138 protein-coding genes, 1 other RNA gene and 1 other annotated feature (1 of these 140 cut by a window edge) are annotated in these 113566 nt (G+C 35.7%); of the genes, 127 read left to right on the top strand and 12 right to left on the bottom strand.

The genetic code is table 11. The features are described from left to right. The 3 genes from rpoB to LACWKB10_RS06995 all read left to right on the top strand — a co-directional run. Window positions 1-357 carry the final stretch of a DNA-directed RNA polymerase subunit beta gene (gene rpoB / locus LACWKB10_RS07005; protein ID WP_034980491.1) on the top strand. It extends 3282 nt beyond the left edge of the window, so the window shows 357 of its 3639 coding nt (coding positions 3283-3639); the start codon falls outside the window, past its left edge; its stop codon occupies window positions 355-357. 16 nt (window positions 358-373) lie between these two features. Beyond that, window positions 374-4033 carry a DNA-directed RNA polymerase subunit beta' gene (rpoC, locus tag LACWKB10_RS07000; protein WP_034980488.1) on the top strand — a complete coding sequence of 1220 codons (3660 nt, stop codon included), beginning with the start codon at window positions 374-376 and terminating at the stop codon, window positions 4031-4033. 135 nt (window positions 4034-4168) lie between these two features. Then, entirely contained in the window at window positions 4169-4681 is a 513-nt protein-coding gene (locus LACWKB10_RS06995; RefSeq protein WP_034980485.1) for an ECF transporter S component, read from the top strand. 71 nt (window positions 4682-4752) lie between these two features. Here LACWKB10_RS06995 and LACWKB10_RS06990 read toward each other — a convergent pair whose 3' ends face one another. Continuing rightward, the gene (locus tag LACWKB10_RS06990) at window positions 4753-5442 is read right to left on the bottom strand and encodes an A24 family peptidase (protein WP_034980482.1); all 690 of its coding nucleotides are present in this window, start codon (window positions 5440-5442) and stop codon (window positions 4753-4755) included. Between the two features lie 187 nt (window positions 5443-5629). Here LACWKB10_RS06990 and rpsL point away from each other — a divergent pair, with 187 nt between their 5' ends. The 42 genes from rpsL to LACWKB10_RS06785 all read left to right on the top strand — a co-directional run bounded on the left by rpsL (window position 5630) and on the right by LACWKB10_RS06785 (window position 29823). Then, the gene (gene rpsL, locus LACWKB10_RS06985; protein ID WP_034980479.1) at window positions 5630-6037 is read left to right on the top strand and encodes a 30S ribosomal protein S12; all 408 of its coding nucleotides are present in this window, start codon (window positions 5630-5632) and stop codon (window positions 6035-6037) included. 14 nt (window positions 6038-6051) lie between these two features. After that, window positions 6052-6522 (top strand): 30S ribosomal protein S7, encoded by a 471-nt coding sequence (gene rpsG, locus LACWKB10_RS06980; RefSeq protein ID WP_034980476.1) that lies wholly within the window; start codon window positions 6052-6054, stop codon window positions 6520-6522. 24 nt (window positions 6523-6546) lie between these two features. Then, window positions 6547-8640, top strand: a complete 2094-nt coding sequence (gene fusA / locus LACWKB10_RS06975; RefSeq protein ID WP_034980473.1) for an elongation factor G — start codon at window positions 6547-6549, stop codon at window positions 8638-8640. Between the two features lie 416 nt (window positions 8641-9056). Next, entirely contained in the window at window positions 9057-9365 is a 309-nt protein-coding gene (rpsJ, locus tag LACWKB10_RS06970) for a 30S ribosomal protein S10 (protein ID WP_034980470.1), read from the top strand. Window positions 9366-9389: 24 nt separating this feature from the next. Next, window positions 9390-10019 (top strand): 50S ribosomal protein L3, encoded by a 630-nt coding sequence (gene rplC, locus LACWKB10_RS06965; RefSeq protein ID WP_034980468.1) that lies wholly within the window; start codon window positions 9390-9392, stop codon window positions 10017-10019. A gap of 14 nt (window positions 10020-10033) precedes the next feature. Next, entirely contained in the window at window positions 10034-10666 is a 633-nt protein-coding gene (rplD, locus tag LACWKB10_RS06960; protein ID WP_034980465.1) for a 50S ribosomal protein L4, read from the top strand. Beyond that, window positions 10663-10974, top strand: a complete 312-nt coding sequence (rplW, locus tag LACWKB10_RS06955) for a 50S ribosomal protein L23 (RefSeq protein WP_034980462.1) — start codon at window positions 10663-10665, stop codon at window positions 10972-10974. Before rplD ends, rplW begins: the two co-directional genes overlap by 4 nt. Window positions 10975-10989: 15 nt before the next feature. Then, window positions 10990-11826: a 50S ribosomal protein L2 gene (gene rplB / locus LACWKB10_RS06950; RefSeq protein WP_034980459.1), complete on the top strand. Its 837-nt coding sequence runs from the start codon at window positions 10990-10992 to the stop codon at window positions 11824-11826. 18 nt (window positions 11827-11844) lie between these two features. Next, a complete protein-coding gene (gene rpsS, locus LACWKB10_RS06945; RefSeq protein ID WP_034980456.1) occupies window positions 11845-12126 on the top strand; it encodes a 30S ribosomal protein S19 in 282 nt (93 codons plus the stop codon). Window positions 12127-12145: 19 nt separating this feature from the next. Then, window positions 12146-12499, top strand: a complete 354-nt coding sequence (rplV, locus tag LACWKB10_RS06940) for a 50S ribosomal protein L22 (RefSeq protein WP_034980453.1) — start codon at window positions 12146-12148, stop codon at window positions 12497-12499. Window positions 12500-12512: 13 nt separating this feature from the next. Continuing rightward, the gene (rpsC, locus tag LACWKB10_RS06935; protein ID WP_034980450.1) at window positions 12513-13184 is read left to right on the top strand and encodes a 30S ribosomal protein S3; all 672 of its coding nucleotides are present in this window, start codon (window positions 12513-12515) and stop codon (window positions 13182-13184) included. Continuing rightward, complete coding sequence (gene rplP, locus LACWKB10_RS06930; protein WP_034980447.1) at window positions 13184-13624, top strand: 50S ribosomal protein L16; 441 nt, start codon at window positions 13184-13186, stop codon at window positions 13622-13624. Before rpsC ends, rplP begins: the two co-directional genes overlap by 1 nt. Next, window positions 13614-13811 (top strand): 50S ribosomal protein L29, encoded by a 198-nt coding sequence (gene rpmC, locus LACWKB10_RS06925; RefSeq protein WP_034980443.1) that lies wholly within the window; start codon window positions 13614-13616, stop codon window positions 13809-13811. The genes rplP and rpmC overlap by 11 nt, the downstream gene beginning before the upstream one ends. Window positions 13812-13829: 18 nt before the next feature. Beyond that, the gene (rpsQ, locus tag LACWKB10_RS06920; RefSeq protein ID WP_034980439.1) at window positions 13830-14096 is read left to right on the top strand and encodes a 30S ribosomal protein S17; all 267 of its coding nucleotides are present in this window, start codon (window positions 13830-13832) and stop codon (window positions 14094-14096) included. 32 nt (window positions 14097-14128) lie between these two features. Continuing rightward, a complete protein-coding gene (gene rplN, locus LACWKB10_RS06915; protein ID WP_034980437.1) occupies window positions 14129-14497 on the top strand; it encodes a 50S ribosomal protein L14 in 369 nt (122 codons plus the stop codon). Window positions 14498-14513: 16 nt separating this feature from the next. Beyond that, entirely contained in the window at window positions 14514-14774 is a 261-nt protein-coding gene (gene rplX, locus LACWKB10_RS06910) for a 50S ribosomal protein L24 (protein ID WP_034980434.1), read from the top strand. Between the two features lie 17 nt (window positions 14775-14791). Beyond that, entirely contained in the window at window positions 14792-15334 is a 543-nt protein-coding gene (rplE, locus tag LACWKB10_RS06905) for a 50S ribosomal protein L5 (protein ID WP_034980431.1), read from the top strand. Window positions 15335-15346: 12 nt separating this feature from the next. Continuing rightward, a complete protein-coding gene (locus tag LACWKB10_RS06900) occupies window positions 15347-15532 on the top strand; it encodes a type Z 30S ribosomal protein S14 (RefSeq protein ID WP_034980430.1) in 186 nt (61 codons plus the stop codon). 22 nt (window positions 15533-15554) lie between these two features. Continuing rightward, window positions 15555-15953, top strand: a complete 399-nt coding sequence (gene rpsH, locus LACWKB10_RS06895) for a 30S ribosomal protein S8 (RefSeq protein WP_034980428.1) — start codon at window positions 15555-15557, stop codon at window positions 15951-15953. 24 nt (window positions 15954-15977) lie between these two features. Beyond that, window positions 15978-16508, top strand: coding sequence for a 50S ribosomal protein L6 (gene rplF, locus LACWKB10_RS06890; protein WP_034980425.1), 531 nt, complete (start codon window positions 15978-15980; stop codon window positions 16506-16508). A 24-nt stretch (window positions 16509-16532) separates the two neighbouring features. Then, on the top strand, window positions 16533-16892 hold the full coding sequence (rplR, locus tag LACWKB10_RS06885) for a 50S ribosomal protein L18 (protein ID WP_034980422.1): 360 nt from the start codon (window positions 16533-16535) through the stop codon (window positions 16890-16892). Window positions 16893-16908: 16 nt separating this feature from the next. Then, window positions 16909-17415, top strand: coding sequence for a 30S ribosomal protein S5 (gene rpsE / locus LACWKB10_RS06880; RefSeq protein WP_034980420.1), 507 nt, complete (start codon window positions 16909-16911; stop codon window positions 17413-17415). Between the two features lie 13 nt (window positions 17416-17428). Then, window positions 17429-17614, top strand: coding sequence for a 50S ribosomal protein L30 (gene rpmD / locus LACWKB10_RS06875; RefSeq protein WP_034980417.1), 186 nt, complete (start codon window positions 17429-17431; stop codon window positions 17612-17614). A gap of 23 nt (window positions 17615-17637) precedes the next feature. Then, window positions 17638-18078 carry a 50S ribosomal protein L15 gene (gene rplO, locus LACWKB10_RS06870; RefSeq protein ID WP_034980414.1) on the top strand — a complete coding sequence of 147 codons (441 nt, stop codon included), beginning with the start codon at window positions 17638-17640 and terminating at the stop codon, window positions 18076-18078. After that, on the top strand, window positions 18078-19373 hold the full coding sequence (secY, locus tag LACWKB10_RS06865; protein ID WP_034980412.1) for a preprotein translocase subunit SecY: 1296 nt from the start codon (window positions 18078-18080) through the stop codon (window positions 19371-19373). The genes rplO and secY overlap by 1 nt, the downstream gene beginning before the upstream one ends. Window positions 19374-19383: 10 nt before the next feature. Continuing rightward, window positions 19384-20040, top strand: a complete 657-nt coding sequence (locus LACWKB10_RS06860) for an adenylate kinase (protein ID WP_034980410.1) — start codon at window positions 19384-19386, stop codon at window positions 20038-20040. Between the two features lie 65 nt (window positions 20041-20105). Further along, the gene (gene infA, locus LACWKB10_RS06855; protein ID WP_034980408.1) at window positions 20106-20327 is read left to right on the top strand and encodes a translation initiation factor IF-1; all 222 of its coding nucleotides are present in this window, start codon (window positions 20106-20108) and stop codon (window positions 20325-20327) included. 14 nt (window positions 20328-20341) lie between these two features. After that, window positions 20342-20458, top strand: coding sequence for a 50S ribosomal protein L36 (rpmJ, locus tag LACWKB10_RS06850; RefSeq protein ID WP_006729432.1), 117 nt, complete (start codon window positions 20342-20344; stop codon window positions 20456-20458). A gap of 20 nt (window positions 20459-20478) precedes the next feature. Then, window positions 20479-20829, top strand: a complete 351-nt coding sequence (gene rpsM / locus LACWKB10_RS06845) for a 30S ribosomal protein S13 (protein WP_034980405.1) — start codon at window positions 20479-20481, stop codon at window positions 20827-20829. Window positions 20830-20851: 22 nt separating this feature from the next. Beyond that, entirely contained in the window at window positions 20852-21235 is a 384-nt protein-coding gene (gene rpsK / locus LACWKB10_RS06840) for a 30S ribosomal protein S11 (protein ID WP_034980403.1), read from the top strand. A gap of 45 nt (window positions 21236-21280) precedes the next feature. Then, window positions 21281-22219, top strand: coding sequence for a DNA-directed RNA polymerase subunit alpha (locus LACWKB10_RS06835; protein WP_034980402.1), 939 nt, complete (start codon window positions 21281-21283; stop codon window positions 22217-22219). 25 nt (window positions 22220-22244) lie between these two features. Next, window positions 22245-22628 carry a 50S ribosomal protein L17 gene (rplQ, locus tag LACWKB10_RS06830; RefSeq protein WP_034980401.1) on the top strand — a complete coding sequence of 128 codons (384 nt, stop codon included), beginning with the start codon at window positions 22245-22247 and terminating at the stop codon, window positions 22626-22628. A gap of 317 nt (window positions 22629-22945) precedes the next feature. Next, window positions 22946-23797, top strand: coding sequence for an energy-coupling factor ABC transporter ATP-binding protein (locus LACWKB10_RS06825; protein ID WP_034980400.1), 852 nt, complete (start codon window positions 22946-22948; stop codon window positions 23795-23797). Beyond that, complete coding sequence (locus tag LACWKB10_RS06820) at window positions 23773-24618, top strand: energy-coupling factor transporter ATPase (protein ID WP_034980398.1); 846 nt, start codon at window positions 23773-23775, stop codon at window positions 24616-24618. Before LACWKB10_RS06825 ends, LACWKB10_RS06820 begins: the two co-directional genes overlap by 25 nt. A 4-nt stretch (window positions 24619-24622) precedes the next feature. Further along, window positions 24623-25420, top strand: a complete 798-nt coding sequence (locus LACWKB10_RS06815) for an energy-coupling factor transporter transmembrane protein EcfT (protein WP_034980397.1) — start codon at window positions 24623-24625, stop codon at window positions 25418-25420. Next, window positions 25420-26205, top strand: coding sequence for a tRNA pseudouridine(38-40) synthase TruA (gene truA / locus LACWKB10_RS06810; protein ID WP_034980396.1), 786 nt, complete (start codon window positions 25420-25422; stop codon window positions 26203-26205). Before LACWKB10_RS06815 ends, truA begins: the two co-directional genes overlap by 1 nt. Before the next feature lie 106 nt (window positions 26206-26311). Then, window positions 26312-26755 (top strand): 50S ribosomal protein L13, encoded by a 444-nt coding sequence (gene rplM / locus LACWKB10_RS06805; RefSeq protein ID WP_034980395.1) that lies wholly within the window; start codon window positions 26312-26314, stop codon window positions 26753-26755. An 11-nt stretch (window positions 26756-26766) separates the two neighbouring features. Continuing rightward, window positions 26767-27162 (top strand): 30S ribosomal protein S9, encoded by a 396-nt coding sequence (rpsI, locus tag LACWKB10_RS06800; RefSeq protein ID WP_034980394.1) that lies wholly within the window; start codon window positions 26767-26769, stop codon window positions 27160-27162. A gap of 213 nt (window positions 27163-27375) precedes the next feature. Continuing rightward, the gene (locus tag LACWKB10_RS06795) at window positions 27376-28233 is read left to right on the top strand and encodes an ABC transporter ATP-binding protein (protein ID WP_034980393.1); all 858 of its coding nucleotides are present in this window, start codon (window positions 27376-27378) and stop codon (window positions 28231-28233) included. Next, on the top strand, window positions 28214-28864 hold the full coding sequence (locus tag LACWKB10_RS06790; protein WP_034980391.1) for an ABC-2 transporter permease: 651 nt from the start codon (window positions 28214-28216) through the stop codon (window positions 28862-28864). Before LACWKB10_RS06795 ends, LACWKB10_RS06790 begins: the two co-directional genes overlap by 20 nt. 18 nt (window positions 28865-28882) lie before the next feature. After that, entirely contained in the window at window positions 28883-29047 is a 165-nt protein-coding gene (locus LACWKB10_RS10215) for a hypothetical protein (protein WP_161779314.1), read from the top strand. 419 nt (window positions 29048-29466) lie between these two features. Further along, window positions 29467-29823: a DUF6176 family protein gene (locus tag LACWKB10_RS06785; RefSeq protein ID WP_034980390.1), complete on the top strand. Its 357-nt coding sequence runs from the start codon at window positions 29467-29469 to the stop codon at window positions 29821-29823. Between the two features lie 77 nt (window positions 29824-29900). On the opposite strand, the gene LACWKB10_RS06780 is transcribed toward LACWKB10_RS06785, so the two are convergent. From LACWKB10_RS06780 to LACWKB10_RS06770, 3 genes are all read right to left on the bottom strand, one after another. After that, window positions 29901-31166: an ABC transporter permease gene (locus LACWKB10_RS06780; protein WP_034980389.1), complete on the bottom strand. Its 1266-nt coding sequence runs from the start codon at window positions 31164-31166 to the stop codon at window positions 29901-29903. Next, window positions 31163-31846, bottom strand: coding sequence for an ABC transporter ATP-binding protein (locus tag LACWKB10_RS06775; protein WP_034980388.1), 684 nt, complete (start codon window positions 31844-31846; stop codon window positions 31163-31165). The genes LACWKB10_RS06780 and LACWKB10_RS06775 overlap by 4 nt, the downstream gene beginning before the upstream one ends. An 88-nt stretch (window positions 31847-31934) precedes the next feature. Then, complete coding sequence (locus tag LACWKB10_RS06770; RefSeq protein WP_034980387.1) at window positions 31935-33008, bottom strand: S66 peptidase family protein; 1074 nt, start codon at window positions 33006-33008, stop codon at window positions 31935-31937. 214 nt (window positions 33009-33222) lie between these two features. Here LACWKB10_RS06770 and LACWKB10_RS06765 point away from each other — a divergent pair, with 214 nt between their 5' ends. The 8 genes from LACWKB10_RS06765 to LACWKB10_RS06735 all read left to right on the top strand — a co-directional run bounded on the left by LACWKB10_RS06765 (window position 33223) and on the right by LACWKB10_RS06735 (window position 40871). Continuing rightward, on the top strand, window positions 33223-33537 hold the full coding sequence (locus LACWKB10_RS06765) for a PadR family transcriptional regulator (RefSeq protein WP_034980386.1): 315 nt from the start codon (window positions 33223-33225) through the stop codon (window positions 33535-33537). Beyond that, window positions 33530-33985 (top strand): DUF1700 domain-containing protein, encoded by a 456-nt coding sequence (locus LACWKB10_RS06760; RefSeq protein WP_052060321.1) that lies wholly within the window; start codon window positions 33530-33532, stop codon window positions 33983-33985. Before LACWKB10_RS06765 ends, LACWKB10_RS06760 begins: the two co-directional genes overlap by 8 nt. Window positions 33986-34176: 191 nt before the next feature. Further along, window positions 34177-34317: a hypothetical protein gene (locus tag LACWKB10_RS10210; protein ID WP_161779313.1), complete on the top strand. Its 141-nt coding sequence runs from the start codon at window positions 34177-34179 to the stop codon at window positions 34315-34317. 158 nt (window positions 34318-34475) lie between these two features. Continuing rightward, the gene (locus LACWKB10_RS10030; RefSeq protein WP_081945358.1) at window positions 34476-35042 is read left to right on the top strand and encodes a DUF4097 family beta strand repeat-containing protein; all 567 of its coding nucleotides are present in this window, start codon (window positions 34476-34478) and stop codon (window positions 35040-35042) included. A gap of 237 nt (window positions 35043-35279) precedes the next feature. Continuing rightward, window positions 35280-35540: a SemiSWEET family transporter gene (locus LACWKB10_RS06750; RefSeq protein ID WP_034980382.1), complete on the top strand. Its 261-nt coding sequence runs from the start codon at window positions 35280-35282 to the stop codon at window positions 35538-35540. A 27-nt stretch (window positions 35541-35567) separates the two neighbouring features. Beyond that, window positions 35568-36917 carry a hypothetical protein gene (locus LACWKB10_RS06745; RefSeq protein WP_034980380.1) on the top strand — a complete coding sequence of 450 codons (1350 nt, stop codon included), beginning with the start codon at window positions 35568-35570 and terminating at the stop codon, window positions 36915-36917. 524 nt (window positions 36918-37441) lie between these two features. Beyond that, window positions 37442-40045, top strand: coding sequence for a cation-translocating P-type ATPase (locus LACWKB10_RS06740; RefSeq protein WP_052060320.1), 2604 nt, complete (start codon window positions 37442-37444; stop codon window positions 40043-40045). A gap of 178 nt (window positions 40046-40223) precedes the next feature. After that, window positions 40224-40871, top strand: coding sequence for a hypothetical protein (locus tag LACWKB10_RS06735; RefSeq protein WP_034980378.1), 648 nt, complete (start codon window positions 40224-40226; stop codon window positions 40869-40871). 371 nt (window positions 40872-41242) lie between these two features. Here LACWKB10_RS06735 and LACWKB10_RS06730 read toward each other — a convergent pair whose 3' ends face one another. The 3 genes from LACWKB10_RS06730 to LACWKB10_RS06720 form a co-directional block, all read right to left on the bottom strand. Then, window positions 41243-42277 (bottom strand): linear amide C-N hydrolase, encoded by a 1035-nt coding sequence (locus LACWKB10_RS06730; RefSeq protein ID WP_034980376.1) that lies wholly within the window; start codon window positions 42275-42277, stop codon window positions 41243-41245. 428 nt (window positions 42278-42705) lie between these two features. After that, entirely contained in the window at window positions 42706-43290 is a 585-nt protein-coding gene (locus LACWKB10_RS06725) for a DJ-1 family glyoxalase III (RefSeq protein ID WP_034980374.1), read from the bottom strand. 36 nt (window positions 43291-43326) lie between these two features. Beyond that, complete coding sequence (locus tag LACWKB10_RS06720) at window positions 43327-43983, bottom strand: HAD family hydrolase (RefSeq protein ID WP_034980519.1); 657 nt, start codon at window positions 43981-43983, stop codon at window positions 43327-43329. Between the two features lie 262 nt (window positions 43984-44245). Here LACWKB10_RS06720 and LACWKB10_RS06715 point away from each other — a divergent pair, with 262 nt between their 5' ends. The 13 genes from LACWKB10_RS06715 (at window position 44246) to LACWKB10_RS06660 (ending at window position 54706) form a co-directional block, all read left to right on the top strand. Continuing rightward, window positions 44246-44524: an autorepressor SdpR family transcription factor gene (locus LACWKB10_RS06715; protein ID WP_034980372.1), complete on the top strand. Its 279-nt coding sequence runs from the start codon at window positions 44246-44248 to the stop codon at window positions 44522-44524. Next, entirely contained in the window at window positions 44511-45146 is a 636-nt protein-coding gene (locus tag LACWKB10_RS06710) for an SdpI family protein (protein ID WP_034980370.1), read from the top strand. Before LACWKB10_RS06715 ends, LACWKB10_RS06710 begins: the two co-directional genes overlap by 14 nt. Window positions 45147-45400: 254 nt before the next feature. Beyond that, window positions 45401-46162, top strand: a complete 762-nt coding sequence (locus tag LACWKB10_RS06705) for a sulfite exporter TauE/SafE family protein (protein WP_034980368.1) — start codon at window positions 45401-45403, stop codon at window positions 46160-46162. 33 nt (window positions 46163-46195) lie between these two features. Continuing rightward, window positions 46196-46876 (top strand): histidine phosphatase family protein, encoded by a 681-nt coding sequence (locus LACWKB10_RS06700; RefSeq protein WP_034980367.1) that lies wholly within the window; start codon window positions 46196-46198, stop codon window positions 46874-46876. 54 nt (window positions 46877-46930) lie between these two features. Continuing rightward, complete coding sequence (locus LACWKB10_RS06695) at window positions 46931-47818, top strand: cation diffusion facilitator family transporter (RefSeq protein ID WP_034980365.1); 888 nt, start codon at window positions 46931-46933, stop codon at window positions 47816-47818. 17 nt (window positions 47819-47835) lie between these two features. Further along, on the top strand, window positions 47836-48012 hold the full coding sequence (locus tag LACWKB10_RS10260; protein WP_162833770.1) for a hypothetical protein: 177 nt from the start codon (window positions 47836-47838) through the stop codon (window positions 48010-48012). A 1-nt stretch (window position 48013) separates the two neighbouring features. After that, window positions 48014-48694 carry a 2,3-diphosphoglycerate-dependent phosphoglycerate mutase gene (locus LACWKB10_RS06690; RefSeq protein ID WP_034980363.1) on the top strand — a complete coding sequence of 227 codons (681 nt, stop codon included), beginning with the start codon at window positions 48014-48016 and terminating at the stop codon, window positions 48692-48694. 84 nt (window positions 48695-48778) lie between these two features. Then, the gene (locus LACWKB10_RS06685; protein WP_034980362.1) at window positions 48779-49714 is read left to right on the top strand and encodes an AAA family ATPase; all 936 of its coding nucleotides are present in this window, start codon (window positions 48779-48781) and stop codon (window positions 49712-49714) included. A gap of 137 nt (window positions 49715-49851) precedes the next feature. Beyond that, on the top strand, window positions 49852-51018 hold the full coding sequence (locus tag LACWKB10_RS06680) for a galactokinase (RefSeq protein ID WP_034980361.1): 1167 nt from the start codon (window positions 49852-49854) through the stop codon (window positions 51016-51018). A 13-nt stretch (window positions 51019-51031) separates the two neighbouring features. Further along, window positions 51032-52510 carry a UDP-glucose--hexose-1-phosphate uridylyltransferase gene (locus tag LACWKB10_RS06675; RefSeq protein WP_034980359.1) on the top strand — a complete coding sequence of 493 codons (1479 nt, stop codon included), beginning with the start codon at window positions 51032-51034 and terminating at the stop codon, window positions 52508-52510. 171 nt (window positions 52511-52681) lie between these two features. Then, the gene (locus tag LACWKB10_RS10245; protein ID WP_034980357.1) at window positions 52682-53509 is read left to right on the top strand and encodes a hypothetical protein; all 828 of its coding nucleotides are present in this window, start codon (window positions 52682-52684) and stop codon (window positions 53507-53509) included. A 2-nt stretch (window positions 53510-53511) separates the two neighbouring features. After that, on the top strand, window positions 53512-53958 hold the full coding sequence (locus tag LACWKB10_RS06665) for a hypothetical protein (RefSeq protein ID WP_034980355.1): 447 nt from the start codon (window positions 53512-53514) through the stop codon (window positions 53956-53958). A 148-nt stretch (window positions 53959-54106) separates the two neighbouring features. Further along, window positions 54107-54706: an ATP-binding cassette domain-containing protein gene (locus LACWKB10_RS06660; protein WP_034980353.1), complete on the top strand. Its 600-nt coding sequence runs from the start codon at window positions 54107-54109 to the stop codon at window positions 54704-54706. Window positions 54707-54803: 97 nt separating this feature from the next. Here LACWKB10_RS06660 and pepC read toward each other — a convergent pair whose 3' ends face one another. Next, window positions 54804-56150 (bottom strand): aminopeptidase C, encoded by a 1347-nt coding sequence (gene pepC / locus LACWKB10_RS06655; protein ID WP_034980352.1) that lies wholly within the window; start codon window positions 56148-56150, stop codon window positions 54804-54806. Window positions 56151-56278: 128 nt separating this feature from the next. Next, window positions 56279-56593 (bottom strand): hypothetical protein, encoded by a 315-nt coding sequence (locus tag LACWKB10_RS06650; RefSeq protein ID WP_034980351.1) that lies wholly within the window; start codon window positions 56591-56593, stop codon window positions 56279-56281. 108 nt (window positions 56594-56701) lie between these two features. On the opposite strand from LACWKB10_RS06650, the gene LACWKB10_RS06645 reads away from it, so the two are divergent. From LACWKB10_RS06645 to rplL, 21 genes are all read left to right on the top strand, one after another. Then, a complete protein-coding gene (locus LACWKB10_RS06645; RefSeq protein WP_034980349.1) occupies window positions 56702-57253 on the top strand; it encodes a hypothetical protein in 552 nt (183 codons plus the stop codon). Then, a complete protein-coding gene (gene radA, locus LACWKB10_RS06640; RefSeq protein WP_034980348.1) occupies window positions 57254-58630 on the top strand; it encodes a DNA repair protein RadA in 1377 nt (458 codons plus the stop codon). It abuts the gene before it with no gap. Between the two features lie 74 nt (window positions 58631-58704). Continuing rightward, entirely contained in the window at window positions 58705-60204 is a 1500-nt protein-coding gene (gltX, locus tag LACWKB10_RS06635) for a glutamate--tRNA ligase (RefSeq protein ID WP_034980347.1), read from the top strand. Between the two features lie 174 nt (window positions 60205-60378). Continuing rightward, the gene (gene cysS, locus LACWKB10_RS06630; RefSeq protein WP_034980344.1) at window positions 60379-61803 is read left to right on the top strand and encodes a cysteine--tRNA ligase; all 1425 of its coding nucleotides are present in this window, start codon (window positions 60379-60381) and stop codon (window positions 61801-61803) included. A gap of 10 nt (window positions 61804-61813) precedes the next feature. Continuing rightward, window positions 61814-62239, top strand: a complete 426-nt coding sequence (locus LACWKB10_RS06625; protein WP_369792490.1) for a Mini-ribonuclease 3 — start codon at window positions 61814-61816, stop codon at window positions 62237-62239. Then, window positions 62226-62981: a 23S rRNA (guanosine(2251)-2'-O)-methyltransferase RlmB gene (gene rlmB / locus LACWKB10_RS06620; RefSeq protein ID WP_034980342.1), complete on the top strand. Its 756-nt coding sequence runs from the start codon at window positions 62226-62228 to the stop codon at window positions 62979-62981. The genes LACWKB10_RS06625 and rlmB overlap by 14 nt, the downstream gene beginning before the upstream one ends. Before the next feature lie 209 nt (window positions 62982-63190). Next, window positions 63191-63766, top strand: a complete 576-nt coding sequence (locus LACWKB10_RS06615; protein WP_034980341.1) for a sigma-70 family RNA polymerase sigma factor — start codon at window positions 63191-63193, stop codon at window positions 63764-63766. A 72-nt stretch (window positions 63767-63838) separates the two neighbouring features. After that, window positions 63839-64057 (top strand): hypothetical protein, encoded by a 219-nt coding sequence (locus LACWKB10_RS06610; protein WP_034980340.1) that lies wholly within the window; start codon window positions 63839-63841, stop codon window positions 64055-64057. 178 nt (window positions 64058-64235) lie between these two features. Beyond that, window positions 64236-64385 (top strand): 50S ribosomal protein L33, encoded by a 150-nt coding sequence (rpmG, locus tag LACWKB10_RS10025; protein ID WP_081945356.1) that lies wholly within the window; start codon window positions 64236-64238, stop codon window positions 64383-64385. Between the two features lie 2 nt (window positions 64386-64387). After that, window positions 64388-64558, top strand: coding sequence for a preprotein translocase subunit SecE (gene secE, locus LACWKB10_RS06605; RefSeq protein ID WP_034980339.1), 171 nt, complete (start codon window positions 64388-64390; stop codon window positions 64556-64558). 100 nt (window positions 64559-64658) lie between these two features. Then, window positions 64659-65207: a transcription termination/antitermination protein NusG gene (gene nusG / locus LACWKB10_RS06600; protein WP_034980337.1), complete on the top strand. Its 549-nt coding sequence runs from the start codon at window positions 64659-64661 to the stop codon at window positions 65205-65207. 126 nt (window positions 65208-65333) lie between these two features. Then, a complete protein-coding gene (gene rplK, locus LACWKB10_RS06595; protein WP_034980336.1) occupies window positions 65334-65759 on the top strand; it encodes a 50S ribosomal protein L11 in 426 nt (141 codons plus the stop codon). A 70-nt stretch (window positions 65760-65829) separates the two neighbouring features. Continuing rightward, entirely contained in the window at window positions 65830-66522 is a 693-nt protein-coding gene (rplA, locus tag LACWKB10_RS06590) for a 50S ribosomal protein L1 (protein WP_034980334.1), read from the top strand. Window positions 66523-66663: 141 nt separating this feature from the next. Further along, a complete protein-coding gene (locus LACWKB10_RS06585) occupies window positions 66664-67530 on the top strand; it encodes a phosphate ABC transporter substrate-binding protein PstS family protein (protein WP_034980332.1) in 867 nt (288 codons plus the stop codon). A gap of 1 nt (window position 67531) precedes the next feature. Beyond that, window positions 67532-68524: a phosphate ABC transporter permease subunit PstC gene (gene pstC, locus LACWKB10_RS06580; RefSeq protein ID WP_034980330.1), complete on the top strand. Its 993-nt coding sequence runs from the start codon at window positions 67532-67534 to the stop codon at window positions 68522-68524. A 7-nt stretch (window positions 68525-68531) separates the two neighbouring features. Next, window positions 68532-69425 (top strand): phosphate ABC transporter permease PstA, encoded by an 894-nt coding sequence (pstA, locus tag LACWKB10_RS06575; RefSeq protein WP_034980328.1) that lies wholly within the window; start codon window positions 68532-68534, stop codon window positions 69423-69425. 10 nt (window positions 69426-69435) lie between these two features. Continuing rightward, on the top strand, window positions 69436-70236 hold the full coding sequence (gene pstB, locus LACWKB10_RS06570) for a phosphate ABC transporter ATP-binding protein PstB (RefSeq protein ID WP_034980326.1): 801 nt from the start codon (window positions 69436-69438) through the stop codon (window positions 70234-70236). Between the two features lie 14 nt (window positions 70237-70250). Further along, on the top strand, window positions 70251-71006 hold the full coding sequence (gene pstB, locus LACWKB10_RS06565; RefSeq protein WP_034980325.1) for a phosphate ABC transporter ATP-binding protein PstB: 756 nt from the start codon (window positions 70251-70253) through the stop codon (window positions 71004-71006). Between the two features lie 15 nt (window positions 71007-71021). Beyond that, window positions 71022-71696 carry a phosphate signaling complex protein PhoU gene (gene phoU, locus LACWKB10_RS06560; protein WP_034980324.1) on the top strand — a complete coding sequence of 225 codons (675 nt, stop codon included), beginning with the start codon at window positions 71022-71024 and terminating at the stop codon, window positions 71694-71696. Window positions 71697-71729: 33 nt separating this feature from the next. Continuing rightward, window positions 71730-71853 (top strand) — a sequence feature (ribosomal protein L10 leader region). Window positions 71854-71892: 39 nt separating this feature from the next. Then, the gene (gene rplJ / locus LACWKB10_RS06555) at window positions 71893-72402 is read left to right on the top strand and encodes a 50S ribosomal protein L10 (RefSeq protein ID WP_034980323.1); all 510 of its coding nucleotides are present in this window, start codon (window positions 71893-71895) and stop codon (window positions 72400-72402) included. Window positions 72403-72445: 43 nt separating this feature from the next. Continuing rightward, window positions 72446-72811, top strand: coding sequence for a 50S ribosomal protein L7/L12 (gene rplL, locus LACWKB10_RS06550; protein WP_034980322.1), 366 nt, complete (start codon window positions 72446-72448; stop codon window positions 72809-72811). A 120-nt stretch (window positions 72812-72931) separates the two neighbouring features. Here the strand turns inward: rplL and LACWKB10_RS09855 are convergent, their stop codons facing one another. After that, the gene (locus tag LACWKB10_RS09855; protein ID WP_052060319.1) at window positions 72932-74071 is read right to left on the bottom strand and encodes a C40 family peptidase; all 1140 of its coding nucleotides are present in this window, start codon (window positions 74069-74071) and stop codon (window positions 72932-72934) included. A 128-nt stretch (window positions 74072-74199) separates the two neighbouring features. Here LACWKB10_RS09855 and LACWKB10_RS06540 point away from each other — a divergent pair, with 128 nt between their 5' ends. From LACWKB10_RS06540 to LACWKB10_RS06430, 24 genes are all read left to right on the top strand, one after another. Beyond that, entirely contained in the window at window positions 74200-75222 is a 1023-nt protein-coding gene (locus LACWKB10_RS06540) for a D-alanyl-D-alanine carboxypeptidase family protein (protein WP_052060318.1), read from the top strand. A 31-nt stretch (window positions 75223-75253) separates the two neighbouring features. Further along, window positions 75254-75823: a L,D-transpeptidase gene (locus LACWKB10_RS06535; protein ID WP_052060317.1), complete on the top strand. Its 570-nt coding sequence runs from the start codon at window positions 75254-75256 to the stop codon at window positions 75821-75823. 11 nt (window positions 75824-75834) lie between these two features. Then, on the top strand, window positions 75835-76782 hold the full coding sequence (locus LACWKB10_RS09850; RefSeq protein WP_052060316.1) for an SLAP domain-containing protein: 948 nt from the start codon (window positions 75835-75837) through the stop codon (window positions 76780-76782). Between the two features lie 101 nt (window positions 76783-76883). After that, a complete protein-coding gene (locus LACWKB10_RS06525; RefSeq protein WP_034980320.1) occupies window positions 76884-77654 on the top strand; it encodes a hypothetical protein in 771 nt (256 codons plus the stop codon). Between the two features lie 119 nt (window positions 77655-77773). Further along, window positions 77774-78394 (top strand): class I SAM-dependent methyltransferase, encoded by a 621-nt coding sequence (locus LACWKB10_RS06520; protein WP_034980318.1) that lies wholly within the window; start codon window positions 77774-77776, stop codon window positions 78392-78394. Continuing rightward, window positions 78394-78903 (top strand): tRNA adenosine(34) deaminase TadA, encoded by a 510-nt coding sequence (gene tadA / locus LACWKB10_RS06515; protein WP_034980316.1) that lies wholly within the window; start codon window positions 78394-78396, stop codon window positions 78901-78903. Before LACWKB10_RS06520 ends, tadA begins: the two co-directional genes overlap by 1 nt. Window positions 78904-78931: 28 nt before the next feature. Next, an RNA gene (gene ffs, locus LACWKB10_RS10020) (signal recognition particle sRNA small type) lies at window positions 78932-79025 on the top strand. A 57-nt stretch (window positions 79026-79082) separates the two neighbouring features. After that, the gene (gene dnaX, locus LACWKB10_RS06510; protein ID WP_034980314.1) at window positions 79083-80888 is read left to right on the top strand and encodes a DNA polymerase III subunit gamma/tau; all 1806 of its coding nucleotides are present in this window, start codon (window positions 79083-79085) and stop codon (window positions 80886-80888) included. A gap of 19 nt (window positions 80889-80907) precedes the next feature. Then, window positions 80908-81237, top strand: coding sequence for a YbaB/EbfC family nucleoid-associated protein (locus LACWKB10_RS06505; protein ID WP_034980311.1), 330 nt, complete (start codon window positions 80908-80910; stop codon window positions 81235-81237). Further along, window positions 81238-81837 carry a recombination mediator RecR gene (recR, locus tag LACWKB10_RS06500; RefSeq protein WP_034980309.1) on the top strand — a complete coding sequence of 200 codons (600 nt, stop codon included), beginning with the start codon at window positions 81238-81240 and terminating at the stop codon, window positions 81835-81837. Next, on the top strand, window positions 81837-82067 hold the full coding sequence (locus LACWKB10_RS06495) for a YaaL family protein (protein ID WP_034980307.1): 231 nt from the start codon (window positions 81837-81839) through the stop codon (window positions 82065-82067). Before recR ends, LACWKB10_RS06495 begins: the two co-directional genes overlap by 1 nt. A gap of 102 nt (window positions 82068-82169) precedes the next feature. After that, window positions 82170-82817, top strand: coding sequence for a dTMP kinase (gene tmk, locus LACWKB10_RS06490; RefSeq protein ID WP_034980305.1), 648 nt, complete (start codon window positions 82170-82172; stop codon window positions 82815-82817). 5 nt (window positions 82818-82822) lie between these two features. Continuing rightward, window positions 82823-83146, top strand: a complete 324-nt coding sequence (locus LACWKB10_RS06485) for a cyclic-di-AMP receptor (protein ID WP_034980303.1) — start codon at window positions 82823-82825, stop codon at window positions 83144-83146. Beyond that, complete coding sequence (locus LACWKB10_RS06480) at window positions 83146-84006, top strand: DNA polymerase III subunit delta (protein ID WP_034980301.1); 861 nt, start codon at window positions 83146-83148, stop codon at window positions 84004-84006. The genes LACWKB10_RS06485 and LACWKB10_RS06480 overlap by 1 nt, the downstream gene beginning before the upstream one ends. A 9-nt stretch (window positions 84007-84015) precedes the next feature. Continuing rightward, window positions 84016-84351 (top strand): DNA replication initiation control protein YabA, encoded by a 336-nt coding sequence (gene yabA, locus LACWKB10_RS06475; protein ID WP_034980509.1) that lies wholly within the window; start codon window positions 84016-84018, stop codon window positions 84349-84351. A gap of 12 nt (window positions 84352-84363) precedes the next feature. Further along, entirely contained in the window at window positions 84364-85218 is an 855-nt protein-coding gene (gene rsmI, locus LACWKB10_RS06470; protein WP_034980299.1) for a 16S rRNA (cytidine(1402)-2'-O)-methyltransferase, read from the top strand. Between the two features lie 8 nt (window positions 85219-85226). Continuing rightward, window positions 85227-85964, top strand: coding sequence for an acyl-[acyl-carrier-protein] thioesterase (locus LACWKB10_RS06465; RefSeq protein ID WP_034980297.1), 738 nt, complete (start codon window positions 85227-85229; stop codon window positions 85962-85964). Window positions 85965-86019: 55 nt separating this feature from the next. Then, window positions 86020-86538 (top strand): folate family ECF transporter S component, encoded by a 519-nt coding sequence (locus tag LACWKB10_RS06460; protein WP_034980295.1) that lies wholly within the window; start codon window positions 86020-86022, stop codon window positions 86536-86538. 27 nt (window positions 86539-86565) lie between these two features. Beyond that, entirely contained in the window at window positions 86566-87312 is a 747-nt protein-coding gene (tsaB, locus tag LACWKB10_RS06455) for a tRNA (adenosine(37)-N6)-threonylcarbamoyltransferase complex dimerization subunit type 1 TsaB (protein ID WP_034980292.1), read from the top strand. After that, window positions 87296-87847, top strand: a complete 552-nt coding sequence (gene rimI, locus LACWKB10_RS06450) for a ribosomal protein S18-alanine N-acetyltransferase (protein WP_034980291.1) — start codon at window positions 87296-87298, stop codon at window positions 87845-87847. Before tsaB ends, rimI begins: the two co-directional genes overlap by 17 nt. Window positions 87848-87863: 16 nt before the next feature. Further along, complete coding sequence (gene tsaD, locus LACWKB10_RS06445) at window positions 87864-88913, top strand: tRNA (adenosine(37)-N6)-threonylcarbamoyltransferase complex transferase subunit TsaD (protein WP_034980289.1); 1050 nt, start codon at window positions 87864-87866, stop codon at window positions 88911-88913. Between the two features lie 623 nt (window positions 88914-89536). Then, window positions 89537-90154 (top strand): ABC transporter ATP-binding protein, encoded by a 618-nt coding sequence (locus LACWKB10_RS06440; RefSeq protein ID WP_034980288.1) that lies wholly within the window; start codon window positions 89537-89539, stop codon window positions 90152-90154. Then, window positions 90154-91323 carry an ABC transporter permease gene (locus LACWKB10_RS06435; RefSeq protein WP_034980286.1) on the top strand — a complete coding sequence of 390 codons (1170 nt, stop codon included), beginning with the start codon at window positions 90154-90156 and terminating at the stop codon, window positions 91321-91323. The genes LACWKB10_RS06440 and LACWKB10_RS06435 overlap by 1 nt, the downstream gene beginning before the upstream one ends. Next, entirely contained in the window at window positions 91323-92492 is a 1170-nt protein-coding gene (locus LACWKB10_RS06430) for a hypothetical protein (protein WP_034980284.1), read from the top strand. Before LACWKB10_RS06435 ends, LACWKB10_RS06430 begins: the two co-directional genes overlap by 1 nt. Window positions 92493-92633: 141 nt before the next feature. Here LACWKB10_RS06430 and LACWKB10_RS06425 read toward each other — a convergent pair whose 3' ends face one another. Both LACWKB10_RS06425 and LACWKB10_RS06420 read right to left on the bottom strand, forming a co-directional pair. Next, window positions 92634-93038, bottom strand: coding sequence for a GNAT family N-acetyltransferase (locus LACWKB10_RS06425; protein WP_034980282.1), 405 nt, complete (start codon window positions 93036-93038; stop codon window positions 92634-92636). Window positions 93039-93339: 301 nt separating this feature from the next. After that, window positions 93340-95262 (bottom strand): ABC-F family ATP-binding cassette domain-containing protein, encoded by a 1923-nt coding sequence (locus LACWKB10_RS06420; protein WP_034980280.1) that lies wholly within the window; start codon window positions 95260-95262, stop codon window positions 93340-93342. Between the two features lie 277 nt (window positions 95263-95539). On the opposite strand from LACWKB10_RS06420, the gene LACWKB10_RS06415 reads away from it, so the two are divergent. The 16 genes from LACWKB10_RS06415 to LACWKB10_RS06340 all read left to right on the top strand — a co-directional run bounded on the left by LACWKB10_RS06415 (window position 95540) and on the right by LACWKB10_RS06340 (window position 113288). Then, on the top strand, window positions 95540-96175 hold the full coding sequence (locus LACWKB10_RS06415; RefSeq protein ID WP_034980278.1) for a redox-sensing transcriptional repressor Rex: 636 nt from the start codon (window positions 95540-95542) through the stop codon (window positions 96173-96175). 162 nt (window positions 96176-96337) lie between these two features. Next, window positions 96338-96622, top strand: coding sequence for a co-chaperone GroES (gene groES, locus LACWKB10_RS06410; protein ID WP_034980276.1), 285 nt, complete (start codon window positions 96338-96340; stop codon window positions 96620-96622). A 19-nt stretch (window positions 96623-96641) separates the two neighbouring features. After that, window positions 96642-98270, top strand: a complete 1629-nt coding sequence (gene groL, locus LACWKB10_RS06405; protein WP_034980274.1) for a chaperonin GroEL — start codon at window positions 96642-96644, stop codon at window positions 98268-98270. A 125-nt stretch (window positions 98271-98395) separates the two neighbouring features. Further along, window positions 98396-99064, top strand: a complete 669-nt coding sequence (locus LACWKB10_RS06400) for a DUF969 domain-containing protein (protein ID WP_034980272.1) — start codon at window positions 98396-98398, stop codon at window positions 99062-99064. An 8-nt stretch (window positions 99065-99072) separates the two neighbouring features. Continuing rightward, the gene (locus tag LACWKB10_RS06395; RefSeq protein WP_034980270.1) at window positions 99073-99996 is read left to right on the top strand and encodes a DUF979 domain-containing protein; all 924 of its coding nucleotides are present in this window, start codon (window positions 99073-99075) and stop codon (window positions 99994-99996) included. A 19-nt stretch (window positions 99997-100015) separates the two neighbouring features. After that, window positions 100016-100663: a pyroglutamyl-peptidase I gene (gene pcp, locus LACWKB10_RS06390; protein WP_034980268.1), complete on the top strand. Its 648-nt coding sequence runs from the start codon at window positions 100016-100018 to the stop codon at window positions 100661-100663. Window positions 100664-100822: 159 nt separating this feature from the next. After that, window positions 100823-103405, top strand: a complete 2583-nt coding sequence (gene mutS / locus LACWKB10_RS06385; RefSeq protein ID WP_152560574.1) for a DNA mismatch repair protein MutS — start codon at window positions 100823-100825, stop codon at window positions 103403-103405. Window positions 103406-103407: 2 nt separating this feature from the next. After that, window positions 103408-105288: a DNA mismatch repair endonuclease MutL gene (gene mutL, locus LACWKB10_RS06380; protein ID WP_034980265.1), complete on the top strand. Its 1881-nt coding sequence runs from the start codon at window positions 103408-103410 to the stop codon at window positions 105286-105288. A gap of 5 nt (window positions 105289-105293) precedes the next feature. After that, window positions 105294-105878 carry a Holliday junction branch migration protein RuvA gene (gene ruvA / locus LACWKB10_RS06375; protein WP_034980264.1) on the top strand — a complete coding sequence of 195 codons (585 nt, stop codon included), beginning with the start codon at window positions 105294-105296 and terminating at the stop codon, window positions 105876-105878. A gap of 35 nt (window positions 105879-105913) precedes the next feature. After that, entirely contained in the window at window positions 105914-106936 is a 1023-nt protein-coding gene (ruvB, locus tag LACWKB10_RS06370) for a Holliday junction branch migration DNA helicase RuvB (protein WP_369792489.1), read from the top strand. A 71-nt stretch (window positions 106937-107007) separates the two neighbouring features. Continuing rightward, window positions 107008-107472: a preprotein translocase subunit YajC gene (gene yajC, locus LACWKB10_RS06365; protein WP_034980262.1), complete on the top strand. Its 465-nt coding sequence runs from the start codon at window positions 107008-107010 to the stop codon at window positions 107470-107472. A gap of 146 nt (window positions 107473-107618) precedes the next feature. After that, window positions 107619-109067: a glucose-6-phosphate dehydrogenase gene (gene zwf / locus LACWKB10_RS06360; protein WP_034980261.1), complete on the top strand. Its 1449-nt coding sequence runs from the start codon at window positions 107619-107621 to the stop codon at window positions 109065-109067. Then, window positions 109060-110196 carry a DNA polymerase IV gene (gene dinB, locus LACWKB10_RS06355; RefSeq protein WP_034980260.1) on the top strand — a complete coding sequence of 379 codons (1137 nt, stop codon included), beginning with the start codon at window positions 109060-109062 and terminating at the stop codon, window positions 110194-110196. Before zwf ends, dinB begins: the two co-directional genes overlap by 8 nt. Window positions 110197-110245: 49 nt before the next feature. Beyond that, on the top strand, window positions 110246-111202 hold the full coding sequence (locus LACWKB10_RS06350; RefSeq protein WP_034980258.1) for a bifunctional oligoribonuclease/PAP phosphatase NrnA: 957 nt from the start codon (window positions 110246-110248) through the stop codon (window positions 111200-111202). After that, on the top strand, window positions 111195-112556 hold the full coding sequence (locus LACWKB10_RS06345; protein ID WP_034980255.1) for a DEAD/DEAH box helicase: 1362 nt from the start codon (window positions 111195-111197) through the stop codon (window positions 112554-112556). The genes LACWKB10_RS06350 and LACWKB10_RS06345 overlap by 8 nt, the downstream gene beginning before the upstream one ends. Window positions 112557-112769: 213 nt before the next feature. Further along, the gene (locus LACWKB10_RS06340; protein ID WP_034980251.1) at window positions 112770-113288 is read left to right on the top strand and encodes a TetR/AcrR family transcriptional regulator; all 519 of its coding nucleotides are present in this window, start codon (window positions 112770-112772) and stop codon (window positions 113286-113288) included. The last annotated feature ends 278 nt before the right edge of the window (window positions 113289-113566 follow it).

The raw sequence follows: 113566 nt of genomic DNA, 5'->3' as shown, positions 1-113566 counted from the left end.
ACTTACAAATCAGACGATGTTGTTGGTCGTGTAAAAGCATATGAGGCAATTGTTAAAGGAGAAAGAATTCCTAAACCTGGTGTCCCAGAATCATTCCGCGTTCTTGTTAAAGAACTGCAATCATTAGGACTGGATATACGTGTTCTTGATATGAATCATAAAGAAATTGAATTGCGTGACATGGATGATGATTCAAATGAGCATTTGAATATCGACACCCTGTCCAAGATGGCGGAAGAGCAACAACGGAAGAAGTTAGCCGAAGAAACCGCTGATTCCGAAGATGATGAAACGGAGACAGAGGAATCTAATGTACCTATAGATCAATCAGACGATGATAATAAGATTTCTCAATAAGTAGGAGGTTAAACTTTTGATCGACGTAAATAAATTTGAAAGCATGCAAATTGGTCTTGCCTCTCCGAATAAAATTCGTAGCTGGTCATACGGTGAAGTCAAAAAGCCAGAAACTATTAATTACCGTACTTTAAAACCAGAAAAGGACGGTTTGTTTGACGAACGAATTTTTGGACCGACTAAAGATTGGTCATGTGCATGTGGTAAATATAAGGGTGTGAGATACCGTGGCATCGTTTGTGATCGCTGTGGTGTTGAAGTTACCTCCTCTAAAGTTAGAAGAGAGCGAATGGGTCATATTGAATTGGCTGCCCCAGTTACTCATATTTGGTACTTTAAAGGTATTCCATCAAGAATGGGACTTATTTTGGATATTTCTCCCAGACTTCTTGAAGAAGTTATCTATTTTGCGGCTTATATTGTAATTGATCCAGGCGATACTGACCTTGAATTTAAACAGCTTTTGACTGAAGCTGAATATCGTGAGCAAAAAGCAAAATATGGCAATCGTTTTACTGCAAAAATGGGGGCTGAAGCAATTCGTGATTTGCTCCGTAAGGTAGATTTAGATAAAGAAGTTACTGATTTAAAGAAAGAATTAGAAACTGCAACAGGTCAAAAACGGACTCGGGCAATCAGAAGACTTGATATTCTTGATGCCTTTAAAGATTCCGGTAACAAGCCAGAATGGATGGTTATTGATGCTGTTCCGGTTATACCACCAGATTTAAGACCAATGGTCCAACTAGAAGGTGGTCGGTTTGCAACCTCTGATTTAAACGACTTATACCGGCGTGTTATAAACCGTAACAACAGGTTAAAGAGATTACTTGATTTAAATGCTCCTAATATCATTGTGCAAAATGAAAAACGGATGTTGCAAGAAGCCGTTGATGCATTGATTGATAATGGTCGTCGTGGTCGTTCTGTAGTTGGACCAGGTAATCGTCCACTTAAATCTTTATCACACATGCTTAAAGGTAAGCAGGGACGTTTCCGTCAAAACTTATTAGGTAAGCGTGTTGACTATTCAGGCCGTTCAGTTATTGACGTTTCACCAAAGCTTAAGTTCTATCAATGTGGTGTTCCTCGTCCGATGGCTCTCGAATTGTTCAAACCATTTGTAATGCACGAACTGGTTAAACGTAAGATAGCTACAAATATTAAGAGCGCTAAGCGTAAAATTGATCGTGAAGATGATGATGTCTGGGATGTACTTGAAGACGTGATTAAGGAAAGAACGGTATTATTAAACCGGGCTCCTACTTTACACCGTTTGAGTATCCAAGCTTTTGAACCTGTTTTAGTGCCGGGCAAATCTATTCGTCTGCACCCTCTTGCCTGTGAGGCTTACAATGCCGACTTTGATGGTGATCAGATGGCTATCCACGTGCCACTGTCTGACGAAGCTGTTGCTGAATCACGGATGCTAATGCTTGCCGCTCACCATATTTTGGCTCCTAAGGACGGCAAGCCAATTGTTACTCCATCTCAAGATATAGTTTTGGGTAATTATTGGTTAACTCAAGCTGAAAAGGGTCGTGAAGGTGAAGGTATGATTTTCAACTCACCTGATGAAGCAACCGTTGCATATAATAATGGTGACATTCATTATCACACCATTATTGGAATGTCAGCTGACTCGATGCCAGAAAAGGCATGGCCAAAAGGTTATGAACATGGTATTTTTGTCACTACTTATGGTCGAATCATCTTCAATCAGATTTTCCCAGATGACTATTTCTATGTTAATGAGCCAACTGAAGAAAATTTAAATAACCCACTTGCTTCCAAGTATTTCTTGGAACCGGGCGAGGATATTCATGAAAAAATTGATAGTGTCGCAAGTGATTTGATTTCTACACCTTTTAAAAAATCATTCCTGTCTGATTCAATTGCTACAATTTATAAATATTATAAGGTTCAAAGAACGTCTGAATATCTTGATGACTTAAAGACTTTAGGTTATACCAGTTCAACTACTTCTGGTATTACAATCGGTATGACCGATGTTCCTGAAATTCAAGATAAAGATGAAAAAGTTGCTAAAGCCCATAAACAAGTTGATGTTGTGTCTAAACAGTTTAGACGTGGTTTAATCACTGAAGATGAGAGACACGACCGGGTAATTAGCATTTGGAATGATTGTAAAGATCAGGTTCAAGATGAAATTGCCCAGATTTATGACCCACGTAATCCTATTACTATCATGGCCGATTCAGGAGCTCGTGGTAATATTTCCAACTTTACACAACTTGCCGGTATGCGTGGCTTGATGGCTACACCAAACGGTGGATTGTTCGAAATTCCAGTTACGTCTAACTTTAAGGAAGGTTTGTCAGTTCTAGAGTTATTCATGTCTACTCATGGTGCTCGTAAGGGAATGACCGATACCGCCTTAAAGACTGCTCAGTCTGGCTACTTGACTCGTCGTCTAGTAGACGTTGCACAGGATGTTATTATTCGTGATGATGACTGTGGGACTGACCGTGGCATTAATGTTCATGCAATTATGGAGGGTGACGAATTAATTGAACCGCTCTATGATCGTTTACTTGGTCGCTTTACTGCCGAAACAGTGAAGGATCCAAAGACTGGTGCTACAATTGTTGGTCGCAATGTCATGATGGATGAAAACTTAGCACACCAGATTTGTGATGCGGGTGTAACTAACGTGAAGATCCGTTCGATTCTAACTTGTGATACACCACATGGAGTTTGTCGCAAGTGTTACGGTATGAACCTTGCCACTGGAGAAGAAGTCGAAGTTGGTGAAGCAGTTGGTACAGTTGCTGCTCAATCTATTGGTGAGCCTGGTACTCAGCTTACTTTACGTACTTTCCATAATGGTGGTGTTGCCGGTGCTGAAGATATTACGCAAGGTCTTCCTCGTGTGCAAGAATTGTTTGAAGCTCGTAATCCTAAGGGTCGTGCGATAATTTCTGAAGTAGATGGAGTAATTGATTCAATTCAGGAAAATCCTGCTGAACATACTCGTGAAATTACTGTTAAGGGTAAGATCGATACTAGAAGTTACAGCGTGCCTTATACTGCTTCGGTAGCTGTTGCTGAGGGTGACGAAGTTCATCGCGGTGACAAGTTGACTCTTGGATCTATTGATCCGAAAGAATTAATTCAGGTTACTGATACATTAACTACTGAAGAATATATTTTGGTCGAAGTCCAAAAAGCATACAGGATGCAAGGTGTTGATATTTCAGATAAGCACGTTGAAGTATTAACTAGACAAATGTTGCAAAAAGTTCGTGTGCTCGATCCTGGAGAAACTGATCTTTTACCTGGTGAGGTAATGGATATCAATCAGTTTAAGGAACGTAACAAGGCTGTGATTATTTCTGGTGGCATTCCTGCAACTGCACAAAGTGTAATTTTGGGTATTACTAAAGCCGCTCTTGAAACCAACAGTTTCTTGTCAGCCGCTTCCTTCCAGGAAACAACTCGTGTTCTAACTGATGCTTCTATCAGAGGAAAGAATGATCCGCTACTTGGATTAAAAGAAAATGTTATTATTGGTAAGATAATTCCAGCTGGTACTGGTCTTCCGATTTATCGTGATATGGAACCTGAGTCAGATGTAAAGAAACCTAAATCTGTTTATTCAATTGCTGATATTGAGAAAAAGATGAAGGAAGCAGACCAAGCTAAGGAATCATAATCTAATTTAATTAAAAACTGTTCCGTTAGAAATTTCTAACGGAACAGTTTTTTTGCTTGAAATTTTATGAATTATTAGTGATATTTTTATTAGAAAATGTTATAATCAGAAAAATTATGAGGGGGGATGTAGAAGTTGAGAGAAAATGATTTTTCTTTAAAGAGACTTGTATTATTGGCATTACTGACAGCGATTAACGTTGTGGTTAGTCGAATTTTTATTATTCCTATGCCCTTGACTCATGGAAATATTAATTTATGTGATGCGATTATTTATATAGTAGCACTTTTGTTTGGTCCTGTAGCTGGAGGTATAGTTGGTGGTCTTTCCGGGTTTTTACTTGATCTTCTGGGTGGATATGGCCAGTTTATGCTTTTTTCTCTTGTTGTTCACGGTTTAGAAGGTTTTTTTGTTGGTTTAGTCTTTAAATACTGGAATTTTAAAAACCAATTAGTCAAAGGTGCTATCGCCGGAGCTATAGGAGTATTCTTTATGGTAGGTGGCTATTTTATCACTAATACAGTTCTTTATACTTGGGCTGCAGGACTTGCCAGTCTTTTTACTAATACAATTCAAGGAGTAGTCGGAGTTGTTATAGCCATAGTACTGCTGCCTAGTTTTCAAAACCTGATGGCAAGATATAACTAATACTTACGTGAAAAAATTATTTTTACTAGTTTATTAAAGCTGCTATCTCATTTTATATGGATCCCAGCTTTTTATTTGCACAAAAGTTGAATGATTAATCCAATATAAATAAAAGGAATAAATGCAACAGGCTCCTTTTTGCTCATTTTACTGCCCAAAAAAACAATAAGCAGAGCTATTGAAGCAGTTAAAAAAGTTAAATTGGCGAATTTGGAGTTAAAGTAGAAAGATAAGATCAGATAGACTATTAAGTCTCCACTACCACATTTTTTTCTAACTGTCTCAAAAAGAAAAAACAAAAAAATAGGTAAAAATTCTATGAGATTAGTAGTGCTAATTCTATAAAAATTATTCATTATATGTTGAAGCGAAATAACAAGTGCAGGCAGTACCAGTGTAATATCGAATTCCTGAACCTGATAATCGCTGATAGCAGCTAGTAGAAGACTAAACAAAACAATCGCCGTACAAATATCATGTATGCTGCTAAAATCAATTTTATAAAAAGCGAAACCGCCTAAAAATTCTGTTAAAAAATATTCACAGGGGATGTGAATTTTACAATAACGGCAACGACCTTTAAGTATTAAATAGGAAATTAAAGGTATTTCATCTAACAAGCACAGCTGTTGATTACAATTAGTGCATTTTGAGCGACTGAAGATAAAGTCTTCTTTGCCGAGTCTTTCGATAATTACACATGCATGAGAAGCTAGACATGTACCAATCAAAAAATTGCTGATTCCAAAAATCCATTTCATATTGTTTACCTCGCTTAAATCAAATACGCAAAAAATATCATCTGCTTTTCAATTAGTAAAAATAATTTGCTTTTTTGCGACAAGCGAGTACAATAGTCAATGTGTATTTTGATGATTATCTGGGACTTAAAAAAGAAACTCCTGGATGTGTGAACAAAATAATGAATTTTTTTAGGAGGAAAATTTAATGCCAACCATTAACCAATTGGTAAGAAAAGGCCGTCATACTAAGACGACTAAATCAAAGTCACCAGCTTTAAGCTATGGCTACAACAGTATGAAGAAAGAATTAGTAGCTAACCCAGCGCCCCAAATGCGTGGAGTTGCAACTCGTGTCGGCACTATGACACCAAAGAAGCCAAACTCAGCTTTGCGGAAGTATGCTCGTGTTCGTCTTTCTAACCTGATTGAAGTAACTGCTTATATTCCAGGTGAAGGCCATAATTTACAGGAACACTCTGTTGTGTTAATTCGTGGTGGTCGTGTAAAGGACCTTCCTGGTGTTCGTTACCATATTATTCGTGGTGCTCTTGATACTGCTGGTGTTGAAGGCAGAAAGCAAGGACGTTCCAAATACGGTGCCAAGAAAGATTAAGGAGGAGTTAAATAATGCCTAGAAAAGGACATGTAGCTAAAAGAGATATTTTAGCGGATCCAGTATATAATTCAAAGCTTGTAACTAAGTTGATCAACCACTTAATGATCGATGGTAAAAGAGCTAAGGCTTCATCCATTCTTTATGATGCTTTTGACATTGTTAAAGAAAAGACCGGCAAAGAGCCACTTGATGTTTTTGAAGAAGCTATGAATAATATTATGCCTGTTTTGGAAGTTAGAGCTCGCCGTATTGGTGGTTCAAACTATCAGATTCCAGTTGAAGTTCGTCCTGAAAGAAGAACTACTTTAGGTTTAAGATGGTTAGTTTCTTACGCTCGTTTACGTAATGAACATACTATGGATGAACGCTTGGCTAACGAAATTATTGATGCTTCAAACAATACTGGCTCAGCTGTTAAAAAGCGTGAAGATGTTCACCGTATGGCTGAAGCTAACCGTGCATTTGCACACTATCGTTTCTAATTTTTTAGGGAAAGGAAAAAATCTATGGCTAATAAGCGTGAATTTCCATTAGAAAAAACACGTAACATTGGTATTATGGCCCATATTGATGCGGGTAAGACTACCACAACAGAGCGTATTCTTTATTACACTGGTAAGATCCATAAAATTGGTGAAACCCATGAGGGTGATTCACAAATGGACTGGATGGATGAAGAAAAAGAACGTGGTATCACTATTACTTCTGCAGCTACTACTGCACAATGGAAAGATTACAGAATTAACATTATTGATACCCCTGGACACGTTGACTTCACTATCGAAGTTGAACGTTCCTTGCGTGTTCTTGATGGTGCCGTAACTGTTCTTGACGCTCAAGCTGGTGTGGAACCTCAAACTGAAAATGTTTGGCGCCAGGCTGAAACTTACGGTGTTCCTCGAATTGTTTTTGTAAACAAAATGGATAAGATTGGAGCAGACTTTGACAAATCTGTTAAGTCTTTGCACGAACGTTTAAATGCCAATGCTCTAGCTGTGCAAATGCCAATTGGTTCTGCCGAAAGCTTTGAAGGTGTTATTGACTTACTTGACATGGTAGCTGATGTTTATGATGAAGATAAGCTTGGCTCCAAATGGGATACTATTCCTGTTCCTGATGAATACAAAGAAGAAGCTGAAAAACGTCGCTCCGAATTAATTGAACAAGTAGCTGATGTTGATGATGACATCATGGAAAAATACCTTAATGGTGATGAGATTTCCGTTGATGAATTAAAAGCTGCTATTCGTAAAGCTACATTGGACTTGAAGATTTTCCCTGTATTTGCAGGCTCAGCTTTTAAGAACAAGGGTGTACAGATGATGCTTGATGGTGTTGTTGATTACTTACCATCTCCGTTAGATGTTAAGCCTTATGTTGCTCATGATCCAAAAACTGGTGAAGAAGTTGAATTAGTTGCTGGAGATGAAAAGCCATTTTCCGCTTTGGCGTTTAAGATTGCTACTGATCCATTTGTTGGTCGTTTGACTTATATTCGTGTTTACACTGGTTCACTTGAATCAGGTTCATATGTTTTGAATGCTTCTAAGAATAGTCGTGAACGTGTTGGTCGTTTGTTGCAAATGCATGCTAACTCACGAAGTGAAATTTCTGAAGTATTCTCCGGTGATATTGCTGGTGCTATCGGTTTAAAGAATACTACTACCGGTGATTCATTAACTGATCCTGATCACCCATTAATTTTGGAAAGTTTGGAAGTTCCAGATCCGGTTATTCAAGTTTCAATTGAGCCAGAATCAAAAGCTGACCGTGACAAACTTGATGTTGCTTTGCAAAAATTAACTGAAGAGGATCCAACCTTTAGAGCAGAAACAAACGCTGAAACAGGTCAAACTTTGATTTCCGGAATGGGTGAATTACACCTGCAAATCATGGTTGAACGTATGAAGCGTGAATTCCACGTTGAAGCTAAGATTGGTGAACCACAAGTTGCTTACCGTGAAACCTTCACTAAGCCTGCTAAAGCACAAGGTAAATTTGTGCGTCAATCAGGTGGTAAAGGTCAATATGGTGACGTTTGGATTGAATTTACACCAAATGAAAGAGGAAAAGGTTACGAATTTGAAGACGCCATTGTTGGTGGTGTTGTTCCTCGTGAATTTATCCCTGCTGTTGATGCTGGTTTGCAAGAATCTATGAAGAACGGCATCTTGGCAGGTTACCCACTGATTGATGTAAAAGCTAAACTTTATGACGGTAGTTACCACGAAGTCGACTCTTCTGAAGCTGCCTTCAAAGTTGCTGCATCATTGGCATTGAGAAATGCTGCACCTAAGGCTGGTGCAGTTATCCTTGAACCTATTATGAAGGTTCAAGTTATCACACCTGAAGATTACTTAGGTGACGTAATGGGTTCAATTACTGCTCGTCGTGGTACAATGGATAACATGCAAGATCGTGCCGGCGCTAAAGTGTTGAATTCAATGGTTCCTCTGGCAGAAATGTTTGGTTATGCTACCACCTTACGTTCTTCAACTCAAGGCCGTGGTACATTTACGATGGTCTTTGATCATTACTCACCAACTCCTAAGTCTATTCAAGAGGATATCATCAAAAAACGTGGCGGTAACGCTGAATAATTTTCAATAATTAATAATATAAAAACAAGTTATTAACTATAAAAATCGAGCTATTGGTAAAGCCAGTGGCTCTTTTTTTATCAAAAATTTCGTTTCTGAATAAATTATTTGAGAATTTTTCTGTTTGTAGTAGACTTCTTAAACATAAAATTAAGGATTTTATTTAAAAAAGTATAAAAATTGTATTTTTCTATTCTAAAAGATGAAAAAAGTTCCTTTAATCCTTGATAATTAAGCTTAAAACGGTTATACTATTTTTTGTGTGTCTAGGGCATAGTCTGCCTTAAAGCACATTTTGTTGTAAAGCATTGATACAAAAGGTTGCGGCACACCAGGCTGCATTGCCACAGAGGTTGTGTCGGTAATTTTTGTGGAAGCTAGTCATCTTTTAAAGAAGACGTTGAGGAGGTAATTTAATGGCAAGTCAATCAATTCGTATCAGACTTAAGTCATACGAACATGGTATTCTCGATGAATCAGCTGCTAAAATTGTAGCTACTGCAAAGAGAACTGGAGCTGAAATTTCAGGTCCAGTTCCATTGCCAACAGAAAGGGTATTGTTCACTGTTTTGCGTTCACCACACATGAACAAGGACTCACGTGAACAATTTGAAATTCGTACGCATAAGCGTTTAATCGATATTTTAAATCCAACACCTAAAACTGTTGACTCTTTAATGAAGCTTGATTTACCAAGTGGTGTTGACATCGAAATTAAACTTTAATTTTAAAAAGAAAGAGGTGTAATCATGACCAAAGGAATCTTAGGAAGAAAAGTTGGTATGACCCAAATCTTCACTAAAGATGGTATCCTCGTGCCTGTAACAGTTGTTGAAGCAACGCCTAACGTAGTTATGCAAGTTAAGACAGTTGAATCAGACGGCTACGAAGCAGTTCAATTAGGATATCAAGATAAGCGTGAAGTTTTGAGCAACAAACCAGAAAAAGGTCATGCTGCAAAAGCAAAGACTTCGCCTAAGCGCTTCATACGTGAAATCCGCGGAGTTGAGCTTAAGGACTATGAAGTCGGCTCAGAAGTTACTGTGGACACATTTAAGGAAGGTGACGTAGTTGACGTCACTGGTACTACAAGAGGTCATGGATACCAAGGTAACATTAAACGTTGGGGCCAATCACGTGGACCAGAAACTCACGGTTCAAGATACCATAGAATTCCTGGTTCAATGGGTTCAATCATTAACCGTGTGCCTAAAGGCAAACGTCTGCCAGGTCACATGGGAATGAAGAAAGTTACCATTGAAAACTTAGTAATTGAAAAAGTTGTAGCAGATAAGAATGTTTTGTTAATTAAAGGCAACGTTCCTGGCGCTAAGAATTCATTGCTTACTGTTAGATCTGCTGTAAAAAATAATAAATAGGAAGGAGGACTAGAATGGCTAATTTAAAAGTTATTGATCAAAAAGGCAAAGATGCTGGTGAAGTTACTTTAAATGATGAAGTATTTGGTATTAAACCAAATGAAAGCGTAGTTTTTGACGCAATTATCAGACAAAGAGCTGGCAGACGTCAAGGAACCTCGAAGGTTAAAAATAGATCTGCTGTTCGCGGTGGTGGTAAGAAGCCTTGGAAACAAAAGGGTACTGGACGTGCTCGTCAAGGGTCTATCCGTTCACCACAATGGCGCGGTGGTGGTGTTGTTTTTGGACCAACTCCACGTTCTTATGCATACTCAATGCCAAGAAAGCAACGGCGCTTGGCTATCAAGTCTGTTCTTTCCCAAAAATTGATTGATAAAGATTTGATTGTTTTAGATCAATTGACTATGTCAGCTCCTAAAACAAAAGAGTTTAAGTCAATCTTGGACGACTTAAAGGTTGAAGGCAAAGTTTTAGTTGTTTCTGAAGATAAAAATATTCAATACTCAGCTAGGAATTTGCCAAACGTTAAGGTTATCACTGCAAATGGCTTGAATGTAGAAGATGTTGTCAACTATGACAAATTAATCTTGACAAAAGAAGCTATTGAAAAGATAGAAAAGAATGTTGAGGGGGCTTCGACGAAATGAGTGCACACGATATCATTTTAAGACCTGTCATTACTGAAAAGTCAACGAACTTAATGGATGATAAGAAATACACTTTCAACGTGCTTTTAACTGCAACCAAGACTCAAGTTCGTGATGCTGTTGAAGAAATTTTTGATGTTAAGGTCAAAAAAGTTAATATCATGAATGTCCGTGGTAAGGATAAGCGTGTTGGTCGTTATTCAGGTAAAACTGCTCGGACACGTAAAGCAATCGTCACCTTAACTGAAGATTCAAATGACATCAAAATTTTCAAAGACGATAACGATAATAAAGAAGAAAATAAGTAATAGGAGGTCAGTCAATTGGCTATTAAAATTTATAAGCCAACCACAAATGGTCGCCGTAATATGACTACTTCTGACTTTGCTGAAATTACTAAGAGCAAGCCAGAGCGTACTTTACTTGAGTCACAATCACACACTGCAGGTCGTAACTCTTATGGTCATATTACTAGCAGACACCGTGGTGGTGGACATAAGCAAAAGTACCGTATTATTGATTTTAAACGCAATAAAGATAACGCTAAAGCCGTAGTTAAGGCAATCGAATACGATCCAAACAGAACTGCTAACATTGCGCTTCTTCACTATACTGATGGTATTAAGGCTTATATCTTAGCACCTAAAGGTTTAACGGTTGGTGATGTGGTAGAATCCGGTGCTAATGCAGATATTAAGCCAGGAAACGCTTTACCATTAAAGAACATTCCAACTGGTACATCAATTCACAATATTGAATTAAGACCTGGTAAAGGTGGTCAGCTTGTTAGAAGTGCTGGGGCCAGTGCTCAAGTTTTGGGTAATGATGGTAAATATACTTTAGTTAAATTACAAAGTGGTGAAGTTCGTAAGATTTTATCAGTTTGTCGTGCAACTATCGGTGTTGTTGGTAATGAACAACATTCATTAATTCAATTAGGTAAAGCTGGACGTAGTCGCTGGTTAGGCAGACGTCCACAATCTCGTGGTTCTGTAATGAACCCTAACGATCACCCACATGGTGGTGGTGAAGGTAAAGCTCCTGTAGGTCGTCCACAACCAATGACTCCATGGGGCAAGAAAGCTCGTGGTATCAAGACTAGAAATAGTAAGAGAGCCAGTGAGAAGCTAATTGTTCGTCACCGTAAAGGTAGCAAATAACAGAAGGAGGGTAATTTAATGAGCCGTAGTATTAAAAAAGGTCCTTTTGCTGATGCATCCTTATTAAAGAAAGTTGATGCACAAGCAGATACAGATAAAAAACAGGTTATTAAAACTTGGTCACGTCGTTCAACTATTTTTCCTTCTTTTGTTGGTTTGACTATAGCTGTTTACGATGGTAGAAAGCATGTTCCAGTATATATTACTGAGGATATGGTTGGTCATAAGTTAGGTGAATTTGTTCCAACGAGAACTTTCCGTGGACATAAGACATCTGACGACAAGGCTACTGCAAAATAGAGAAAGGAGAAACACTTAAATGGCAGAACAAGTTAGTTCAGCTAGGGCGGAAGCAAGAACAGTTCGTATCGCTCCAAGAAAAGCACGTTTAGTCGTTGATTTGATTCGTGGCAAAGACGTTGCTGAAGCATTGGCAATCTTGCAATTCACACCTAGAGCTGCTTCCCCAATCGTTGAAAAAGTTTTACGCTCAGCAATTGCAAATGCAGAACACAATTACGATCTTGAAAGTGCCAATCTTTATGTATCTGAAGCATACGTAAATGAAGGAGCAACTTTAAAGAGATTTAGACCACGTGCCAAAGGTATGGCTTCTCCTATTAATAAGAGAACTAGTCATGTAGTTGTAGTAGTGTCAGAAAAGAACGATTAAGGGAGGTATATTAATGGGTCAGAAAATTAACCCAAATGGTTTTCGTCTCGGCGTAATTCGTGACTGGGAATCTAAATGGTATGCTGACAGAGGATACAAAGAAACCTTAAATGAAGACCTGCGTATCAGAAAATTCATTGATAAGAAGTTGAAGAATGCCTCTGTTTCTACTGTTGAAATTGAACGTGCAGCTAATAGAATCAACGTATCAATAAATACTTCTAAACCAGGTATGGTAATTGGTAAAGGTGGTTCTGAAGTTGAAGCATTGAGAAAAGAATTAAATGCTTTGACTAAGAAGCAAGTCCACGTTAATATTGTTGAAATCAAGAAACCAGATCTTGATGCCAAATTGGTAGCTGAAAGTATCGCTAGTCAACTTGAAGCTCGTATTGCTTTTAGACGTGCTACTCGTCAAGCTACTCAAAGAACTATGCGTGCCGGTGCTAAGGGAATCAGAGTACAAACATCTGGTCGTTTAAACGGTGCTGACATGGCAAGAAGAGAATGGCACACAGAAGGTCGTGTTCCATTACAAACTTTAAGAGCTGATATTGATTATGCTTGGGTAAATGCCTACACTACATATGGTGAAATTGGTGTTCAAGTATGGATTAACCGGGGTGAAATCTTACCTTCTAAAAGTAAGAAGCCCGAAAAAGCTGCGAAGGGAGGAAACAAATAATGCCTCTAGTACCAAAAAGGGTAAAACACCGTCGTGAGTTTCGTGGTAAGATGCGTGGTGCTGCTAAGGGTGGTAAAACTATTGCCTTTGGTGAATATGGATTACAAGCCCTTGAATCTCACTGGATTACTACACAACAAATCGAAGCTGCTCGTGTTGCAATGACTCGCTACATGAAGCGTGGCGGTAAGGTTTGGATTAGAATTTTTCCTCAAAAGTCATACACTGCTAAAGGTGTTGGTGTACGTATGGGTTCTGGTAAAGGTGCACCTGCAGGCTGGGTAGCTGTAGTTAAGAGAGAAAAGATTATGTTTGAAATTGGTGGCGTTAGTGAAACAACAGCTCGTGAAGCATTAAGACTTGCTGCAACTAAGTTACCAATTAAATGTAAATTTGTGACTAAAAGTTCGGAAGTAGGTGGCAATTCTAATGAAGGCTAAAGATATCAGAGCATTAACCACTGATCAAATGTTAGATAAGGAAAAGCAATATAAAGAAGAACTCTTTAATTTGCGTTTTCAACAAGCAACGGGTCAATTAGAAAATACCGCTCGCCTAGGCAAAGTTCGTAAAAATATTGCTAGAATTAAAACAATTCTTAGCGAAAAAGCATTGGAAAAAGATTAGTGGAAGGGAGTTATTAACTTGAGCGAATCAATCGAAAGAAATCATCGTCATGTATATCAAGGCCAAGTAATTTCTGATAAGAATGACAAGACTATCACTGTAGTTGTTGATACTTATAAGAATCACCCTGTTTATAAGAAGCGTATTAGATATTCAAAGAAATACTACGCACAAGATGATAAAAATGAAGCTAAAGTTGGCGATACTGTTCGTATCATGGAAACTCGTCCATTATCTCGTACAAAGCGCTTTCGTTTAGTTAAAATTGTTAAAAAATCTGTTTAATTTTGCGGATTTAGTGAGGGGAGGATTATATAGTGATTCAAAATGAATCCCGTTTGAAGGTTGCTGATAACTCAGGTGCCAGAGAACTTTTAGTTATTAGAGTCTTGGGTGGATCAAGACGTAAGACTGGTAACATTGGTGATATTGTGGTTGCAACTGTTAAACAAGCAACACCAGGTGGCGTTGTCAAAAAAGGTGACGTTGTCAAGGCCGTCATTGTTAGAACAAAATCAGGCGCACGTCGTGAAGACGGATCATACATCAAATTTGATGAAAATGCTGGTGTAGTTATCAATGCAGATAAGAGCCCACGCGGTACTCGTATCTTTGGGCCTGTTGCACGTGAGCTACGTGAGCACGACTTTATGAAAATCGTCTCTCTTGCTCCTGAAGTCTTATAATAAGTGAGGTGCACTGATGTTTGTTAAAACTGGTGACAAAGTAAAAGTTATTACCGGAAAAGACAAAGGTAAAGAAGGTATTGTTTTATCCGTTAACGTTAAGAAAAACCGTGTAGTTGTTAAAGGCGTTAATAAGATCAAGAAACATCAAAAACCTTCTCAGACTAACGCTAATGGTGGTGTAGTTGAATCTGAAGGTTCAATTCATGCATCAAACGTTAAGGTCATTGCTAAGTCAGAAGGCAAAACTAATGACAAAAAAGAAGAAACTAAGTAGTAGAAGGGAGGACACAAATGGCAAATTATTTAGCTCAAGAATATAAAGAAAAAATTGTTCCTGCATTGCAAGAAAAGTTTGATTACAGCTCAGTTATGCAAGTACCAAAGATTGAAAAAATAGTTTTGAACATGGGTGTTGGAGACGCTGTTTCTAATGCTAAAAACTTAGACGAAGCTGTAGAAGAATTGACTTTAATCTCAGGTCAAAAACCATTGGTTACCAAAGCCAAAAAGTCAATTGCTAATTTCCGCTTGCGTGAGGGTATGTCTATCGGTGCTAAGGTAACACTTAGAGGAGATAGAATGTACGATTTCTTATATAAGTTAATCAGTGTTTCACTTCCTCGTGTTCGCGACTTCCGCGGTGTATCAAGCCGTTCATTTGATGGTCGTGGTAACTACACTTTAGGTATTAAGGAACAATTGATTTTCCCAGAGATTGACTTTGATAAGGTTAATAGAACTAGGGGTTTAGATGTTGTTATCGTTACTACTGCCAATACAGATGAAGAAGCTCGCGAGCTTCTAGGTCAATTTGGTATGCCGTTTGCAAAATAATGGAGGACATTAATGGCTAAGACATCACAAAAAATTAGAAATCATCGTCCTGCTAAATTTTCTTCACGTGAATATACACGTTGCGAGAGATGTGGTCGTCCACGCTCCGTCTATCGTAAGTTTGGCTTATGCCGTATTTGCTTGAAAGATTTAGCTCACAAAGGTCAAATCCCAGGCCTGAAAAAGGCTAGTTGGTAATACGGATTGGAGGATAGCATAAATGGTCATGACAGATCCGATCGCAGACTACTTGACTAGAATTAGAAATGCTAACATGGCAAAACATAATTCTGTTGAAGTTCCTGCATCAAACATTAAAAAATCTATTTCAGAAATTTTGAAACGCGAAGGCTTCATCCGTGATTACGAAGTTACCGATGACAATAAACAGGGTATGATTAAGATTTTCTTGAAATATGGTCCTGATGGAGAACGTGTCATTTCGGGTTTAAAGAGAATTTCTAAGCCAGGTCTTAGAAACTATGTTAGCGCTGAAAATTTACCTAAAGTACTTAATGGCTTAGGTATCGCCATCGTCTCTACTTCTGCAGGTGTGATAACTGATAAAGAAGCAAGACAAAAAGATGTTGGTGGCGAAGTTATCGCCTATGTTTGGTAATTCTGACAGAAAGGAGAGCAATCAATGAGCCGTATCGGTTTAAAAACAATTGAAGTCCCTGATAGTGTCACTGTTACTAAGAAAGGTGACAATATCACTGTTAAAGGACCTAAGGGTGAACTAACCAGATATTTTGATCCAAAAATTACATTTAAACAAGAAGATGGTAAGATTAACTTTTCTCGTTCAAGTGAAAGTGATAAAGCACTTCATGGAACTGAAAGAGCCAATCTTGCTTCAATGGTTGAAGGTGTAGTTGATGGTTACAAGAAGACATTAAAATTAATTGGTGTTGGTTATCGTGCTACAGCACAAGGTAACAAATTGACTTTGAATGTTGGTTATTCTCACCCTGTAGTAATGACTGCACCAGAAGGTGTGTCAGTAAAAGCTACTTCTGCAACTGATATTGAAGTAGAAGGAATTTCTAAGCAAAATGTTGGACAATTTGCTGCTGAAATTCGCGATGTACGTCCACCAGAGCCTTATAAAGGTAAGGGTATTCGTTATACTGATGAATATGTACGTCGTAAGGAAGGTAAAACTGGTAAATAGTAAATAAATTTTTGAGGTGAAATTGTGATTTCAAAACCAGATAAGAACAAATTGCGCTTAAAGCGTCATAAACGTATTCGTAGCAAAATTTCTGGTACTGCTGAGCGCCCACGCTTAAGCGTTTTCCGTTCAAACAAAAACATCTACGCTCAATTAATTGATGACGTAGCGGGTGTAACGCTAGCAAGTGCCTCAACTTTAGACGATTCTGTATCTAAAGATCAGACTAAAGTAGAACAAGCTCAAGCTGTTGGTAAAGGTATTGCCGAAGCAGCCAAAGCGAAAAACATTACTAGCGTAGTGTTTGATAGAAGTGGTTATTTATACCACGGCCGTATTTCAGCATTGGCAGACGCCGCTCGTGAAAACGGATTAGAGTTCTAGGAAAGGAGATAAATACATGGCAAACCGCAACGATTCTCGCAATAATCGCAGAAATAAAGACGACATTGAAGATCAGTTAGTAGCAATTAATCGTGTCACCAAGGTTGTCAAAGGTGGTCAACGAATGAGATTTGCTGCTCTGGTAATTGTTGGCGACAAAAAAGGTCGTGTAGGCTTTGGTACTGGTAAAGCTCAAGAAGTTCCAGAAGCAATCCGTAAGGCCGTTGAAGCTGGTAAAAAGAATATGATCAAGGTTCCTAAGGTTGGTACTACTATTCCTCATGAAGTAATCGGTCATTATGGCTCAGGCAGTATTATGATCAAACCTGCTCCAGCTGGTTCAGGTGTTGCTGCTGGTGGTGCCGTTCGTATCGTTATGGATATGGCCGGTATTGCGGATGTTACTTCTAAATCACTTGGTTCTAATACTCCTATTAATGTTGTTCGTGCGACAATAGATGGATTGAAGAAACTTAGAACAAGTGAAGATGTTGAAAAGCTTCGTCACGCTGAACTAGATTAGGGAGACTGGATAAATGACTGAATTAAAAGTTACTTTAATTAGAAGTGCTGCACACCGTCTGCCTGACCAAAGAAAAGTTGTGAAAGCTCTTGGTTTAGGTAGGATCAATAGTACAGCTACTTTACCAGACAATGCTGCAACTCGTGGGGCATTAATGAAAATCGCCCACCTGATTTCAGTTGAAGAAATTAATAAATAGTTAATTGAGGAGGTGCCAAATTAATGAAGCTTCATGAATTACATGCTGCTGAGGGGTCACGCAATACAAGAAAACGTGTTGGTCGTGGTACTTCAAGTGGTTTTGGAAAAACTTCTGGACGTGGCCAAAAGGGACAATTGTCTCGTCAAGGCGGTCATACCCGTCTAGGTTTTGAAGGTGGTCAAATGCCATTATTCAGAACCATGCCAAAACGTGGATTTAAGAACGTTAACCGCAAAGAGTATGCAATCATTAACTTAGATGACTTGAACAAGTATGAGGAGGGCAGCGAAGTTACTGTTGCCAATCTCAAGGAAAAAGGTTTGGTAAAGAAAGAATTATCAGGCGTTAAATTGCTTGCTGAAGGTGAGTTAAAAGTTAAGTTAAACGTAAAGATTAACAAAGTTTCCGCCGCTGCTAAAAAAGCAGTAGAGGCTGCTGGCGGATCTGTTGAGGTGATCTAATGTTTTCGACCTTGAAGAACGCCTTTAAGGATAAAGAAATAAGAAATAAAATTTATTTTACACTCTTTATTCTTTTGATATACCGAATTGGAGCGAATATTACTGTTCCAGGTGTCAACGCAAAAGCGATTACTCAAGTTGCACAAACTGGTTTAGTTCCAATGCTGGATACAGTTTCTGGTGGTGGACTAGATAATTATTCAATTTTCTCATTAGGTGTTTCCCCTTATATAACCGCACAAATTGTTATTCAATTGTTGCAGATGGATATTGTACCTACGTTGGTAGAGTGGGGTAAACAAGGTGAGGTTGGACGTCGCAAAACTAATCAAGTAACCAGATGGCTTGCTTTATTTGTGGCTTTTATTCAAAGTTTGGGAATTACACTTGGTTTTAACGCATTAACTCAAATGGGTTTAGTTAAAAATCAGACTCCTCAAACATACATTGAAATTGCAATAATTATGACAGCAGGAACGATGCTTTTGACTTGGCTTGGTGATGAAATTACTGATAAAGGTTTAGGCAACGGAGTTTCAGTAATTATTTTTGCTGGTATTATAGCTCGGTTACCCCGTGGCTTGTGGCAACTTTATAAAGATGGAGTTATCAATAATAATGCTAGTGATCGTTGGCAAGGGATTTTGTTCTTCATCGCGATTATCATTGCAATACTTATCGTAACCCAATTAGTTACATGGGTAGAACAGGCAGATCGCCGGATTCCAATACAATACACAAGACGGGCAACTATTAGTGGCTCTGAAAGTTTTTTGCCATTAAAGGTTAACGTTTCTGGCGTTATTCCAGTCATTTTTGCTAGTTCATTTATTATTACACCGGCAACAATTTTGATGGCCTTTCAGAAATCTCAGGGTGACCAACAATGGTATAAAATAATGACCAACATATTTAGTATGCAAACTACACCGGGAGTCATAATCTATACAGTTTTAATCATCTTGTTTACGTTCTTCTATGCTTTTGTTCAGGTTAATCCTGAGAAGCTGGCTAAGAATTTGCAAAAACAAGGTGCGTACATTCCGAGTGTTTGGCCCGGCAAAGATACACAAGATTACGTATCAAAGGTCTTAATTAGATTATCAACTGTAGGTTCTGTATTTTTAGGACTTGTAGCATTACTGCCACAACTTGCTACTAATTTTTGGGATTTACCAAGTTCAATTGGATTAGGCGGTACCAGTCTTTTAATCGTTATTGGTGTCGTCTTGGAACTATCTCGTCAAATTAACGGATTGTTAATGAAGAGAGAATACGTTGGATTCATCAGATAGGAACGGATAAATGATTAATATATTTCTTTTAGGTTTGCCTGGTGCTGGCAAAGGTACGGTATCAGAACAAATTGTCGACAAATACCATCTAACTCATATTTCAACTGGGGATATGTTTAGAGAAGCAATGGCTAATGAGACTAAAGTTGGTCTTGAAGCCAAAAGTTACATTGATAAAGGTAATTTGGTACCAGATGAAGTTACTGCCAAGTTAGTTGAAGAACGTTTAGGCCAGCCCGATATTAATGAAGGGTATATTTTAGATGGTTTTCCTCGGACAATTGTTCAAGCGGAACTTTTCGAAGATATTGCTAAGCGCATGAATAAGCAATTAACAAATGTAATTTCACTCGAAGTTAAAGAAGAAACTTTGATAAAACGTTTATCAGCACGTTTTATGTGTAAAAACTGTGGTGCAACATATAATAAAATTACAAAGATGCCTAAAGTTAAGGATATTTGTGATCGTTGTGGTGGGCATGAATTTTACCAACGTGAAGATGACAAACCTGAAGTAGTAAAAAATCGTTTAGAAGTAAACGAAAAGATGAACACACCGCTGAAAGACTTTTACGAGAAAAAAGGTTTGTTAGCTGTTGTAAATGGTGAACAGACGCCTGAAGAAGTTTTTAAGAACGTTGATGCGGTTTTAAGTAAAAAGCAATAATTTGTATATTTACTTTTCCGTGTTATAATTTCAAAGTATGACTGTTTAAATGCGGAGGAACGGCTTTGGCAAAAGATGATGTCATAGAAGTGAAGGGTAAGGTTGTTGATACCCTGCCTAATGCTATGTTTAAAGTTGAATTGGAAAATGGAGCTGTGATTTTAGCACATGTTTCCGGTAAGATTAGGATGCATTATATTCGAATTTTGCCTGGAGACCGTGTTACTGTTGAACTTTCTCCTTATGATTTAACTAAAGGTAGAATAACTTATCGATTTATAAAGTAATAACGGAGGGAAACATGAAGGTTAGACCATCTGTTAAACCAATGTGTGAACATTGTAAGATAATTAAAAGAAATGGTCGTGTAATGGTTATTTGCTCTGCAAATCCAAAGCACAAGCAACGTCAAGGTTAAGATAATAGGAGGTGCAATTTATGGCACGTATTGCTGGTGTTGACTTACCAAGAGATAAAAGAATAGTTGTTGCATTAACATATATTTATGGAATTGGTGAACCAACAGCACAAAAGATTTGTGCGGATGCTGGTGTTTCTGAAGACATACGTTCAAAAGATTTGACTCCAGATGACCAAGAGAAGCTTCGTGCAGAAGTTGATAAATACCGTGTTGAAGGTGACTTACGTAGAGAAGTAAGCATGAACATCAAGCGGTTAATTGATATTGGTTCTTACCGTGGTATTCGTCACCGTAGAGGACTTCCGGTTCGCGGTCAAAATACCAAGAATAATGCCCGTACACGCAAGGGTAGCAAGAAAAATAAATAAAAATTTTTAAGGAGGTTTATTGATGCCTAAAACAGCACGTAAACGCCGTGTGAAGAAGCACGTTGAAAAAGGCGTTGCTCATATTCATTCTACGTTTAACAATACTTTAGTCATGATTACTGACGTTCAAGGCAATGCAATTGCTTGGTCTTCAGCTGGTGCATTAGGCTTTAAAGGTAGTCGTAAGTCTACACCATTTGCTGCACAAATGGCAGCCGAAGCAGCAGCTAAGAGCGCAATGGATCAAGGCATGAAACATGTAGAAGTTTCTGTTAAAGGTCCTGGTGCTGGTCGTGAATCTGCTATTAGATCACTACAAGCGACTGGACTTGAAATCACCGCTATTCGCGATGTTACACCAGTTCCTCATAATGGTTCTAGACCACCAAAACGTCGTCGTGTTTAATTTTGTTCTTAATGAAGGACATTGCGTTTTGAAAGGGGCCTAGTAATGATTGAATTTGAAAAACCAAATATTACCGTAGTAGACCAAGAGAAGTCTTATGGTAAATTTGTTATTGAACCACTTGAACGAGGCTTTGGTACTACTTTAGGTAACTCATTACGTAGAGTTTTACTGACATCTATCCCAGGTACAGGACTTGTTTACGTTCAAATAGATGATGTCTTACACGAATTCTCAACCGTTCCAGGCGTAAGAGAAGATGTCGCTAAGATAATCCTGAACCTTAAGAAACTTGAATTAAAGTCTTTTTCAGATGAACAAAAAATTATTGAAATTGACGTAGAGGGTCCGGCTACTGTAACCGCCGATGATCTTAAAGCTGACGCAGATATTCAAATCCTAAATCCTGATCAATATATTTGTACTATTGCTGATGGTGGCCACTTGCATATGCAAATTGCTGTTAAAAATGGTCGCGGCTATGTTGCAGCAAGTGACAACAAGAGCGAGGATATGCCAATTGGGGTTATTCCTGTTGATTCTTTATTTTCTCCAATAAAGAAGGTCAATTACCAAGTTGAATCAACTCGTGTTGGTAAAAGAGACGATTTTGACAAGCTCACTTTAGAGATTTGGACAGATGGTTCAATCAAGCCTAACGATGCCCTCAGTTTCGCAGCAAAAATATTAGTTGCACACTTTAAAGTGTTTGAAACTGCTGATGCAAATACTAAATTCAATGATGTAATGGTTGAAAAAGAGGACGATACAGCTGAAAAGAAGCTTGAAATGACAATTGAAGAGCTTGATCTTTCTGTTCGTTCATACAATTGTCTTAAACGTGCCGGTATTAATACACTGCAAGAACTAACTGACAAAACAGAAGCAGATATGATGCGTGTACGTAACTTAGGACGTAAATCGTTGGAAGAAGTTAAAAATAAATTAGCTGACTTGGGACTATCATTGCGTCAAGAAGATTAATTTAAAAAATAAAGGAGGTAAACTGATGGCATACCGTAAATTGGGTCGCGACAGTGCACATAGAAAAGCAATGCTGAGAGAAATGACTACTCAATTAATCATGAAGGAACGCATTACTACTACTGAAGCTCGTGCTAAAGAAGTTCGCAAAACCGCTGAAAAGATGATTACTTTAGGCAAACGTGGAGATTTGGCTGCAAGAAGAAGAGCAGCTGCCTTTGTTCGTGATGAGGTTGCAGATATTCATGAGGAAAAAGATGCAGTCGTTGTTAAATCAGCTTTGCAAAAGCTTTTTAGCGATATTGCACCGCGTTACAAAGATAGAAATGGTGGATACACCAGAATTATGAAGCTTGCTACAGCTCGTAAGGGTGATGCAGCTCCAATGGTTATTTTAGAATTAGTTTAATTCAAATAATCCAAACTTAATAGCTATTAAGAATTATCCGTGAGAGTGAGAATAAGCGTTAAGATGATGACGAAAGTTTAGTCTAGCTTAGATAATTATATTATCCCTCCTCATGGGTGATTTTTTTTGCTTTTTTCATTTTGCTTTAGTATTAAAACCATAAGATAATGTCTTAAAAATATTTAAACTTGACTCTGAATTAAATAAACATGGTTGATTTAGTAGTTGATAATTTTGGTGTGCAAAGGTGCCATTCAGTATTCAGAATTGTCCATATTTTTGGTACAATTGAATCAGACTTTTAGGACGGTAAGAGTATGGCAAATGATAATATTATTAAAATAAAAAATGTAAGTTTTTCGTATCCAGAGTCAGACACTCCCGCTATAGACAATATTAGTTTCAATGTGAGACGGGGTTCATGGACTTCAATTATTGGTCATAATGGTAGTGGTAAATCAACAATTATCCGCCTAATTAATGGCTTGTTGGTACCTGATGAAAGCGGAGACCCTTTAATCGAAGTAGATGGAATAAAACTAACGGACGATACAGTTTGGGAAGTTCGTAATAGAGTAGGTATTGTCTTTCAAAATCCTGATAATCAATTTGTTGGAGCAACAGTGGCTGATGATGTTGCATTTGGTTTAGAAAATCGTGGCATTCCTCATTCAGAAATGGTTAAAATAGTTCCGGAAGCAATTAAAGCCGTTGGAATGAGTGAATATGCCAACTCTGAGCCTGCAAATTTATCCGGTGGTCAAAAGCAAAGAGTGGCTATTGCTGGTATATTAGCTATTAAACCCAAAATAATTGTGTTAGACGAAGCTACTTCAATGCTCGATCCTGAAGGAAGAAATCAAATATTATCAATTGTTCAAGATATGAAAGATAAGTATGACTTGACTGTAATTTCTATTACTCATGATATTGATGAAGCTAATATGGCTGATCAAGTTTTAGTAATGAATGATGGCAAATTAATTACACAAGGAAGTACTAAAACAGTTTTTAGTCAGGTTAGTCTTCTTAAAAGTATAGGGTTAGATGTGCCCTTCTTTGAGCAAATTAAAGAAAAATTGCAGCAAGATGCAATAAAATTACCTGATAACTTAGATTCAGAAAAAGAGTTGATTAATTATCTATGTCAATTAAATTCAAAAATGTAAGCTACATTTATTCTCCCGAAACTCCAATGGCAAAAAAGGGTTTAGATAATGTTTCATTTGAGTTAAAAGATGGTTCTTTTAATGCAATAATTGGACATACTGGGAGTGGAAAATCGACTCTTATGCAGCATTTTAATGCTCTTATTAAACCTGCAACAGGAAAAATAGAAATAGCTAGCACAACTATAACACCAGAAACTACAAATAAAAATTTAAAAGATTTAAGAAGACATGTAAGTTTGGTTTTTCAGTTTCCTGAAACGCAATTGTTTGAAAATACAGTTTTAGATGACATTGCCTTTGGTCCTAAAAATTTTGGTTATGACAATGAGAAAGCTCATGAAAGTGCAAGATATTGGTTGAAAAAAGTTGGCTTATCTGAAGAAATTGGCAAAAGATCACCATTTGAGCTTTCTGGTGGACAAATGAGAAGAGTGGCAATAGCGGGAGTAATGGCATATGAACCAGATATTCTTTGTTTGGATGAGCCAGCAGCTGGTCTTGATCCAGAAGCGCGTAAACAAATGATGGCACTTTTTTCTGATTACCAAAAAGACGGGCATACGGTAATTTTAGTTACCCATAATATGGATGATGTGGCTAAATATGCTGACAATGTTTTAGTTATGGAACAAGGTAAACTTATTAAGCAAGACACACCTACAGAAATTTTTAAAAATCGTAAGTGGTTGCAAGAGCATCACCTTGAAGAACCTAAAGCTTCTTTGTTTGCAGCTAAATTAACTAATTATAAATTTACAAAAATGCCATTAAATATAAATAGTTTAGTAAAAGAAATAGAAGATAATTTGAAGGGGTGATTGCGTGAGTAAAATCTTAATTGGTCGTTATGTAGCTGGTGATTCGATAGTCTATAGAATGGACCCTCGAGGGAAATTACTCGCAACTATTCTCTTTATTTTATTTGTCTTTTTGGCTAATAATCCAATTTCATATCTTATAGTAACTATCTTTAGTTTAGCTGCAGTTGCTGCTACAAAGCTAAAGCCTAAAATCTTTTGGGATGGAGTAAAGCCATTAATTTGGCTGATTTTGTTCACTTCTTTTTTACAACTATTTTTTACTGTTGGGGGAACTGTATACTGGCGCTGGACAATCTTTGCCTTATCAAGTTACGGCATTACTAATGCAATTTTTATATTTATTCGTTTTACTGTAATTATTTTAATCTCCACAGTAATGACGGTTACAACTAAGCCACTTGAAATTGCTGATGCGATCGAATGGCTATTAAAGCCGCTTAAATTGATTCGTATTCCAGTAGATAAGATAGCACTTGTAATGTCAATAGCACTCCGCTTTGTGCCCACTCTATTTGATGAAACTTTTAAAATAATGAATGCTCAGCGCTCACGTGGTGCAGATTTTAATAACGGCGGATTAGTTACTAGAGCAAAGGCAATCACACCACTATTAGTGCCACTGTTTATTAATTCTTTGGAAACAGCAATTGATTTATCAACTGCGATGGAGTCTCGCGGATATCGCGGTGATAAGGGAAGAACAAAATTTAGAGTATTAAAATGGTCTAATGTAGACTTTATAAATTTGTTTTATTTTGTTTTATTATTAGGACTTCTATTAGTATTTAGGACACATTGATGACAACAAGATATAAAATGACAGTCGCTTATGACGGCCATCTATTTCACGGATTTCAGTATCAGCCACACCAAAGAACTGTGCAAGGTACAATTGAAACAGCATTATATAAAATGACAAAAGGCAAAACCGTGATTGTCGAAGGTTCAGGCCGTACAGATGCTGGTGTTCATGCACTAGGTCAAGTAATTCATTTTGATTATCCAGGTAAACAAATTCCACCTGAAAGAATGATTTGTGCATTGAATTCAATGATGCCACTAGATATTATATTTAAAAAATGCGCAGTAGTTGATGAAAAATTTCATGTTCGATATAGTGCAAAAGGTAAGTGGTATCGGTACTGTGTTAGTTTGGATAGGTTTGTTGACCCCTTTAAACGTTTCTATACAGGACACTATCCTTATCCAGTTAATATAGAAAAAATGAAAAAAGCAGCTACTGATTTGCTGGGCACCCATGATTTCACTAGCTTTGCTGCTAGTGGTGGCCAAATAAAAAACAAAGTGCGTACGATGTATTACGTAAATATACAAAAAGATCAAAGAAATAATGAAATTATCTTTGATTTTATTTGTTCAGGGTTCCTGTATAATATGGTCCGTATTTTAGTGGCTATGTTATTAGAGATTGGCAGAGGGAAACGTCCTGTAAATGATATTCCCCGGGTAATATCTGCTAAGGATCGAGAACAGGTGAGAGAAACTGCTCCAGCAAGTGGACTATTTTTGTACCATGTTTTTTATGAAAATATACCGGAAAAGTACAGGCTTGATAGGGATTAATATTGACTTTTTAATTAAAAAGACTTATTATATTTAAGTATGTTTGTCCACGATAGGCCCCGGAATCTTATTGTTTTCAAACAACGTATAAACGGAGGAAATTAAATTGCGTACTACACAATTAGCGAAACCTAATGAAATTGAACGTAAGTGGTATGTTATTGACGCAACAGATGTATCTTTAGGTCGTCTGTCAACTGCAGTAGCAACTATTTTAAGAGGTAAGAATAAGCCTCAATATACACCAAACGTTGACACTGGTGATAACGTCATTGTTATTAATGCTGCTAAACTAAAGTTAACGGGTAAAAAAGCTACTGACAAGATTTATTACCATCACTCTGATTACCGTGGTGGTATAAAAGCCACTCCAGCTGGAGACTTGCTGGCTAATAATCCAGTTAGATTAGTTGAATTGTCAGTTAAGGGTATGCTTCCTAAAAATACTCTTGGTCACCAAGAATTTATGAAGATGCATGTTTATGCTGGTGCTGATCACAAGCACGAAGCACAAAAGCCTGAAGAATTAGACATTAACAAATTAATCTAGGAGGTTAAATAATGGCACAACAAGTTGCATATGCAGGTACCGGTCGGCGCAAGAATTCTGTTGCGCGTGTTCGTTTAGTACCAGGTAGCGGCAAGATTACCGCTAATAACAAAGATATTGATCAATACATTCCGTTTCCTAACTTAGTTAAGGATTTGAAACAACCATTGACTTTGACTGAAACTGAAAATCAATACGACGTTAAGGTTAACGTAAATGGTGGTGGTTTCTCTGGGCAAGCTGGAGCTATTCGTCTAGGAATTGCACGTGCTCTTTTAGAAGTTGACCCTGATTTTCGTGGTCCTTTAAAGAAAGCAGGATTCTTGACTCGTGATCCAAGAATGGTTGAACGTAAGAAACCTGGTCTTAAGAAAGCTCGTAAAGCTTCACAATTTAGTAAACGTTAATCAGTACGATTATATCAAAGTTTCAAAGCACTTCATGGTTTATATCATGGGGTGTTTTTTTATAATCTCTAGCAATATTTACACCCACTTTACGCACCAATCAAACTTACACCATTATTTTAAAAAATCAATATACTATCGGCTTGGATAATCCTAACTAGAAACAGTTTAACGGCTAAATAAATGATGTTGCAATCATAGTGAGGTATAAAAATGGACACAAAACCAGTAATAGATGTGCTAAATTTAAGTAAGCGATATGAAAATTTTCAGCTACAAATTAATAATTTAAAAATAAATGAAGGTAGTATTGTTGGTTTAATTGGTAAAAATGGGTCAGGTAAGTCAACTTTTTTGAATTTACTATTAAATCAAATAAAAAGTGAAATAGGCAATGTAAAAATTTTTGGTTTGGATTATGCTAAAGATGAATACCAGATAAAACTTAACTTAGGTGTAATTTTGGAGCAAAATTATTTTCCAAACTCATTTTCTGTTCAACAAATTGAAAAAATGCTAGAAAAAATTTATCCCAGGTGGGATAAAAAACTCTATCACAATTTAGTTGATGAGTTTGATTTACCTACCAATAAGCCTATTAGTAATTTTTCAAGAGGGATGCTTGTTAAATTAAGTTTTGCTGCCACTCTTTCTCATCATCCTAGACTCTTAATTGCTGATGAAGCAACTAGTGGGCTTGACTCCATTGTAAGGAGAGAAATCTTATCTATGTTAAAAGAATATGTAAATAATAATCAAATGACGGTATTATTGTCTTCACATATCTTAAGTGATTTAGAACAAGTTGCTAACTATTTTATTTTTATGGAAAATGGCAATATTTTATTAAAGGGTAGTCAAGGTGAGTTGCTTAATCATTATGCAATTAAAACAGAGATAACAGACCTTCCATTGAAGAACATCAAATATAAACTATACCAAGATAACATGATTCAATATCTAGTTGAAGTATCACAAGAAAGTGTTGATTATATAGATTATGCTTCATTAGAGGAAATATTCCTATTTTTAGTAAAAGGAGTAAAGATAGATGAGAGGACTTCTTTATAAGGATTTTCAACTTATACTAAATAAGCTAAGTGTGAAAAGTAGATTGCTAATCATATTAGTACTAGTTTTGGTGACAATTTTTGGTAGGGAGTCTGGAACGATTTTTCTCTCAATAATGGGACCGATTAGTTTAGCATCAATGCCAACTGGTCTATTGGTTGCTGACCAAGAAAGTGGATGGAACAGATTCGTAGGTGTTTTTCCTATTCCCAAAAGAAATATAGTTTTGGCTAGATATATTTTTTGTATTTCTTTAATTGTATCTATTAGCTTTATAACTTTAATTTTAAGCATTGCTACTGCTCTAATTTTCCAACAATTTAGCCTTCAAATTCATATATTGATATCGATAGTTGGCTTATTGATTGGTATCATGTATGTAGTACTCTTACTCCCAGCAGTTTATGTTTCAGGTACGTTTGGAAGCACAATTGTGAATATACTGGTTTTAGTCCTTATTATGGGAGGGGTTTATATTTTGCAGAAAACGACTTGGGGTCTATCATTCATCGCTTGGATTGGTAATATTAATTCTTTCCTGCTAGTAATCACAAGCTGTATCTTAATTGCCGTAATATCAATCGTTTCACTGATAATTTCAACAAAAGTATATTCCAACACATTTAAGTAGTTAGGAGTTTGAACTATTATGACTAAAAAATTATATCATCAAATAGCCGTTGCTTTAGCAATAGTTTCAATTGTACTCGCAGTCGGGATACTAATTTGGGGAGAAAAAGGGACTGCTTTTATTGCAATTATTCCCGCCTTAATTGCAGATTTAATAGAACGTAGGGGAAAGAAAACAAAATAAGTAAGCGTAAATCTATAATTGTTGAAAATATGCTTTTTGTTCTTAATTTTTAAATATCAGAAAGACGCCAGCTAAGTATAAAAGTGCCTTTCTAATTTATGTTCTATTGAAATAATTAACTCGGAGCACTCTACAAAAATTTAACCAAAGTAAGTTATTAAATGCTGTAAACTTTTAGTATTTATCAGCTCAATTCATATATTTTTAAAAGTGAAATTCATACCATTCAGATAAAATTAGTTGAAACTTATTGAAACAGCACTTTCAGAAAGCGAGAAGACACCTGATATTAAAGTCTTTTAAAATTTAGTTAAACCAGATCTTAAGAAGGTTCGTAACGCTTCACGATTTAGTAAGCGCTATTTACTTATTCTTAGTGTATTGCATTATTTATTATAATAATTATCAAAGGTAGGATTATGACAAAAATTGAATTAACACGTTTTCGTATTAAAAAAGGTAAAGAATTAAGAGCACAGGAATGGATGGATTTTTTAAATAAACATCATCAAGATACTGTGGCAACAATGGCTGGAGAAAGAATGTATATTGAGACTGTATTTAAAGAGGAAAGTTCGGATGGTTACACATACTTTTATTGGTATTCTATCCAAGGAGAAGGAGGCAGTGCTGTTGAAGATTCGGAAAGCTATATTGATCAAAAACACTTAGAGTATTGGGAAGAGTGTATCGATAGTGCTTATAAGCCGGTGAATATGAAAGTGATGGAAAAACTAGTAGCACCTAAAATTAATAGCATTATAGATGCTGATTAAGTGAAAAAGTTAAGTTGCTTGAATAAAAGAAGAATGAAAAACGTCAGATATAGTCTGACGTTTTTACTATTTGGTTTTTATTCATATCTTAAAGCTGCGATTGGATCTAGTTTTGCTGCTCGTTTGGCAGGTAATGTTCCCGCTAAAAAGGTAATTAAGCAAATGATACCAATAATTAGTAAGCTGCTAGACCAGTTGAATTGAATTAAAGTAAAGCCATCTAGACCTTTTAAGAATGATTTAGCAGCAAAATTGTTTAAGGCATTGCCTAAACCCATTGCTAGTAGTAATCCCAATGAAGAGCCAAGCAAACCAATTAAGATTGCTTCACAGCTGAAAATGGAAAATACTTTACCCTTGCTGAGTCCTAATGCCTTCATAAGACCAATTTCTTTTGTACGATCTCTCACTGACATGTACAGAGTATTGACTACTCCAAAGCTGGCAGCTACCAAGGCGATAGCTCCAAAAACAATTAAAACCCCAGTGACTGCGTTGAATGTTAGGAAAAGCTCATTGACTGCTTCCTTAAGGGTCATACCCGAATATCCTTTTTTAGCTAGATTATCTTCAATTTTTTTAATACTGCTAGCACTCTTGTTAATAGGGGTAGCCATAACACTGGTATACTTATCTTTTAATGCTTGCGGAAGTCCTTTTTGGTTGGCTGAAACTATTTTTTGTCCTAAGCCATTACTGTAAATGGCAAAACCTTTTGATACTATACTGTCATTTCTTATTCCAACAACCGTAGCAGATATTTTTGCTCTTTTCTTAGTGACGGGTGATTTTGTGACTAAAGTTACTTTTTTACCGAGAGCATCTTGAGCATTTTTGAAGCCGTAGGATTTAACCATTGGTTTAGTGATTAGAATCTGTGATTTTTTTCCACTAGTAGCAACTTGGTGACCAACTTTTAAGTCGTAGTTGATCCCTTGGGTTATTTGCGCAGTTATAAGATATTTAGTTTTATTAGGGCCTTGAACATAGTCAACATCACAGTCTTTTAACGCTTTAAAATCTTTCAAGCCTTTAACTGATTTGATTTTTTTAATGTCTCTTTTGTCCATCATACCGTCGGCACTTTGACTACTCTTCTTGGTACTATATTTTTGAGGCTCATTAGCATCTTGACTTGAGCTCCCAAGTGATATGCCCATTTGCTCAGTTTTACCTACATTACCGACCTGCTTTTTCAAATAATCATTAACACCATTATTAATACCCATAGTAAAGGCAATAGTTAAGGAGCCAATGAAAACGGCTATAATGGTTAGGAATGTTCTCCCTTTATTGTGCCATAAGTTTGTAGCCGCAGAATTTAGAATATCATGGAATCTCATTGCTGTGTTCCTCCCACTATTTGACCATCTTTAATCTGAACTTGACGCGCACACTTTTTTGCTAAATCAGGATCGTGAGTAACAATTATTAAGGTAATATTTTTTTCTTGATGTAGTTTAAATAAAATATTTTCAATATTTTCGCTAGTAGCTGAATCCAAGTTTCCTGTCGGCTCATCTGCAAAAATAATTTCTGGGTTGTTCACTAAGGCCCGTGCAATACAAACACGCTGCTTTTGACCCCCTGACAAGTCACTTGCTTTATTTTTAACTTTACTTTCTAAACCAACTGCTTTGATGGCTGCCAATGCCTTTGATCTGCGTTCTTTTCCTGTAATTCCACCTATTTTTAAAGGAAGCATTACATTTTCTAACACGCTATCTTGAGCATTTAAGAAAAATTGTTGAAAAACAAAGCCAAAGGTCTGATTGCGCAATTTATTTAATGTTTTGTTTTTAATTTTACTTGTGGGCTCATTATTTAGCCATACGCTACCAGTAGTAGGGTGGTCGAGGAGTGCCAAGATGTGCATTAAAGTAGACTTGCCTGAACCACTTTTGCCAATGATAGCAACAGAATCACCTTTGTCAATCTGTAAATTAATTCCTCGTAAGGCTTCAAATTTGGTTGCTCCCTTGCCATAGGTGCGAGTTACCTCACGGGTTTCAAGTAAACTCATAGATTCTCCTTCTTTCTTGTATTACTGTAATACATATATAATACACCATGATTAAAAAAAGGCAAATATTTTTTAAAAATTTTTCAGACTAGGCAAACCAGGATTCCATAATTTTTATCTCTGGTTTTTCAAAGTTAATTTGTGTGAGTGCGCCATAAGGTAGAGCGGTCCTTGGATAAGCGTGGCCAATATTTACATTATATAAAATTGGTGTATTGAACTTAGCAGTTTCTTCCAACAAGATTTGTTTATATTCTGCAAAATACTTTTTATCTTGAGGTTTGCCTACTAAAATTGCGCGAACATTTCCTAAAATACCAACTTCTTCTAATTTAGCTAATTCTTGACGATAAAGTTCAGGAGCTGGTTTTTCTTCACATGTTTCTATAAAAAGTATTTTATCTTTGGCTCCTTCCGGTGTGAGTATAAGCTGATACTGGTTAATAACAGATGGTTCGTCTGGATATCGATTTGTTATTAAGTCATCATAAAGGCTATCGATGCAGCCACCCCATAGTCTACCTCGAACTTTTCCATGGCCACGTAAAACTTCATAACCAGTGTCTTTGTGGCTTATTCTTTCTTTACCAATTTGTTTAATTGAGAAATCAGTTCTTTCTTCATACCAGTTTTCACTTGCAGGAATGAGAGTAACCGGTGGATTTTTAAAGTAATGTATTAAAGTCTTTTTTGTATAAGGTAAAAGTTCATTAGCCAGTTCTGCAAAATCAGTTAAAAAACTCGGTCCATAGAATGTTTGCAAGCCCATTTTGTAAAACATTAGATGATTATTCGTAGTATCAGAGAAGCCACTAAATAACTTGGGATGATCACAGACAGTTTTTTTAAATTCCTGATCTGCCATTAAATAGGGCAAAGTTCTGTAAGTGTCATCTCCGCCAATAGCAGCAAAAATACCTTTAATTTCTGGATCTAGAAATGCTGCTTTTAAATCGGCGGCACGTTCAGCTGGATGACTTTTAACAAAAGTACTACCTGAAACGGCATGTGGCATAAATACAGGATTTATGCCAAGTTGTTTCATGTGCTTAATTCCTTGTTTTAGTTCATGGGAAGCAAAACTTTCACCTAGAGTACCAGCTGATAAACTAACGATTGCTACTTTTTCACCTACGTGTAATTGCTTGGGTTTTATTAGCATAGATTGCTCATCTTCTTTCTTAATGAACTTCAATTTTATTAATAATACAATAAAAATTTATTCTTAAAAACCTTTTTAACGAGGTCAAAAAGGTTAAATAAGAGTATGACATCCGAATAAATATAATTTAAATAGAAAATTGGAATAATGGCTTGAAAGCATCTCAATTAAGCTCTACAATATTATATAAAATATAATACTGAAAGAAATAATTATGGCAATAGTAATTCCCAACCGTCTACTAGATGGCATCATTTTGTCTTTTATCAAAAAAAATAATATCTATAGCCGTGTTATAACTGAGCAAGCTAAAGCAACCTTTGGTGTTTCCGAGTCTGTTACTTATCCTGTTCTAAGAAGATTGAAGAACGACAAATTTTTATCAACTTATTCTAAGTCTTTTCAAGGGAGAACTAAGAATTATTATCAAATTACTTCTTCAGGCAAAACAGAATTAAGATTAATAAAGGAAGAATGGCAAAATTTTAGCACTAAAATAAACCAAGTTTTGGAGGACGCAAATGAATAAAATAATTGATAATTACATTTTGCGATTAAAAGATAATCTTACTAATCTGTCTGATTCAGATATTCAAGATGTTGTGCAATTTTACCAGGAATTATTACTTGATGGCAATTTCCACAGTGAAGCTGACATGATTACGGAGTTAGGGACACCCAAACAGTTAGCTCGAAAAATCATGGCCGACTATTCTGTTTCAATACCCGAAAAAGAAGAAGAGTTGCACGAAGCCTCTTCAAAGTCTAATTTAAAGACTATTTGGGTCATTTTATTAGGAGTTCTAGCAGCACCTGTCGGCATCCCTTTAGCTATTGCGGCAGTGGTAGTTATGGTAGCAGCATTGCTTGCCTTGACGGCCATATTTATAGCTTTGGCTATCGTTATTACGTCTCTATTTGTTTCTGGTATTTTTATTTTTGTTAGATCGTTTGGACTTCTTTTTGGTAGTTATTAGGCTTCTGGCTTTTTCTATATTGGAGGAGGCTTAGTTTTAACATGTATCAGCTTAATGCTGTTACCAATAATTATGAAGTTTATCCGTTTCTTAACTGCAGAATGTACTGCTTTTTTTCAACATATTGGCAGGAGAATTTTGAAGCATCGTTACTATAAAACAAATGCTTAACTGGTAAAGGAGGATTAATTATGAAAAACTTTTATCGCATATGTGGATTGGCTTTAATTGCTGGTCTGGTTATGATGCTTGTCGGTTGGTCCAATAATGGTGTTAAACCAATAATCGCTAATCGTAACTACTTTACTCTGAAAGCTATTGATAATACTTAGCTCACACGTACATATATTTCAAACCGCAAATTTAATAAAGTTTTTGTTCAAACTGACTCCTCTGATATTTATCTGCATTCAGGTAAAAATTACCAAGTTAGAGTTACAGGTGTTAATCCAGACACTGTACAAGTCAAAATAGCCAATAACCGTTTGGTATTTACGAGCCCAAACCTCTTGCAATAAATTGGGGTAAAATTGGCTCCAAAATTGACGTAACGGTTCCTCAAAATGTTCACTATACTGAATTTGATAGCAACAGTGATCACGGAAATATCAGGCTAAAAGACCTGAGAGTTAAGGCATATTTTATAAGTTGTGCCGACGGTTATCTAAATATTGATAATATTCATGCCAAAAGTACAAGTTTATCAACTGGAGCAGGTAAAAGATTGACAGTTAATAACTCTGATCTGGGAGAATCAGGTGTCAAAATGAAAGGAGGCTGGTGCGAACTTTTAAATTGTTGTACATCAATGACTCTAGATACTTCTAACACTAATATTACAATTTCCAATTCGCAGTTAATCAATAGAAATTCTTTTACTTTACAAAGGAGCAATTTAGCAATTAAAAATGCCCCTAACCTGAGTTATCAATTGACTGCAGATGGTAAAGCAATTAAGTACAAAGGTTCAAAGCCTTATGAAAACTTTATCAAAAATAATTCCAAGAAAAATTTTCTTCTGGCAGATTCAACAGAAGGAAATATTACTATTAAATAAAATTTATACCCATTGTCTGTTATAAGCAAATTGAGTCCTAAACGCCAAATAGTTTTCAGGGCTATTTTTATATCTATATATTTCATATAGGAAATGATATAAGTTACACAAAGATTTACAAAACGGGCGGATTGTTCTTTTTTTAATAATTAAATATAAAAATATGTCTCCTCTATGTACATGTATACTGGAGAGAGCGATTACATGATGCTAAGATGATTAATAGGAGATGAAATTATGAAATTAGAAAAAGCTATGACAGTTCTTGGATGGATTGCTTCTATAACGGCTATCATAATGTATGTGTCTTATATACCGCAAATTATTAACAATTTACATGGCGTTAAGGGTAGTCCTATTCAACCATTAGCAACGGCAATTAATACATTTTTATGGGTAATTTATGCCTTGTTTAAAAAAGATCGTGATATTCCTTTAGCTGCTTGTAACGCTGCAGGAGTTGTTTTTGGATTAATCACATTTTTCACTGCACTATAATTTTGTTAAAGTTTGAGAGGTAAGAAAATGGTAAAAATTAAGATTACTAATCCACAAGAAAAGATTAAAATTCCTGTTCCAGTTAAGTTTTCGGCCCCTGATGATATAACAGGGAATTATTGGGTTGTTAAAAACAATTCTGGAAAGACTTGTGTAGCACAGAGGTTACATAATGATCCAGATCATAATTTTGTTGCTATAGTCAATTTCTCCGGCTCTGAAGAAGAATTATCTTTTGATCACGAAATTGAGGAGGACAAAGTTAAAGGTATCAAAAAGATACCTACAGCTAAAGAAAAAGATGCTTATGTACATTTAAATACTGGTAAGTTTGATTTTGAACTTTGTCGTGGTACTGCTCAAGGTGAAGGTTCATCTAAATGGGGCTTACGACATTTCATGGCCGTGGATGAAAAACGGGATTTGTTGCCATCAGGAAATAATGCCATGGGTGGCTTTTATGGTCCCTTCTTCACTCCTGATAATGGTTTGATCAATCCGGCTGAACATATAATTGTAGATATCGAACCAGTTGAAGATGGTCCTGTTATGAAAGAGTATCGTTTATCAGGCAGAATACCAGACGGTTTAAAACCAGAATTACACGGAAAGCGTTTTGCTTTGGACTGGTCTTTTTATTACGATGTTCCTTTCTTTTCGCGCGTTTACCATGTAGATCATTTTCAAACCACAGTTAATCAACGATCAATTGTCGACAAAATCACTGTAGGTGATGAATTTGAAAGTGGAATTGGACAATTAGTATTTGATCGCTTTGCCACGTATGACGGTGTATGGTATCGAGAAGGAGATCCATATTCTGGTCAACTAGCAAATAAAGTACAAGAGTTAGTTCATGATGGTCAAAAACGGAGTGATCGTTTTGAAGATTTTAGAAAACAACTTACAAGCAATATGGCCAATGCACATTGGGATCTGTATTGGCGCTTATTCTCTGTTTGGGAAAATGCATTATCTCAAGATGAGATAGAGAGTAATTTACATGATGTTCGTCAGAAGGCATTTGTATTGGCTGAGTTGAATGATCGTCCATGGTTATTTAGTGCTGATCCAGTTAATGTTAGTGAAGTTAGCGATCAGACTGTCTTTGCTGGACCCGCAACTAAGAGTGCTGAAATTAATACTCAAACAGGTCAGGCCATGGTTTGGCAAACTGAACATGCGTCAAATGCTTTCCAAATTGTTCAGAGACCACAATCAGGCTGGCAAAATTGGGGAACTAATGCAGAAAATGAGTGTCCCTCACTACCAGTGGGTAGTTTGATTCATACTGCGTATGGACCTTACGAAAATAATTGGCGTGAGATTGCAGATAGTTTGGAAGCCTTAGCTGATGTGAGAACAGAAGCAGAGTAAGACAGGTTTAAAACATATGAACCAAAAAAGCCGAGAATCCTGCTATTTTAAGCTAGATTTCTTGGCTTTTTATATAATTTAAATGTGTACTAAACATATTTAAACTATATTTGGCAGAAGCGTAAATTTTAAATAACAAATAGCAAAAAAAGAAAAAATAAGAAATTTATTTTGAATATATAATATTAAAGTTGCAAGCATAAAAATAGCTAAAAAACGTAATATCCTGTAAACTAATAATAAGCTTTTATGGGAAAGAGGATGTTTAGTTTAGAAATAAAATTTTTAAACTAAAGACAATTTTTTAAAAAACGTTGTTAATTAACAACTAATTTTTAATAATCATGTAAGCAGAAAACTTCGGATAAATATCAGAGGCTTTCTGTTTTTTTAAAATAAACTAATTATTGTCTTTAATACATAAATCAAGTTTAGCTTTTTATAAATGGCTCAATTACGATAAATATGGCTTTTCTATTCAAACAGCTTAATTATAAATTTAATCGAATAATGGAGGAGATAGCATGTCCCAAAAATCAGAACTACTATTCAAAATAACCCCCAAGTCCGGTTTAACTGATGCTGAGGTAGAACGAAAGCGCAGTAAATTTGGTCCTAATGAGTTGCTCGAAAAGAAAGCAATTCCACTGTATAAAAAGATATGGCACCATTTAAAAGATATTTCGTCCTTAGTTCTTTTATTGGCGATAGTATTAGCGACATATTTGGCTTTATTCCAAAATGGTGGGTGGACTAAAACAATTGTAATCAGCTTGATTTTAGTTATTAATGTGGTAATTGGCTTGTATCAGGAAGCTTCAGCCGAAAAATCGCTGGCAGCTTTGAAGGCAATGAGTTTGCCCATAGCTAAAGGTAGACGTGATGGTCGAGATATTACAATAGCTGTTTCTGAATTAGTGCCAGGTGATTTGATCTATTTAAATACTGGTGATCAAGTTCCAGCAGATGGTGTTATTTTAGACGAGACTAATTTAGCAGTGGATGAAGCAATTTTAACTGGTGAAAGTTTGCCCGTTTCCAAAAAAAATTATCGTCTCAAAAGCAATTTAACTGACGATGAACGCGTCTTTTCTGGTACTGCAGTTGTCAGTGGTAGAGCACTTGTTCAAGTTAGTGCTATTGGAATGGCAACGGAGATTGGTAAAATTGCTAACCTTTTGAATAAAACTGAAAAGAGAGAAACACCTTTACAGGGCAAGTTAGATAAATTATCCAAGTGGATGACTGTTTTTGCCGGCTTGGGTGGACTTGTAATTTTTACATTGAGTTTAGGAATGCAGAATAAGACTTTAGCAGACAGCTTGATGATTGGTCTTTCTTTAGCAGTTGCAGCTGTTCCCGAAACCTTACCGATTATTGTGACAATCAGTTTATCTCGTGGTGTCAAAAAAATGGCTGAGCGCAATGCTATTATTAGACACATTGGTGCTGTGGAGACTATAGGTAACGTGGATGTTATTGCTACTGACAAAACTGGCACTTTAACTCAAAATAAAATGACCATTACTAAATATTGGACACCTGAAACGGGTATTAAGAAAGCGGCTGATTTACCCAAAAGCGGACAAAATTTATTGAAAATGCTAGGGTTAGCTAACAATGCCAAAATTATGGAAAAAGATGGCTCGGAAGAAGTTGTTGGCGATGCTACCGAAGTTGCGATTGTAAACTGGTTACACCAACAGGGCTGCTCGCGGCAAGAGCTGGAAAATGAAGCACCTCGTATAGCAGAAGATCCCTTTGATTCTAATAAAAAAATGATGACGACGGTTCATCGCTTAACTGATGGACGTCAATTAGTAATCGTTAAAGGTGCTTGGGACAGGCTGCACTTAGATAAAAAAGAACCAGTTAAATCTGGTCAAAAAGCTCATGATGATTTTGCTAAAAATGCGTTAAGAGTATTAGCAGTTGGGTATAAGGTAATAGCTTCTAATGCGGATCCAACTGATTGGGCTGTAAATAATTCCAATTTAAAACTTGCTGGTATGATTGGATTAATTGATCCTCCTCGACCTGAGGTATCCAGAGCTGTTACTAAAGCAAAACAGGCAGGCATCAAGACTGTAATGATTACTGGTGATCATCTTGTAACGGCCAAAGCAATAGCTGAAGAAATAGGTATTTTAGATTCTGATCAAAAAGCAATTACAGGGTCAGAATTACAAAAAATGACAGATTCTGAATTGAAAGATTGTATTCAAGATATAAGAGTTTTTGCTCGCGTTTCTCCCAGCGACAAAATTAGAATAGTTCAAGCATGGCAAGATCTTGGTAAAACAGTCGCAATGACAGGTGATGGTGTTAATGATGCACCAGCTCTTAAAGCAGCGGATGTTGGAATTGCCATGGGCAAGACGGGTACAGAAGTGGCAAAAGAAGCTGCTGACATGATTTTGACGGATGATAATTTTGCCACGATTATTAAAGCTGTGGCAGAAGGCAGAACTGTTTATCAAAATATTATTAAGGCTGTTGAATTCTTAATTGGTGTCAATTTCGCGCAAATTTTCCTAATGGTTATTAGTACAATTATAGGTTGGGGTGCACCACTTTTAGCAGAACAATTGTTAATTATTAATGTACTTGCAGATGGAATACCTGGATTCTTTATCAGCAAAGAACCTGGTGAACCAAGCATAATGGATCAAAATCCAATAGGTAATGATGAAAGCATTCTTGGCCGTGGATTAATGCAAAGAATGATTATTCGCGCGATTACTTTCACGATTTTAACTTTGAGCATGTATGCTTATGGCAGATTTATTCTTTCAACTAATAACCCACAAGTCGGGATGACCATGGTCTTTTTAGTATTAGCACTGGGATCAATGATTGATATTTACGCTATTAAGGATTCTCAACCAATCACACTGCAAACTTTTAAAACCAATAAAATGCTTAATTGGGGACTACTACTAAGTATGATACTGGTTTTATCGCTGACACTCTTACCTCGTTTGCGACAGTTTTTGCACTTGGCCTTGCTACCCGTTCAGGGCTGGCTGGTCGTTTTGGTTGGCAGTTTAATTCCTGTTTTTGTTCTGGAAGTTAATAAACATTTGACTAACAACATTCAAATGGAAGCAGAAAAGAATAGTTGCTAAAGAATTGATTTCAAAATAAGCCTTGAAAGTCGTCAAAATTTCAAGGCTTATTTTTTGTCATTACTGATAAAATTTTTTTCTTTTATAGTTAAATAATTAATTATTATTGACATATAAATGTAATAAAGTTACAATTTTGTTACAAATTATTATTATAGTTTATTTTTGAGGTTAAAAAATGAAACACAAGTATTTTAGAACAGTTTTATGTTCTGCAGCCATCCTTTTTCCTTTTACAACATTAACCACTTTAACCGTGACCAAAGCAGAAAGTACTGATACTGCTAAGCCAGCAGCAGTTAGTCCTGCAACCGACCCAGGTATGACCGTTACGCCTGCTAAACGGTTTTCTAAAGAAGGTTACGTATTTAAATTAGCTAGGAATGCTACTGTTTATCACGAAGTTAATGATTTCATTAGTCATACTTCTAAGCCGTTTGGCAAAAGCTGGGTTAAGAAAATGGCAGATAAAAATATAAAATTTAAGATTACTGAATTTGGTACCGGAAAGGTTGAATTGGTCGCTCACATAGTTGATCAAAGTGGCAAAAATCAAGGCTGGGTTACCTTCTTTAATGGCGATCTTTATAACATAAATACTAAGAGAAAAGCTTTACAGCCACTGATCAAAGCCGAGTTAAAAGTCATGGATTCACAGTTTGAAGGCAAAAAGCCATCACTAATTCAAACTAAAAATGAGGCTAAAAAGCTACACGGTCAAAACAAAGAAATTGCCAATAAATCAATAAATGAAATGAAAGACTGGTTTGCTTATAAAGGTGATTTATCGTTTACACAATATCCGTCACTATTAGTTGGTAAATAGTTTATTTTACTTTTTATACCTAATATATATTCATGAATAAAAGGACTTTGCTTTAATAAAGAATATTTTTAACTACCTACTTAAGAAATTGAGCGTTGGTTTTTGAATTTATATATTTAACCGGAAATGTGTCTATGCCGAAATGCTTTGATATTAGTAATAACTATGTTTACAACCTAAACCAATTTTAGCTAAATTTTTAGGAAAAATATTTCTTTTCAGTTCTTCTCGAGAAAAGAGATTGGCAATATAAGAAAAGTAAATGACTTAAGTAAGAAAGAAAAACTGAACCGTCCGAAACTTGAAAAATAAGAAAACCGCGTCAATCACTATATTGATGCGGTTTTTGTTTCTATCTTTTAAGTTTAACTTTAAACTAAAGTTTTTTGTCTTTTGGTTTCCAAAACTTTAAAGTCATGTTGAATAGGCTGGGTAATTTTAGTCGTTGTAGCAGGATCCAGAACAAATTTTGTCATTGTTGGGCAATCCTCTGGTTGAATATATAAACTTCTGCTTGAAACATCATATCCTGCCCAGTAACCTGAATAATCACATTTGTCCTCACCTTCGTGAAGATGCTCTAATCCCCGTGGAATCATGACCGATTTGAATACATTATATAGTTGAGGAATTCCCTGATCTGAATGGAATGGTGCTAAAAATTTAGAAATAAATGTTCCACGAACAAAACGTGATGGAGCAGTATAGTCACCAGGTAATCCTAATAATCCAGAACCACTTTCAATTTGTTTAATGTCTAGCTGATCACTGATTTGGTGATGACCCAAATTGTGATTGGTTAAATGTAAGTAATTACGCAAATTGTCAAGGTGCCAAGGATATTCTGGACTGTTGGTCATAACGCCAATACCATCATATATTTTAAAGGCCCCATTATTAACCGGCTCCAAAATAACGCTTTTGCCACTTGGATCACAGAAAGTGTAATGCATTGGAATTGGAGTAGGGATGCCAGTGTCTGCATTTTCCCAATCAGGATAATTGGTTTTTTCTTGGCCAAGATGCTTAAAAGCTTCTTTTATTTCAGCGATACTGCCAAAATTACTTAAAACATATGCAACAACTTCTTCGCCAATTATAGGTTTTAATCCTCGCTTTTTAAGACTTTCTACTGTATCCCAAGAAGCCTCTTCTAAGAATTGTGCATCACCAACTATACCTGCACTATTTATACCATCATTAAAAAAAAGTGAATCATTGACGTTGATACCCATAAACGGATATTTGGTCGTCCAGCTTTGGTGCAAACCCTTTAATTCATAGTTTGCAGGAAAAGTAGTCATTTTGCTATCCGCACTAGGTTTAAAGGGATCAAATGTAAAGTCCATAGTCCGTCCCCAAAATACGTCACCACTATCAGATTTAATTGCAATAGTTGTACACATGCTTAATACCTCCCGTTATTTGTTTTCCCCTTTTAAGGGTAATTTAATTTTATCATATTTTTAAAATACCTCTTAAAAAAATATTTCTGTAAATAAGAAGTACTAGTTCATAGGTGTTTAGCAGTAAAAAAATAAATTAATGCCAATTTCCTGCTACAAAAAATTGTTATCTTAATGTTAATTACGGTCACTTAATAAATATTCGAAAGAATGAAATGACTAAGACTAATGTTAAATTTACTTATTTAATTGTTATAGTCAATTTTTTAACTCAAATTTTGCGGGACAAGCTAACGCAACTCATTTTTGATAGGTGGTTCAGGAATTATTTTACTTTTGATGTTATCTAAAGTTATGAATAAGTTAAAAATCTATCGTAATAAAAAAAGTGAAGTTTAAAACTTCACCTTTTTGTGTCAGAGAAAAATTTACAAACTATCTTGAATATTGTCGGCTAGATAATTGTATAACATGCCCGCCTTTAGATCCTTAGTTTCAATTCCCAGAGCTTCTGCAATTGCATATGCAAACGCCCAAGCAGTTGCCGGACCGCGACTAGTAATGACTTTATGTTCATCATCAGTTACAGTGATATTTTCCTTGAAGTGACCACTTGGTGCATCTTTTTCGGTTTGTTTTTCAAACCCGGGATAACATGTATAATCAGCGTCAGCTATAACGCCATAATGGGCGAGAGCAATAGGGGCAGCACACATTGCGGCATCCCACTTGCCAGCGTTATGCCGTTTTATCATTAGATCTGCCAGTTTTTCATTATCACGTAAATTTTCTGCTCCGGTTGTACCACCTGGAAGAGCTACTACGTCATAATCCAATAGACTGTCAGTAACAGTTTTATCACAAGTAAGTTTTATATTGTGTGCACCATTTACCGTTGTACTAGTAAGCCCAACCATATCAGCTTGAATACCTAAGCGCCGTAATACATCAATAACGCTTAAACCTTCAACTTCTTCACAACCATCGGCAAAAATCACAGCTACTTTTTTCATTTGTTTTACCTCACAATTCTTTTACTTTATTATAAACTAGCTTAATTCTAGGTAAAATAATAAATCAGTTAATTTATTTAAATGTAAAGTTGGACGTGGACTAATTGGCATTTTTGCTTTCTTGGGCGCTAGCCAAAGAGAATCCAGGTTAGCATTTTCGGCACCCTGAATTTCATCGACTAAGTTTGTCCCAATTACAAGACAAGTGGCTGGCGTCAGATTCTGCTGCTGCAATATTGTTGTCAAAACCTTCTTATTTGGCAATTTACTTGCAAAATCGTCTTTAAAATAAACTGCGGAAAAATAATTTATTAGTTCTGTATTTTGCATGCGTGATGAAGCCACATCTTTTTTCTCTTTTGTCAGCAAAACCAAGTTAACTTTGTTTTTCACCTCATCTAAAAAGGGCACTACATCTTTATTTAACTGATCTTGTTTTTGCAACTGGTTATAAAAAGTGCCTTTCGCAGAAATCCAGTCATTTATAAAGAATTCCTGCAAAGTTAATTTAATGCGCTCATCAAATCCTAGTAATTTAATCTTTTCTTGTAATGAATTATATTGTATGCGCTCAGCTGGACCATATTCTCTGCCAGTTAATTTCAAAGTTTGCCTAAGTGCATTTTGTTCTGCAACTTTTTCGTTTAATAAGCTTCCTTCAAGAATAAAAATTAAAGTTTCATATTTTGCCAAGTGTACTTTTCCTTTCATTAACTAACCCTCTGCATTATAACGATTAGCTAACCCAAATTAAAGACAAATATTAATGAACACGTTTTTACTCATAATTTTCTGAGTTCTCACAAAGCCACCTACGTTGTTTTATTATTTTTACTATAGTTCAAGAAATTGTAATTAATATGTTAAAAATTATTGTGTTTTACGAAAATTGTGATTCTATTTAGATAAATATCTAATTAGATATTTATCTAAATAGAAAGGAAAAGAAACTAATGTGAGTTTTGAGTCTAGTTTTAAGGCCTTGTCAGATCCAGTGCGCCGCAAAATATTGCAGCTTTTAAAAAATGGACCAATGTCGGCAGGAGATATTGCTAATCATTTTAATATGACTAAAGCTACTATTTCATACCATCTTAATATGCTGAAAAAGGCTGATTTAATTGAAGAGGAACACGAAAAAAACTTTATTTATTATTCGCTAAATACTTCTATTATAGAAGAAATTATGGGTTGGCTTGTTGATCTGAAAGGAGATCATGATGAAAAAGAATAGTATTCGTCAAACAGAATTAATCTCGCTTCTGCTAATCTTATTTCCAATTTTGACTGGAGCATTTTTATATAATCGTTTGCCGCAAAAAATGGCCACACACTTTGGAATGACTGATATGCCAAATGCTTTTAGCAATAAATTGTGGGTCATTATTGGTCTGCCTTTTTTGGGAATTATCCTTCAAGTAATGGTATTTTTGATCTTACGCAATCAAAAAGAAACCAAAAATCTTGATTTTAAGATAGTTAATATTACGCTTTGGCTTGTTCCTGTTATTACTAATATCGTAAATCTGTCACTTTATGCTTATGCACTGGGTCATAAAGTAAAAGGTTCCTTTATACTTAGTGCTTTTTTGGGACTGTTCTTTATTATTTTTGGTAATTATCTGCCTAAAGTTAGTCCCAATCATGTCGTTGGCATTAAATTACCATGGACTTTGAATAATACGGAAAATTGGCGTAAAACACACAGATTTGCCGGATGGATCTTTTTTATCAGCGGCATTGTTCTGCTTCTAACTTCTTATTGGGAAATGTATTGGACGGTTATATCCGTCACTATTATAGTTATTTTACTTCCAACTTGTTACTCATATTTGTTAAGTAAGAAAGGATATTAAGTAACTTAAGAAACTGAGAGATGAATTTAAAACAAAATATTTATTTTAGAGAAGAATTGGCTTAATTATCGACTAAAGTTAATTCTTTTTTTGTGTGCAAAAACTATAATGTTTCAGTAATTATTATTTAGAGACTAATTAGTTAAATCAAACTTCATTATTAAATAGACAATTGGTCAGAATTAAATACCTGCTTAAATTATTTTTCAAGAGCATTATAATAGAAATTAACTTTTAAAAGGGAGTTAATTTGAATGGCATCTATTTTTTCACTGATTTTTATATTAATAGGGGGCATAGCCAGCGGTTTGTTGTCGTCAGTGGCTTCAATGGCTTCTCTTGCTTCATATCCGGTATTACTAGCAGTTGGTATTCCACCGATTTATGCCAATGTCACAAATGATGCCGCCTTGATTTGGACTAGTATTGGTTCGACTATTTCTTCAACAAAGGAGCTTAAGGGACATTGGCACCAAGTGGCCTTTTACTCTATATTTACTATTGTAGGTTCTTTAATTGGATGTCGTTTATTGTTAGCTTTTCCATCTAGTGTTTTTGAAAAAGTGGTACCAATTTTTATTGCTGGCTCGGGTGTTATGGTAATTGTTTCAGGTAAGCATCATAGTTTAGAACCGCATAAAAGACCACTTTGGCAGGAAATTTTTTATATTGCTGCATTATTAGGGATGGGTGTTTACACCGGTTATTTTGGAGCCGCCGGTGGTGTAATTGTGCTAGTTTTATTAACTTATATTACTGATGAAAAGTTTATAGTTGTCAATGCAATTAAAAACGTCATCTGTGGACTAGCGAATCTTGTTGCTCTAATAGTTTTTATTTTTACTTCTCGAATATACTGGATGCAGGCAATTCCTCTTGCTATTGGGATGTTTATTGGCGGTTATTTAGGAATGGATATTTTGCGTAAAGTTCCTGCTAAATATGTGCGTATCTTTATTGCAGCACTAGCATTTATTCAGGCTGGGTATTTCTTTTATAAGGCATATATGTTATAGTTTAAAGCACGTTAAATGAAAGGAGAATGCAAATTGGCAACAGAAATTTATATTGTCCGTCATGGCGAAACAATGTTTAACCAGTTAAACAAAGTTCAGGGATGGTGTGATTCTCCGCTGACAGTCAAGGGCATTAATGACCTAAAGGTAACTGCAAATGCATTGAGCCAAGTTCATTTTGACAACATGTATTCTTCTGATTTGAAGCGCGCGATTGATACGGTTCACTTAATGAAGGACGCTAACCAGGTTTCAGAAATTGGCAAGATTAAAAAATTGCCTGAGTTTCGGGAAGTATTTTTTGGTTCTTTCGAAGGTGATGATATAGAGGAAACCTGGAATGAAGTTGCACTGGCAGCAGGAGTTGGTCCGCAAACAGATGTAACCAAAATTATCAATCAGGTTGGAATTTATGAATTTCGTGAGGCTACAAAAAAGGCCGATCCGCGTCATTTGGCAGAGAATAAAAAAGAGCTGGATGAACGGATGGTAAGGGCGATTGACGTTCTCCATGAGCTGACTAAAAATGAAAAAAGAGTTTTAATAGTTTCTCATGGCGATTTTATCAAAACCTTAGCCATTAAGTATTGGAACCAGAGTGATGGTCTCCATGATATTGTTTTTCCTAATAACGGTAGTGTCACTCGGGGAATTCTTCGTGATAACGGTAACTTTGAAATTGTAGATTATAATGTAAATGCTGAAGATATGTAAAGTCCTGCTTAAAAGTAGGGCTTTTTTTATCTTTATTGCTTGAAAGGAAAAAATATGAAAGATCATACTACAAAAAAATTTGCCTATGTAACTGCACTTAATGTTGTTATTACAGTTGCAGAATTTATTGGTGGTTTCGTATCAGGTTCTTTATCTTTATTATCTGATGCGGTACACAATCTTAGCGATGTCGGTGCAATAATTATTTCGTTTGTGGCACATATCATTAGTAACAGACGCAGTAATAAGCGAAAAACTTTTGGCTATGACAGGGCTGAAACTTTGGCTGCCTTTACCAACGGTATAATTCTAATTTTAATTAGTATTGTTTTATTTGTGGAAGCTATTGAAAGATTTTGGAAACCAACAAAAATCAGTGGCGGCATAATGCTAGTTGTTGCAATTATTGGTTTGATTTCAAATGTAGTTTCAATGTTGGTAATGCATCAAGGTGGACAGCAAAATCTAAATGTGCGATCCACTTTTATGCATATGCTAAGTGATGCTCTTTCCAGCGTAGCAGTTGTAATTGGTGCAATTTTTATTTATTATTGGAACATTAGCTGGATTGATCCGGTGATGACTTTATTAGTGTCGGTCTTCGTTTTTCACGAAGCTTGTGAAATAACAGAAAAGGCAGCAAATGTGCTAATGGAATCTAATCCTGACATCGATCTGGATGAAGTTAATAAGATAGTTTTATCTTTTCCTGAAATAAAAAATATACATCATGTACATGTGTGGCGTTATAGCGATCGTTATGTCATGCTTGATGCACACGTCAATGTTGATGCTGATTTAACAGCTGGTAAATTTGAATTTTTAACGCAACAAATTAGTGCAAAATTACAAAAATTAGGAATTAACCATATTAATTTTCAAGCAGAATGTGAACGAGGAAAAAATGATAAAATGATTGTAAATGATCGTAATCAAGAGTAATCAGGAGAAAATTAAGGTTGAAAGTTAGTATTTTTACTGCCGTTATTGTTTTAATAGTAGGCTTATATGATATTGCTTATGCTTATAATAGACGCTATCGTAATCATAATCACGGAGTAACTCCTTTTATGATATTGGGAATCATTTTTACAATTAGCGGCTTAGCTTTAATAATTATGCATTGGGTGAGATAAAATGGTCAAATTAGTGCTTTTAAGACACGGTGAAAGTACTGCTAATAAAGCCAATGTCTACACGGGTTGGAATGATGTTGCCCTAACTGATAAGGGTCGAAAGCAGGCTAAAAAAGCTGGCAATTTGATTAAGAGTATTACCGATTTTCACCCAACTCATATTCACACATCGGTATTAATGAGGGCAATTATTACAGCTAATATAGTTGCAGATATTTGTAATTTTTTATATTTGCCCATTACTAAAACTTGGCGTTTGAATGAAAGGCACTATGGCAATTTACGGGGCATTAATAAAGACGAATCGCGTAAAATTTTTGGTAAAGAACAAGTGCTGGAGTGGCGGCGTGGATTCTATGCGATTCCACCTGAAGGTAAAAAAGTAACATCCAGACGTTATGCTAATTTTGATCCGCACTTTTTGCCGCGAACTGAAAGTCTTTACCAAACACAAAAGCGAGTTATGCCTTATTACTATGACAATGTAGCTAGCAGATTAAAAAAAGGGGAAGATCAATTAATCGTTGCTCATGGTTCCAGTTTACGAGCATTAATTAAAGAATTAGAAAGTATTGATGATCAAGAAATTATTAATCTTGAAGTTCCAAATGCACAGCCAATAGTTTATATATTTGATCAGCAAATGAATATTGTTGACAAAAAGATTTTACGTTGCTTTTAGTTCTTAGTAAGGTTTTCTACAAATGTATGTTAAAATCTATTACGATATCATTTAAAATTTACATTCTTAGTTTGGAGTAGAGGCATGCGTAAAATATTTTTATTACGAGGCGCACCCGGCTCCGGTAAATCTTCATTTATTTCTCGTCATCACTTACAGCCATATGCAATTAGTCGTGATCAAATTAGATTGTTGCTGGCGAATTTAACCTATTATTATGAAGAAGATACCGATTGCTTACATCAAGTAATTCCGCGTTATGCAAATGAGCAAACGGAAAAAGTGGTGGATTACCTCGTTGAAGAAAAAATGAAACGTGGCGAAACGGTTATTGTAGATAGTACGCATATCTTTGCGGAGAATATTGAGCATTATCAACCATGGGTTGAACGTTATCGCTATGAATTGTTTGTTGTCGATTTAATGTACCATAAGAGTTTGCGTAGTTTATTAAATCGCAATGAAGTTCGCAGACAATATGATTGGGTAAAGCCTAATGTAATTAGGGAAATGTTTTTATCTTATCAAGATAATCTGGATGTGCCGGAATGGGCTCATGTTATTAATCCCAATCAATTAGGAAGAGCACTTTCACAAAAAGAAAGCAATTTGGATCATTTTGCTCATGTGATTGCAATTCCTGACCATGTGACTGAAGAAAATTTTCCTCATGTACATATTTCGAATTTCTATTTTTCATTTAATGATTTGTTTACTGAAAAGTATGGCACCTACCGCAATGTAGTTACAATTGGGAAAACCAAAGAAGAGGTTGTTAACGACTTTCGGTTGCCATTTTTTGTTTTTAAATTTCATCACAAACATTTTTTAATTTCGGCTTTTCCGATTCGAAATGAAATGCTTGATCCGATTAAAAAAGTTAAAAGTGTGTGGTCATATTCTACGGGACTGGCTAATCCTGCTGATTTTTTAGAGCCATTTCCACAAAGTCACCCGGAACATGTACATCAATTTAATTTATGTAAATTGCATCCAGATAGACTATTACATATTTGGTAATAACTATAAAAAGAGTTTCATTCTTATGAAACTCTTTTAGTTTTCTTATGCTTTTTATTGCCATTGCTGATAATAAAAAAAGAAGTATAATATGATTATTGACTTTTGATAGCGCTTTTAAAAAGGAACAGATAAAAATGAAAATCAACGAAATTAGGACAGAATTTGCTAATATTTATCATGAAAATCCAACTAGGTGTTACTTTTCTCCTGGTAGAATTAACTTAATTGGTGAGCACACAGATTATAATGGTGGTCATGTATTCCCCTGTGCAATATCTTTAGGAATTTATGGTGCAGCCAGTCCTAGGACTGATGAAAGATTTTGCTTTTATTCTGCAAATTTTGCCGATATGGGAGTAGTTGAAACCGATATGCACCAGCTGCAGTTTGCCAAAGAAGATTCATGGGCAAACTATGCAAAAGGGATGCTTCATTTTATGCTCGAAAATGGGGCCAAGATTGATCATGGACTTAATATCTATATTAATGGCAATATTCCTGATGGTGCAGGACTGTCTTCGTCTGCAGCCTTAGAAATGTTAATTGGCGTTTTATTGCAGGATCAATTCCACCTGTCTTTTACTAAATTGGAAATTGTTAAAATGGGAGTTAAGACCGAAAATGAATTTATTGGTGTTAACTCGGGCATTATGGATCAATATGCTGTAGCAATGAGTAAAAAGGATCATGCCATTTTGCTTGATACTGAAAAGGTGGAGTCTGAGCTGGTACCCCTTGACTTGAAAGATAATGTTATCGTTATTATGAACACTAACAAGAAGCGAACCTTAGCGGACTCAAAATACAATGAGCGCAGAGCAGAATGTGAAAAGGGATTGCAATTTTTGCAACAAAAGCTTTCAATCCAGTCTTTAGGCGAATTAAATAATCTGATGTTTGATGAAAACAGCTATTTGTTGCCTAGTGAAAATTTGCTTAAACGCTGTCGACATGCTGTTTGGGAAAATGAGCGCACATTAAATGCTAAAAAGGCACTCGTAAATGGAAATCTAATCGAATTTGGCCAGTTAATGAATGCCTCACATATTTCTTTAGAATACGATTATGAAGTTACTGGTAAAGAACTCGATACTTTAGTTCATACAGCTTGGAAGCAACATGGTGTCTTAGGTGCGAGAATGACTGGTGCCGGTTTTGGCGGTTGCGCCATTGCATTAGTTGCAAAAAACAAGGTTGCTGCTTTTAAAAAGAATGTTGCAGATACCTATCAAAAAGAAATAGGCTATTTGCCCTCGTTTTATATTGCAGAAACAGCTGATGGCACAAAAGTACTAAAATGATCGGAAAGTTAAGATGAGTGAAAATAATTTAGTTGAGAAATTTATTACACTAATAATCGCACAAAGCGAATTCACAGAATTAGATCGGATATACCTACGCAATAGAATATTGGCTCTTATTGGCGATGATGCAAGAAAAGTTAAAACTAACAAAAAAGATCTTTTAGACCTTAAAGACGAATTGGTTAAAGTTGCTCAAATAACAGGTAAATGCGCTAAAGCTAATTCAGCGGAAGACATTTTAGGTGCACAGCTGTTAAATTTCATTGTGCCTAGACCTAGTATAGTGAACCAGAAATTTTGGAGTACTTATAAAGAATCACCCCAAAAAGCGATAGCTAATTTTTATCAATTGAGTAAAAACAGCGATTATATCAAGACTCGAGCTATTGCAAAAAACATTTATTTTGTCGCTGAAAGCGAGTATGGCGATCTTGAAATTACAATTAATCTTTCCAAGCCGGAGAAGGATCCAAAGGATATTGCAGCTGCTAAAAATAATCCAGCTGTCTCTTATCCGCAATGTCAATTGTGCATGGAAAATGAAGGTTATTTGGGTCAAGTAAATTATCCAGCTCGCACGAATCACCGTATCATTCGTTTTGAGTTGGGAAATGAAACTTGGGGTTTTCAATATTCACCATACGCCTATTTTAATGAACACTGTATTTTCTTGTCACCAAAACATGAAAAAATGGTAATCAATAAACAGACTTTTGCTAATTTACTGGAAATAGTTAGCAAATTTCCTGGTTACTTTGTTGGTAGCAATGCGGATTTGCCGATTGTAGGTGGTTCAATCTTGTCTCACGAACATTACCAGGGTGGAAAGCATCTCTTTCCTATGGAAAAAGCACCGGTGGTAAAAACACTTAATTTTAGTGGATTTAATGATGTAGAAGCAGGTATTGTTAAATGGCCCATGTCAGTTATCCGGCTAAGAAGTCAAAATCAAAAAAGTTTGGTAAAACTAGCAGATAAAATTTTTACAATTTGGCAAAGTTATAGTGATGAAAAAGTTGCTGTTAGAGCGTTTACTGCTAATATGCCTCATCATACAATTACTCCAATTGCTCGTTTACATGGTCATATTTATGAACTTGATTTAGTTCTCAGAGATAATCAGACATCGGCTAAGTATCCTGATGGTATTTTCCATCCTCACTCTGATGTGCAGCATATTAAAAAAGAAAATATCGGTTTAATTGAAGTAATGGGATTAGCAATTTTTCCACCACGATTGAAAACTGAATTACTTGAGGTAAAAAAGTTTTTGCTTGACCAGCCTAACAATATTGCACAAATGCATCTTGACTGGGCTAAGAAAATTAAAAGAAAGTATGAAATAACCAGTGAAAATGCAGATCAGATTTTGCAAAAGGAATTGGGTCTCATTTTTGCTCGTGTCTTAGAAGATGCAGGAGTTTTCAAGCAAACCGCTGATGGCAAAGCAGCCTTTATGCGTTTTGTTAAGGAGGTCGGGCTAAATTAAATTTCGGATTTTGTTTAAAGGATCCATATGAGCGAAAAGCAAAAATAAGACATTTCCAATAAAAATTAGGTTAATTTTTTGTAACTCTCTTTTTTAGCACACCATTTATTTGATAATTTATGTTATACCTGATATAGTATTCAAAGATATATTAATATGAGGATGGTGCCAATGCTAAGCCGAACCAAAAAATTTATTCTGATTATTTTAATTATTTATCTTCTCTTAACTACCTGGCAAATTGTCTTGGCTGTTAAAGATGGGGCTGGATTAATACCATTAAACGGCAAAGCAGTTGACATTTCTGTTATGCTTTTCTTTTCCATTCAGCCGAATGGCTGGAATGAAAATATCATAAATTTAGTTATGATGTTAGCATTCGTTCCCACTTTTGGAGCTGGTCTCCTAATCTATTGTAAAAATAATAATATGTTCGGTGCTGTTCAACAAAGAATTGGCTATCATGATTTTGTGAAAGGTGGAATTATTAACTCCTTTATTGTTGGATTTCTATTTTCTTTGATAACTAATCTCTACCAGTTAGCATTGATTAGGGTATTTTATTATCCATTTTTCTTTAAAATTAGACCCAGAAAATTATATATTGGTGCCAGACCAGGATATTTTTCTACTAACCAACTGATCGATTTATGTTCGTATGTTATATTAGCTGCTGTTGGTTGGGGTATTTTTGCTGTTTTTATTTTCAGCATTGGTCTTTTTGTATCAAAAAATAGTATTTATCTAATCTTAGGTCCGTGCGTGGGTTTAGGTTTGACTTTATTGTCAGTCTTAATGTCCATGTGCAATAAATTTTTGCTCTTTGTCTCGTATTCGTGTTTTCCATTTGCTGTACTTGCACCGGGTCAGTTTGCGTTAGCCTCGCGTTTGCCACCGATTAATTCATATTTATTTTTTATGACGGTGGCACTGATTTATCTTTTATTTGCTGCTTGCCTGATTAAACTTTGGCGGAAGAAAAAAAGAAGGCTGGGCTGATTATGCGTTTAAAGCGAATACAACGCAAGCTTGTCTTAACCGGTTTTCTCATATTTTTTATAGGATTAACAGGTAGCATTATCCTGATAAAAACAGGTTTGCCAGAAACTATGGAATTGCCAAATGAATACCTCAATTTTCATTTGGTATCTTTATATTTGCAACCAGCGATCTTCTTGTTACTTTATAAACAGATACTTACTTTTCGCAACATTAATGTGTTTATAACGGTGAGAAGAAAGAGAAGGTGGATGATATTTCATTTAATAGTACTGGCTGCAATTTATTGCTTATTATTTGTATTAGGATTATTTGTACCTTATTTTTTAACTGGTTACCCTTTATTTAAATTTGGCAACCCTATTTTGGGCACTGAACTCATAATACTGCATGTATTTGTTTTTTTTACTTCTACTTTGGTTGCTAGTCGGAGGCTACAACTGGCATAGGCCATACTTATTATTGTTTATAGTCATAATTATAGATTTAATTTACCATTACTATATAGAGAAAAATATTTTGATTAGTTATAGTCCTTTGTATGACGAATTATATAGGGCTATTCATGAAATTTATGGTGGCTTTTAAGGAGAAATAATGTTAGAGCTTAAGCAAATAAAAAAATCTTTCGGTCAGAAGCTGGTTTTAAAAAACATATCTTTGCTAGCTAAGCCAGGAGAGCTGATTCATATCTCTGGTATTAATGGTTCTGGAAAGTCCACTATTTTTAAAATTATTACCGGTTTATTAGAGGCAGACAGTGGTGAAATTAGGCTGGATAAAAATGATATTGTTGGGGCACTAATTGAAAATCCTGATTTTTTAGAATATGAATCGGCAATGACCAATCTTCATTTTCTGGCTAATCTTAATAAACGGTTTAATGAAAAAGAAGTCAGAGGATTACTAAGATATTTTATGCTTGATCCAGATGATCCAGAACCTATTGCTAAGTACTCTGTTGGCATGAGACAAAAGGTTGGTATCATTCAAGCTGTGATGGAAAACCAAAATATTATTTTGTTAGATGAACCAACTCGTGGAATTGATCAGGAGAGTATTAGCTTATTTTTAACCATGTTGAAAAAATTAAAACAGCAAAATAAAATCGTTGTAGTTGCCAGCCATGATCAAATTAATGAACTTAAATATGATCGTCGATTCATATTGCATCATGGAATACTGCAAGACGAATAAAATAGCTTTAAATATTTGTTCAAACTAATAAAAACAGCATTGAGAAAATTCCTCAATGCTGTTTTATATTTTAACTAATTTTATATAACTAATAATTTTACTTAAATGCTAATGCGCCCATTGGATCCCAAGGTAATAATTGAATTGGGTCTTTAGCACCTTCATCAAAAGCTTTCTTTAAGTCATCAGGCAAGAATTTCTTGTTGATAACTGCTTGGTAAACAAAACTGTCAAACCAGGAATCGCTCATTACAAAGTAACCTTTAAAGCCAGGCTTTTCTCCCCAAGAGTTTTCAATCTTCCATTTAGTAGGCTTGTCATCAACTAAGTCAACACCAGTGATAACCATAGCGTGATCCATCATACTTTCACTGGAATCAAGCATATCTGCTTTTGACATTGAAAAGTCAACGTCAAATAGCTCATCGCGCTTGTAAATATCTGTATCTAGCAAACCAAGTTGTCTTTCTGAATCTTTACCAACATTTGAACCAAACCAAACAACTTCTCCAGCTTTAAGTTGCTTAATAATCAAATCTTTCATTTCAGAAATTTTGACGTTAAGATGGCGAACTTGCCGACCACCAACAACATTACCCAAGTACTCAACGGAAAAAACTTTATGATATGGTTTATCATCTGTAGGTGAATTAATGATTGAAACGTGATCTTCCAAATTCATGCCTACGAATTTATCAAAGAACTCCTTAGGCGTAATTCCTGCTTCACGGTGATAATTACCATCATCATCTTTATATTCAAAGTCAAATTTCTTTGGCGGAACTCCTAATGAAATAGCCAAAATGCGGAAGACTTCGTTTAAAAAGTCATTCTTGCGTTGCTCAACTTCATCTTCTGACTTGCCGGCGTTAACTAAATTGCGTAATTCTAAGCCATCTTTACGCAAAAGGGTATTCAAAGTATCATTTAAAGCACTTGAATTATTGGAATTAGCTGTTTCTGGATAAACTGACTTAGGTACGATTCCATATTTCTCTACTAGTCCACAAAGCATGTCCCATTGACCACCGTCTTGTTGTGGTGTAGCAAACAAGAAGCTAACTTTACGGTCACCGAGTGGTTTCTTGGCTGAAGCAATCACATTTTCAAAGAAAAAGTTTGATTTTTCAAATTTATCCCAGAAATTAGTGTAATTTTGTGATAATTCAAAATCCTTAATCTTATATTCCTTTTGGATTGGGTGGCGCATAGTATTCAATGCAGAGAACATCCAGCAACGACCGGACTGCTTTTGATCAGCAGGCTTGCCAGTATCAATTTCTACTGAAAAGGTTGGTGTTAAATCAATCTTAGATTGCAAGTTTTGACTAGCTTTATAGATGCCATTTTCTTGGGCGGCATGACTCGCAATATTAATACCAGAGTGATTCGCTAAATCTTTTGTGAAATCATCAATGGCTGCACTTGTAATTTCTTTTGTCATATTAAATAGATCCTCCTTAAACAAATTAATACTATTTTAGCTTATCCGACTGAAGTAGTCTATCTCTGAAAATTTAATTATTGTTAAAAAAGTATTTGTTTTTACCTTACTTATTTAATCTTTCAATACTAGATAGAACCGTTTTTTGGACTTGGTTTGTGATACCAAATTGATTCAAATTCTGGATGCTCATTAAAGTAATTAATAACTAAAGGATCAAGTGGCCAAACGGGCAGATGAGATTTTTGAGCAATAAACATTACTATTTTCATTTGATCATGTAAAATCTTTTTGCTATTCATTTTGGGATTGACGAAGAAGTGATTCATAATCCAAACTGTAGCATCTTTACGCTCAATTTTGTCCATTGTCCAACTATAAACCATTTCCCCATTATCATCGTCTTCGCGAAAAAATTGGTGGGGATCATCTACATTAAACATTTATTCTCCCTTCAAAAGTAAAAATTTTACGTACCTAATTATATAAGATTTCAGATAATGTCTGCAATTTAATGTAAAATAGTGTTTAAAAGTTTTAAAGGAGATAACATGGAAAAGATTCGGGGCTTTGAGATTGTATCTAAATATAAAAATAAAAATGTTACTTTACCAAGAAGACAAACGATTGCTAGTGCAGGCTATGACTTAGCTGCAGCAAAAGATGTATTAATTCCAAGTATTTGGAGGCTTAATTTTGTCCGTATTTTTAGGCTGATCCGTAATGGTCATCAACTATACGAACAAGATTATGAAATGGCTGAACACGTCCTTAAACCTTTTTTAATTCCCACAGGAGTGAAAGCATATATGCCTGAAGATGAAGTATTATTGCTGGCAAATCGGTCATCAAATACTTTTAAAAGGAATCTTGCACTTCCAAATGGGGTCGGTGTCATTGATTCCGATTATTATAATAATGATGCTAATGAAGGCGAGATCTTTGTTCAATTAATTAACTATGGGGTGAGACCTATTCAGATTCATCAAGGTGACCGAATCGGTCAGGGGATTTTTATTCATTATTTAAAAACTGATAATGATGTGCCTATTGACAGACAAAGAATAAATGGCTTTGGTTCAACAAACAAGAAGGGAAGCTAAATGGCAAAACTAAAAACAAAGTATAAATGTCGTTCTTGTGGTTACATTTCTGCTAGTTATTTAGGGCGCTGTCCCAATTGCGGCGCTTGGAATCAGTTTGAAAAAGAAACTGAAGCAGTGCAAAACCGTTCAACTAAAGGCAGTCCCAGCAGGCTTATCAAGAAAACTGGAATTAGTGAACCGGTTAAATTGGAAAATGTTAAAGCAGAAAAAGAAGAACGTGTACAAACCAGTATGGAAGAGCTTAACAGAGTTTTAGGAGGTGGTATTGTTCCAGGTTCATTAGTCTTGATTGGAGGAGACCCTGGCATTGGCAAATCAACTTTAATGTTGCAAATCATGAGCGAACTTGCAAATCAATATAAAGTGCTGTATGTTTCGGGGGAAGAATCAGCCAATCAAATTAAGCTACGGGCTGACCGTTTAGGACTGCCAGCTAATGATATGATGCTTTATCCAGAAACAGACATGGAAGACATTCGCCAACAAATTTCCGATTTAGAGCCAGATTTTGTTGTCATTGATTCAATTCAGACAATGAATGAACCAAGCTTAGACTCAATGACAGGATCAGCTTCACAGGTAAGAGAAGTTACTAGTGAACTAATGAAAATTGCCAAAATGGATGCTATTACCGTTTTTGTTATTGGCCATGTTACAAAAGAAGGTGCGATTGCCGGTCCCAAAATACTAGAGCACATGGTAGATACTGTTCTTTATTTTGAGGGTGATGAACACCATGCTTACCGTATTTTACATTCTGTGAAAAACAGGTTTGGCGCTGCTAATGAAATAGGCATGTTTGAAATGGTTAATAAAGGTTTAAAAGAAGTTACTAATCCTTCAGCTATATTTTTAGATGAACGTCTGCCAAAATCAACTGGATCGGCAATTGTTGTCTCTCTTGAAGGAACAAGACCTATTTTGGCAGAAATTCAGGCTTTGGTTACGCCTACGGCTTTTGGTTATGCCAAAAGAACTACTTCGGGCATTGATTATAATCGGGCGGGATTATTGCTGGCTGTTCTAGAAAAACGAGGCAACTTGATGTTGCAAAATCAAGATGTATATTTAACTGCTACTGGTGGAATTCGACTGAACGAACCAGCAGTTGACTTAGCCGTTGTCATGGCTATCGCATCCAGTTATAAAAATCAGGAAATTTTGCCAACTGATTGTTTTGTTGGTGAAGTTGGTTTAACTGGTGAGGTACGACGTGTTAATCAAATAGATGCGCGAATTAAAGAAGCTGCTAAAACTGGGTTTAAGCGTATTTTTATCCCGAAACACAATATGCGTGCAAGTCTAAAGAACGCTGGAATTGAAGTTATCCCCGTTTCAAGTATTCCGCAAGCCTTAAAACTAGTTTTAGGCTAACGAACATTGAACTTTTTTTCTATTACGCGTAAACTTAAATTGTTTATATTTACTTTTTGAAAGAGGCATGAATTTTGGCTAAACAAAAAATTCGGGTAAGATATGCCCCAAGTCCAACAGGGCACTTACATATTGGAAATGCACGAACTGCGCTATTTAATTATTTATTTGCGCGTCATAATAAAGGAACTTTTGTCTTAAGAATTGAGGATACTGATCAGAAGCGTAATGTTGAAGGCGGTTCAGAGTCGCAAATGGAAAACTTGCACTGGCTTGGTATTGATTGGGATGAAGGTCCTGACAAGGGTGGCGATTATGGTCCATATCGTCAATCTGAACGAAAAGACATCTATAATAAATACATTAAGCAGCTGGTTGATGAGGGTAAAGCTTATTACTCTTATAAAACTGAGGAAGAATTAGAAGAACAACGTGAAGAACAACGTGCAATGGGCATTGCACCTCACTACACGTATGAATATGAGGGAATGACAGCAGATGAAATTGCTGAAAAGCAAGAGCAGGCAAAGGCAAAGGGCTTAAAACCGGTTGTTCGTATTCATATTCCTGAAATGGAAACATATTCTTGGGATGATATTGTCAAGGGGCATCTTAGTTTTGAGTCTGATACCATCGGTGGTGATTTTGTCATTCAAAAGCGCGATGGCATGCCTACTTACAACTTTGCAGTGGTAATTGATGATCACCTGATGAAAATTACTCACGTTTTGCGTGGAGATGATCACGTTTCAAACACGCCTAAACAATTAGCAGTTTATGAGGCTCTTGGCTGGGAGCCGCCAAAATTTGGTCACATGACTTTAATTATTAATTCTGAAACTGGTAAAAAACTTTCAAAGCGTGATGAATCTGTTTTACAATTCATTGAGCAATATAGAGACCTTGGCTATCTGCCTGATGCAATGTTTAACTTTATTACATTATTAGGCTGGTCTCCAGTTGGTGAAAGCGAGATTTTCAGCCAACGTGAGTTAATTAAGCAATTTGATCCGGCAAGATTATCTAATTCTCCTGCTGCTTTTGATCAGAAGAAGTTGGAGTGGATTAACAACCAGTATATTAAAAAGGCTGATCGTGATACTCTCTTAGACTTGGCACTTAATAATTTGCAGGGGGCAGGTTTAGTTGAAAAAGATCCAAATCCAGAAAAAATGGAGTGGGTCAGACAGTTGGTTAACATCTATTCTGTTCAAATGTCATATACAAAGCAGATTGTTGACCTGGCAAAAATTTTCTTTAATGCTCCTAAAGACTTAAGTGAAAAAGAAATTGAAGAAATTCGCAAAGATGAGGCTAGACCGGTAATTGAAGAATTTAAGAAGCAAATTGATTTGATACCACGGTTTACTGCTCCCCAAATAATGAATGCTGTGCAAGCAACTCGTAAGGCAACAGGAATTAAAGGTAGACGCTTGTTCATGCCAATTAGAATTGCTACTACCAGATCAATGGTGGGACCAGGAATTGGTGAAGCTATGGAGCTTCTAGGCAAAAAACGAGTGTTAGAACATTTAGATTTAACTCTGAAACAAATGAGTGAAAACGGCCTATAGTTATTAAAACAGCGTATTATTCTAGTATTAATAAGAGTAATACGCTGTTTTAACTTGCAGTTAGGCAGAATCTGATTATGGCAAAAAACAAGATAGCAAACTTTTCGTTGAAAAAATTGATTAAGGTTTCTGGTAAAATTAAGATATAGAATTTAGAAAGGTCAGTTAGCCACAGTGAAAATTTATAACACTTTAACTAATACTAAAGAGGAGTTTAAGCCTATAACCCCAGGTCAGGTAACAATGTATGTTTGTGGACCAACGGTATATAATTACATTCACATTGGTAATGCCAGGAGCGTTATTGCCTTTGACACCATTAGACGCTATCTAGAATTTCGCGATTTTAGGGTAAATTTTGTGTCTAATTTTACTGACGTAGACGATAAAATGATCGCTGAGGCTAAAGCTGAAAATGTCACTGTGCCTGTATTAGCTGAGCGCTACATTAAAGCATATCGTGAAGACATTGCAGCTTTAAACGTTAAGCCGGCAACAAAAAATCCCCGTGCAACTCACGAAATCAACGAAATTATTAAATTTATCCAAAAGCTGATTTCTAAGGGGTATGCTTATGAGTCAGATGGTGATGTTTATTATCGTACCAGAAAATTTAAAAATTATGGTGCTCTTAGTAGCCAAAATATTGCAGAGCTTGAGGAGGGTGCTTCTGAGCATGTTAATGAAGAAGAACAAAAACGTAAAGAAGACCCAATAGATTTTGCTTTATGGAAAAAGCAAAAGGAACCTGATGAAATAGCTTGGGATTCTCCTTGGGGCAAAGGTCGGCCTGGCTGGCATATTGAATGTTCAGTTATGGCTACAAAATATTTAGGTGAAACAATTGATATTCATGGTGGTGGTCAAGATTTGGAATTTCCTCATCATGAAAATGAAATTGCTCAAAGTGAAGCAGCAACAGGCAAACAGTTTGTTCACTATTGGATGCATAATGGCTTTGTTACAGTTGGAGCAGATGCAGAAAAAATGTCCAAGTCATTGCATAATTTTGTAACTGTACATGATTTGTTGCAAAAAATTGATCCACAAGTCTTGCGCTTCTTTATGGCCAGTGTTCAGTACAGAAGGCAAATTAATTATTCGACTGATAATTTAAAACAAGCGCAAATTATTTTGCAGAGGTTTAAAAACACTCTTAACAATCTTAAATATCGACTTAAGGATGGATCAACGAGCCAAAAGTCAGAAACTTTAGTCAATAAAATTCAAGACACTCAGCACAAATTTATTAATGCCATGGATGATGATTTTAATGTTCAGAATGCTTTAACTGCCATTTACGATTTATTACCAGAAATAAATGCTAATATTAATGCTAAAAATGCAGATAAAGATGCGCTTAACAATTCTCTAGAATTGTTGACAAAGTGGTTAGCTATTTTTGGAATAGATACTCAAAAATTAATTAATACTGATGAGCGAAATGATGATAAGCAAATCCAAGAGCTAATTAATAAGCGTGAAGAAGCACGTAAAAACAAAGATTGGGCACAAAGCGATGCTCTACGCGACGAACTTAAGCAAATGGGTGTTACAGTTGAAGATACACCACAAGGAACAAGGTGGCTACGTGAATAAAACTCTAAAAATGACAGAAAGTGATGTTAATCCGGATACTCTAAATGGGCAAACATTAGCTTATCTAGGTGATGCTGTTTATGAAATTTTTATCAGGCGACATTTAATTAAATGCGGTATTGTTAAACCCCAAGTCTTGCAAAGAAGAGCTACTCATTATGTGTCGGCCAAAGCGCAAGCAGCATTAATTACCAAACTTCAGGAAGAAAATTTGCTTTCTGAAGATGAAGTAGCGACTTTTCATCGCGGTCGCAATTCAAAAACCTATACTAAAGCAAAAAATACCAGTTTGGCTACTTATCAGTTATCTACAGGTTTTGAAGCTGTTTGGGGTTACTTAGAACTGTTAAACAAAAAAGATCGTATAAAGCAGCTAACAGAATGGTGTATTAAAACTATTGAAAATGGGGGCATAGAGAATTATGACTTCAAATGACAAAGACTTTGTTTTCGGCAGGCATGCGGGACTGGATTATTTAAAAACTCAAGATGCTGATCATATTAACAAAATATTTTTACAGCAGGGTATAAAAGAAAGTTTTGCCAATCAAGTATTTACCTTGGCTAAACACAAGGGGCTGATTGTCCAAACAGTACCTAAAAACAAACTTGATAAATTAGTTCAAGGTGAAAATCACCAAGGATTAGTTTTAACAGTTGCTAGTTTTGAATATGCTGATCTGAATCAACTTCTGGATCAATTTGACCAAAATAATGACGAACCGTTTTTGCTAATGCTTGATTCAATTGAAGATCCACATAATTTAGGTTCTATTTTAAGAACAGCCGATGCTACGGGAGTAGATGGAATTATAATTCCTAAAAGAAGAGCTACCGGATTGACTTCCGTTGTTGCTAAAACTTCAACGGGAGCAATTGATTATGTGCCAGTAGCAAGAGTAAATAATCTGGTTCAAACTGCGAAAATATTAAAAAAGCGTGGCTATTGGCTTTTTGGTACTGATATGAAAGGGACAGATTATCGGCAGTGGAACAGTAATGGCAAAACCGTTTTAGTAATCGGTAATGAAGGTAAAGGAATTTCACGGCTCCTTAAAGAGCAGATGGACCAAATGCTGACATTGCCAATGGTCGGCCATGTACAATCGCTTAATGCCAGTGTTGCAACTGGTGTTTTACTTTATCAGATGCTTAACAGTCGAAACCCTCTTAAATAGTTTTTCTTACACTCTGATTAATCAGAGTGTATTTTTATGTCTAAAAATGTCCTGTTCTTTTTTTTAATTAATGCGGTTTCAACAAATTTGGCTTTTTGTTTTTGCCGAACTAACAGTAAAAAATAGTTGCTGAGTTTGAACTTAGGTTCGATTTTTGAGGTTTATTAGTTACTGTATTCTTCAATAAAAATTTAAATAGGAGAAGTGGAATGAAGAATACTGAAGTAAATATTAAAAGTGAGGCGGAACTTATTAGACAAATAAAAAATGGTGAGGATGAAGCTATATTAGATTTGTGTTTTCTTTATAAACCATTGGTTAACAAAGTGAAGAATTTGTATCACGTTCGCTATTATGACAGTCAAGATTGGGAACAAGATGCAATGATTATTTGTCATGCTTCCGCAATAAGTTTTGACTTAAATAAAGGAAAATTTGGCAGTTATTTTAAAACACGTTTGATTAACCATGCACGTTCACTCGTAAGGTATGATAATGCCTATCGCCGGCAGGCTTTGAAGCAATCCGTTTCGTTAGAAACAGCTAAGAAAAACAATTTATTGCCTTTAGATAAATCATTTGTTTCTATACCGGAAATTCCTTTAAGTGAGAATATTGCAATTTTAACGGGCAGGTTGTCTCATTTGGAGACCAATGCATTATTAATAGGACTTGGCGTAATAGAACAAAAAGAAGTTATCCAAAAATTAAAAATTAGTAAATTAACCTTATCAAGAGCGCGTTCACGACTCGTGCAAAAAATGCGTAAAACACTCCTCAATTAGTATTTTTGTAGTTGACATCTGGAAATTGCGGTATAATGGGTCTTGTAGAATAAATTTTAGGAGGTAGTTAAGATGGCTGATGAAGTTATGAAGACTGCATTGTTAGATCGTCACATGAAAGAAGTTTTTGACTGGAGTGATTCAGATCTTCCAGTTAGAGATGCCCTTTGGGATTATTTTATGGAAAAGAATGGCAGAGATACCATTAAAACGGAAGAAGCTATGCTTCCATTCCTGAAAGACTCTGACGATAAAATCGAATCCTTCGTTAATGAAAATCTTAAGAAGTAAATCCGACTAATACAATGTTCTACGCACTGTGGTCACGCATTTGTTTGGCTACTACAAAGGCAGTTGCTTGAATGAGCAACTGCTTTTGTTTTGTAATAATTAAGTTTGCAAATAATTATTAAATTAATTGCTTAAGTTAGCCATTTTTGCTAAAATACAATAGTTTGGAAGTGAGATTATGGCAGTGAAAAAAGCATCATTAGCTTGCAGCATCTGCGGCTCTCGTAATTACTCAATCGCTGCAAGTAAGAATCGCACTCAGCGACTAGAATTAAAAAAATTTTGTAAACACTGTGGTAAAATGACGTTACATAAAGAAACGAGGTAATTATGGTTAAATTCTTTAAGAGTGTAGTTGAGGAAATGAAGCTGGTTACTTGGCCAACAGCAAAACAAAACCGTCACGACACCGGAATCGTAATTGTTTCTTCAATTTTGTTTGCTGCATATTTAGGGCTACTTGATCTGTTGTTGACTAATGTTACACAAATAGTTATGTAATAGCACAGTTTTTTAATTTGTGATACAATAATATTAATTAGAAAGTCCTCTGGAGCAGAGGCTTTTTTGTTTGCCAAAAATATAAGGAGAATACGTAATAATGGTAGAAACTACTAAAAAGCAATGGTATGTCCTTCATACTTATTCAGGTTATGAAGACAAGGTCAAATCAGACTTGCTGTCGCGAGCTCAAAGTATGGGGATGCAAGACTATATTTTTCGAGTAATGGTTCCTGAACAGGAAAAGATTGAAAAGGTAAATAACAAGAAAAAAGAAGTCGAAGAAAAGATCTTCCCAGGTTATGTTTTAGTTGAAATGGTAATGACTGATGAAAGCTGGTTTGTTGTGCGGAACACACCAAATGTAACTGGATTTGTTGGTTCGCATGGTGGTGGTTCTAAGCCATCCCCACTTTTAGAAGATGAGGTTAATAGGCTTTTACGTCAACAAGGCGAACCTGCTAAAAGACCGCAAATTGACTTTGAAATTGGTGAAACTGTTACGATCATTGATGGAGCCTTTAACGGTGTTGAAGGAAAAATTACTGAAATTCAACCTGATAAATATAAATTGTTTGTTTCAGTTGACATGTTTGGTCGTGCTACCACAACTGAGCTTGATTATGATCAAGTAAAGAAAATTAGTTAGTAATAAGTCATTTATTGCAAAATTACTAAATCGATGATAATATATTAAAGTACTTTTATTATTGTGGGAGGAAAAGTAGGTAACTTTTCCATTTTAACCACGCACGGAATCAAGGAGGTTTTGACCGTGGCAAAGAAAGTTATAAATGTTGTTAAATTACAAATACCAGCTGGTGCTGCAACACCTGCTCCTCCAGTTGGTCCAGCTTTAGGTCAAGCTGGTATTAACATTGTTGGCTTTACTAAGGACTTCAATGCTAGAACTGCTGACCAAAAGGGCATGATTATTCCTGTAGTCATCACAGTATACGAAGATCGTTCATTCGAATTCGTAACTAAGACTCCACCAGCTCCAGTACTTTTGAAGCAGGCTGCTAAGATTGACAAGGCATCCGGTGAACCAAACACCAAGAAAGTTGGTAAGGTTACCAAGGATCAAGTTAAGGAAATTGCTGAAACTAAGATGAAGGACCTTAACGCTGCTGATGTCGAAGCTGCTATGCGGATGATCGAAGGTACTGCTAGAAGCATGGGTATCGAAGTCGAAGACTAATCCTGTTATTTATAACAATTTAGGTGGGAGAGCTTTAGCTCGCTTGACCACATATTAAGGAGGAAATCACATGCCAAAGCATGGTAAAAAATATTTAGAAGCTGCTAAAAAAGTAGATTCAAAGAAATTATATTCAGTTGCTGAAGCAATGAAGTTAGTTAAAGAAACTTCATACGCAGGCTTTGATGCTTCAGTTGAAGTTTCATACAATTTGAGCGTTGACCCTAAACAAGCAGACCAACAAATTCGTGGCTCACTGGTTTTGCCTAATGGTACTGGTAAGACACAAAAAGTTATTGTATTTGCTGAGGGTCCTCAAGCTGAACAAGCTAAGGCTGCTGGTGCTGATGAAGTTGGTTCTGGCGACTTAGTTGAAAAAGTACAAAACGGTTACTTAGACTTTGATGTCGTTGTTGCTACACCAACAATGATGGCAAAAGTTGGTCGTTTAGGTCGTGTACTTGGACCTAAAGGTTTAATGCCAAACCCTAAGACTGGTACCGTTACAATGGATATTGAAAAAGCCGTTAAGAACGTAAAAGCTGGTCAAGTTGAATACCGTGTTGACCGTCAAGCTGCTATTCATGCTGCTATTGGTAAAGTTTCATTTACTGATGAGCAATTAATTGAAAACTTTGATGCATTGCGTGACGTTATTTTACGTGCGCGTCCATCTGCTGCTAAAGGTCAATACATTAAGAGTGTTGCTGTAGCTGCAACCTTTGGACCTGGGATTAAACTTGATCCATTAAATCTGGACTAAAATTGAACAATTAATTAAAGCAACTTTGCAGATTAAGCAGGTTGCTTTTTTTATCTATTTACGAGTATTTATGATTGGTCAAAGGTAAAAGTTTTGATAAACTAGAGCTAAATTTTATTTGTTTAATTGAGGGAATTTTATATGAAAAAAAGTAATTTAGGCAGACTGCTGACATTAATATTATTTATGTCCCTATTTTTGGCAGGTTGCAGTCAAAACCGAGAAAAAATTACTATTGTTGGCTCCAGTGCCTTACAACCTTTAATAGAACAAGCTGGTAATGACTATCACTTAGCCCACATGAGCAGCAACATTGTAGTTCAGGGTGGAGGATCCGGTACTGGTCTAAGTCAAGTTCAAGCCGGAGCCGTTGAAGTAGGCACTTCAGATGTTTATGCTGAGACCCAAAAGGGTATTGATGCAAAAAAATTAGAAGATTATCCTGTGGCAGTAGTTGGTATCGTGCCAATTGCAAACAAGGGTGTCGGAGTTAAAAATTTATCTACTAAACAACTTTCTGATATTTTTACTGGTAAAATTAAAAATTGGCGTCAAGTGGGTGGCAAAAATCAGTCAATTATTGTGATCAACCGTTCTCGTGGGAGTGGTACGCGATCGACATTTGAGGACTTGGTTCTAAATGGAAAAGAAGCAATTAATTCTCAAGAACAGGATTCAAATGGAACTGTCAAAAAAATTGTCAATTCTACACCGGGTACTATTTCTTATATTTCTTTTCCCTATGCTAATGACCAAAATATTCAAAAAATAAGTATAAATAATATTCAACCAGATAATAGAAACATACCCACGAACAAGTGGCCACTTTGGTCTTATGAGCATATGTATACAAAAGGTAAACCGAATAAGGCTACTGCAGCTTTTATTAAATACGTATTGAGTAAAAAAGTTCAAAAAGATTTAGTTCCTAAAATTGGCTATATAAGTGTACATGAAATGAAAGTTGCGCGTGATAGTCAAAATAAAATTACGAAGATAGGTAAATAAAATGGCAAAAAAAGAACAAGATTTACAACAAGTTGTTGAGAATGCTCTTGCCGAACAAAAAGTACCACATGTTAAGTTCAAAGGTATTGATCCCAAAAATATTGATGTTGATCGCTTAACTAAGCCATCAAAAGAAACACGACAAGAATGGTGGGGCAGAGGATTAACATTTTTGGCAATTATATTAATAGGAATATTAATAGTTGCAATCATTGGTTTTGTTGGCATGCATGGGTTAGCAACTTTTATTGATAATAAAGTGAACATTTTCCATTTTCTGTTTTCTACTGACTGGAATCCTAATGCTGGTAAAAACCATGTGGGTGCCGCAGCAATGATTGTAACTTCTTTTGCAGTAACACTTTTGGCTGCTTTGATTGCAACACCGTTTTCGATTGCAGTTGCTTTATTCATGACAGAATATGAATCTGGTAAGAGAGTGCAGTTACTGCAATCCGTAATGGAGCTTTTAGTAGGTATTCCTTCTGTAGTTTATGGCTTTATTGGCTTAATGGTGGTTGTTCCAGCTGTCAGAACTATTTTTGGTGGAACAGGCTTTGGCATCTTGACTGCCACTTTAATACTTTTTGTAATGGTTCTGCCCACAATCACTTCTCTTACTGTTGATGCGTTTAAAGCTATTCCCAAAGATTTGCGAAAGTCTTCAGCAGCTCTTGGTGCTACGAAATGGCAGACTATATATCACGTTGTGCTGAGAGCAGCTCGCTCACGTATCATGACAGCCGTTATTTTCGGTATGGCTCGTGCTTTTGGTGAAGCTTTAGCTGTGCAAATGGCAATCGGGAATGCAGTCTTAATGCCATATAACTTGGTTAGCCCAGCAGCAACATTAACCAGTCAGTTGACTAGTCAAATGGGCAATACTGTTATGGGTACCTTGCCTAACAATTCATTATGGTCTTTGGCACTTTTGTTATTAATTATGTCACTAGTATTTAATTTTTTAGTACATTTAATTGGAAAGAAGAGTTAGTAGTATTATGAACGCAAAAAAAACAAATAAAATTGCTACTGGCGTAATTTATTTCTTAGTTGGAATCGTTGTACTTCTTTTGGTTGGTATTCTTGGTAATATCTTAGTTTCGGGATTACCGCATTTATCGTGGCATTTCTTGAGTTCAGAATCGTCCTCTTTTGAAGCAGGCGGTGGAATTAGAGACCAATTATTTAATTCTATCTATCTTTTATTACTTACCTTACTAATTTCTATGCCAATTGCACTCGGTGCTGCCATTTATTTAGCCGAATATGCTCCTGATAACTGGTTCACTCAGTTAATCAGAACCACGATTGAAATTTTGAGCTCTTTACCTTCAATAGTTGTTGGTCTGTTTGGTTATCTTTTATTTGTGGTTCAGTTCGGATTTGGCTTTTCAATTCTCGCTGGCGCTTTAGCACTAACTTTTTTCAACTTGCCAACTCTTACTAGTAATATTGAAGAAGCCATTAAAGGTGTTCCTCAAACTCAAAGAGAAGCTGGCTGGGCTCTGGGTTTATCTAATTGGAAGACCATTCACGGCATTGTATTGCCAGCAGCCCTGCCAGGAATAATTACTGGTGTTATTTTGAGCGCTGGACGTGTTTTTGGTGAAGCTGCAGCTTTGATTTATACCGCAGGGCAAAGTGGTTCAACGGTTGATTATTCTAACTGGAATATGTTTAGTCCTACTAGTTTTTTGAATGTAATGCGTCCAGCAGAAACACTAGCCGTACATATTTGGAAAGTAAATACTGAAGGGATAATTCCGGATGTGAATGTGGTTTCAGCTGCTACTTCTGCTTTGCTAGTCATTGTTGTCATTATCTTTAACTTCGGTGCTAGAGCGTTGGGAAACTGGATCTATAAACGGCTTACTGCCGCAAGAATAAAGTAAAGGGGTTCTTATGGAAAATTGGCAAAAACAAAAAACCTACATTAAGACCTTTCCTGAAGATGACTGTGCAATTTCAACTACTGATTTGAGTGTTTTCTATGGTGGTACAGTTCAAAAGTTGTTTGATGTTAGCTTAGGCTTTAAGAAAAATACAATTACTGCATTAATAGGAGCATCTGGTTCAGGTAAATCAACATTTTTGCGCTCACTTAATCGTATGAATGACCGTGTGGCACGAGTTGACGGCAAAATCATGTTTCATGGCCTTAATGTTAATCAGAGCAAAATTAATGTTTATGAATTGCGAAAGGCAATTGGAATGGTTTTTCAAAAGCCTAATCCTTTTCCGAAGTCAATTAGAGAAAATATCACATATGCCTTAAAAGCAAACGGTCAGCAGAATAAAAAGAAACTGGAACAAATTGTAGAAGAAAGTCTTAGAGCTGCGGCTTTATGGGATGAGGTAAAGGATAAACTCGACCAAAGTGCATTGGCTCTATCAGGGGGTCAGCAGCAAAGACTATGCATTGCGCGAGCGATTGCTCTAAAACCCGAAATTTTACTTCTTGACGAGCCTGCTAGTGCTTTGGATCCTGTATCTACTGCTAAGCTTGAAGATACTTTAAAGCAGTTGAGAAAGAAATATACCATGGTTATGGTAACGCATAATATGCAGCAGGCTTCAAGAATTAGTGAATATACAGCATTCTTTCACTTGGGACATGCGTTAGAATATGATACTACTACAAATATTTTCACCAACCCTCAAGGTGAAATTACTGAGAAGTACATCCAGGGTAGTTTTGGATAAAGGTGGCGTTATTGATGACAAATGTGATGGAGACTAAAAATGTTAAACTTAAGTATGGCAGTTTTGAAGCTTTACATGGTATAAGTTTAGCTTTTCCCGCTCAAAAATTGACTGCCTTAATTGGACCATCTGGCTGTGGCAAATCTACCTTTTTGCGCTGTTTAAATCGTATGAATGATGATATTGACGATATTAATATTACTGGTGAGATACTTTTAGAAGGAAAAGATATTTATCATTCTCACATTGATTTAGTTGCTTTACGTAAGAAGGTGGGAATGGTGTTTCAACAGCCCACGCCGTTTCCATTTTCAGTTTTTGATAATGTAGCTTATGGTTTACGCATAGCTGGTGTTAAAGATAAAGATCTGATTGAACAGCGTGTTGAAGAAAGTTTGAAGCAAGCTGCAATTTGGAATGAAACTAAAGACAGTTTGCAGCGTAATGCTCTTGCTTTTTCAGGAGGACAACAGCAACGTATTTGTATAGCTCGGGCTCTGGCAATCAGACCGGAAGTTGTTTTACTTGATGAGCCGACATCTGCTTTAGATCCAATATCAAGTTCAGAAATTGAAGAAACGTTAATGGCTTTGAAACAGAAATATACTTTTATTATGGTGACACACAACTTGCAACAGGCGAGTCGGGTTTCAGATCAGGTAGCTTTTTTAATGAATGGTGAATTGATTGAATCAGGTTCGACACAAGAAATGTTCTTGTCACCTAAAAAAGAAATGACAAACAATTATCTTAACGGCCGTTTTGGCTAATTTTGGAGGTGGATTATGCACGAAATATTTTTAGATGAACTGAAAAAGTTGAACGCTCAGTTTATGGAAATGGGAGTCTTGGTCAATGATTTGATTGACAAGGGTACGCGTTCATTCGTTGAACATGATAAAAAGACGGCGCAAGAAATGATTGCCGAAGACAAGGAAGTAGCTAAAGAAGCTGTCAAGATCGAAAAAAAGGCTTTGGAATTAATGGCTTTACAACAGCCAGTTGCGACTGATTTCCGTGTTGTTATTAGTATTTTAAAAGCTACAACAGATTTGGAAAGAATTGGAGAAAATGCGAATAGCATTGCCGTTGAAACTGTCAGAGTTAAAGGTAATCCACGTCTTCCAGAGGTCGAAAAAATAATTTCCAATATGACTCATCAGGTGCGTGAAATGCTGGTACAAGTATTAACAGCTTACGTGCAAGAAGATGAGGAAAATGCCAGAAAAATGGTACTTGGACATGCTAAGGTTTTTAAAGATTATAAGAATGCCAGACAAATGATTATAGATGGTGTAGAACAAGAACCTGACGCCGCTGTAGCTTCTGCCAGTTACTTTGTTATCATCAGATTACTAGAGAGAATAAGTGATCATATTGTGAACCTGGCCAGTTGGGTAATTTACAAAACTTCAGGTGAATTATTTGAGTTAATAAAACCTAAGCCGAAAAAGAACTGATTAGCTTGCAATTAAGTTATATTCCTGTTATATTTAATAATGTAAATTCTACCTAAGACTCGGGTGGCATGACGCCTTAATTTCCCGCCGAGGCCAGAAGATGTTGATGAGTTTAAAGCTCCATGTCTTTCTTGGCATGGAGTTTTTATTTGGGCCTGATGGAATTTATTATTAAATTTGATGGAGGTGAAATCGATTGAGTAAAGCTGCTATTGCTGAAAAAGAAAAGTTCGTTGATGCGTTTGCTGAAGAACTTAAAGCTGCTAAAGCAATCTTAATAATTAACTACTTAGGTTTAACTGTTGAAGAAGTTACTAACATGCGTAAGGAACTTCGTGAAAACGATGTTAGCATGAAGGTTGTTAAGAACACTTACTTAAGACGTGCTGCTGCTAAGGCCGGTATAGAAGGTCTTGATGAGACTTTTGTAGGTCCTACTGCTGTAATTTATACTGATAATGCTGATGACATTACCGAACCAGCTCGTATAGTTTCAAAATACGAAGATGATTATGATGTTATCGATATTAAGGGTGGTATGCTGGAAGGTAAATTGACTTCTAAAGAAGAAATCAAGGAACTTGCTGCCATTCCTGGTCGCGAAGGCTTATTGTCAATGCTTGTTTCTGTATTACAAGCTCCAGTACGCAATTTCGCATATGCTGTTAAAGCTGTTGCTGATTCAAAAGATGAATCTGCAGAATAAATAAAATAATTTATATCTAAAAATTTCGGAGGATAAAATAAGTATGGCTTTAGATACTGATAAGATTATTGAAGACTTAAAAGGTGCTTCAATTCTTGAATTAAATGACCTGGTAAAGGCTATTGAAGATGAATTTGGTGTTTCTGCTGCTGCTCCAGTTGCTGCTGCAGGTGCCGCTGGTGGCGAAGCTGCTGCTAAGTCAACATATGACGTTGAATTGACAGAAGCTGGTCAAGAAAAAGTTAAGGTTATTAAGGCTGTCCGTGACATTACTGGTCTTGGCCTTAAGGACTCAAAAGATCTTGTTGATGGCGCTCCTAAGAACGTTAAGGAAGGCGTTTCTGAAGACGAAGCTAACGACATTAAATCTAAGCTTGAAGATGTTGGCGCTACAGTTACATTGAAATAATTGTAGTCCGATCGGACAAGTTAAAAGAAAAGACGTATTTGCAATTTGCAAATACGTCTTTTTATTTTTCAAAGATTTTATTAAAATTGGACTTAAGCTAAAGGCTTTTAGTTATTTTTTTTACATAATTCTTCTGACAATACCATCAGGATAGTGAACTGATAAATACTTTGAATTGCGTGAGTTCCAGAATTTATCTTGTAAGCTGGAAACTCCAACCCCACCGTTGTCAGTGTATGGACTATCATGTAAAAATAATCCTTTTCCGAGGTACATTCCAACATGGGCTAAATGACCATCGTCTTTATCATCGAAGAAAATGAGATCGCCACGTTTTTTGTTTTTATAATTAACGGGTTTGCCATTATAACATTGACTAAATGTGGTTGATCCTAGATGATGCCCTGCTTTAGTAAAAAGATAATTCATAAAACTAGAACAGTCAAAATGTCGTGATTTTTCGTCATATTTGGAATGACCAATCATTTTTTCACCGATTTTGATAATACGCTCAAGCGATTTTTTATTGCCCTCTAAAGATTTTAAATTATATTTGATATTTTTTCCTAAAATCCAATAATTTTTCCCTTGATGTTTAAAACGATAATAAACTGCATGCAAATTGGTATGGGCAATCATGTTGACATAAACCCATTTATTCTTCAAATGTAGTTTTTTACTGGTTCCTATTTTTCTAGCTTCGTTAGTGTGAGCTGGTAAGTTATACAATTTGGCATTTCTGACAATCTTCATTTTATAATTTATTTTATTTTTAGTTAATAAAAACTGATTGAAAGCTTTTTTATTCAGCCACCCATACTTGGTCTTAACAAAAGTTCCTTTATTAGTTTTCGTTATTTTGCTATAGCTAATTTGTTTTTTATACCAATTTTTGGCTGAACTTTTTTTACTGGTTAATGTTTTACTAAAGCGATAATGGGTTTGGTAAATTTTACCACTGCCTTTTTTCTTTAAATAGGTAATCTTTGGTGCTTTTTTTTGTTTTTTATCAGTGTTGATTGACTTGTGGGACTGAGAATTATCTTTATTCTTGTTAGAATTTACAGTCTGATTATTATCAGAACTGGAATTATCACTAATGTCTGATTTAGATTGGTTTTGCTCTTTTTGTTCATTATTTGTCTGATTAGTGATTGTTTGTGTACTGATAGTATCTGCAGAAACTTTTACACTAAAACTAAATATTCCCAAAAATGATAGACTGATAAACATTAAAAAGAGTTTTGATTTGCTTAACATTTTAGCTCCAATCAATTTTAAGAAAATTTAACTACATTTACCATTTTATAATATAATGAAATTTATAGTTAATTAATTTTAAAATATCACTTGTAATTTTAAATTTGAAAATGTTTAGGGAGGTATAGGTGCAAGTCAAAAATAAGTTTATTTTTGGACTTTTTTCTATAATAGCAGCTTTTTTTGTTAGCGCTTCTGTAGTTCAGGCTGATGAAACTATTCAAATTAACAGCAATAGTGCAAACAATAAAGTGAATCAAAAAACTAAAAAGAAAAAACATAAAACTACAGTTTATAGTCACAATCAAGACAAATCAGTTGGCCAATATACTAAGTATATTCATGGAAAAAAGCCTAAAACCAAAGCAAAAGCTTACCTAGTTTTGGATCGTAAGACTGGAGAAGTACTGTTGGCAAAAAATGCGAAGAAGCGCTATTTAACAGCATCTACTGGGAAACTAATGACAATTTATTTAGCCAGGCGCAAGCTTGCCCATAATCCGCATGATTGGCAAAAAAAGCTCAAGTTTTCCAGCCCTTTGGTAAAAATGGCCAAGAATCCCAATCTTAACTGCTTTCATGTAAAAAAAGGGAAAAAGTATACTATCAAAGAGATCATGTCTTCAGCAATAATTGATTCCGACAATAACTCTGCAATTCGATTGGGTCAATGGGTTGCAGGTTCAAATAAGAAATTCATCAAAATGATGAATAAACAAGCAAAGCTATGGCATCTTTCTGCAAATTTCGTATCAGCTTCAGGGCTTGAAAACAGTGACTTAGCCCCTTATGGGTATTATGTTAAAGGTGCTTGGAGTTCAGGAAACTTATTGTCAGCAAAAGATCTAGCAATAATTGGTTATCATGTTGCTCATGATTATCCCAGTTTGATGAAATTTTTTGCCACACCTGAGATGTATGTGGCAGGCCAGAAATTACATAACTATAATGATACGTTACCTGGTCGTAAGTATAACGTTAAATCCTTAAAAACAGACGGTATGAAAACAGGCTGGACGCCACGCTCAGGCTATTGTTTTGTTGGTAGCTATAAAAAAGGCACTGGAAGAATTGTAGTTGTACTGCATGACAAAAATGAGTTTTCAGATGCCAATAAATTAGTAAAATTTACGTATAAGCATCGTAGTTAGTCGACATATTAAAGAAGGTGAGTAATAGATAGTGAAAATAAAAAAGAATAAATTTGTAATAGTTTGCTTTTTAATTATTATTGGCGGATTCATATTAAATTTTGGGCAAAAGAAAATCTTTGCAAAATCCGTTAGTGAAATTCCACGAGAATATATGCGTAAACCGATTAGTTATACTAAATCTTCTGAAATTAAACCATATCCTCAAGGGATGAGCGCTAAAAAAGATAAGATAGTAGTTTCATTAAAAAAGCAACGCGCGTATTTGATTCGTGGTCGCAAAACCAGATACGAATTTTATGTTTCAACTGGAGCACATAACTCAACACCTAAGGGACATTTTCGTATTAATACTTATCGGGCACCGTGGTTTTATTCTGCCAGTGAGAAAATGGGTGCAAGATTTGCAGTAGGTTGGCTGCAAGGTGGTTTATATCTTTTTCATGAAAATCCGCGTAACATTCATCACGAATTAATTAAAAAGGTAGCTAACAAATTGGGAAAAAAGCCAAGCTCTCATGGATGTATCCATTTAAGTACAAGCGATGCAAAATGGTTTTATCAAAAAGCACCAACTGGACTAAAAGTTATTATTAAATAAAGGAGAAAGCAATGAAAAAATTTAATTATCGTAAAACTGTAGCAGTACTATTAACATTTACAAGTGTGGCAAGTAGCCTGTCTTTTAGTTCAACGACTACAGAAGCTAAGAAAGTTTCCAGCAGTGTGGTTTTGAAAGCACCAGCTGTTAAAAGGGTAAAAGTCAAAAAAAGAACATATTACTATAATAAAAAAGGCAAGAAGTTAAAGAAAAAGATTTTAAAAAAGGGCAAGAAGCTAACAGTTGTTAAAAAAGCTAAGAAAATAAAAGGGAAAAAATTCTATCTTGTAACTAAAAATAGATTTGTTCTGGTAAAAGATGTTGCAAATATTAAGTCAAAGGTTAAAAAGCCGCAAAAACAGCCTGTAAATCAACCTACTCAACCTAATTCAGGTAATTCTGCCAATCCAGTAGATACTAATAAACCAGCAAGTTCAGCTAATACAGGCACAACACAACCTGCTCAAAATAATTCTACAATTGCTGATTTTTCAATCAGTGAGTTTAGACAGGAATTCTTAAAAGAGTTGAATAATGAGAGAACAAAACGTGGGTTAAGCCCAGTGACGGAAGATTCTCATCTGGATGAAGTTGTACAGGAAAGAACCAAATTATTGCCTGATAATTTTTCCCATAATGATTCTGCCGGTAATTTTATTTTGAATGATTTTTTCAATAAAGCAGGTATCGTGCGTAAAACTACTGCTGAATGTTTAGCAATGTTTCCTTGGGGTGCAACCGTAGATCACTCAAATAACCAGCTTGTTGAGGCTGAACATGGTGGTACTAGTGCTTTAGTAGCCGATAACATGGTTTATGAGTATATTTACGATGACGCTGCATCCAATTGGGGTCATCGTGACATTCTGCTTAATCCTAAGGACAAGACAATTGGACTTGGTGCAGTAGTAGATAACAACAGCGATCAAATTTATTCCTCGGTTGGAGTTACATATTAAGTGACGAAAAAGACTTGTTAAAAGTTGTCTGTTAACAATAAAACATGTCTGCTTTAGTAAGTAATTTGATTAAATAATATTAAACGTCCTTTGAGGTAAAAATGAAACATCTTAAACCTGCCAAAATTTTGGCTTACATAACTATAGGGCTAGTCAGTCTAACCTTGCCGTTTACTGCAAAAAGTTCTGAAATAAAGGTATCCTATAATGAATATAATTTTCATAGCCTTAAGCATCTAATTCCAAAAAAAAATCCTAAAAAGTATGATTACTGCTATAAATTACAAAAAAAGGCCTCTAAAAAAGCCTATTCTAAGAATCCTTGGATTCATATGAATGGTTATGTTGTCACCGATCATAGTGGATATACCAAATACACTAAAAATATGAAACCAGTTAAATCTTCATATTATCCGAGATTTAAACAATTAAAGGCTCACGAGGTTAGTGCCGACTTTTCAAAAGGTAACTTCATTATGAACTATAAAACTAGGGATAATGCAATAATTCATGGCATAGCTTTTAAGAAAAAGCAGAATATCAAGGTCAAAAGAATTAAATTAACTCCTAACATTTTACTTAAAGCTTTTTATAAAGACTTTATTGATCCAAAAGGTGGTTTTAAATTAAAAAAGGGTAACGAAACAGATTTTCTTGCATCTAAAAAGCAAAAACACTTTTATCAGAATTGGAAGGTTGATACCTCTGATACTATGAAAGATACCGTAGCTGATTTTATGGATACAGTTCGTTTTGGTGATGTTGAGATAAATGATCCCAGTTACGGCTATCATTATATATTCTTTAAAATAAATAAATTTAAAAAATATAAAAACTATGTGAAGTTTCGCATGCTTTACGGTATTTACTAAAATCCAAGAAACTAATTATGTTAGAAAATATCTTTTAAACATAATTAGTTTTTTTATATTTGCAAAAATTGACATGTCCGTTAAAATTATCTGGATAAGGTTTTAGAAATGAGCGAATTATGACTGAAAAACAAAACCAAATGTATTTTGCTGAGAATCCTACTTCTCAGCATGATGAGCATATAATTGATTATCAAGTCAACGGCATTGATCTCAAATTTACCACTGATGCCGGAGTTTTTTCGAAATTACGCGTGGATTATGGTTCAGGTGTTTTAATTAAGAAAATGCTTGATGTTGATTTTCCTCAAAACAATATTTTAGATGTTGGCACCGGATATGGACCAATCGGTCTTTTTGCAGCTAAATTTTGGCCAAAGCAAACAGTAGAAATGATAGACGTCAATGAACGTGGATTGGACCTGGCGAAAAAGAATGCTGAGCTTAACCATATAGATAATGTTGCCATTTTTTCATCTGATACTTATAGCAATATTTCATCAGCAAAGAAATATGGCTTAATTCTAACTAATCCACCGATTCGAGCTGGTAAAAAAGTTGTTTCCAATATTCTGTCTGGTGCGAAAAATCATTTGGTAACTGATGGGGTTTTACTAGTAGTAATTCAAAAAAAACAAGGTGAGCCGAGTGCCCGTAAATTATTAACAAAAATTTTTGGCAATTGTACCATTTTAAAAAGAGATAAAGGTTACTACGTTTTGCAGGCGGTGAATAATTAATGCCATTTTCAAGTGCAGAAAAAAAAGACTTTATGCAATTAGCTTTTCAGCAAGCAAAAAAAGCCCAAGATTTAGGAGAAGTTCCAATTGGAGCTGTAATTGTTGATACTGCAGGGCAAGTTATAGGTACAGGATTTAACCGCAGAGAATTGGATCAAGACTCTACGCAACATGCTGAAATGATTGCTATCAGGGAAGCTTGCAATAATCTTGGTACTTGGCGTTTAATAGACTGTAGTCTTTTTGTCACCCTAGAACCCTGTCCAATGTGTGCAGGTGCGATTATTAACTCTCGCCTTAAGAGTTTGTATTTTGGAGCACTTGACCCTAAAGCTGGTGCGGCTGGTAGTGTTGTTAACCTTTTTGATATTGAAAAGTTTAATCATCACCCTAACGTCATTCGGGGACTATACCGCGAAGAGTCAAGCCAGATGCTAAAAAATTTTTTTAAAGATATTAGACAAAAACAAAAAGCAGAAAAAGACTCCGGCAAAAATTTCGCAAATTAGTGGAAAAATACCTTAAAATACGTTAATATATCTTATGGGCAATGTTTGACCTCCAAAGCGTGTCAGGACCGGAAGGTAGCAGCACTAAGGTTGCTCGGGCATGTGCCTTTTATTAGACAATTACAAACTCTTAACTCTTGCGAAAGAGTTAAGAGTTTTTTACTAGGGAAGACTGATCAATGGCTTATCAAGCGTTATACCGCAAATGGAGACCCCGCACTTTCGATAGTGTGATTGGTCAAGATGATATTACGGATACTTTGAAAAATGCAATTAAGCGAGGTACAATCTCCCATGCTTTTTTGTTTGCTGGACCACGTGGTACTGGGAAAACTTCATGTGCAAAAATTTTGGCTAAGGCATTGAATTGCAGCAATCTGCAGGATGGTGAGCCATGCAACAAGTGTGCCAATTGTCTTGCAGCCGACAAGGGCGCGATGGCAGACATTATGGAGATTGATGCAGCTTCCAACAATGGCGTTGATGAAATACGTGATATTAGAGATAAAGTTAAATACGCCCCAACTCAAGGCAAATACAAAGTTTACATTATTGATGAGGTTCATATGCTGTCAATGGGGGCGTTTAACGCTTTGCTTAAAACTCTTGAAGAGCCCCCGGAACATGTCGTTTTCATCTTGGCCACTACTGAATTGCAAAAAGTGCCAGCGACTATCATATCAAGGACTCAGCGTTATAATTTTAAGCGTATTTCTCAAGCTGACCTTGAAAAAAGAATGAAGTATATTCTTGAAAAAGAAAAAATCAGTTATGATGAAAAAGCCTTAGCCGTAATTGCTCAAGTAGCTGACGGTGGTATGAGGGATGCCTTAAGCATCTTAGACCAACTTTTAAGTTTTGACAAAAACAAAGTTGAATATGATGCGGCTCTTGAAATAACAGGTTTTGCTGATAAAGAAAAGATCGAACAGATTTTATTAGCAATTTTAAATAATGATACAACTGAAGCATTGTCTTTGGCGCAGACAGAACTTGAAAATGGTGCCAGCTCAAAAAATATTTTAGATGAGCTCATTGAAATGGCGACTAATGCGTTAATGGTTGTCAAAACTAAAGATAATAGTCAGAAAAACTTTTTGAACGATGACTTTATAAAAAAGATACAAGATGTAAATTCTAACCGTTATTTTCAAGTGATTGCATCAGCGAATACTGCATTAAATGATTTACGCTATACTAATCAGCAACAGATTCCACTAGAAGTCTTTTTAGTTGAATGTGCTGGCAAACAAAATAGCAAAGTAGGTTCTGAAAATATCTTGGCTAGTACAGAAAGTCAAAGGAATGCAAATACTGATTTGACTAGTGAATTAGAGGCATTAAAAAAGCAGGTTTCAAACTTAACTAAAAAAGTTTCTAATTTAAGCAAAAAGCAAACCCAAAATAGCAATAAGATTTTTCATCTTGATAGTGCAGTTTCTGATCGAATTGATACTAATAAAAGTAAAAATTCCAAAGCAAAAACTGTTTCCAAACCTAAAAAAACAGTCAGAAGTAGAAAAAAGGCTAATGAACAAAATCGGAAACAAGTTTATCATGTTTTAGAAAATGCCACCAAGAATGATCTTGTGGCTATCAAAAATGTTTGGTCGGATCTGCAGTCAGTTTTAGGCGTATCGCAACGAGCTTTGCTAGATGTGCTAGAACCTGTTGCAGCTAGTTCAGATCAGGTAGTAATGAAATGCAAATATACTCTTTGGTTTGAAAAAGCCAGCGAAGATGGTAATTTACTAGAGGTATTGACAGATGAAATTGCTAAATTTACTAAGCATAGCTATGAAATAGTGCTGGTACCTGATGAGGACTGGTCTACAGTGCGTGCAGAATTTTTACAAAAGCATGGTAAAGAACTGCTTAATAAGCAAAAACAATCAGATTCAGGCTCTGAACAAGACGAGTCAAGCAACCAGGTTATAGAAAAAGCTAAAGAGTTATTTGGTGACACAGTAAATGTTAAAGACTAAAATTTAAAGGAGAAATAATATGAGTAAAAGACCTAATTTTGGTGCTATGGGCGGCATGAATATGCAACAAATGGTGAAGCAGGCTAAGAAGTTGCAGGAGCAGATGGCTCAAGAACAACAAAATATTACTGCACAGGAATTTGTAGGCAAGTCAGCAGATGACTTGGTTGTAGCTACTTTTAGCGGAGATCGCAAATTGAAAAATATTACTATTGATAAAGATGCGATTGACCCTGACGATCCTGACATGTTGCAAGATTTGATTATTGATGCGGTTAATAAAGGATTAGCAGAAATAGACCAAGCTACCCAGCAAAGTTTAGGCAAGTATACGAAGGGCATGATTTAATTGCAGTATCCAGCACCAATTGCGCATTTAATTGATTCTTACATGAAATTACCTGGTATTGGTGAAAAAACAGCCACAAGGCTTGCATTTTATACTTTAGATATGCCGGATGAAGATGTTCATAGTTTTAGTACTGCGTTAGCCGAGGTGAAAGAAAAACTTCATCGTTGCTCTATTTGTGGCAACATTACAGAAAAGGATCCGTGTACTATATGCAGTAATCCTGAACGTGATCAATCGACCATTATGGTAGTTGAGCAGCCAAAAGATGTGATGGCTTTTGAAGATATGGGTGAATATAGCGGGTTATATCATGTTTTGCACGGAGTTTTATCCCCAATGGATGGTATTGGCCCAGAAGAAATTAATATTAAGTCATTAATAGTTCGTCTGCAAAAGCAGGATCGCGTAAAAGAGGTTATTTTGGCATTAAATTCAACTCCAGAAGGAGAATCAACGGCTATGTATATCAGTAAGCTGATCAAGCCGTCCGGTATTAAGGTAACAAGGCTTGCTGCAGGTTTGGCCGTTGGGAGTGATATTGAATACGCTAATTCAATTACTTTGAAACGAGCAGTACAAGGGAGAACTTCAATCTAATGGCACGTAACAAAATTAAAAATATGGGTGATGAGTGGCTCATGACCACTATTGAAAACTTACAGGAACAGATTGCTGTTCAAAAAAATCTTGATCCGACAACGCTTGATATGTCTGAAGATAATGTAGTAACAGGTAAAATTTTAAGAGCCAAGTATTCATTTTTATATGATGAAGCACGACATCGTCATACAAGATTTAGTGGTTTTACCAATGCAATTTCTGACTAAAGTCCTTTTTCAAAAGGGCTTTTTATTTTGATAAAAAATTAAAAGTACGTTGGGGTGTTCATATAAAAAGAACTCTTGTAAAATAGAAGCATGGAGAGTTTTATGAAGAGTTATTTTATCAGTTTTGAAGGTCCGGATGGGTCTGGAAAAAGTACAGTTTTAAAACAAGTTGTGGCAGAAATTGGGCCTAGACTTAAGACACAATATCTAGTAACCCGGGAACCGGGAGGTTCAAAAATTGCTGAGAAAATTCGTCAATTAATTTTGGATCCGGTTAATGAAGAAATGTCTGCGAAAACTGAAGCTTTACTTTATGCGGCTTCTCGTAGTCAGCATATGTTTGAAGCGGTTATACCCGCACTTAAAGCAGGAAAAATAGTTTTTTCAGATCGTTTTGTTGATAGTTCATTGGCTTATCAGGGTGCAGGACGAGAATTAGGTATTGCTGCAGTAAAACAGATTAATGATTTTGCTACAAGTAAAATTGAGCCTGATCTAACTATTTTTCTGGATGTTAAGCCACAAGTTGGATTAACCAGAATTGCCAGGGAACGTGCTGGAAAAGAAGATCGCTTGGAACAGGAAAAATTAAATTTTCATCAAAAAGTTTATCAGGGTTATCAAGAAGTAATTAAGGCTCATCCTGAAAGAATAAAGGTAGTTGATGCAAATAAACCCTTTAATTTAGTAGTAGAGGATTGTGTTAAAATAATTGCAAACCAATTACCAGCAGATTTATTAAAGGACTGATTAAAATGAAGTTAATAGTTGCAATTGTTCAAAAAGAAGATGCTAATAGGCTCCAACGTACCTTTGTCAAGGAAAGCATTCGTGCAACTAAGCTTGCTACGACTGGAGGATTTCTAAGTGAAGGCAACACTACTTTTCTTATCGGAATAGATGATAAACATGTCAAGCAGGTTTTGCGCATCATCAAGGAAGAGTCTAAATCTCGTGAAGAATATATGAACCCTAATTTGGTTATGACAGGTTTTGATATTAGTAGCCAACCTGTGAAGATTACAGTTGGGGGAGCTACGTGTTTTGTTTTGCCTGTTGAAGAATTCAAGCAGTTCTGATGTCAATTGATATTACAAAAAGAGGCAAGAAGCAGTCTGAACTTTTGGGTCAAGCTTTTGAGGGAAAAAAATTGGCTCATAGCTACTTATTTGTTGATGCCAATGAAGTCCAGGCATTAAATACAGCATATTGGTTAGCTTGTCTCTTTAATTGTAGCGGTACTGAAAAACCGGATGGTACGTGTCAGAATTGCAGGCAAATTATTTCAGGCAATCACCCTGATGTACTATTGATAGAGCCTGAAAGCAAGCAAAATTTGGGAATTGATCAAGTCCGTGTTTTGAAGGAAGAACTAGCTAAAAGTCCGGTTCAAAGCAGTGTACGTTTCTTTTTTATTAATGAAGCGCAGAAGTTAACTTTGCCTGCTGCTAATGCTTTACTTAATTTATTAGAAGAACCTATTGCTCCTGTTGTTACTATTTTAATCACAAATAATACCGATCAAATTTTGCCAACTATTCGCTCACGTACTCAAATTATTAATTTCACGCTCAATCAAAAAAAACATGACAAGAGTGAAGAATTACTGGCAAATGGTTTTAGTCCGAGTGAAGTCGACTCACTGGAAGATACAGCTAAATTAGATAAAGGAAGCAAATATTTTTACCAAGAAATGCTTGAACATAACTCACTTTCACTTGTGAGTGCACATCAGTTAGCAGAAATGGCTAAAAGCAAAAGTGAGCAAAATTATGTTCTCTTTTTACTTAAAAAATGGGCTCAAGCAGAATTAAAAAGCAATAATCAAAAAAACGGGGCAAGGATGTTAAAGTATTTGCTTGAAATTGACAAAATGCAATACAGCAATGTTAGTTTTCGCAATTTACTCGACTTTCTTGCTTTACAATGGAAGCGGTAGGTGTTCATGGTGGATTCTTATTCAAAGTTGGAACAACTTCACGATTCAATGGTTAGCATGACCAAAACAATCGAAAGTTTAGAAAATAGTATTTTGGAAACGTTGAAAGAAAATACGGAATTAAAAGTAGAGAATCAATTGCTGCGTGAAAAAATGGACAAAATGAATAATGCCCACAATAGCACCGTTAAAACTCAGAGTGGTCTTGAATCTTTACGGCAAATTTATAGTTCAGGTTACCATATTTGCAATATGTACTATGGCTCTCACCGTGATCCTAATACTGACTGCATGTTTTGTTTGGATATTCTTGATAATTTTGGAGAGAAAAAGAAAAAACATTAAAGGATTGATTAAATGCAAAGGCAAAGTAGTTATGGCCAAGACAACGGCAAACTTTTTTTAGTGCCAACTCCTATTGGTAACCTTGAAGACATTACCCTTAGAGCAAAAAGAATTTTACAGGAAGCTGATTATATTGCTGCTGAAGATACTAGAACAAGTGGAATTCTGCTTGAAAAAATTGGGGTTCATAATCATATGCTTTCCTTTCATAAATATAATTCAAAAGAAAGGGCACCCGAATTAATTAAGTTAATGAAGGAGGGAGCAGTTATTGCTGAAATTAGCGATGCGGGGATGCCTGTCATTTCAGATCCGGGATACATTTTAGTGCAAGAATGTATCAAAAATAATATTCCCGTAGTTCCTCTGCCCGGTGCTTCCGCATTTGCAACTGCCTTAATTGCTTCTGGCTTTGATGCACAACCCTTTACATATTATGGTTTTTTACCACGCAAAAAAAGTGAACAACAATCTTTTTTTGAACAAATGAAAAAAGCCCGAGCCACCTCTATTTTTTATGAAGCACCACACAGATTGATAAAAACTCTCAATAACATGTCCGAAATACTAGATTCTGAGCGAAAAATTGTTGTTGCAAGGGAGCTTACTAAAATTCATGAAGAATTTATTCGTGGTACAATCAGCGAGGTTACCGATTATTTTGAGCAAATTGCTCCTAGAGGTGAATTCGTTATTTTAATTTCTCCTAATACTGCACAAGAAACGCAATTGTCATGGGCCGAATTAATTAAATCGGTGAACCGGTTGGTTGACAAAGGAGAAAGTAAAAAATCGGCGATTAAGACAGTAGCTCAAGAAAATAATGTCTCAAAAAATGAGCTATATGAACGTTATCATCAAAAGTAGGTGAAAGTATGAAGTATAGTGAAAAACATATAGTAAATTATTATGAGTGTGATGAAAATAAAAATTTGAAATTACCTGCAATGATTGATTTAATGATGAGCGTTTCAGAGCATCAATTGGACTCAGGCAATGGCAGTACAAGTGCGTTAACTAAAAGAGGGTTAGGCTGGGTTGTAACACAATATCATATTGAAGTGACACGTCTGCCCAGACCAAATGAAGAAATTACGCTCACAACCGAACCATTTGGCTATAACCGTTTTTTAGAATATAGAAGTTACGTTTTTACAGATCAAAATGGCAACGAGCTGATAACTGTTAAGAGCGAATGGGTTTTATTTGATTTACAGACTCGTAAACTCGTTTCCACAGATAAAGAAATGATGGCTGAAATTGGCGTTCCACTTCTAAAAAAATTACCTCGTTTCCCTAGATTGCGAGTTCAGGATAAATATCAAAATGAGAGACAATATAGGGTACGTTATGATGATTTAGATACAAACCATCACATGACCAATGGTCACTATTTTAACTGGTTTATTGATACATTGGATCGTGACTTTTTGAAAAATCATATTGTCAAGACTATTGATATTAAATTTAACCTTGAAGTGCGGTACGGGGAGACACCATATTCGCGCGTTAGTGTAATCAATGATGAGAATGGTGTTAAATCATATCACACAATTGCGGATGAGGACAAAAATGATAAAGCCGTTTGTGAACTAACTTGGCGCAAATTATAATATAATTATTTTTTGTGTTTTCACAAAAATTAACTGAAGAAAGAAAGTGCTGAAAATGACTATTAAAGAGATGCTTAAGGTCGAATTGCGTGATCTTGTCCTTTTAGGAATTATCGTGGCAATGAAAATTATTCTTAGTCGTTTTACAGTTGGAACAACAATTGTGCATGTTAGCCTCGGATTTATAGGCAGTGTAATGCTAGGTTATTTGTTTGGACCAGTATGGGGCAGCATTGGTGGTGGAATTAGTGATTTGGTTTCATCAGCTCTATTTGGCAATCAAGGAGGGTTTTTCCTTGGCTTTACATTGAGTGCAATGATAGGTCCCTTTATTTATGGCTTGGTTTTTTATCAAAAGCCAGTTAAAATATGGCGAATAATTTTAGCAACATTGTTAGTAACTGTTGTTGTTAATATAGGTTTAAATACGCTTTGGGTTCACCTTCTTTACGGGATGGACTTTCGCGTTGTCCTTATTCAACGAATACCTAAAGAAGCGATTACTCCGTGGTTAGAGATGATTATTAGTTACTTCGTATTAAACGCCATTTCACGCGTGAGAATCAAAAGGTAATTTTGAAAAGAGTATAAAAATTTTAGAATGAAAATTTTGAGTATGTCGACTGCGACAAATAATTTAAGTGTAGCTTTAAATGATAATGGTGAGACTATTGCGGAAAAAAATGAATATGATGCCCGCAATCATAGTGCTCATTTGGATCCTTTAATTGATCAAATTTTAAAAGAACATAATCTGAAATTAGCTGAAATTGATCGCTTTGCCGTTGCGATAGGGCCGGGTTCATATACAGGTTTGCGAATAGGTGTGACTACTGCTAAGATGTTTGCCAGCATATTACATAAAGATGTAATTGGTGTGTCTACTTTACAAGCTTTAGCTTCCAGTTGCAATGAACAAGCAACGTTAATAGTAGCAGGTATAGATGCTCGCAATAATAATTATTTTGCAGGAGCCTATATAAATAAGGAAAAAGGTAATGTACCTGTCTGCGTGATTCCCGATGGTCACTATCACATTGATACTCTTTTAAGTGCAATATCAGAATATTGTACAGCTAACAATTTAGAAAGAGTGATTTATGTTGGGACTGGCTTTGAAAAGCAGGAAGAGGCTATAAAAAAGACAAATATTTCTTTCAGTTTAGGCACGGAAAAGCAGAATGTTGTTCATGCTGGTTTAATAGGTAAACTTGCTCTGAATGCTCAACCTGATGACCCTGATCAATTATTGCCGAATTATTTGCGGCGCACGCAAGCTGAAATTGATTGGCATAAAAAGACAGGGGAAGCCTATAAACCAGATAGCAATTATGTGGAAGAAGTTTAAGCATTTTGGGTCTTTTTGGCTTTTAGCAAAAGGAAAAAAGTTTATTAAGATTGCCCCAGAAAAAATCACTGTGAATCAATCTATTCTGAGTGTCAGGCAAGCCCAAGTTAAAGATATTTCTGCAATATTGTTGCTGGAGCAAAGTCTTTATCAGGGGAAACAACCGTGGAATTCAATGGCTTTTCATACTGAAATAAGTAGAAATGATTCACTATATTTAGCTGTATTGCAAACTCAGTGTGTCATTGGATTAATCGGAGCACGCTTTGACAGTAGTAATGCACATATTACTAATCTGATGGTTGATTCGGCCTGGCAAAAAAAGGGTATAGGTACTTATTTAATCAAAAAAGTGATTGAAATTGCTAAAAATAAAAACTGTAAAGAACTTAGTCTAGAAGTAAGAGTTGATAACTTGACTGCTCAAAATTTGTATTGCAAGTTAGGTTTTACAGTAAGTTTTGTGTGGCCTAATTATTACCAGAGTTCGCATCAAGATGCTTTTAACATGGTGCTTAAATTGACAAGTGACTAAAAGAAAGGAAAATAAATTGGTAAACAAAAAAGACATCCGTATTTTGGCTTTTGAAAGTTCGTGTGATGAGACTTCGACATCTGTTGTAAAAAATGGCAGAGAAGTGGAAAGTTTGATAGTAGCTACTCAAATTAAAAGCCATCAACGTTTTGGGGGTGTTGTTCCTGAGGTTGCTAGCCGTCATCATATTGAAGTTATTACACAAATAACCAATGAAGCACTTAAAGAAGCACACGTAGCTTGGAAAGATATTGATGCAATTGCGGTAACCTATGGACCTGGTTTGGTAGGTGCCCTTTTAATTGGTGTTAGTGCGGCAAAAGCTGCTTCAATGGCTACGGGTATTCCTTTAATTGGCGTTGATCACATCATGGGTCACATTATGGCAGCTCAGTTAAAGGAAGAAATCTCTTATCCGGCTCTTGCTCTGCAAGTTTCTGGCGGTCATACAGAAATTGTATTGTTAAAAGATTCAACCCATTTTGAAATAGTTGGCGATACGAGGGATGACGCGGCTGGAGAAGCTTATGATAAAATTGGTCGAGTTTTGGGGGTCAATTATCCAGCTGGTAAAACTATTGATGAATGGGCTCAGAAAGGAAAGGATACCTTTGAATTTCCGCGGGCAATGATCAAAGAAGATGATTATGATTTTTCTTTTTCTGGTTTAAAGAGTGCTTTTATTAATACCTATCATCACGCTGAACAAATTCATCAAAACCTGAATAAATATGATCTGGCTGCCAGTTTCCAAGCTGCAGTGATAGATGTCTTGGCTACTAAAACTATTAGAGCAATTAAACAGTATGCTCCAAAAACTTTTATTATGGGTGGAGGGGTTGCCGCTAACCATGGTTTACGTGAAAGAATGAACCATGAAATAGCAAACCTGCCTCGGAATTTACAACCGAAAGTAATTTTGCCAGAGTTAAAATTGTGTGGAGATAATGCTGCAATGATTGGTGCTGCGGCCTATAACTTGTACCAAGAAGGAAAATTCACTGATCTTACTTTGGATGCTGATCCATCTTTAGAATTACCTTACGCATCAGAAATGCTGCAATAAAGGAGACTGGGGAAAAAGTAGGTCAGTGATCTTACTAAAAGAGCCGGCAAATCACTTTTTTTAGTGATTTGTCGGCTTTTAGTTTTATTAAGTTAAGGGGGTTAGCATTTTCCTAGACCCTTTTATCATTATACGTTTTTTGGTCAACCATCTTAAACATTAACTTTATGAATTTTTATAGTTTGGATAATAATCTAGTCATTTCTAAAAAATTAATAAAGCAATTCTTAGGTATCAACGATATTAACACTCAAAAGTTAGTACCAAGTATAATTATCAATATGCTAGTATTTTGTATTAAAAAATGTCAAATATGCTTTTAAAAAATCATATATGACATTTTTTAATTTAGTTTTCCTACCAGATTATAATAAAGTCAAACAGGTAAAGTAGGAAATCAAAAAAAGTAAGTTCATGAAATACAAAATTTGATAATCATTTTGATTATGAATTTTATGAAGATAGACTATTAATAACTCAAATATAAACAGATTCCTACAAATAAGTAGGAGAAATGTTTAAGCTCCTAATCAAAAAACAATGAAATTGATATAATTCAATGATATCCTAATATAGTATTCTATCATTTTTAACTTAATTCACCATTCAAAAAGGAGACAATGATGTTAACAGTCCAAAACCTATCGCTCAAAACCAGGCAGCCAATCTTGCACGATTTTTCTTATCAATTTACACCCGGTCAATTTTATCAAATTGCTGCAGAAAACGGTTCTGGTAAAACAAGTTTCTTGCGTGCTGTTACGGATCTAATTCCAGCTTCTTCTGGTAAAGTCTTATTAGACGGAAAACCATATGCCAAAAATAAGCGTAAGCTTTTTTTCTTTGAAAGCAATGAATGGTTGAACGTCAATTTAACCAGCCTTGATTATTTAAAATTCGTGAAAAGACAATGGCGTTCTAATGTCGACCTTGATCAAGAACTTGATTTCTTGGGTGTACGTGAGTATGTCAAAGTCCCGATTAAAAAGTATTCGCTCGGAATGAAGCAAAAATTGATTGTTGCCATGTACTTAGTTAGTGACGCTGAATATTACTTGATGGACGAGATCACTAACGGTCTTGATGAAGAAAGCCGCGCAATTCTTTATGAACGACTAAATGATGAGGTAACTCAGCGTAATAAATGTATTATCCTAACCTCTCACTACAGCAGCGAGATTAAAGTGAATAACTTACACTGCCTCGTTTTACAAAAACAAATGATGCACGAGGTAGACTAATGATCTCATATTTTTCATTGCAACTTAAAAAAGTTACTAAACACAATCTATCAATTATTTCACTGGTTATTTTATTATTAATTTCTTTTGGCTTACTATACATGAAGTCTACGCAGCTCAGTGGTACTGGTTCTTTAAAAGGAGATGCCCAAGGACAGATTGCCATGAAAAAGGAAGCCTTACAAGCGGATCGTCAAGCGCTCAAACGATATTCACCGCAAGGAAAATCATACAAGGCCACTGAAAAAGATATCAAACAAACTGAAAAGGAATTAAAAAGAGATCAAGTCTTTGTTGATAATATTAATCACAATCACTGGAAGCGAGTTTATGAGACCAAATTAAAAAGGGAACAAAATGGCAAATTGACTGATCTAAGTTCGGATGAAAAAGATGGACATAAAAGTGTAATACTGCGTTTAAAATATCTCATAGCTCACCCTATGCCTTATGAAAGCGATACCGCAGTAACCGGGATTCAGTTTCTGTTAGATTTGAATGAAAACTATTTGCCCGTCCTATTTAGTTTAGTAATGATTTTTGTTTTGGCTTATTTATTTACTGGTTCTTATAAAAATGGTCTTGACATTTCGACTATCTTGCCAATTAATCGCTTGCAAAGTACCCTGACTAATAATATTGTTGGGCTATTAGTTGTCAGCTTTATTTTTCTTTTACTAAACTTATTAGTTTTCGGTGGAGCAGCGAGCATTTTTGGTACTGGTCACAGTGACTATCCTTACATCATTCACCATCTGGTTAGCGACCACTTGGTGCCAGCAATTGTTCCGACTGCCAAATTGCTGCCCCAAGCAGTTATACTGCAGCTATTAAATTACATATTTTTGGTTTTGCTTGTGCAGCTGGTTGCTAAAATCTTTCATAACCAGTTACCGACTCTGTTAGTTTCGCTATTGCTTTTATTAGGCGGTCATTTTATTACAATTTTTATTATTCCGTTGGAGAAGATTGCGCAGTGGCTTCCGGGTACTTATTTAGGAGTTTTAAATATTGTATCAAACAAAACAGCCTATACAATGAATAATTCCGCAATTGACTTTTCAAATGGTGTATTTACCTTAATACTAAGTTCTATATTATTATTCTTGTTGGTACTTTTAATTGATCGCATTACAACTATTGTACATAGAAATGGAAGACTGGCATAATGTCCTATTTGGCTTTTCAGCTTAAAAAAGTATTTAAGAATAAGCTAACCCCAGTTTGCTTAGCAATTTTACTCTTATTAATGGGTATTGTCTTATTCATGAATATTCGTACTAATCCCCAATTTTCCTTGCAGGCGGGGGCTAAATCAGAGATTGCTTACCGCCAAAAAGAAATTAACCGGCAGCAAAGATTACTTAAACATGATAAACAAAAATCAAAAACTGAAGTTTATCATGATACTAAAGCTGCTATTAAGCAAAATCAAGATGCAGTTAAGCAAGATAAACAAGTTCAAAAAGCGGCAAATAAAGGCAACTGGCACAAAGCCTACACGATTATGTGGCAACAAAAAAAGCAAGAACAAACTATTACATCAAATGGCCAAGATTCAACAGGCCTTAATTCAAGAACAAATGTGGAGAAAAAACTGCAATTCTTTAACTACTTACGCCACGAATCTTTGCCTTATGAAAGTCAGGATATGCCTGTAACAGGCTGGCAGTTCTTACTGCAATTAAATCAACAATATTTACCTTACGTATTTACTCTTGTTGCTCTGTTTTTATTAACTTTGCTTTTAACTGATTCTTACCATCAAAAGTTAGATACGGCGCAGTTATTACCGCTTAAAAAAAATAATTTAATGATTTCGAATACCATAGCAGGAATAGTCCTGATTCTTGGTGGCTTTTTAGGGATTAACTTAGTATTATTTATTGCAGCGTCCCTTATTTCTGGTACTGGTAGTTTATCCTTCCCTTATATCGTAGGTCAATATACAGTTAGTGGCCCTCTTATTAAATGTGTAACTACTGGCAGCTTTATTATTAAAGTAATTGTATTGCAGACACTTACCTTGATTTTCGATGTTGTCTTAATTCAGTTCCTTGCCCGAATTTTTCGTGATAAATTACCAGCATTACTTATCGCTATTCTACTTGTCCCAGGGCTCAACATTGCAACTATGATAGTTGAGCCGTTGCGTAAGATTTGCGCTTGGTTGCCAATGACTTACCTGAATGCAGTTGACATAGTATCAGGCAATTTAGGAATGAATTATCAAAATGTGCAGTTGAACTATACGTCAGGTCTTTTAACGCTGTGCTGTTCAATTTTAATAATTACTATTATGATTTTACTGTCCAGTCATATAAAATATAAAGAATAAAATTTTATATTTCTTAAATCAAAGTTTTTACTTTTAATTTAGTATTATCATGACTTTAGATCGTTCATTTGTTTATTTAAATTATGCTTACTCAAAAGAGCCTGGGAAAAGATAGTTTTTTCCCAGACTCTTTATTATCTCTTAAAAATCTTTGTAGAAAGCAATCAAGTTGTATTTGTCACACGGATTAAAATCACAACCCTCATAAAACATGCGCGTTTTAACGGTATTTTCTGTCAACAAAACTTTTTGTCTAACAGAATCATATTTCTTTAGCACGCTATTGATTAATTTCGTACCAATTCCTCGTCTTTGATAAACGGGATTAACCAGTAAATCTTGGATATAAATGATGGTCAGACCATCACCAACTACTCTGATTAATCCAACTAACTGGTGCTGATCATAAGCGCCGATAGCAAAAAGCGAATTTGCAACTGCTTTTTGCAGTTGCCGAGAGTTTTGCGTGTAAGAACTCCAACCGACGCTTGTGTATAAATTGATAAGTTGATCCATAGCAATATTTTTGTCAGCTATATATTTCATTTTTATTCCTCCTTAATTAATTAATAATTAAAGAGCAGTGCGTAATTTTTCCATGTGTACCTCTCAATTTATTTTTTATGAAGCCAGTAAAATTATTATCTTTAAGTTTAAACAACTACAATTTTAAAAGCAATAGTGTAATGATCTTTTTTGCGTCTGATAATTATTACGTATTTATAAATAAAAAGAAAATTTTATTAATAGTTAATAAAAAAATTCTAGCACTAGCTAAGAATAGAAACGGCAGATAAAAAGCCAATTAATCTTATTTTGGAGATGTGTTAACTTAATATATATTATTTTAATCAAAGCTATCCAGTTTATTCAATGCACTTTCCCAAGCATTATTTGCATCGTCCAGTTGTTTTTGTACAGCGCTAAGCTGTTCTTGCAAGGGACCTAACTTGTCAAAATTAGTAGCAATTGCTGGATCAGCCATTTGAGATTGAATATCTTTTTGCTCTTTTTCCAACTTTTCAATTTTATTTTCGGTATTTTCAACTTCTCTTTGCAATTTACGCTTTTGTGAATCACGCAACTTTTGCTCCTGATAGGACAATTTATTTTTATTTTGTTCAGGTTCTACAATTTCTCTATTCTCAGATGATTCATTTTCGGAGGCTGAGTCTTGCTTATTCTTTTCATCTAGATAATAACTATAATCACCTTCATATACTTGAGCAACACCGTTTTTAATTTCTACAATCTTATTTGCTAACTGATTGATGAAATAGCGGTCGTGAGAAACGAAAAGTAAAGTACCATCATAGTTCTGTAGTGCCTGTTCTAAAACCTCCTTGGCTTCGAGATCCAGGTGGTTTGTGGGTTCATCCATCAATAAAAAATTATTATGCTCAAGCGACAAAACTGTTAGGGTTAATCTCGCTTTTTGACCACCGGAAAGTTGACCTACAGTTTTATCAATATCTTTTGCTGTGAATAAGAAACTGGCTAAAATCGACCTCACATCTTTTTCAGGCATTGTTTTATGACGGTCCCAAACTGTATCGATTACAGTTTTACCTGGATCAAGCCCTTGCAGTTCTTGATCATAGTAGCCGATGTCTAACGAAGCTCCATATTTGATTGAACCTTTTTTCGGTTTTAACTCCTTCATAACGGTTTTTAGTAAAGTTGATTTACCAATACCATTTTGACCAATAACGGCTACACGGTCACCTTTATTAATTTGCAGAGAAATACCGTGAACCATTGTTTTTGTGGGATAGCCAATAGTTAAATTACGTAAAATTAGCACTTCTTTACCGGATGGCCGCTCGCTTTGAAAATTAATTCTGACTTTGTTTTTGTGCTTGGGCGGACTAATTCGTTCCATTTTTTCCAGTTGCTTGCGCCGACTTTGTGCTCTCTTAGTAGTTTTAGCTCTTACGATATTTTTTTGAATAAATTCTTCGTCTTTTTTGATTTTTTCTTGCTGCTTTTCGTATGCTTCTTCTTGTTGACGGTCACGTAATTGACGTTCAGCGACGTAGGCAGAATAATTTCCTTTAAACACAGTTAATTTGCCAAATTGTAATTCAAAAATCTGTGTTGCTAAATTATCCAAAAAATATTGATCATGGGAAACTACCAAAATAGCACCAGAATAGTTTTTAAGATAGCTTTCAAGCCAGTCTAGTGTGTCTAAATCCAGATAGTTGGTAGGTTCATCAAGCAGTAATAATGGAGGTTTGCGCAATAACAACTTAACAAAAGAAAGCCGCGTTTTTTCTCCCCCAGAAAGGCTGCCAACATTTTTAGTCCAAGTTGCTTCAGGAAAATTAAATCCGTTCAAAATACTTTTGATATCGGCCTGGTAGGTGTATCCACCTTGTTGTTCGAAGCTGTATTGCAACTGGTCATATTGTTTTAGCAGGTCCTTTTTTTGCGGATTTGCAGACATTTCTTCTTGTAAATCCCTTATCTTTTTACCCATATTAATTAGGGGAGTAAAAACAGACAGCATTTCATCCCAAATAGTTTTATTTTCATTTAAATCATTTTCTTGAGCAATATAGCCAACATCTATATTTTTATTGATTGTAAAGTCACCATGTGTGGCTTCTTCTTCGCCGGTCATAATTTTAAGCAAAGTTGTTTTACCGACACCATTGGGTCCAATGAGACCTATTCTTGCATTTGAGTCAATTGAAAAATTGACGTTTTTAAATAATGTGTTGGCACCGAATTGTTTTTCTAAATCGTGTCCTTGAGCAATTATCATAATTTTTCACCTAGAAACCATTTTAGCATACGTAGCAAAATTCTTGTGGGAGAGTTTGATTGATAAATATAGGAAATAAATGTAAAAAAGAAGCATTTTTTAATTAAAAGAGTAAAAAAATAAATTTCTATTATCAAACCTGTTACTATTATGCTAAAATTTGATAGATTGTGAAAAAAATGTTTGCAAATGGCGCAAATTTATAGATAAAATAGTAGTGATTGCTGAAAAATTCACAAAACAAAATATATACTTAATCAAGTTGGAGGCTTTTTAAATGGAAAAAATCAAAATACCCACGGCTACGGCTAAAAGATTGCCGCTATATTACCGCTACCTGATAATTTTAAATGAGGCTGGTAAAGAAAAGGTATCCTCAACTGAATTATCTGAGGCTGTTCAAGTAGATAGTGCTTCAATCAGACGTGATTTTTCATACTTTGGTGCATTGGGAAAACGTGGTTATGGTTATGATGTAAAAAGTTTGCTTTCCTTTTTTAAAAAGATTTTAAATCAAGATACTTTAACAAATGTTGCCCTGGTTGGCGTTGGTAATTTAGGCCATGCTTTATTAAACTATAATTTCAAACGCACAAACAATATTCGTATTTCATGTGCTTTTGATATTGATGATAAAATTACAGGCAAGATTCTCAGTGGTGTCCCTGTTTATGACATGAGTGAACTAAAAAAACAGCTTAGTGACCAACAGATTTCTATTGCAATTTTGACTGTTCCTTCCACGACAGCACAAAGGACAGCTGATGATATGGTTGAAGCTGGTATTCGAGGAATTATGAATTTCACGCCAATTCGTTTGTCTGCTCCAAGTGGTATTAGAATTCAGAACGTTGATTTAGCAACGGAATTACAAACTCTAATTTACTTCCTTGACTCAGATAAGAAAAAGTAGGCATAAAAATACGATTAGCACTTTTTTACTCAAAGTGCTAATTTTTTCTTGCATTTTTTATGAAAAGGGGTTATTATCATAAATGTAAGTTAGCACTTGATGAATAAGAGTGCTAATGACACGTAAAGATAGATTAATAATTTAATTTTAGGAGGGACAAACGTGTTACAACCAATTGGTGATCGCGTGATCGTTAAAGTTAAAGAAGAAGAAGAGAAAACTGTAGGCGGAATCGTCCTGGCTTCTAATGCTAAACAAAAGCCAACAGAAGGTGAAGTTGTTGCTGTTGGTGAAGGTAGTTATGCCGAAAATGGCAGTAAAATTCCTATGACTGTCAAAAAGGGTGACGTTGTTTTATATGACAAATATTCAGGCACTGATGTCAAATACGATGACGAAAAGTATTTAGTCCTTCATGAAAAAGATATTTTAGCAATTGTTAAGTAATTAAGGAGCGCATAAAAATATGGCAAAAGAAATTAAATTTTCAGAAAAAGCAAGACGTTCCCTGTTAAAGGGCGTTGACAAATTAGCTGATACTGTTAAAGCAACTATTGGTCCTAAGGGCAGAAATGTTGTTTTGGAGCAATCATATGGCAACCCGGACATTACTAATGATGGTGTGACAATTGCAAAGGCAATTGAATTAAAAGACCACTATGAGAATATGGGTGCTAAGTTAGTTGCCGAAGCAGCACAAAAGACTAATGACATAGCTGGTGACGGTACAACTACTGCTGTTGTTTTAACTCAAGCAATTATTCGTGAAGGTATGAAGAACGTGACTGCTGGTGCTAACCCTGTAGGAGTTCGCCGCGGTATTGAAAAAGCTACTAAAGCCGTAGTTAAAGAATTACATAAGATTAGTCATACTGTTTCTTCAAAAGACCAAATTGCTCAAGTAGCTTCAGTATCTTCAGCTTCAAAAGAAGTTGGCGACCTGATCGCTGACGCAATGGAAAAAGTTGGTAATGATGGTGTTATTACTATTGAAGATTCACGTGGTATTGAAACCGAATTATCAGTAGTCGAAGGTATGCAATTTGACCGTGGCTACCTTTCACAATACATGGTAACTGATAATGACAAGATGGAAGCAGATCTTGACAATCCATACATTTTAATCACTGATAAGAAGATTTCTAACATTCAAGACATTTTGCCATTGTTACAAGAAATTGTGCAACAAGGCAAATCATTGCTGATTATTGCAGATGATGTTTCTGGTGAAGCATTACCAACTTTGGTTTTGAACAAGATTCGTGGTACCTTTAACGTTGTTGCTGTTAAAGCTCCTGGTTTTGGTGATCGTCGTAAAGAACAATTGCAAGATATTGCCGCTTTAACTGGTGGTACAGTAATTACTGATGACTTAGGTCTTGAATTGAAGGACACTAAGATTGATCAGTTAGGTCAAGCTCGTCGCATAACTGTAACTAAGGATTCAACTACTATTGTTGATGGTTCTGGTTCTGATGAAGCAATTAAAGACCGTGAAGATTCAATTAGAAAGCAAATTGAAGAGACTACCTCTGACTTCGATAAGAAGAAATTGCAAGAACGTCTAGCTAAATTAACAGGTGGTGTCGCTGTTATTCATGTTGGTGCTGCTACTGAAACTGAATTGAAAGAACGCAGATACCGCATTGAAGATGCTTTGAACTCCACTCGTGCAGCCGTTGACGAAGGTTATGTTGCCGGTGGTGGTACAGCATTAGTAGACGTTAAGGATGCTGTTAAGGATCTTAAAGGTGATAATGCTGACGAACAAACTGGTATCAACATTGTTTTAGAGGCATTGACTGCTCCAGTCCGTCAAATTGCTGACAACGCTGGTGAAGACGGCTCAGTTATCTTGAACAAACTTGAAGGACAAGATAACGAAGTTGGTTATAACGCAGCTAATGGCAAATGGGAAAACATGGTTAAAGCCGGAATTATTGACCCAACCAAGGTAACCCGTACTGCTTTACAAAATGCTGCTTCAATTGCCGCTTTGCTCCTAACTACTGAAGCAGTTGTTGCCGAGATACCAGAAGATAAACCTGCTGCTGATCCAAATGCTTCAGGTGCTGGCAATCCAGGTGTGATGTAATTTAGTTTTTATTAGTTAATTAATAAATCCTACTAGCAATCCTGTGGGGCTTGCTAGTGGGATTTTTTGTTACAATTCATTTTTAGTTTATCTTGGTTAAGATTATTCACTAGAAAGGAACATTAGTGGAATATTTAAGTTTGTTGGGTATTGTTGTTATAGTGTTAGGGTTTGCCTTGGGGCTTGATACAATAGCTGTAGTCGTAATTTCTGCTTTAGTTACGGCATTAGTTTCAGGAATAGATTTTACCTCATTTTTGACAATTCTAGGTAAAGGATTTATGGATAACAGAATGGTTTCTCTTTTCTTTCTCACTTTACCAACTATTGGAATTTTAGAAAGACATGGTTTAAAACAAGCCGCTGTTAATTTAATTAAAAAAATGAAAAAACTGACACCTGGTCGTATATTCGATATTTATCAGGCCATTCGTGAAATTGCCGGTGCCTTTGGTATTTCATTACAAGGACACGTCCAGTTTATTGCGCCATTGATTAATCCAATGGCGCAAGCGGCCGGTAAGGTTAATAGCGAATTGACACCTCTAGAAGTAGACCAAATTAAAGGAAGAGCTGCTGCAACAGAAAATTTTGGTAATTTCTTTGCGCAAAACCTGTTTGTAGCTTCCTCAAGTGTTTTACTTATTGCAAGTACAATGAAATCGCTCGGTCATCCTGTAGATCCATCTGGAATAGTTTTATATACCTTCCCAGTTGCAATTATTAGCTATATTTTATGCTTGTTCTACAATCACGCATTTGACCAAAAGCTAATGAAGAAGAAAGAAAAATAGGAGAAATAATGGAAACTTTAATTAATAATATTTTACTTGCATTCTATATTTTAATTGGCCTTTTTTTCCTCGCTGCTGCTATTGAATCTTGGCGTGATCAATCTAATCCAGTCCGCTGGGGTACTGGAACGTTTTGGCTTTTGTTTGCTGTGCTTTTCTGTGCTGGACAGTGGTTGCCAAATGCAATTAATGGTGGCATTATCCTGATCATTGCTTTATTATCTTTGTTTAAACAAGTGCGTGTAGGACACATAAAGGATTTAGATGAAAAAGTTGCTCAAAAAACGGTTAAACGCATTGGCAACTGGATTTTCTTACCAAGTATACTGCTGGCAGTTTTAGCTTTGGTCATAGCCCAATTTACTGATTTAGGTGGTCAAGTAGGTATCGGTGTAGCAGCTATTGTTTCACTTGTTGTTGCACAAATTTTGACTAAATCGAATACCAAAGTAGTCTACGAAGATACACAAAGAATGGTGCGTTCTGTCGGCTCTGCCGGAATTTTACCACAATTACTCGCTACTTTGGGTGTGGTATTTACAGCTTCAGGTGTAGGACAAGTGACTGCCAAGGCTATTTCTGGTCTTTTTCCTATTGGAAACCACTTATTAGGAGTTGCGCTTTATTGTATTGCTATGGCATTATTTACAGCAATTATGGGTAATGCATTTGCTGCTTTTGCTGTTATTACAGCAGGGATTGGTATACCTTTCGTTGTGGCTCAAGGTGGTTCACCGATTGTAGTTGCGGCACTGGGAATGACATCTGGGTATTGTGGCACACTGCTTACTCCAATGGCAGCCAATTTCAATACTTTGCCAGTTGCATTAATGGAAATGAAAGATCAATTAGGTGTGATCAAACAACAATTTCCGATTGCAATTAGCATGTTGCTCATTCAAATTATTTTAATGTACTTTTTAGCTTTTTAGATAGTAAGGAGAAAATATAATGAAAATTCTTGTAACAGGTTTTGATCCCTTTGGCGAAGATAAGATTAATCCTGCAATTGAAGCAGTTAAAAGACTGGACAATGAAATTGCAGGTGCAAAAATCGTGAAACTTGAAATACCAACAGTTTTTGGTGACTGTGCAGAAGTGGTTCATGAGGCTATTCTTAAGGAAAAACCAGATTATGTTTTAAATATCGGTCAAGCTGGTGGTCGTTATGCTTTGACTCCAGAACGCGTAGCTATCAATTTTGATGATGGACGTATTGCTGATAATAAAGGCTATCAACCTATTGCTAGGCCTATTCATGAAGATGGTCAAAACGCATATTTTACACAACTTCCTGTTAAGGCCATGGCACGAGCAATTCGTGAAATTGGATTGCCAAGCTCTGTTTCAACAACTGCAGGAACTTTTGTCTGCAATCATATTATGTATCAAGTGCAGTATATGATTGATAAGGAATTTCATAATTTAAAAGCTGGATTTATGCATATTCCATATTTACCTGAGCAAGTTGTTGCTAAACCTGAAACTCCATGTCTTAATTTAACAGATGATGTTAGAGGCATTACTGCTGCAATTACCGCTATTGTGAAAATGGATGGCAAAAAGGATTTACAGAGTATTGAAGGTCACATTGCTTAAATTTTTTAAACAGAAAGCATTTATTGCAACTAAAAAGCATATTGTGAAAAGAGATCGTTTTACTTGCGGTCTTTTTTCTTTTAACAAGAAGTTTAGCGTATAATAATAACAGTAATGCAGAAAAGAAGGGGAATAATGGCGCAAACAAACCTGACTCCGATGATGGAGCAATATCACGAAATTAAAAAGCAATATCCCGATGCTTTCCTTTTTTATCGGGTAGGTGATTTTTACGAATTATTTGAAGATGATGCAATCAAAGGTGCTCAAATTTTAGAATTAACTTTGACTCACAGATCTAATAAAACCGAAAATCCTGTTCCAATGGCAGGAGTTCCGCATGTAGCGGTTCAATCCTATGTAGATACTTTGGTTGAAAAAGGCTACAAGGTAGCTTTGTGTGAACAGCTCGAAGATCCTAAACAAGCTAAAGGGATGGTTAAACGGGGTATAATTCAACTTGTGACTCCCGGAACCTTGATGAATGACAAACCTAGTGAAGCTAAAGAATCAAATTATCTTACATCGGTTGTGACTACCAAAAGCTGCTTTGGACTTGCATACAGTGACTTATCTACCGGTGAAATTTATGCCACACATTTAAAGAGTTTTGCTGCCGTTTCAAATGAGTTGCTTTCTCTGCGAACTCGCGAAGTTGTTTTTAATGGACATTTAAATGACAAAGATAGTGATTTTTTTCATAAAGCAAATATTACTATTTCAGAGCCAGTAGAACTGACTGGTAAGCATGCGGAGATTTCCTTTGCTGAACAAAATTTAACTAATTCTGCCGAAAAGGCAGCTGTTAGACAATTAGTAGGTTATTTATTGCAGACCCAGCGCCGAAGTTTAGCTCATTTGCAAGTAGCACAAAGTTATGAAGTCAATCAGTATTTACAAATGTCTCATACTGTGCGAGATAACTTAGAATTAACAGCATCTGCTAAAACAGGTAAGAAAATGGGTTCACTTTTTTGGGTTTTGGATAAAACTCACACTGCAATGGGCGGACGGCTGTTAAAACAATGGCTGGCTCGACCACTCTTGTCTGTTGAGCAGTTAAATAAACGGCAGGAAATGGTGCAAGCATTAATTGATGAATATTTTACTCGGGAAAATATTAAGGATGCTCTTAAAGGGGTTTATGACCTGGAACGCTTGACTGGGCGAATTGCTTTTGGCAGTGTCAATGCGCGAGAGTTATTGCAGTTGGCACATTCTCTCAATGCAGTACCAACAATTTTGGCTGAAATGCAAAAGGCGGATAATAAAAATTTGCAAAATTTTGCAAGACAAATTGATCCGTTAAAGGGTATTGCTAAATTAATTACTGATACTATTGTTGATCAGCCACCGGTTCTGACAACTGAGGGCGGGTTAATCAAAGATGGCGTTGATAATCAACTGGACCGTTACCGAGAAGCCATGAATAATGGTAAAAGATGGCTGACCGAAATGGAGCAAGATGAACGAACCAAAACAGGAATTGAAAATTTAAAAGTAGGCTACAACAAGGTTTTTGGATATTACATTCAAGTTACAAACTCGAATAAAAGCAAAGTACCTTTAGATCGTTATACCCGTAAACAAACTTTGACCAATGCTGAGCGATATATCACACCTGAACTTAAAGAGCATGAAAACCTTATTTTAGAAGCACAGACCAAATCGACGGATTTAGAATATGATTTGTTTGTGAAACTAAGAGAAGAAGTCAAAAAATACATTCCGGCATTGCAAAAGTTAGGTGGACAAGTAGCTAAACTTGACGTTTTTTGTGCTTTTGCACAAGTTGCCGAGGACAACAATTATTGTAGACCACAATTTCATACTGATAATCAGGATGTTAAGGTTATTATGGGAAGACACCCTGTAGTTGAACAAGTGATGAAGGCAGGGTCGTTTATTCCTAACGATGTAAAATTAACAGAAAATACAGACATTTTTCTGATAACCGGTCCTAATATGTCCGGAAAAAGCACTTATATGAGGCAGATGGCACTTATTGCTGTGATGGCTCAAATCGGGTCATTTGTGCCTGCCGATAGTGCAGATTTGCCTATTTTTGATCAAATTTTTACTCGTATTGGTGCAGCAGATGATTTGATTTCAGGACAAAGTACTTTTATGGTCGAAATGACTGAAGCCAACGACGCACTACAGCATGCAACCAAGCGGAGTCTAGTATTATTTGATGAAATTGGTCGAGGAACAGCAACCTATGACGGCATGGCTTTGGCTGGAGCAATTGTCCAGTATTTACATGATGAGGTTGGTGCTAAAGTTTTATTTGCGACTCACTTCCATGAGCTAACAGCAATGGAACAGACATTGCCTCATTTAAAGAATATTCATGTGGGAGCAACTGAAGAAAACGGCAAATTAATTTTTCTTCATAAAATTTTACCTGGACCTGCTGATCAAAGTTATGGTATTCACGTTGCTCAACTTGCCGGGTTGCCGAGAAAAGTATTACGAAAAGCTACCAAATTGCTTAATAGGCTTGAAGCTCAAGGAAGTAATTTAGGTCCGGCTTCTACGCAATTAGATTTGTTTAGTTCCGCAGCTGCAACAGAAGAATCTGAGTCTGTTGAAACACCTTCAGATTCTAAAGATGAATTGACTGATAAAGAAAAAGATATCTTAGATGAAATTTCTAATATTTATTTGGCTGATCAGACGCCACTGCAAGTGATGCAACTAGTCGAAAACTGGCAGGAAGATTTAAAGGATGAAAACTAGTCATGGCAAAAATACATGAGCTTTCGGCCAGTCTGTCTAATCAGATTGCAGCTGGAGAAGTAATTGAACGACCTGCCAGTGTGGTAAAAGAACTGGTTGAAAATGCAATTGATGCGGGCAGCGATAGAATTAGAATAGACTTTATTGATGCCGGATTGAAGCAAATTGTGGTTCAAGATAACGGCTCCGGAATTGATAACGATCAAATTGATCTTGCATTTACCAGGCATGCAACTAGCAAAATAGCAAACGAGCGTGATTTATTTAACGTTAACACATTGGGCTTTAGAGGCGAGGCCTTAGCTTCGATTGCTGCAGTAAGTCACGTTGAAATTTTAACTAATTCTTCTGGAGAAATAGGTACGCGTGCTGAGTTCTTAGGTGGAGTTAAGAAAATACAGGAAAATGCGGCTGCGAGAAAGGGCACACAGATTACTGTTAAAGACTTATTTTACAACACACCTGCGAGATTAAAATATTTACGTAGTCCGAGAACTGAAATTATGAAAATCGTTGATATTGTTAATCGGATTGCGTTAGGTTATCCCGAAATTGCATTTACGTTGATGAACGAAGGTCGAATATTATTAAGAACTGCCGGCAATAATAATTTGCGGCAAACAGTTTCTAGTGTTTATGGCAGAAATATTGCTGAAAAAATGCTGTCTTTTAACAGTAGTGATAATGACTTTGAAGTAAGCGGCTTAATTTCTAACCCTGAACTTACCAGATCTACACGTAATTTTATTTCCATTTTGCTTAATGGCCGTTACATTAGGAATTTCAAATTAGCCAGTGCAGTACTGGATGGCTATGGTAATAATCTTGCTGATAAACATTATCCTATAGCTGTTGTTAAGATAAAAACAGATCCGCTTTTGGTAGATGTTAATGTGCACCCCACAAAAAGAGAAGTACGTTTATCCAAAGAAACTGAATTAAGTCGTTTAATAACAAATGCAATCAGCAGTGTGCTCTTGAAGAATGAAAGAAAATATGATGCTATCAGCAATTTGAATAATGCTACAGAGGATACTTTAATTGATCAGTTAAAATTTAATTTAAATAAAAACGTGGTTGAAACTAAAAGACCTGAAACTCAAACTGACCAAATTAATGAAGCAGTACCTGAAAAAATTCAGCATATTCAACATACACAGTATGTGAATTTAGATACTCCACGAGATGATGATCGTTATCTGATTACTGCAACTTGGACAGATAATGTAAAAAAGCAATGTCAATTGACCCCTTTTACCAGTAAACAATCTAATAGCGGGATAATTTCTACGGGGGATGAATTACTGGCAAGTAGTTTACCCGAGCTAAGTTTTGTAGGTCAGACTAAAGTATATATTATAGCTGCAAGTAATGATGATCTATATTTAATTGATCAAGTTGCTGCCAGAAGACTGCTTTCTTTTAAAAAGATTATACTCGAATTGTCTAGTTCTAAAATCAGCCAGCAAGGTTTATTGAGTCCTTTAATTTTGGAATTTGGCAATCTGGATTTTTTACAGATAAAAGATAAGTTGGCAGATATTAAAAAAATTGGTATTTTCTTGGAAGATTTTGGACAAGATACCTTTATATTGAGGTCTTATCCCACTTGGTTGGGCGAAGACGTCGAACATTCCGTACGTACAATTTTAGACACCTTTTTGAACATAGATAACAGCAATTCTCAAAATTTAATTAAAAGGATAGCAGCAGATCAGGCTCAAAGGGAAGTTTCAGGACGTAAAAAACTGACTTCTGCAGATTGTGGCGAAATTTTGACAAATTTAAGGCAAGTTTCTGATCCATATCATGATGCAAAGGGCAATTTGGTAATTGTGCGACTGAAGAAGAATGATTTAAGCAAAATGTTTAAGAAAGATTAATAAAAATGTATGAATATTTGAATGGCATTATTGCAATAGTTAAGCCAGATTTTATAGTAGTTGACGTAAATGGAGTCGGCTACAAGGTTTTTAGTCCCTCACCATATGCATACCAAGAGGGACAAAAAGCTCGAGTTTTTATAGAACAAATTGTGCGAGATACTGGAGTTACCTTATATGGTTTCCAGACTGAAGATGATAAAGGATTGTTTTTAAAACTTTTAAGTGTCAGTGGTATCGGACCAAAGTCTGCTTTAGCAATTATGGCTGCTGAAGACAGTAATTCTCTAGCAGAAGCAATTGAACAGGGTGAGGTGAAATACCTAACTCGTTTTCCTGGTGTAGGCAAAAAAACGGCTTCACAAATTGTCCTTGATTTAAAAGGTAAATTAGGAGACTATGTCAAGAAAGCAAATAAAGAAGCTTTAGCAGAAATAACTCCAGAATTAAATGATGCATTATTGGCATTATTGGCATTAGGTTATACTAAAAAAGAAGTAGATAGGATTACACCGGCTTTAATAAAAGAGGAAAAGACAACAGCAGATCAGTACATTAAAAAAGGATTGGCTCTTCTCTTAAAGAAGTAAATCTTGTTATAATAAAATTAATGTTTTAAAGGGAAGTGAAACAGGTGGTAGAAGACGATAACAGTATTGTTTCTGGAGAGACTCAGGGACAAGAAGAAAAGCAAGCTGAGTTTCCTTTACGTCCTCAAACTTTAAAGGAATATTTAGGTCAAAATCGTGTCAAAAAAGAAATGGCAGTTTATATTAAAGCTGCTAAAAAAAGGGATGAGGCTCTTGATCATGTTCTGCTTTATGGCCCTCCGGGATTGGGTAAAACTACCTTAGCCTTTGTAATAGCGAATGAACTAGGTGTTCATTTAAAGAGCACTAGTGGTCCAGCCATTGAAAAAGCTGGTGATTTGGTTGCTTTATTAACCGATCTGGATCCTGGTGATATTTTATTTATTGATGAAATCCATCGTTTGGCAAAGCCAATTGAAGAAGTTCTTTACTCTGCTATGGAAGATTATTATGTTGATATCGTAATTGGTGAAGGCCAAACTACCCATGCAGTACATGTTCCATTGCCACCGTTTACTTTAGTTGGTGCAACTACTTTAGCCGGGCAATTATCTGCACCATTGCGTGGACGTTTTGGTATTGTTGAACATTTACAGTATTATACTGTGGAAGAATTAGAAAAAATCATTTCTCGTTCTAGCAAAGTTTTTAACATTCAAATTGACCCCCAGGCTGCACATGAATTAGCTCGCAGATCGAGAGGCACACCACGTGTAGCCAACCGTTTATTGAGAAGAGTGCGTGATTTTGCACAAGTTAAAGGAGAAGAAATAATTTCTTTTAAAACTACGACAGATTCTCTACGGCAATTACAAGTTGATGATGAAGGTCTTGATCAGACTGATCGTAAAATTTTGCGTGTAATTATTGAAAAATATCATGGTGGTCCTGTAGGAATTAGGACACTGGCTGCTAATACTGGTGAAGATGTAGAAACAATTCAATCTCTTTACGAACCCTATTTGATGCAGAATGGTTTTTTATTGATGACGCCAAGAGGAAGAATGGTCACAGAGAAGGCATACATTCATTTAGGCTTGCCCTTGCCAAACAAGTAATGCAAATGTTTGTTATTTTCTGTATAATAAATATTTAGACAATAATTAATTTTAATTTGAGGAGTGTAAAAGTGAATAATTTATTTTTAGCACAGGCTAATAATTCAGGTAGTACTATGTGGACAATCATTATCTTTGTTGTTTTGATTGCCTTAATGTATTTTACTATGATCAAACCCCAAAAAAAGCAGCAACAAAAGAAAATGGAAATGATGAATCAATTGAAGAAAGGTGACAGCGTCATCATGATTGATGGTCTTCACGGTAAAATTGATTCAGTTAATACCAAAGATAAAACTGTTGTACTTGACGCCGATGGGATTTATTTAACTTTTAGCAGAATGGCAGTACAGCAAATTTTGCCAAATAATACGACTAATGCTGAACCAGCTGCTACTTCTGAAAGTGCTGATAAAGCTGAAGAATCAGAGCAAAGTGAACCGACAACGGATCAGAAACCAGATAAGCCAGCGGAAAAGTCAACTGAAGAAAGACCAGCCAGTTCATCTGATGAAACACCTGACGATTCAAAATAAAAGTAGTTACTTAAGTGCCTTAATGGCACTTTTTTGTTACCTAAAATTAGCTTGCAAAAACAGCAAATATTGCTCAAAGCGCGAGTTTACCAGCAAAATAGTATAAAATAAAGCTAGTGTAAAAAGGTAACAGAAAGGATTTTTTCATGAATAACATTCCGGTAATTATGATTATCTTTGGTGGTAGTGGGGATTTAGCACATAGGAAGCTATATCCTGCACTGTTTAATTTATTTGAACAAGGGTTAATTCACGATAGTTTTGCTGTAATTAGCACGGCTCGTCGTCCCTGGTCACATGAATATCTGCGCGAACAAGTGAGCGACGCAGTGCATGAAACTAATAATGAAATAGATGAGAATGAATTAGAGGCATTTGCCAGCCATTTTTATTATCAGTCTCATGATGTGACAAATGTGGAACACTATGAAACCTTGAAAAATTTAGCGCAGGATCTTGATGATCGCTACAGTGCACAGGGAAATCGTATTTTCTATATGGCGATGGCTCCTAAATTCTTTGGTACTATTGCTGAACATATTAATGATCAACATTTAACTAGTTCGGGTTTTAATCGCATTGTTGTTGAAAAGCCTTTTGGTCGTGATCTTGCTACGGCAGAAGAGTTAAACAAGCAGATAACTGCATCTTTTGCTGAAGATGATATCTTTCGGATTGATCATTATTTAGGCAAGGAAATGATTCAGAACATTTTACCAATGAGGCTTACTAATCCATTGATTAAAAATATTTGGAATAATCATAATATTAAAAACGTTCAGGTCACTTTGGCTGAGCAACTTGGAGTTGAGGCTCGAGGTGGATATTACGAAACATCAGGAGCTTTGCGCGATATGGTACAGAATCATATATTCCAAATCATAACTTTACTTGCAATGCCAGAGCCTAAGGATTTGACTTCACAAAGTATCCACAAAGCAAAGCAAGAACTTCTTGATAGTATGATAATTCCCACAGAAGATGAAATTGCGCGGCATTTTGTGAGGGGACAATATCTTGGCAGCGATGTCACCTTTGGCTATCGTCAAGAGCCTAATGTTGCTGAGGATTCTCATACGGAAACCTATGTAGCAGGTGAAGTGAAGTTCAAAAAGGGACCATTGGCAGATTTACCAATTTATTTTAGAACTGGTAAAGAAATGAGAGAAAAGAAAAATAGGATTGACATTGTTTTAAAGCATATGTCGAATCAGTATGGCATGGCTCACTCAAATAATATTTCAATCATTATAGATCCGCAGATGCAGATTTTTATTACTATTAACGGTAAAAAAATCAATGGGACTGGAATCAGGCGTGAGAATTTAAGCTACGGACTTACAAGTGAAGAGCAAAAACAGGTGCCAGATGGTTATGAACGTTTACTGCATGATGTTTTTGTAAATGATTCAACTAATTTTACTCACTGGAGTGAACTAAAAAACTATTGGAAATTTATTGACCATGTTGAAGAAGCTTGGCAAAAAGAAAACGAACAGGGTCAAGAACCTGAACAATATTTGCCATACAGAATGGGTCCTAAATCAGCTGCTAAAATTTTTGAGTCACCGACAGAGCGTTGGATTTATGAGTAATTTTGACGATGGCCTTTTGCCTAAAAATAATACACATAGAAAAATTATTCATCTTGATATGGATGCTTTTTATGCATCTGTAGAAACACGCGATAATCCTGAATTAAAAAATAAAGCACTGGTAATTGGTCAAGATCCTAGAAATTATCACGGTCATGGTGTGGTTGCAACAGCTAATTATATTGCTCGTCAATACGGTGTGCACTCTGCTATGCCATCGATTAAGGCATTAAGACTGATACCGAAAAATAAATTGGTATTTTTGAGCCCAAATTTTACCAAATATCATAGTGTTTCTGCAGAAATACATCAGTTGATGCATGAAATTACTGATAACGTCCAATCTATCGCGCTTGATGAAGCGTATTTGGATGTAACTGAAAACAAATTAGGGATAACTTCTGCGTTGCAGATTGCAATTAATCTTCAGAAGAAAATAAAAAAAGAAGTTGGTCTTAACTGTTCTTTTGGCGTCACATATAACAAATTTTTAGCAAAAATGGGTTCTGAGTATTCGAAGCCATTCGGGCGCACTGTTATTTTGCCAGATGAAGCCAAAGAATTTTTAGCAAAACAAAAAATTGCTCAGTTTCATGGTATCGGTCCAAAAACTCAAGCAAAATTAGCAGAAATGGGCATTTTTACAGGTCATGGGTTGCAAAAAATGCATGTTCGTGATTTAATAAAACACTTCAACCGTATGGGATACTTAATGGCTGAACACGCCAACGGTATTGATTTATCACGAGTAATTCCTGATGATGAGCGTAATCGCAAATCTATTGGTATTGAACGATCCTATGAACCTAGTGTTTACAATGAGCAAACTGCACTGACAAATTTGCGTAATTATGTTAATGATCTGGCTGATAAGCTAATTGAACGAAATTTTTATGCCAATACTGTTGTTTTAAAAATTCGCAACAGTGATTTCAAGACCGTTACTAAAAGGCGTAAACTTGATCATGCTACTAATAATCCATTAGAGTTATACAATGTTGCTAAAGAACTTTTTGATCCTATTTCCAGTTCATTTTTAAATGATGGAATAAGACTTTTGGGTGTGACTGCTACAGATTTTACAGAAGCAGACTATGAAAATATGGATTTAGATTTGTTTACTCAATAAAAAGTTGTTATTAGGCTGGAATTTATATAAGTAACAAAGGAGTTTAGATATGAATACTTTTACCGAAATATATCAAAAAATCACACAATATGACACCATTATTTTACATAGACACACTAGTCCAGACCCAGACGCTTTAGGTTCTCAGGCAGGACTTGCACGTTCTTTAAAGCTGCAGTTTCCCAATAAGCGTATTTTATGCGCGGGTGAAAATGATGAAGGAGATCTAGCATGGATCAATCATATGGATCAAGTGACTGAACAGGATTATGAAGGAGCTCTTGTAATTACAACAGACACCGGAAATACAGCCCGTATTTCTAATAAATTATATAGCAAAGGTGATTTCTTAATAAAAATTGATCATCATCCCGATGTTGAACCATACGCTGATATGAGTTTTGTTGATGATCAGGCTCCTGCTGCTTCACAAATTGTAGCTGATTTTATTATTACTGAAAAAATGCCACTTACTGCAGAAGTTGCCTATCCCCTTTATGCTGGAATAGTGGGTGATACCGGTAGATTTATGTATCCTGAAACAACAGATCATACTTTTAAAATTGCGGCTAAATTGGCAGCGACCGGAATTAATATTAATGATATTGCGCGTAATATCAGTGATGTTACCTTCGAACAGGCAAAATTACAGGCCGAAGTTTTGGAGTATATGAAAGTCGATGCTAGTGGTGCAGCCTATGCAATTTTAACTCAAGATACTTTGCATAAATTGGGTGTAGATTCAGAACAAGCTTCATGTACTGTTTCTACTCCCGGTCGAATTAAGGATATCATTGCCTGGAATGTTTTTGTTGAAAAACCAGACGGTACATTCAGAGTCCATTATCGTTCAAAGGGACCAGTAATTAACGAATTAGCAGCAAAGCATGATGGAGGCGGTCACGCTTTAGCAAGTGGAGCTAACGCAAAAGACATGGCGGAAGTGAAACAAATTTTCGCAGAACTAGTTCAGGTAACCAAGGAATATCAAGAGGAACATGAATAATATTTTTGAAAATGAACAGATAAATCCAGCAATTAGACAGGGGTTAAAAAAGATTAATTTTGTTAAACCTACTGAAGTGCAGGAAAAAGTGATCCCTGTTTTAATGGCACACAAAAATGCTGTAGTGCAAGCAGTTACTGGTTCGGGTAAAACTCACGCCTTTTTGATTCCTGTTATGAATGAAATTGACGAGAATCTACAGTTTCCTCAGGCAATTTTGACTACGCCTAGTCGTGAACTTGCACAGCAATTGTATCAAGTAGCCCGTCAGTTAAGGGATGCTTCCAATCTAAACCTGTCTATTGCGTTATTAGCAGGTGGTACCGATCGTGAGCGACAAATTGAAAGTATTAGCAGACATAAACCGCAAATTATCATTGCTACTCCCGGCAGACTACATGATTTTGTTGAAAAAAAGATTTTGCCACTAGATTATGTCAAAAACTTTGTCATTGATGAGGCTGATATGACTCTGGACATGGGATTTTTAAGTGAAATCGATTTTATTGCACAAAGATTGTCTCAAAATTGTGTTTTAACTGCTTTTTCAGCCACAATTCCGGTTAAGTTGGCTAACTTTTTACGTAAATACATGGCAAAGCCTGAAACTATTATCATAGATAATCCTACCGTTATCTCTCCAACAGTGAAAAACGATTTGCTTGATATTGGCGCAAAAAGTCGCAAAAAAATACTCTATCAATTATTAACAATTGGTCAGCCGTATTTAGCACTAATTTTTGCTAACACAAAGCAAACTGTTGATGAACTAGCAGAATTTCTCATTAATCAAGGCTTAAAAGTGGCCAAAATTCATGGTGGAATTACTGAGCGCGAACGTAAAAGAACAATGCGTGAAGTAGAAGCCGGACAATACCAGTATGTAGTGGCAACTGATTTAGCTGCACGCGGCATCGATATTGAGGGTGTCAGCTTAGTTATTAATTATGAAATTCCCCGTGAATTAGAATTTGTGATTCATCGTATTGGTAGAACCGGCCGAAATGGGATGAGCGGTCATGCCATCACGTTAATTCGTGAAGAAGAAATGAATCAAATTCTTAAGCTGGAAAAAATGGGAATTCATTTTGATTTTGTCGAAATTAAAGATAGTTCTCTGGTACCGCGGACGCATTATCATAACCGCAAATTAAGACAATCAACTTCCCAAAGCCTTGATAATAAGGTAAGAGGAATGGTAAAAAAAGCGCAGAAAAAACGTAAACCTGGCTATAAGAAAAAGATTAAAAGAGCTATTAAGCAAGATAGAGCACAAAAAAATAGAATTGAACAACGCAGTAAAATTCGAAAAGCTAAACGACAAAGAAAAAATAGGCGTGATAGTCTAGATTAACTTAAAATAAAAATTATATTTAAATTATTCCTAGAAAGCCAACACACGATTTCACTTAGATGTTGGCTTTTTATTTTGCACACAAATTAAAGAATCTTGTAGTTTTAAGTTCTTTTTAGCATTTTAAAAATAAAATCATTTTTTTCCAAGATAATATTGCTTGTCGTTACTATTATTGATATACTTATAGCATTATAAGTAGGAGCATTTAATATGAGTTTAACAAAGACTGAACAAGTTCTCGTGTTAGAGCTATCAAAATATAATGTTTATAAGTACACAGTCACTAAATTTTGTAAGAAATTGAATATTAACCGTGGAGTTTTTTATAGAAAATACCGTAATATTTGTGATTTGTTTACTTCAGTTTTAGCTTTACAAACTAGACGGGCATTACGAAGTATTGACGGTGAAACGATGGATCGCATGTTTTACAGGATGCTGTCGAAAATAAAAGAAAATAAGATTTTCTATATTAATCTCAATAGAATTGCGCAAAACCCACAAGAATTTTATCGTGTTTTACGAAAAGAATATGCTATAGCCATAGAGAAGTATATGCGACCTAGAGGATCATTTTCGGTTCGTAAAGTTGAATTAGTAGCAAACGGAATTTATGCTATTGTTTTCAATTGGGTTGTAGATGAGTGTCGACTCGATATAAGGGACGTTTACCAAAGTATCCATTTATTATTGGTTCATATTGAGCAATCTATAAAAAAAGCTGAATGAACTTAAATTTTTTGTAAAAAAGACTTGCAAAAGGCAAAAATAATTGCTAGTATTAATAACTGTCGTCGGGCAATGAGCCGCAAGGCAGGAGGCCTAAGAGGCAGCGCAAAAAAACGAGCAAAAGCAGTTGACAAAAGCGAGCTGTTTTAGTAAGATAATAAACGCTGTCAGGGAAGACGGCGAAAAGATGCCAGAAAAAAGTGCTTGACAAAAGGGACTGAATCTGGGAAAATAAAAAAGCTGTTTTAAAGAAGCAGCAGGTAGTACCTTGAAAACTG

Origin of the sequence: Lactobacillus sp. wkB10 (assembly GCF_000760615.1) — a bacterium.
In the GTDB taxonomy this organism is placed as follows: domain Bacteria; phylum Bacillota; class Bacilli; order Lactobacillales; family Lactobacillaceae; genus Lactobacillus; species Lactobacillus huangpiensis.
This window is presented reverse-complemented; position numbering and strand designations above follow the sequence as displayed.

What these genes read in the sequence shown, in the direction of transcription:
- LACWKB10_RS06990 (WP_034980482.1), bottom strand. Translation starts at nt 5,442, where the DNA reads ATGAAATGGATTTTTGGAATCAGCAATTTTTTGATTGGTACATGTCTA.
- rpsL (WP_034980479.1), top strand. Translation starts at nt 5,630, where the DNA reads ATGCCAACCATTAACCAATTGGTAAGAAAAGGCCGTCATACTAAGACG.
- rpsG (WP_034980476.1), top strand. Translation starts at nt 6,052, where the DNA reads ATGCCTAGAAAAGGACATGTAGCTAAAAGAGATATTTTAGCGGATCCA.
- fusA (WP_034980473.1), top strand. Translation starts at nt 6,547, where the DNA reads ATGGCTAATAAGCGTGAATTTCCATTAGAAAAAACACGTAACATTGGT.
- rpsJ (WP_034980470.1), top strand. Translation starts at nt 9,057, where the DNA reads ATGGCAAGTCAATCAATTCGTATCAGACTTAAGTCATACGAACATGGT.
- rplC (WP_034980468.1), top strand. Translation starts at nt 9,390, where the DNA reads ATGACCAAAGGAATCTTAGGAAGAAAAGTTGGTATGACCCAAATCTTC.
- rplD (WP_034980465.1), top strand. Translation starts at nt 10,034, where the DNA reads ATGGCTAATTTAAAAGTTATTGATCAAAAAGGCAAAGATGCTGGTGAA.
- rplW (WP_034980462.1), top strand. Translation starts at nt 10,663, where the DNA reads ATGAGTGCACACGATATCATTTTAAGACCTGTCATTACTGAAAAGTCA.
- rpsS (WP_034980456.1), top strand. Translation starts at nt 11,845, where the DNA reads ATGAGCCGTAGTATTAAAAAAGGTCCTTTTGCTGATGCATCCTTATTA.
- rplV (WP_034980453.1), top strand. Translation starts at nt 12,146, where the DNA reads ATGGCAGAACAAGTTAGTTCAGCTAGGGCGGAAGCAAGAACAGTTCGT.
- rpsC (WP_034980450.1), top strand. Translation starts at nt 12,513, where the DNA reads ATGGGTCAGAAAATTAACCCAAATGGTTTTCGTCTCGGCGTAATTCGT.
- rplP (WP_034980447.1), top strand. Translation starts at nt 13,184, where the DNA reads ATGCCTCTAGTACCAAAAAGGGTAAAACACCGTCGTGAGTTTCGTGGT.
- rpmC (WP_034980443.1), top strand. Translation starts at nt 13,614, where the DNA reads ATGAAGGCTAAAGATATCAGAGCATTAACCACTGATCAAATGTTAGAT.
- rplX (WP_034980434.1), top strand. Translation starts at nt 14,514, where the DNA reads ATGTTTGTTAAAACTGGTGACAAAGTAAAAGTTATTACCGGAAAAGAC.
- rplE (WP_034980431.1), top strand. Translation starts at nt 14,792, where the DNA reads ATGGCAAATTATTTAGCTCAAGAATATAAAGAAAAAATTGTTCCTGCA.
- LACWKB10_RS06900 (WP_034980430.1), top strand. Translation starts at nt 15,347, where the DNA reads ATGGCTAAGACATCACAAAAAATTAGAAATCATCGTCCTGCTAAATTT.
- rpsH (WP_034980428.1), top strand. Translation starts at nt 15,555, where the DNA reads ATGGTCATGACAGATCCGATCGCAGACTACTTGACTAGAATTAGAAAT.
- rplF (WP_034980425.1), top strand. Translation starts at nt 15,978, where the DNA reads ATGAGCCGTATCGGTTTAAAAACAATTGAAGTCCCTGATAGTGTCACT.
- rpsE (WP_034980420.1), top strand. Translation starts at nt 16,909, where the DNA reads ATGGCAAACCGCAACGATTCTCGCAATAATCGCAGAAATAAAGACGAC.
- rpmD (WP_034980417.1), top strand. Translation starts at nt 17,429, where the DNA reads ATGACTGAATTAAAAGTTACTTTAATTAGAAGTGCTGCACACCGTCTG.
- rplO (WP_034980414.1), top strand. Translation starts at nt 17,638, where the DNA reads ATGAAGCTTCATGAATTACATGCTGCTGAGGGGTCACGCAATACAAGA.
- secY (WP_034980412.1), top strand. Translation starts at nt 18,078, where the DNA reads ATGTTTTCGACCTTGAAGAACGCCTTTAAGGATAAAGAAATAAGAAAT.
- LACWKB10_RS06860 (WP_034980410.1), top strand. Translation starts at nt 19,384, where the DNA reads ATGATTAATATATTTCTTTTAGGTTTGCCTGGTGCTGGCAAAGGTACG.
- rpmJ (WP_006729432.1), top strand. Translation starts at nt 20,342, where the DNA reads ATGAAGGTTAGACCATCTGTTAAACCAATGTGTGAACATTGTAAGATA.
- rpsM (WP_034980405.1), top strand. Translation starts at nt 20,479, where the DNA reads ATGGCACGTATTGCTGGTGTTGACTTACCAAGAGATAAAAGAATAGTT.
- rpsK (WP_034980403.1), top strand. Translation starts at nt 20,852, where the DNA reads ATGCCTAAAACAGCACGTAAACGCCGTGTGAAGAAGCACGTTGAAAAA.
- LACWKB10_RS06835 (WP_034980402.1), top strand. Translation starts at nt 21,281, where the DNA reads ATGATTGAATTTGAAAAACCAAATATTACCGTAGTAGACCAAGAGAAG.
- rplQ (WP_034980401.1), top strand. Translation starts at nt 22,245, where the DNA reads ATGGCATACCGTAAATTGGGTCGCGACAGTGCACATAGAAAAGCAATG.
- LACWKB10_RS06825 (WP_034980400.1), top strand. Translation starts at nt 22,946, where the DNA reads ATGGCAAATGATAATATTATTAAAATAAAAAATGTAAGTTTTTCGTAT.
- LACWKB10_RS06820 (WP_034980398.1), top strand. Translation starts at nt 23,773, where the DNA reads ATGTCAATTAAATTCAAAAATGTAAGCTACATTTATTCTCCCGAAACT.
- truA (WP_034980396.1), top strand. Translation starts at nt 25,420, where the DNA reads ATGACAACAAGATATAAAATGACAGTCGCTTATGACGGCCATCTATTT.
- rpsI (WP_034980394.1), top strand. Translation starts at nt 26,767, where the DNA reads ATGGCACAACAAGTTGCATATGCAGGTACCGGTCGGCGCAAGAATTCT.
- LACWKB10_RS06795 (WP_034980393.1), top strand. Translation starts at nt 27,376, where the DNA reads ATGGACACAAAACCAGTAATAGATGTGCTAAATTTAAGTAAGCGATAT.
- LACWKB10_RS06790 (WP_034980391.1), top strand. Translation starts at nt 28,214, where the DNA reads ATGAGAGGACTTCTTTATAAGGATTTTCAACTTATACTAAATAAGCTA.
- LACWKB10_RS10215 (WP_161779314.1), top strand. Translation starts at nt 28,883, where the DNA reads ATGACTAAAAAATTATATCATCAAATAGCCGTTGCTTTAGCAATAGTT.
- LACWKB10_RS06785 (WP_034980390.1), top strand. Translation starts at nt 29,467, where the DNA reads ATGACAAAAATTGAATTAACACGTTTTCGTATTAAAAAAGGTAAAGAA.
- LACWKB10_RS06780 (WP_034980389.1), bottom strand. Translation starts at nt 31,166, where the DNA reads ATGAGATTCCATGATATTCTAAATTCTGCGGCTACAAACTTATGGCAC.
- LACWKB10_RS06775 (WP_034980388.1), bottom strand. Translation starts at nt 31,846, where the DNA reads ATGAGTTTACTTGAAACCCGTGAGGTAACTCGCACCTATGGCAAGGGA.
- LACWKB10_RS06770 (WP_034980387.1), bottom strand. Translation starts at nt 33,008, where the DNA reads ATGCTAATAAAACCCAAGCAATTACACGTAGGTGAAAAAGTAGCAATC.
- LACWKB10_RS06765 (WP_034980386.1), top strand. Translation starts at nt 33,223, where the DNA reads ATGGCAATAGTAATTCCCAACCGTCTACTAGATGGCATCATTTTGTCT.
- LACWKB10_RS06760 (WP_052060321.1), top strand. Translation starts at nt 33,530, where the DNA reads ATGAATAAAATAATTGATAATTACATTTTGCGATTAAAAGATAATCTT.
- LACWKB10_RS10210 (WP_161779313.1), top strand. Translation starts at nt 34,177, where the DNA reads ATGAAAAACTTTTATCGCATATGTGGATTGGCTTTAATTGCTGGTCTG.
- LACWKB10_RS06750 (WP_034980382.1), top strand. Translation starts at nt 35,280, where the DNA reads ATGAAATTAGAAAAAGCTATGACAGTTCTTGGATGGATTGCTTCTATA.
- LACWKB10_RS06745 (WP_034980380.1), top strand. Translation starts at nt 35,568, where the DNA reads ATGGTAAAAATTAAGATTACTAATCCACAAGAAAAGATTAAAATTCCT.
- LACWKB10_RS06740 (WP_052060320.1), top strand. Translation starts at nt 37,442, where the DNA reads ATGTCCCAAAAATCAGAACTACTATTCAAAATAACCCCCAAGTCCGGT.
- LACWKB10_RS06735 (WP_034980378.1), top strand. Translation starts at nt 40,224, where the DNA reads ATGAAACACAAGTATTTTAGAACAGTTTTATGTTCTGCAGCCATCCTT.
- LACWKB10_RS06730 (WP_034980376.1), bottom strand. Translation starts at nt 42,277, where the DNA reads ATGTGTACAACTATTGCAATTAAATCTGATAGTGGTGACGTATTTTGG.
- LACWKB10_RS06725 (WP_034980374.1), bottom strand. Translation starts at nt 43,290, where the DNA reads ATGAAAAAAGTAGCTGTGATTTTTGCCGATGGTTGTGAAGAAGTTGAA.
- LACWKB10_RS06710 (WP_034980370.1), top strand. Translation starts at nt 44,511, where the DNA reads ATGAAAAAGAATAGTATTCGTCAAACAGAATTAATCTCGCTTCTGCTA.
- LACWKB10_RS06705 (WP_034980368.1), top strand. Translation starts at nt 45,401, where the DNA reads ATGGCATCTATTTTTTCACTGATTTTTATATTAATAGGGGGCATAGCC.
- LACWKB10_RS06695 (WP_034980365.1), top strand. Translation starts at nt 46,931, where the DNA reads ATGAAAGATCATACTACAAAAAAATTTGCCTATGTAACTGCACTTAAT.
- LACWKB10_RS06690 (WP_034980363.1), top strand. Translation starts at nt 48,014, where the DNA reads ATGGTCAAATTAGTGCTTTTAAGACACGGTGAAAGTACTGCTAATAAA.
- LACWKB10_RS06685 (WP_034980362.1), top strand. Translation starts at nt 48,779, where the DNA reads ATGCGTAAAATATTTTTATTACGAGGCGCACCCGGCTCCGGTAAATCT.
- LACWKB10_RS06680 (WP_034980361.1), top strand. Translation starts at nt 49,852, where the DNA reads ATGAAAATCAACGAAATTAGGACAGAATTTGCTAATATTTATCATGAA.
- LACWKB10_RS06675 (WP_034980359.1), top strand. Translation starts at nt 51,032, where the DNA reads ATGAGTGAAAATAATTTAGTTGAGAAATTTATTACACTAATAATCGCA.
- LACWKB10_RS10245 (WP_034980357.1), top strand. Translation starts at nt 52,682, where the DNA reads ATGCTAAGCCGAACCAAAAAATTTATTCTGATTATTTTAATTATTTAT.
- LACWKB10_RS06665 (WP_034980355.1), top strand. Translation starts at nt 53,512, where the DNA reads ATGCGTTTAAAGCGAATACAACGCAAGCTTGTCTTAACCGGTTTTCTC.
- LACWKB10_RS06660 (WP_034980353.1), top strand. Translation starts at nt 54,107, where the DNA reads ATGTTAGAGCTTAAGCAAATAAAAAAATCTTTCGGTCAGAAGCTGGTT.
- pepC (WP_034980352.1), bottom strand. Translation starts at nt 56,150, where the DNA reads ATGACAAAAGAAATTACAAGTGCAGCCATTGATGATTTCACAAAAGAT.
- LACWKB10_RS06650 (WP_034980351.1), bottom strand. Translation starts at nt 56,593, where the DNA reads ATGTTTAATGTAGATGATCCCCACCAATTTTTTCGCGAAGACGATGAT.
- LACWKB10_RS06645 (WP_034980349.1), top strand. Translation starts at nt 56,702, where the DNA reads ATGGAAAAGATTCGGGGCTTTGAGATTGTATCTAAATATAAAAATAAA.
- radA (WP_034980348.1), top strand. Translation starts at nt 57,254, where the DNA reads ATGGCAAAACTAAAAACAAAGTATAAATGTCGTTCTTGTGGTTACATT.
- LACWKB10_RS06625 (WP_369792490.1), top strand. Translation starts at nt 61,814, where the DNA reads ATGACAGAAAGTGATGTTAATCCGGATACTCTAAATGGGCAAACATTA.
- rlmB (WP_034980342.1), top strand. Translation starts at nt 62,226, where the DNA reads ATGACTTCAAATGACAAAGACTTTGTTTTCGGCAGGCATGCGGGACTG.
- LACWKB10_RS06615 (WP_034980341.1), top strand. Translation starts at nt 63,191, where the DNA reads ATGAAGAATACTGAAGTAAATATTAAAAGTGAGGCGGAACTTATTAGA.
- LACWKB10_RS06610 (WP_034980340.1), top strand. Translation starts at nt 63,839, where the DNA reads ATGGCTGATGAAGTTATGAAGACTGCATTGTTAGATCGTCACATGAAA.
- rpmG (WP_081945356.1), top strand. Translation starts at nt 64,236, where the DNA reads ATGGCAGTGAAAAAAGCATCATTAGCTTGCAGCATCTGCGGCTCTCGT.
- secE (WP_034980339.1), top strand. Translation starts at nt 64,388, where the DNA reads ATGGTTAAATTCTTTAAGAGTGTAGTTGAGGAAATGAAGCTGGTTACT.
- nusG (WP_034980337.1), top strand. Translation starts at nt 64,659, where the DNA reads ATGGTAGAAACTACTAAAAAGCAATGGTATGTCCTTCATACTTATTCA.
- rplA (WP_034980334.1), top strand. Translation starts at nt 65,830, where the DNA reads ATGCCAAAGCATGGTAAAAAATATTTAGAAGCTGCTAAAAAAGTAGAT.
- LACWKB10_RS06585 (WP_034980332.1), top strand. Translation starts at nt 66,664, where the DNA reads ATGAAAAAAAGTAATTTAGGCAGACTGCTGACATTAATATTATTTATG.
- pstC (WP_034980330.1), top strand. Translation starts at nt 67,532, where the DNA reads ATGGCAAAAAAAGAACAAGATTTACAACAAGTTGTTGAGAATGCTCTT.
- pstA (WP_034980328.1), top strand. Translation starts at nt 68,532, where the DNA reads ATGAACGCAAAAAAAACAAATAAAATTGCTACTGGCGTAATTTATTTC.
- pstB (WP_034980326.1), top strand. Translation starts at nt 69,436, where the DNA reads ATGGAAAATTGGCAAAAACAAAAAACCTACATTAAGACCTTTCCTGAA.
- pstB (WP_034980325.1), top strand. Translation starts at nt 70,251, where the DNA reads ATGACAAATGTGATGGAGACTAAAAATGTTAAACTTAAGTATGGCAGT.
- phoU (WP_034980324.1), top strand. Translation starts at nt 71,022, where the DNA reads ATGCACGAAATATTTTTAGATGAACTGAAAAAGTTGAACGCTCAGTTT.
- rplL (WP_034980322.1), top strand. Translation starts at nt 72,446, where the DNA reads ATGGCTTTAGATACTGATAAGATTATTGAAGACTTAAAAGGTGCTTCA.
- LACWKB10_RS09855 (WP_052060319.1), bottom strand. Translation starts at nt 74,071, where the DNA reads ATGTTAAGCAAATCAAAACTCTTTTTAATGTTTATCAGTCTATCATTT.
- LACWKB10_RS09850 (WP_052060316.1), top strand. Translation starts at nt 75,835, where the DNA reads ATGAAAAAATTTAATTATCGTAAAACTGTAGCAGTACTATTAACATTT.
- LACWKB10_RS06525 (WP_034980320.1), top strand. Translation starts at nt 76,884, where the DNA reads ATGAAACATCTTAAACCTGCCAAAATTTTGGCTTACATAACTATAGGG.
- LACWKB10_RS06520 (WP_034980318.1), top strand. Translation starts at nt 77,774, where the DNA reads ATGACTGAAAAACAAAACCAAATGTATTTTGCTGAGAATCCTACTTCT.
- tadA (WP_034980316.1), top strand. Translation starts at nt 78,394, where the DNA reads ATGCCATTTTCAAGTGCAGAAAAAAAAGACTTTATGCAATTAGCTTTT.
- dnaX (WP_034980314.1), top strand. Translation starts at nt 79,083, where the DNA reads ATGGCTTATCAAGCGTTATACCGCAAATGGAGACCCCGCACTTTCGAT.
- LACWKB10_RS06505 (WP_034980311.1), top strand. Translation starts at nt 80,908, where the DNA reads ATGAGTAAAAGACCTAATTTTGGTGCTATGGGCGGCATGAATATGCAA.
- LACWKB10_RS06495 (WP_034980307.1), top strand. Translation starts at nt 81,837, where the DNA reads ATGGCACGTAACAAAATTAAAAATATGGGTGATGAGTGGCTCATGACC.
- tmk (WP_034980305.1), top strand. Translation starts at nt 82,170, where the DNA reads ATGAAGAGTTATTTTATCAGTTTTGAAGGTCCGGATGGGTCTGGAAAA.
- LACWKB10_RS06485 (WP_034980303.1), top strand. Translation starts at nt 82,823, where the DNA reads ATGAAGTTAATAGTTGCAATTGTTCAAAAAGAAGATGCTAATAGGCTC.
- LACWKB10_RS06480 (WP_034980301.1), top strand. Translation starts at nt 83,146, where the DNA reads ATGTCAATTGATATTACAAAAAGAGGCAAGAAGCAGTCTGAACTTTTG.
- rsmI (WP_034980299.1), top strand. Translation starts at nt 84,364, where the DNA reads ATGCAAAGGCAAAGTAGTTATGGCCAAGACAACGGCAAACTTTTTTTA.
- LACWKB10_RS06465 (WP_034980297.1), top strand. Translation starts at nt 85,227, where the DNA reads ATGAAGTATAGTGAAAAACATATAGTAAATTATTATGAGTGTGATGAA.
- LACWKB10_RS06460 (WP_034980295.1), top strand. Translation starts at nt 86,020, where the DNA reads ATGACTATTAAAGAGATGCTTAAGGTCGAATTGCGTGATCTTGTCCTT.
- tsaB (WP_034980292.1), top strand. Translation starts at nt 86,566, where the DNA reads ATGAAAATTTTGAGTATGTCGACTGCGACAAATAATTTAAGTGTAGCT.
- rimI (WP_034980291.1), top strand. Translation starts at nt 87,296, where the DNA reads ATGTGGAAGAAGTTTAAGCATTTTGGGTCTTTTTGGCTTTTAGCAAAA.
- LACWKB10_RS06440 (WP_034980288.1), top strand. Translation starts at nt 89,537, where the DNA reads ATGTTAACAGTCCAAAACCTATCGCTCAAAACCAGGCAGCCAATCTTG.
- LACWKB10_RS06435 (WP_034980286.1), top strand. Translation starts at nt 90,154, where the DNA reads ATGATCTCATATTTTTCATTGCAACTTAAAAAAGTTACTAAACACAAT.
- LACWKB10_RS06430 (WP_034980284.1), top strand. Translation starts at nt 91,323, where the DNA reads ATGTCCTATTTGGCTTTTCAGCTTAAAAAAGTATTTAAGAATAAGCTA.
- LACWKB10_RS06425 (WP_034980282.1), bottom strand. Translation starts at nt 93,038, where the DNA reads ATGAAATATATAGCTGACAAAAATATTGCTATGGATCAACTTATCAAT.
- LACWKB10_RS06420 (WP_034980280.1), bottom strand. Translation starts at nt 95,262, where the DNA reads ATGATAATTGCTCAAGGACACGATTTAGAAAAACAATTCGGTGCCAAC.
- LACWKB10_RS06415 (WP_034980278.1), top strand. Translation starts at nt 95,540, where the DNA reads ATGGAAAAAATCAAAATACCCACGGCTACGGCTAAAAGATTGCCGCTA.
- groL (WP_034980274.1), top strand. Translation starts at nt 96,642, where the DNA reads ATGGCAAAAGAAATTAAATTTTCAGAAAAAGCAAGACGTTCCCTGTTA.
- LACWKB10_RS06395 (WP_034980270.1), top strand. Translation starts at nt 99,073, where the DNA reads ATGGAAACTTTAATTAATAATATTTTACTTGCATTCTATATTTTAATT.
- pcp (WP_034980268.1), top strand. Translation starts at nt 100,016, where the DNA reads ATGAAAATTCTTGTAACAGGTTTTGATCCCTTTGGCGAAGATAAGATT.
- mutS (WP_152560574.1), top strand. Translation starts at nt 100,823, where the DNA reads ATGATGGAGCAATATCACGAAATTAAAAAGCAATATCCCGATGCTTTC.
- mutL (WP_034980265.1), top strand. Translation starts at nt 103,408, where the DNA reads ATGGCAAAAATACATGAGCTTTCGGCCAGTCTGTCTAATCAGATTGCA.
- ruvA (WP_034980264.1), top strand. Translation starts at nt 105,294, where the DNA reads ATGTATGAATATTTGAATGGCATTATTGCAATAGTTAAGCCAGATTTT.
- zwf (WP_034980261.1), top strand. Translation starts at nt 107,619, where the DNA reads ATGAATAACATTCCGGTAATTATGATTATCTTTGGTGGTAGTGGGGAT.
- dinB (WP_034980260.1), top strand. Translation starts at nt 109,060, where the DNA reads ATGAGTAATTTTGACGATGGCCTTTTGCCTAAAAATAATACACATAGA.
- LACWKB10_RS06350 (WP_034980258.1), top strand. Translation starts at nt 110,246, where the DNA reads ATGAATACTTTTACCGAAATATATCAAAAAATCACACAATATGACACC.
- LACWKB10_RS06345 (WP_034980255.1), top strand. Translation starts at nt 111,195, where the DNA reads ATGAATAATATTTTTGAAAATGAACAGATAAATCCAGCAATTAGACAG.
- LACWKB10_RS06340 (WP_034980251.1), top strand. Translation starts at nt 112,770, where the DNA reads ATGAGTTTAACAAAGACTGAACAAGTTCTCGTGTTAGAGCTATCAAAA.